The sequence below is a fragment of the Pseudomonas rhizoryzae genome (genome assembly GCF_005250615.1).
GTDB lineage: Bacteria > Pseudomonadota > Gammaproteobacteria > Pseudomonadales > Pseudomonadaceae > Chryseomonas > Chryseomonas rhizoryzae.
This window is the reverse complement of the sequence record NZ_SULM01000011.1, coordinates 1-114,667: the sequence shown is the minus strand read 5'-3', so window position 1 is coordinate 114,667 and position 114,667 is coordinate 1. Positions and strand designations below refer to the sequence as shown.

Below are 114,667 nucleotides of genomic sequence, written 5' to 3'. Positions count from 1 at the left end.
AGGCACCGCCCGGCGTTGCAGAGAAAAATGTACCAGCTGGTTAATTCCGTCAATCGGCCCGCGCCGGGCGGCCCCGGAAGCGTTCGATTATCGCCCTGGCTCTCGACTCAAATGGCTACCAGGCCGCGTACCCCTTCCGCCTCCATGTCGGCGCCGCGACCGCGCTGGACGATCTCGCCGCGGGACATCACCAGGTAGTTGTCGGCCAGTTCGCTGGCGAAGTCGTAGAACTGCTCCACCAGCAGGATGGCCATGTCGCCCCGTTTGGCGAGATGGGCGATGACGGTGCCAATCTCCTTGATCACCGACGGCTGGATGCCCTCGGTGGGTTCGTCGAGGATCAGCAGACGCGGGCGGGTGGCCAGGGCGCGGCCGATGGCCAGTTGCTGTTGCTGACCGCCGGAGAGATCGCCGCCGCGCCGCTGGCGCATCTGCTGGAGCACCGGAAAGAGTTCGTAGATGAACTCGGGTACCTCGCGGGCTTCCCGGGCGGGAAAGCGCGCCAGGCCCATGAGCAGGTTTTCCTCGACGGTGAGACGCGGAAAGATCTCGCGGCCCTGGGGCACGTAGGCGATGCCGGCCTGCACGCGCTGGTGCGGCTTGCGGCTGGTGATGTCCTGGCCGTCCCAGGTGACGCTGCCGCGCTTGGCCGGGATCAGGCCCATGAGGCAGCGCAGCAGGGTGGTCTTGCCGACGCCGTTGCGGCCGAGCAGGCTGGTGACCTCGCCGATGGGGGCCTCTAAGGACAGGCCACGGAGGATGTGGCTGCCGCCGTAGTATTGATGGAGTTCGTTGACTTGGAGCATGGGGGCCTCGGTTAGGTCTGGCTATCGCGGCCATGGGCCGCTCCTAAGTAGGAGCGGTCGCAGCGGCGAACCGCCATGGCCGCGATTCATATTCACACCAGGGCGCTAGCGCCCCAGATATACCTCGATCACCTGTTCGTTGACCTGGACCTGGTCCAGCGAGCCTTCGGCCAGGACGTGGCCCTGGTGCAACACGGTGACGTGGTCGGCGATGCTGCCGACGAAGCCCATGTCGTGCTCCACCACCATCAGCGAGTGCTTGGGCACCAGCGACTTGAACAGCTCGGCGGTGAATTCGGTCTCGGCGTCGGTCATGCCGGCCACCGGTTCGTCGAGCAGCAAGAGCTGCGGCTCCTGCACCAGCAGCATGCCGATCTCGAGGAATTGCTTCTGGCCGTGGGAGAGCAGGCCGGCGGTGCGGCCACGCGATTCCTGCAGGCGGATGGTGGTGAGCACCTCCTCCAGGCGGTCGCGCTGCATGCCGGAGAGCCGGGCGCGGAGGCTGGACCAGACCGACTTGTCGGTCTTCTGCGCCAGTTCCAGGTTTTCCCAGACGCTCAGGGCCTCGAACACCGTGGGTTTCTGGAACTTGCGGCCGATGCCGGCCTGGGCGATCTGCACCGGTTGCAGGCGGGTGAGATCCAGCGTCTCGCCAAACCAGGCGCTGCCGCGGTCGGGACGGGTCTTGCCGGTGATGACGTCCATCATCGTCGTCTTGCCGGCGCCGTTGGGGCCGATGATGCAACGCAGTTCGCCGACGCCGATGTAGAGATTGAGGTCGCGCAGGGCCTTGAAGCCATCGAAGCTGACCTCGATGCCTTCCAGGCTGAGGATGGTGCCGTGGCGGGTATCCAGGCCCTTGCCGGCGCTGTGGCCGAGGCCACTGGCTTCGCCACCGACGCCGGGATCGAGCACCTCGGCGGCCAGCGGGGGAACGGGGGCGGCTTTCATGCGTCGCGCTCCTTGTTGATGAGGCCGATCACGCCGCGTGGCAGGTAGAGGGTTACGACGATGAACAGGGCGCCGAGGAAGAACAGCCAGTACTCGGGGAAGGCCACGGTGAACCAGCTCTTGGCGCCGTTGACGATGCCGGCGCCGAGCACCGGGCCGATCAGGCTGCCGCGCCCGCCGAGGGCGACCCAGATGGCCGCCTCGATGGAGTTGGTCGGAGCCATCTCGCTGGGATTGATGATGCCCACCTGGGGCACGTAGAGGGCGCCGGCCAGGCCGCAGAGCACCGCCGAGAGCACCCAGACGAACAGCTTGAAGCCACGCGGATCGTAGCCGCAGAAGGTCACCCGGTTCTCGGCGTCGCGGATCGCCGTGAGGATGCGGCCGAACTTGCTCTGCGCCAGCCGCCAACCCAGCCAGAGGCTGGCCACCAGCAGCGCCACGGTAAGCAGGAAGAGCACCGCGCGGGTGCCCTGGGCCGCCACCGGGAAGCCGAGCAGGGTGGTGAAGCCGGTGAAGCCGTTGTTGCCGCCGAACCCGGTCTCGTTGCGGAAGAACAGCAGCATGCCAGCGTAGGTCAGGGCCTGGGTCATGATCGAGAAGTAGACGCCCTTGATCTTCGAGCGGAAGGCGAAGAAGCCGAACACCAGGGCCAGCAGGCCGGGCGCCAGCATCGCCAGGCACAGGGCCCAGAGGAAGTGGTCGGTGCCGGCCCAGAACCAGGGGTAACGGGTCCAGGAGAGAAAGCTCATGAAGGGCGGCAGGCCATCGCCGGCGGCCTGGCGCATCAGGTACATGCCCATGGCGTAGCCGCCCAGGGCGAAGAACAGGGCATGGCCCAGGGAGAGCATGCCGGCGTAGCCCCAGACCAGGTCGAGGGCCAGGGCGACGATGGCGTAGCAGAGGATCTTGCCCACCAGGGTGAGGGTGTAGGCCGAGACCTGGAAGGGGTTGTCGGCCGACAGCAGGGACAGCAGCGGCAGGGCGATCAGCCCGGCGAGGACCAGGCCGAGGACGGCCAGGCTCAGGCGCGGGCCGGCTTTCTGCACGGCGGTGAGGGCGAGTGGCTGGTTCAATCGATGACCCTCCCCTTGAGGGCGAACAGGCCCTGGGGCCGTTTCTGGATAAACAGGATGATCAGGCCGAGGATGAGGATCTTGCCCAGCACGGCGCCGATCTGCGGCTCGAGGACCTTGTTGAGGATGCCCAGGCCGAAGGCGGCCAGCACGCTGCCGGCCAGTTGGCCGACGCCGCCCAGCACCACCACCAGGAAGGAGTCGATGATGTAGCTCTGGCCGAGGTCGGGGCCAACGTTGCCGATCTGCGACAGGGCCACGCCGCCGAGGCCGGCGATGCCGGAGCCGAGGCCGAAGGCGAGCATGTCGATGCGCCCGGTGGGCACCCCGCAGCAGGCCGCCATGTTGCGATTTTGGGTCACGGCGCGCACGTTGAGGCCCAGGCGGGTCTTGTTCAGCAGGGTCCAGGTGAGGATCAGCACGAAGACCACGAAGCCGAGGATGATCACCCGGTTCCACGGCAGCAGCAGGTTGGGCAGCACTTGGATACCGCCGGACAGCCAGGCTGGGTTGGCCACTTCCACGTTCTGGGCGCCAAACACCACCCGTACCGCCTGGATCAGCATCAGGCTGATGCCCCAGGTGGCCAGCAGGGTTTCCAGCGGCCGGCCATAGAGATGGCGGATCACGGTGCGTTCCAGGGCCATGCCGATGGCGGCGGTGACGGCGAAGGCCACCGGCAGCGCCAGCAGCGGATACCAGGCCAGCCATTCGGGAGCCAGGCGTTGCAGGGTCAGCTGCACCACATAGGTGGCGTAGGCGCCGAGCATGAGCATCTCGCCATGGGCCATGTTGATGACGCCGAGCAGGCCATAGGTGATGGCCAGGCCGAGGGCGGCCAGCAGCAGGATGGAGCCCAGCGACAGGCCGGTGAAGGCCTGGCCGAGCAGGTCGCCCAGCAGCAGCTTGCGCTCCACCTGGGCAAGGCCGGTGGCGGCGGCCTTGCGGACGTCTTCGTTGGCTTCCACGGCGGGGTCGAGCAGGGCCTGCAGGCGGGGCTTGGCCTGGGGTTCGCCGGACTCGCCGAGCAGCCGCACCGCGGCCAGGCGCACGGCGGGATCGGGATCGCTCAGCTGCAGGTTGGCCAGGGCGGCGGCCAGGGCAGTTTTCACCTGCTGATCGGCCTCGGCGTGCAGGCGCTTCTCGAGGAAGGGGCGCTGTTCGGGCTTGGCCTCCTGGCGCAGGGCCTGGGCGGCGGCCAGGCGCTGGGTGGCGTCGCTGGACAGCAGCTGACCGCTGGCCTGGGCGGCGCCGATGAGGATCCGCAGACGATTGTTCAGGCGCACCGGCTTGGGCGTGCCGGTGGGGGCGGCGGCTTCGCTTTCGGCGGCGGTATAGCTGTCGCCGGTCTTGTAGAAGGGCCGCTTGGCGTCGTCGACGTAGAAGCGGCCGTCCTGCAGTGCCTGGAGCACCGGCAGTTGCGCAGGCTCGGGCGCGGCGGCCCAGTCCTGCAGGAGTTTGGCCTGGTCGCTGGTGCTGGCGGCGGCGAGGTCGGCGGCGGGGCCGGCCTGGACGGTGCCGGCGAGCAGCAACAGCAGGGGCAGAAGGAAAAGGCGTAGGGACATGCTCGGCCTCGTCGTTAGGTAAAGGCTCTGGCGTGCAGGCTCCCTGGGGAGTGGCAGGCGTGGCCTCGTTTCTGGTGCCGGGCGTCCGCTGGGGGCGGAGGCGCTGGCGGGCCCTCATCTCTCTCCCAGAAAGAGGGGGAGGGCGGGGGCTGTGGTGCTGTGGGTGTTTCCTGTTGGCTTCGGAGCGCCTTTTGCCCTCACCCCAACCCTCTCCCGGAGGGAGAGGGGGTAAAAGCAGGTGCGCTGGGCCGCCTTTTGCTCCCCTCTCCCCCTGGGAGAGGGGCCGGGGGTGAGGGCGGGACCTTACTTGCCGCTCTTCATCGGTTCGTCGGGCTTCTTGTCGTTGCCGGGGATGTAGGGGCTCCAGGGCTGGGCGCGGATCGGGCCCTTGCTCTGCCAGACGACGTTGAACTGACCGTCGTCCTGGATCTCGCCGATCATCACCGGCTTGTGCAGGTGGTGGTTGGTCTTGTCCATTTCGATGGTGTAGCCGTCCGGTGCGGCGAAGGTCTGGCCAGCCATGGCCTTGCGGACCTTGTCGACGTCGGTGCTGCCGGCCTTTTCCACCGCCTGGGCCCACATGTGGATGCCGACGTAGGTGGCTTCCATGGGGTCATTGGTCACGGTGGTCTGGTAGTTGGGCAGGTTCTGGGCCTTGGCGTAGGCCTTCCAGGCTTCGACGAACTTCTTGTTCACCGGGTTATCCAGGGACTCGAAGTAGTTCCAGGCGGCCAGCTGGCCCACCAGCGGCTTGGTGTCGATGCCGCGCAGTTCTTCCTCGCCCACCGAGAAGGCCATCACCGGTACCTCGGTGGCCTTCAGGCCCTGGTTGCCCAGTTCCTTGTAGAAGGGCACGTTGGAGTCGCCGTTGATGGTGGAGATCACCGCGGTCTTGCCGCCAGCGGCGAACTTCTTGATGTTGGCGACGATGGTCTGGTAGTCGCTGTAGCCGAAGGGGGTGTAGACCTCTTCGATGTCCTTGTCCTCGACGCCCTTGCTGTGCAGGAAGGCTCTCAGGATCTTGTTGGTGGTGCGCGGATAGACGTAATCGGTGCCGAGCAGGAAGAAGCGCTTGGCGCCGCCGCCGTCTTCGCTCATCAGGTATTCCACCGCCGGGATGGCCTGCTGGTTCGGCGCCGCGCCGGTGTAGAAGACGTTGGGCGACATCTCTTCGCCTTCGTACTGCACCGGGTAGAACAGCAGGCCGTTGAGTTCCTCGAACACCGGCAGTACCGACTTGCGCGATACCGAGGTCCAGCAGCCGAAGGTGACCGCGACCTTGTCCTGGGTCAGCAGCTGGCGCGCCTTCTCGGCGAACAGCGGCCAGTTGGAGGCCGGATCGACCACCACGGGTTCGAGTTTCTTGCCCAGCACCCCGCCCTTGGCGTTGATCTCGTCGATGGTCATCAGCGCCATGTTCTTCAGCGCGGTTTCGGAGATGGCCATGGTGCCGGAGAGCGAATGCAGGATGCCGACCTTGATGGTGTCTGCGGCGTGCGCGGCGCTCCAGGGGAACAGGCCGCTCATGAGCAGGGCGCTGGCGGCGAGGGTGGTCTTGAGTAGAGGGCGGCGCTTCATGCGAATGGCTCCTGGCGAACGTGCGCTGTTGTTGGGCTGGGCTTTGCGCCCGGCAATCGGCATTTCAGGATTTGTGCCAGCGGGCGCTAGGCCGCGTGAGTACTGGCGTCAGGTAGGTTGACCGAGTGTTCAGGATTATCGTCGCGCACCAATGTGGAGCAGCTATGGCCGGCCGTATGACGGCTTGCACGATGCTGGTGCCAAGGCGGCAATGAGGGCCGGTAAGCCGTTGCTTTTTGCGCAACATGAAAGACCGAATGCCGTATTGGTGGTGATGCCTGGGGCCTCCCATACTCGATTGCATAGGCCGGCCACAGGGTCGGTCGACAGCCATTCGCAAGAAGAGGAGCAAGGCATGGGCATGCAGGTCGGGGTCATCGGACTCGGCAACATGGGTGGCAACATGGCGATCACCCTGGCGCGCAAGGGCGTGCCGGTCATCGGGCTGGATCCCTCCAGCGCCGCCTGCGAGCGGGTCGCCGCCCAGGGCGTGGCCATCGCCGGCGATCTGGCCGCGCTGACCGCCGTCAGCGAGGTGATAGTGCTGTCGTTGCCCAAGGCCGAGCATGTCGAGGCCGTGTGCCTGGGCGAGGCGGGGCTGGTCGGTCGCGTGCGACCGGGCACCGTGGTGGTCGATACCACCACCTCCACGCCCGAGACCAGCCGCCGGGTGGCGGCGGCCTTCGCCGAGGTCGGCGCCGACTTCCTCGATGCCCCGGTATCCGGCGGTCCGGCCGGTGCCGCGGCCGGCACCATGACCATGGTCATCGGCGGTAGCGAAGCGGCCCTGGCCAAGGCGCTGCCGGCCCTGGAAGCCATGAGCGCGACCCGCGTGCACATTGGCGCCGTGGGCGCCGGCAACATCGCCAAGATCGCCAACAACCTGCTCGCCGCGGCGCACCTGATTACCACCGCCGAGGCGGTGACCATGGCCGCCCGTGCCGGGGTCGCCCCGGAAAAGCTGATCGAAGGCATCAACGCCGGCTCCGGGCGCAGCGCCGCCAGCCAGGGCATGTTCCCCACCTGGGTGCTGAACAAGGCCTACGACTCCGGCTTCACCATGGGCCTGATGCGCAAGGACGTGGGCCTGGCCCGTGACCTCATCGCTGAACTCGGCCTCGACCTGCCGCTGGCCGCGGCTACCGCCCAGGCCTGGGCGGCCAGTGCCGAGACCCTGGCCGATGGCGAGGATTTCTGCGCCATCGCGCGACGCACCAGCGAAGACCTGTTCGGTAAGGGGGAATGATCATGATGAATGCCAAGGCTCTGGAATTGCTCAAGCCCTTCTGGGGCGACCGCCAGCAGGTCGCAAGCTTTGTGGACGGCGAATTCGTCGATGGCAGCGGCGAGCAGGTCAACGTCCGCAACGCCCATGACGACAGCCTCGCCTACAGCTACCCCGATGCCGACCTGGCCGTGGTCGAGCGCGCCGATGCCGCTGCCCGCCGGGCGCGCGAAGAGTGGCGCGCCCTGACCGCCCAGGCGCGCGGACGCATCATCTATAAGGTCGGCGCCCTGATCCGCGAGGAAGCCGAGGCCCTGGCGCAGTTGGAATCCCTGACCGCCAACAAGCCGATCCGTGACGCCCGCGTCGAGGTGCTCAAGGTCGCCGAGATGTTCGAGTACTACGCCGGCTGGGCCGACAAGCTGCACGGCGAAGTCATCCCGGTACCCACCAGTCACCTCAACTACGTGACCTACGAACCCCTGGGCACGGTGCTGCAGATCACCCCCTGGAACGCACCCATCTTCACCGGTGGCTGGCAGATCGCCCCGGCCATCACCGCCGGCAACGCGGTGATTCTCAAGCCGTCCGAGCTGACCCCGGTGACCTCGCTGCTGCTCGGCGTGCTGGTGGAACGTGCCGGCGCGCCCAAGGGCCTGGTCAACGTCCTCGCCGGCCAGGGCCATACCGTCGGCCAGCAGGTGATCGCCCATGCCGACATCCGCAAGGTGGTCTTCGTCGGCTCGCCGGCCACCGGCCGCCACATCGCCGCCGCTGCGGCCCAGCGCTGCATCCCGGCGGTGCTGGAGCTGGGTGGCAAGTCGGCCAACATCGTCTTCGAGGACGCCGACCTGGACCTGGCCGTACGCGGCGCCCAGGCGGCGATCTTCTCCGGCGCCGGCCAGAGCTGCGTCTCCGGTTCGCGCCTGCTGGTGCAGGAATCCATCTACGAGCGTTTCATCCAGGCCGTGGCCCGCGCCGCCAGCCAGTTCAAGGTGGGTGACCCGAGCGATCCCGAAACCCAGATCGGCCCGATCCACAACGCCAAGCAGTTCGCCCATGTGCGCAACATGGTGGAAGGCGCCCTGGGTGAGGGCGCGCGGCATGTGGCCAATGGTGTGGAGCCGCTGCCGGCCGGGACCGGCTACTACGTCAATCCCACCGTGCTGGCCGGCCACAACGGCCTGAGCTGTGCCCAGGAAGAGATCTTCGGACCGGTGGTGGTGGCCATTCCCTTCAAGGACGAGGCCGACGCCATCCGCATCGCCAACGACAGCCGCTTCGGCCTGGCCGGGGCGGTCTGGACCCGCGACGTCGGCCGTGCCCACCGGGTGGCCCGCGGCGTGCGCGCCGGCACCTTCTGGATCAACGGCTACAAGACCATCCACGTCAGCTCGCCCTTCGGCGGCTACGGCGAGAGCGGCTATGGCCGTTCCTCCGGCCTCGATGCCCTGCGCGAATACAGCGAGGTGAAGAGCGTCTGGGTGGAGACCGCCGCGGTGCCCGCCGCCGGCTTCGGCTATGGCGCCAGCCTGGAGTAACAGATGACCATTCACCAATCCCTGTTGGACGATGCCCGCACCTGGCGGCGCGACTTCCACGCCCATCCCGAACTGGGCTTCGCCGAGCACCGCACCGCGGCGCGAGTGGCCGAGCTGCTGGAGGGCTTCGGCCTGGAGGTCCATTGCGGCCTCGGCGGGACGGGTGTGGTCGGGGTACTGCGCCACGGCGAGGGCCCCAGCCTGGGGCTGCGCGCCGACATGGACGCCCTGCCGATGCAGGAGGTGGGGGACCTGCCCCACCGTTCCACCGCGGCCGGGCGCATGCATGCCTGCGGGCATGACGGCCACACCGCCATCCTGCTGGCCACGGCCCGTCACCTCAGCGAAAACCGCGACTTCCGCGGCACCCTCTATTTCGTCTTCCAGCCCGCCGAGGAAAATCTCGGCGGCGCCCAGAAGATGATCGAGGACGGCCTGTTCGAGCGCTTCCCGATGGACGCCATCTACGGCCTGCACAACTGGCCGGGGCTGCCGGCCGGCCAGGTGGTGGTCAATCCCGGGGCCATGATGGCCTCGCTGGACACCTTCGCCATCACCCTGACCGGCAAGGGCTGCCACGCGGCCATGCCCGACCGGGGTCGCGATCCCATCGTCGCCGCGGCGGACCTGATCCTGCAATTGCAGACCATCGTCGCCCGGCGCCTCTCGCCGCTGGCGTCCGCGGTGGTCAGCGTGACCATGATGGAAGCCGGGGAGGCGATCAACGTCATCCCCGAGGTGGCGCGACTCCGGGGCACGGTGCGTTGCCTGGACGGCGCGGTGCGCGCCGAGGTGGAACGGCTGATCGGCGAGATCGTCGCCCAGGCCCCCGCGGCCCAGGGCATTCGCGGCGAGCTGGAATACAGCCGCGGCTATCCGGTCACCCAGAACCATCCCGCCCAGGCTGCCCGAGTGCGCGAGGCGGCGGTGAAGGCCTTTGGTGCCGAACGGGTCAGCGATGGCGTACCGCCGTCCATGGCTTCCGAGGACTTCGCCTTCATGTTGGCGGCGCGTCCGGGGGCCTACCTCTGGCTGGGCGTCGACGGCGCGCAACCCTCGGCACCGCTGCACAATCCGGCCTATGACTTCAACGACGCCATCATCGAGCCCGCGGTAAAGCTGTGGGCGGAGTTGGTTCGGCAGGAGCTGCCCCTCTAGGGGACCGCTTCAGAGGCTTAGCGGAAAGCGGTCATCTGCTGCACCAGACTCGCCCGCAATTCGTCCGCCGCACGGCTGAGCTTGCGCCCCAGGCGGGTGACCAGCTCGACGTGGGCGCGGGCGAAGCCCGGATCGGCCAGGGGCAGGGCGCGCAAGGCGCCGCTGTCCAGTTCCTGGGTCGCGGCGAACAGCGGCAAGAGGGTCACGCCGCCCTGCTGGGCATAGTGCTTGAGCAGGGTGAAGGTGTTGCAGGTCAGGGTCGGCACCAGGCGCTGGCCGGCGGCCTGTTCCACGGCATCGACCATCTGGCGGATGCCGTAGGAGATCTCCGGTAGCGCCAGGCGGTGCCGGCCCAACTCCTCCAGCGCGATGGGGCCCGCGGTCGCGGCCAGCGGATGCTCCGGCGCCACCAGGGCATAGAGCGGCTGCGGCCGGCTGCCGTGCACCCGCAGATGAGGATCGCGTGGCGGATTGAACACCAGGCCCAGGTGCGCCTCATCCTCCACCACCTGACGGATCACCTCGTTGGTGCCCACCACGTTGACCCTGACCTCGATGTCCGGATGCCGGGCGGAAAATTCGCCCAGGCTGCGCGACAGATCGCCGATGAAACCTTCACCGATGGCCAGCACCACGTTGCCGGTACGCAACCCCTGGAGGTCGGCGATGGCGTCTCTCAGGCCGTCGAGCTGGGTCTGGCGCTGGCGGAAATAGTCCAGCACCAGGCGACCGGCTTCGGTCGGAGTGATGCCGCGGCGGTGCCGCTCGATGAGATCGACGCCCAGTTCCGCCTCGACCTGGGCGATCTGCCGGCTGACTGCCGAAGGTGCGATGTCCAGGGCGTCGGCAGCGGCGCGCACGCTACCCAGGCGCACCGCCTCGACGAAATAATGCAAGCGCTGTTCGTGAATTCCACGCATCCGTGTGTTCTCGTAAAGGCAACGGAAAAGGCCATTTCCAGTATTGGAGAGAGAACAGGGCGCTGTCCATACTCGGCCCAAGACCACGGCCGCCCCGGCCTGGCCGAGGCCTGCGACGCAGTGGCCTAAAAAGACGGAAAACTCCGTGGAAGACGCTGTGCTTCCAGGTGCTCCCGTCTCTGGCAAGCCCCTGTGCACCCTCGACCAGCCCTCCTAGAACAGCCGGGTCTCCGCTCCCTCGCGGAGCTTTCGTTTCTGCCCAGCGAGCCTAAGAGTGGGTAACAAAACGTAGCGAGCGGTTGTCAGGCGGGTGCGCGCGGTGCGCAGGAATCGGACTGGGCTCGCACACGAGTGTACGAGCGGTACATGAGGATTCCGAGCACTGCAAGCGCCCGTCTGGCGGACGCGCAGTAGTTTTGTTGGCCGCTCTGAGCTGCTCGCGACTGCCAACCATACCTACAACCGAGCCCGCCAGCGGGCCGCAGGGGGAAGAATGAGTGCCAATCCGACTCTGGCCGTCGGCCAGGACCGTGCTGTCAGCGATACCGTGAAACTCTATGTCTGGGCGGCGGTGGTGCTGGTGATCGCCGAGCTGATCGGTGCCATCAGCATTCCGCTGGGGCCGGGCAAGGTGGTCCTGTTGCCGATGATCTGGGCGCTGCTGCTGGGCGCCGCCGTCGGTCTGGCCAGCAAGCGCCTGCCCCAGGGCGTGGCCATCGGGCGCGGCGCCCAGGTGCGCTCGGCGGCCATCCTGCAATATGCCTTGCTGATCTTCATCGCCAAGCTCGGGCTGGTGGTGGGCGGCTCGCTGCCCACGGTGATCGCCGCGGGCTGGGCGCTGGCTTTCCAGGAACTGGGTCATTTCGTCGGCACCATCCTGCTCGGCCTGCCGGTGGCGCTGCTGCTGGGCATCAAGCGCGAGGCCATCGGCGCCACCTTCTCGGTGGGCCGCGAGCCGAGCCTGGCGATCATCGGCGAACGCTATGGCATGGATTCCCCGGAAGGCCGTGGCGTACTGGCCGAGTACCTCACCGGGACCCTGATCGGCGCGGTGTTCATGGCCATCGTGGCCGGCTTCATCGCCAGCCTCAACATCTTCCATCCCTATTCCCTGGCCATGGGCTCCGGTATCGGCTCGGGCAGCATCATGGCCGCCGCGGCCGGTGCGGTGGCCGCCCAGCAGACCCCCGAGGTGGCCAAGCAGGTCATGGCGCTGGCCGCTGCGGCCAACCTGATCACCACCACCCTGGGCACCTATTTCACCCTGTTCATCTCCCTGCCGCTGGCGGTCTGGGGCTATCGGGTGCTGGAGCCGCGCATCGGCCGCACCACCAAGGCCTCCTTCACCCAGAGCGCGGTGGATCAGACGGTGGTGGACGAGCCGGTGGAACTGGGTTGGTCGGGGCGCCTGAGTGCCTGGCTGGCCGCCGCGGCCCTGGCCCTGCTCGGTACCTTCGTCGCCACCAAGGCGCTGCCGGCGGCTGCCTTTACTGCCGCGGCGCTGCTGATCGGTGCGGCCTTCGTCGGCGAACTGCTCTGCCAGCTGTTCCGCCGCAAGGTGCCGGCGGTGTGCTGGGTGTCGCTGGTGGCCATGTTCCTCACCTCGCCCTGGTGCCCCTGGGCGCCGCAGATCACCGCTGCCGCCAATACCATCGGCGTGCTGGCGGTGATCACCCCGATGCTGGCCTTCGCCGGCCTGTCCATCGCCAAGGACATTCCCGCCTTCCGTCGCCTCGGCTGGCGCATCGTGGTGGTGTCCCTGACCGCCAGCTTCGGTACCTTCATCGGCGCGGTGTTTATCGCCGAGCTGTTCCACTAAGAGTGCCTGCTTGGCCCCGGTCGCCGTACCGGGGCCAGGCGTCCATACTGCAGCCTCCTGTCCCTGGAGGTTTCCATGCAGCTCGATGCCGCTTCGCTCGCAGCCCATATCGATCACACCTTGCTCGCCGCCGACGCCAGTCGCACGCGTATCGCCCAGCTGTGCGCGGAGGCCATGACCCACGGCTTCTATTCGGTGTGCGTGAATTCAGCTCAGGTCCCCCACGCGGCGGCGCAACTGGCCGGTAGCCCGGTCAAGGTCTGCGCGGTGGTGGGCTTTCCACTGGGCGCCGGCTTGAGCGCGGCGAAGGCCTTCGAGGCCGAGCGCGCCATCGCCGCCGGGGCGGGGGAGATCGACATGGTGCTCAATATCGGCTGGCTCAAGGATGGGCTGCTGGACGAGGTGTCCGCCGACATCGCCGCGGTGTTGGCCGCCTGCGGTACGGTGCCGCTCAAGGTGATCCTGGAGACCGGTTTGCTCGACGAGACCCAGAAGCGCCAGGCCTGCCGCATCTGCCGTGACCTCGGGGTAGCCTTCGTCAAGACGTCCACCGGCTTCGGCCACGGCGGCGCGACCCTGGACGACGTGCGGCTGATACGCGCAGAGGTGGGGCCGGAGATGGGGGTGAAGGCCTCCGGCGGCGTGCGTGATCGCGCCACTGCCCTGGCCATGCTGGCAGCCGGCGCGACTCGGTTGGGGACCAGTTCGGGGGTGGCCATCGTCAGTGGGGGCGAGGGTGGGGCAGGGTATTAGGGCAGGGCGGACGTAGGTTGGGTTGAGCGCAGCGAAGCCCAACGGTGCCGCGGTGTTGGGCTTCGGCGGTAAGGCCGCCTCAGCCCAACCTACCGGGGTTAGCCCGGCCCCTGCCGGTACAGCTTGGAATCGCTGAAATCCCCTGGCGCCAGCACCTCGCCGACCAGGATCAGCGCGGTGCGGCGGAAGTCCTTGTCGCGGGCCCGTTCGACGATGTCGGCCAGGGTGCCCTGGACGCTGTCCTGGTCCGGCCAACTGGCGCGGTGGACGATGGCCACCGGGCAGGCGGGGCCATAGTGCGGTAGCAGCTCGGCGACGATGCGCTCCAACTGGCCTACGCCCAGGTGGATGGCCAGGGTCGCCTTGTGCCGTGCCAGATCGGCCAGGGCCTCGCCCTCCGGCATGGCGGTGCGGCTGGCATAGCGGGTCAGGATCACCGTCTGGCTGACACCGGGCAGGGTCAGCTCGCAGCCCAGCAGGGCGGCGCAGGCGGCGGTGGCGGTCACGCCGGGGACGATCTGGTAGGGAATGCCCAGCGCCTGCAGGCGGCGGATCTGCTCGCCGATGGCGCCGTACAGCGAGGGATCGCCGGAATGTACCCGGGCCACATCCTGGCCGCGGGCATGGGCGGCGGCCAGGTGGCCGACGATGGCATCCAGATCCAGGTGGGCGGTGTCGATCACCGTCTCGGCGCTATGGCCTTCCAGCACCGCAGGCGGCACCAGGGAGCCGGCATAGAGGATCACCGGGCATTGGCGGATCAGCCGCTGGCCCTTGACGGTGATGAGGTCGGGATCGCCGGGGCCGGCGCCGATGAAATGGACGGTCATGGAGTTTCCTCGGCGAGGGCGGCGAGCAGCTCGGCGACGCTGGCGAATTCGCGGTCGACGGCGGGCAGGGCGGGGCGCCGCAGAATCAGCACCGGCAGGCCGCGCTCGCGGGCCACTTGCAACTTAGGCTGGGTGGCGGCGCTGCCGCTGTTCTTGCTGATCAGCACATCGAAGTTGCCCTGGGCGAACAGGGTGCGCTCGGCCTTCAGGGCGAAGGGGCCGCGGTCGGCGATGATGCGTGCCCTGTCCGTATCGGGGTGGGCATCGAGCAGGCGTAGGGTCCAGAACTGCTGGGCCGGGATCTCTGCCAGGTGTTCCAGGGGTTCGCGACCGAGGGTGAAGAGGGGGCGGGCGAAGGGCGCCAGCGCAGTTTGGAGTTCGCTCCAGTTGGCCACTTCGCGCCAGTCATCTTCCGGGCCCGCTTGCCAACCGGGGCGGCGCAGGGCCCAGCAGGGGATGTCAGCATTGGTCGCCGCCTGGGCGGCGTTGTGACTGATCTGCGCCGCATAGGGGTGGGTGGCGTCCAGCAGCAGCTCGATGCCTTCCGCCCGGAGAAAGGCGGCCAGGCCTGCGGCGCCACCGTAGCCGCCGACCCGTACCTGGCAGGGCAGGTCCTGGGGCACCCGGCCGAGGCCGGCGAGGCTGTAGCAGGCATCCGCCGGGAGCTGGCGAGCGATGGCCAGGGCTTCGGTGGTGCCGCCGAGTAGGAGGATTTTCATGGGATCGCTCCGACGCTGCCGTGGGCGTGCACCCTCACCCCCGGCCCCTCTCCCGGGGGGAGAGGGGGGGAGGGGCGGTGCCTGGGATCCAGCTGTGGCACGGAATTGCTGACGTTCTTTTCGGTTAGCGCGGAAGGTTCAAGGTCGGCAAGCGTCAGGTTGAATGCCAGACCTCCAACCTCTCTCCGAACTGCCCCCTCTCCCCGCGGGGAGAGGGTTGGGGTGAGGGGGAAAAGGCCACGCCCGCAACCCCCGTCGACGAGAGAAGAGCGCCAAAGCGGACGAAGGCGTGACCCGCGCAACTTACCTCCAATGCCCCACAGGACCACCCCCTCGCCCCTACGGGGAGAGGGCTGGGGAGAGGGGGCGGAACCCAAGCCAACCCTCACGGCTTCACCACCTCCAGCAAGGTGATAGGCAGCGCCGCACGCCAGGTGTCGAAGGCGCCGAGCGGTTGCGCCTGGGCCACCTGCAGGCGGGTCAGGTCGCCGCCGTGGCGTTCGCGAAAGGCCACCAGGACGGCTTCGGTCTGCAGGGTCACGGCATTGGCGACCAGGCGGCCGCCGGGCTTCAGGGCGTCCCAGCAGGCGTCCAGCACGCCGGGTGCGGTGAGGCCGCCGCCGATGAAGATGGCATCCGGCGTGGCCAGGCCGGCCAGGGCCTCCGGCGCCTGGCCAGCCACTAGTTGCAGCGCCGGCGCGCCGAGCTGGTCGCGGTTGTGCAGGATATGCGCCTGGCGTCCGGCGTCCGCTTCGATGGCCAGCACCCGGCAACTGGGATGGCTGCGCGCCCATTCGATGCCGATGGAGCCGCAGCCGGCGCCCACGTCCCACAGCAGTTCGCCGGGGCGCGGCGCCAGGCGGGCCAGGGTCATGGCGCGCACGTCTCTCTTGGTCAACTGGCCATCGTGGCGATAGGCACTGTCTGGCAGACCGGCGGTGAGTGGCAGACCTGCCGCACCGCTCTCGCTCAGGACCTCGATGGCGACCAGATTGAGCGCCGCCGCCTCGGCCAGCGACCAGTCCTGGGCACGACCGGCGATCTTTCTTTCCAGCGGGCCGCCCAGGTGCTCCAGCACCTGCAACTGGCTGGCGCCGAAGCCTTGCTCCACCAGCAGCTCAGCCAGGGCGGCGGGACTGCGGCCGTCGTTGCTCAAGACCAGCAGCCGGGCGCCAGGATGCAGGTGGCGCACCACGCCGGCCAGGGGCCGGGCCACCACCGACAGCAACGCCACTTCTTGCAGCGGCCAGCCCAGGCGCGCGGCGGCCAGGGAGTAGGAGGAGGGCGCCGGCAATACCTGCAATTCGTCGGCCGACAACTGGCGCGCAAGGCTCGCACCGACGCCGAACAGCATGGGATCGCCGCTAGCCAGTACACAGACCGGGGTGCCGCGCCGGTCCAATACCGGGGCCAGGGCGAAGGGCTGCGGCCAGGGCTCGCGAGTGGCGCGAATGCAGGGTGGCAGCAGCGCCAGCTGGCGCGGGCCACCGATGACGACCCCTGCCTCCAGCAGGGCGCGACGCGCCTGCTTGCCGAGGCCGGGGTAGCCGTCTTCGCCGATACCCACCACGGTCAGCCAGGGAATCATGAACAAACCTCATCGAACGTCGGCCGACCGGGCGTTTTCAAGGGGTCGGGCAAAGCGGGCATAATAACGTCTTTCCCCGTCCAGCCCGACCTTCGCCGTGAATCCTCCACTTCCCTCCGCCATCGTCCCGCGGCCCTCGGCCTGTCCGGGTCTGCTGCGCATCGTGCCCGCGCGCGATGGCGGTCTGTGCCGGGTGAAGTTGCCGGGCGGGCGGCTCATGGCAGACCAGGCGCGGGCCATTGCTGCCGCCAGTGAGCGCTGGGCGACCGGTGTGCTGGAGCTGACCAATAGAGCCAACCTGCAACTGCGCGGCGTGCGTCCGGACGGCGCCGAGGCCCTGGTGGCTGCCTTGCAGGACGCTGGTCTGGGCCCAGCCGATCCCGCCGCCGACGACGTGCGTAATTTGCTGCTCAGCCCGTCTGCCGGCCGCGATCCGCAGCAGTTGCAGGACGTCCGCCCCCTGGCCGCCGAACTGCTGGCTCTGCTGGAAGGCGATCGCCGCCTGCATGGGCTGTCGGCCAAGTTCGCCCTGCAACTGGACGGCGGCGAAGCCCTGGCGCGGCTCGACCATCCCCATGATGTCTGGCTGTCGGCTCGCGCCGAAGGCTTCGTGCTCGGCCTGGCCGGTACCCCCGCGGATGCGCCCCTGGGCCTGATCCCCGCAGGACGCGAGGTCGCCACGGTGGCGACCCTGCTGCATCGCTTTCTCGACCTGGCCGGTCCCGAGCAGAGCCGCATGCGACAGCTGCTGGCGCAACGGCCGGTCGCGGAGCTGCTGGCCGGTCTGGATCTGCGGCCGGCTCCGAGCCAGCCACGCGCGCCAGCGGAAATCGCAGGCCGCCTCGGTAGCCATCCTCAGCGCCAACCCGGCCTCTGCTGGGTCGGCGCCCAACCTGCCCTGGGCCGCCTGCCGGCCACGACTCTGGCGGCAGTCGCCGACCTGGCCGAACGCCTGGGCCATGGCGAACTGCACCTGACGCCCTGGCAGGGCCTGTTGTTGCCGGATGTATCTGTCGATCAGGCGCCCGAGTTGCTAGCGGCCTTGGCGGCCCTGGACCTGACCACCGACCCCGCCGCGCCCCTGGCCCGGTTGATCGCCTGCACCGGCAGCGTGGGCTGCGCCAAGGGCCAGGCCGATACCAAGGGCGATGCCCTGTGCCTGGCCGAGCGGCTACCGGCCGGCGTGGCGGTGCATCTCTCCGGCTGCCCGCGCAGTTGCGCCCTGGCCGGCCAGGCACCCCATACGCTGCTGGCCGTGGCCCCCGGCCGCTATGACCTCTTCGTGCGCGACACCACCCAGCCCGGTCCGGGCCGGCGGCGCGCCACCCGACTATCCCTCGACGAGGCCGCCGCCTGGCTGGCCCGGAGCCCTAGTGATGCTTGAGTACGAACGCGACGGCCAGGCGATCTATCGCCAATCCTTCGCCACCATCCGCGCCGAGGCCGATCTCTCGGCCATTCCCGCCGATCTGGAAAAGCTCGCCGTCCGGGTGATCCACGCCTGCGGCATGGTCGACGTGGTCCAGGACCTTGCCTTTTCCCCGGGTGCCGGGGCGGCCGGGCGCGCGGCCCTGGCGGCCGGCGCGCCCATCCTCTGCGACGCGCGCATGGTCGCCGAGGGCGTCACCCGTACCCGCTTGCCAGCGAATAACCAGGTGATCTGCACCCTGCACGACGAGGGTATCCGCGAGCTGGCGCTGGAACGGGGCAATACCCGCTCGGCGGTGGCCCTGGAGCGCTGGCGGCCGCATCTGGCCGGCAGCGTGGTGGTGATCGGCAATGCCCCCACGGCCTTGTTCTACCTGCTGGAAATGCTCGACGCCGGCGCCCCCAAGCCGGCGCTGATCCTCGGCATGCCGGTAGGCTTCGTCGGGGCGATGGAGTCCAAGGACGCCCTGGCCGCCGACAGCCGCGGCGTGCCCTATGTCATCGTCCGCGGCCGCCGCGGTGGCAGCGCCATGGCCGCCGCCGCGGTCAATGCCCTGGCCACGGAGGTGGAATGATGGCCGGCCGCCTGCTCGGCCTGGGCGTCGGCCCCGGCGATCCGGAACTCATCACCCTCAAGGCCCTGCGCCTGCTGCGGGGCGCGCCGGTGGTGGCCTATTTCGTCGCCAAGGCCAAGGCCAACGTCGGCCAGGGCGGCAATGCCTATGGCGTCATCGAAGGCTATCTGCTGGACGGCCAGCAGCGCCTGCCGCTGGTCTATCCGGTGACCACCGAGAAGCTGGCGCCGCCACTGTCCTACGAGACGGTGATCGCCGACTTCTACGACACCGCCGCCGCCCAGGTGGCCGACCATCTGGACGCCGGCCGCGACGTGGCGGTGATCTGCGAGGGCGATCCCTTCTTCTACGGCTCCTACATGTACCTGCACGACCGCCTCGCCGAGCGCTACGAGGCCCAGGTAGTGCCGGGGGTCTGCTCCATGCTCGGCGGCGTGGCCATGCTCGGCCTGCCGCTGGTCTATCGCAACCAGACGCTCACGGTACTCTCCGGGGTGCTCTCCGCCGAGGAACTCAAGGCGCGCCTGGCCAGCGCCGACGCCGCCGTGGTGATGAAGCTCGGCCGCAATTTCGACAAGGTGCGTCAGGTCTTGCGCGAGCTGGGCCTGGACGAGCGCGCCCGCTACATCGAGCGCGCCACCATGAGCAACCAGCGCATCGTGCCGCTGGACGAGGTGGAGCCCATGGCCTCGCCGTATTTCTCGCTGGTGGTGGTGCCGGGGGTGAAATGGAAGGGTTGAGCCCGGCCGTCGTCATCCTCGGTCCCGGCGCCCTGGCCACCGCCCGCCGCCTGCAGGCTGGCCTGCCGGGTAGCCAGGTGCACGGCCTCGCCGGGCGGGTCGAAGGCGATGTGGGCTATAGCGCCTTCGGCGACCATCTGCGTGATCTCTATCGCCAGCAGCGACCGCTGGTGGTGCTCTGCGCCGCCGGCATCGTCATCCGCACCTTGGCGCCGCTGCTGGACGACAAGACCGCCGAACCTCCGGTGCTGGCCGTGGCCGAGGACGGCAGCGCCGTGGTGCCGCTGCTGGGCGGCCTGGCGGGCGCCAATCGCCTGGCCCGTCAGCTCGGTACGCTGCTGGATGTGGCTCCTGCCATTACCACCAGCGGCGAACTGAGATTCGGCACCTGCCTGCTCGATCCCCCGGCCGGCTATGCCCTGGCCGACGTCGACGTGGCCAAGCACCGGGTGGCCGATCTGCTGGCCGGCGCCCCGGTACGCATCGAAGGCGAGGCGCCCTGGCTGGACGAGGTGCCCCTGGCCCGCGATCCCGCCGCGCGCCAGCGCATCCTGGTCTCGCCGCTGGCCAGTGCCGACGACCACACCCTGTTGATCCATCCCCGCGCGGTGCTGGTGGCGGTGCGCGCCGATGCCACCGCCACTGCCGTCAGCGAATTGCTCGCCAGCACCGGCTATGCGCCAGGTGCCATGGCGGTACTCCTGGCGCGGGCGGAAGACATGGCCGTGCCCGCCCTCGCCGCGCTGAGCCAGGCGCTGGACGTGCCGCTGAGATTCGTCGCTGCCGGTACCCCGGATTTCGCCCGGGCGACCGTGGACCGCGCCCAGGAGCGCGGCATCGCCCTGCATCTGCACGAGACGCCGCTGGACGCCGATGGAATCGGTCAGCGCCGCGGTCGCCTCAGCGTGGTGGGCCTTGGCCCCGGTACGGCCGAACTCTTGGCGCCGGTGGTGCGCCGCGCCCTGGACCAGGCCCAGGATGTGCTCGGCTATGCCACCTACGTGAAGATGGCCGGCCCCCTGCGCCCCGACCAACTGGCCCATGCCAGCGACAATCGCGAAGAGCTGCAGCGCGCCCGTCATGCCTTCGAACTGGCCGCCAGCGGTCGCCAGGTGGTGATGGTGTCGTCCGGCGATCCGGGTGTCTTCGCCATGGCCGCGGCGGTGCTGGAGGTACTGGAAAGCGCCGATGATCCGCGTTGGGCGGCGGTGGAGCTGGAAATCCTGCCGGGCATCACCGCGGCCATGGCCAGCGCCGCCCTGGCGGGTGCGCCCCTGGGCCACGACTTCTGCCTGATCTCCCTGTCCGACAACCTCAAGCCCTGGGCGGTGATCGAGCAGCGCCTGCGCCAGGCCGCCGCGGCGGACCTGGCCATGGCCTTCTACAACCCCATCTCCAAGGCCCGTCCGCACCAGCTGGAACGGGCGCTGGACGTCCTGCGCAGTTGCCGCCCGGCGACCACCCCGGTGATCCTTGGCCGCGACGTCGGCCGTCCGGGTGGCGGTCTCGAATACACCAGCCTCGGCGCCCTGCGCAGCGACATGGTGGATTCGCGCACCCTGGTGATCCTCGGCTCCAGCCATACCCGGCGTTTCCCCCGGGCCGACGGCGGCGAATGGGTCTACACGCCGCGCTGGTACGATCCAGATTTGTTATAAAGTAACATTTAGTGCTTGAATCCCCGTCGCCGCTGGTTCACTGTCGGCGACCCCTTAGATCCCTTGGCGGGAAGCCGGTGAGAATCCGGCGCGGTCGCGCCACTGTGAGTCTCCCCCGGGAGATGAGCCAGACCTTGCCAGGGGATGCCTATCAGCTACCAGGGACGCGTCATCCCAAGGAGAGTCCATGCTTCGCCGTCTTTCGCCGCTGCTCGCCGCTGCAGCACTGTCCGTTTCATCTTTCACCGCGCAGGCCGCCACCCACTATCCGCTGACCGTGCACAACTGCGGTCGCGACCTGGTGTTCGAGCGCGCGCCTCAGCGCCTGGTCAGTATCGGCCAAGCCAGTACCGAACTGCTCTTGCGCCTGGGAGTGGGCCCGCGCCTGCAGGGCACCGCGATCTGGTTCGGCGACTTGCCGGCGGATCTGCAAGCGGCGGGCAAGGGCATCCCGCGCCTGGCCGACAACGCGCCCAGTTTCGAGGCCGTGGTCGGCACCCGGCCGGACCTGGTGGCGGCGCAGTACACCTATCACGTCGGCCCCGGCGGCGAGGTGGGCGATTTTCCGCGCTTCGCCGACCTGGGCATCGCCGCCTACGTGGCGCCCAGCGATTGCGAAGGCAAGGCGGTGACCGCCGACTCCAATCGCGACGGCAGCCGCAGCACGCCCTTCGACATGCAACTGGTGACCCGTGAGGTGCACGAGCTGGCGGCCATCCTCGATGTGCAACCAGCCGGCGACCGCCTGGCGGCTGACTTGGACCGGCGCATCGCCGCCGCTGGCGAGAAAGCCAAGGCTGCCGGTGCGCAGGGTCGTTCGGTGTTGTTCTGGTTCTCCAGTACCCGTCTGGAAGGCGATCCCTGGGTCGCCGGCAACCTCGGCGCCCCGGCCTGGATCGCCCGCGCCCTGGGCCTGCGCAACGTGGTGGACAGCCCCGAAGAGTGGCCGGCGGTGAGTTGGGAGCGTATCGCCACCCTTGACCCGGACTATATCGTGGTGGCGCGCATGGACCGCCGTCGCTATGCCGCCGACGACGTGGACAAGAAGCTGGCCTTCCTGCGCAGCGACCCCCTGACCCGTGAGTTGCGCGCGGTGCGGGAGAATCATGTGCTGGTGGTGGACGCCGCGACCCTCAACCCGTCGCTGCGGGTGGTGGATGGCGTCGAGACCCTGGCCCGCGACCTGGGCCAACCCAAGCCATGAGCCTGCCCCTGGCGACCGAAGGCGCCCGGGCCTGGCGCTGGCTGCTGGGCCTGGTCGCCTTGCTGGCGCTGGCGGCCTGCGTGGTCCTGGCGGCGTCCTTCGGCGAGATGCCCATCGCCCCCCTGACCAGCCTGCAGGCCATCGCCAACGGCTTGGGCCTGGGGCCCTATCCAGTGGAGCGGATCGTCCAGGGCATCGTCTGGGACTATCGCTTCAGTCGCGCCCTGGTGGCGGCCTGCTGCGGCGCCGGCCTGGCGGTCTCCGGTGCCATTCTCCAGGCGCTGTTGCGCAATGCCCTGGCCGAGCCCTATGTGCTGGGTCTGTCGGCCGGGGCTTCCACTGGTGCCGTGCTGGTGATGCTGTTGGGCGTCGGCGGCGGAGCGCTAGGCGTGTCCTTGGGTGCTTTTTTCGGCGCCATGCTGGCCTTCACCGTGGTGCTGCCCTTTCTCGCTGGCGGCGGCAGTACCCGCATCATCCTCGCCGGGGTCGCCGCTTCCCAACTGTTCAATGCCCTGACCGCCTATATCGTCGCCACCGCGGCCAACGCCGAGCAGGCGCGCAGCGTCATGTTCTGGCTGCTCGGCAGTCTGTCCGGGGTGCGCTGGCCGGATGTCTGGCTGGCTGGCGCCGTGGTCTTGGGTGGCCTGCTGGTGTGCCTCGCCTGCGCCCGGGCGCTGGACGCCTTCGCCTTCGGCGAGGACGCCGCCGCCAGCCTCGGGGTGGCGGTGGGGCCGTTGCGCCTCTTGCTGCTGGCGGTCACCGGCCTGATCACCGCCTGCCTGGTCAGCCTGGTGGGCGCGGTGGGCTTCGTCGGCCTGGTGATCCCCCATGTGGCGCGTTTTCTAGTCGGGCCGGGGCATGGCCGCCTGCTGCCCACCTGCGCCCTGATCGGCGCCCTGTTCATGGTGCTGGCCGATATCGTCGCCCGCACCCTGGTGGCCAAGCAGACCCTGCCCATCGGTGTGGTCACCGCGCTGGTGGGAGCGCCGGCCTTCGCCTTCATCCTCTATCGCGCGCGGGAGGTCCGATGAGTCTGGCCGCTCGCGACGTGGCCTGGAGCGCCGGTGGCCAGCCGATCCTCCAGGGGGTGACCCTGCAGGTGCCGCCCGGTGGCGTGCTCGGCCTGCTCGGCCCCAATGGCTCGGGCAAGTCCAGCCTGCTGCGGCTCTTGGCCGGACTACGGCGACCGGAGGAGGGTGGGGTCAGCCTCGACGAGACTCCACTGCATCAGCTGCGCCGCCGTGACCTGGCGCGTCGGGTGGCCCTGGTGGAGCAGCAGGCCGGCACCGAGGCCGATCTCTCGGTGGCCGAGGTGGTACGCCTGGGCCGGACGCCCCACCGCGGCCTGCTCGACGCCTGGAGCGCCCGCGACGCCGAGGTCTGCCAGCGCGCCCTGGCCCAGGTGGGACTGGTCGACAAGGCTGGGCGCCGCTGGCATAGCCTCTCCGGCGGCGAACGCCAGCGCGCCCAGATCGCCCGTGCCCTAGCCCAGGAGCCCAGTGAACTCCTGCTCGACGAACCCACCAACCACCTCGACATCCAGCACCAGCTGGAAATCCTCGACCTGGTCCGCCGCCTGCCGGCCACCTGCGTGCTGGCCATCCACGATCTCAACCTGGCCGCGCTGTTTTGCGACCGCCTGGCGGTGCTCAGGGAGGGGGGCCTGGTGGCGGAGGGCACTCCGGGCGAGGTGCTGACGGCGGAGTTGATCCAGCAGGTGTGGGGGGTGAGGGCCGAGGTGGAGCTGGATGACTGTACCGGCCGACTTGCGATCCGTTACCGGCTCGCTACCGGCTGTAGCCAATAGTACAGCCAGCGCTGGCCTTCGACCTCGCAACGGTTTGCCTCAAACAGGCAGTGGCCTAACCAAGGCTAGCTCCGGCAACTAGGCATCGTACCCAGGAGTCAAGGCGTCCAACTGGACTGGTCACGCGGTAGCTGGCCGTCGGGGTCCAGCACCCGTAGCGACTCGCCCTCGCCAAGCAGATCCGGATAGAGCACGACGTTCGTCCCGCCCGGATGCACCAGGCTGGGAAACAGGATGCCGCAATGCCCCTGCGTCCTGACCAGATCGGCCAGTACCCAGGTAGGGGGCTCGATGTGTTGCTCGAAGCGCAGATGGCGCCAGTCCTCGCGCCAGTCGTGCCACAGTTCGTCCCAGGTCGCATCCCGTTGCAGGAGCCGCAGATCGACGAGAGCGCTCAGCGTGGCGCTGTAGCTGCAAAGGGTCGCAGGGGGGAGAAAGGCCGAGGTTTGCTGGTATTCACGCAGCGCCGTCAGTTCATCGAGCGAAAGATAGAGCGCCGCGATGCCTTCGCGGTTGAAGCGGCCACCGCGCAAGGCGGCTCCAGCACCACTCAGCGGCTGGCTGGCCCAGCGTGGCGTATGGGCGCGAAACAGCGGCGTGGCCGCCGGCAGCTCGACCAGGATCATCCCACGAAGCCCGCGCTGACGGACTCCAGGTAACCGATGGCATCCTCAGTACGGCCATCCTGTACCAGTTGCAACAGCGTCCGATGACGAAAGGCCGCGATGGGCTCGTTCTTCACCAGAAACACGGCGCGTTGCGGGTCGGGTTGAATGACCGTGGCTGCCGAGATGACGCGCATCACGTCACGCAGGGCGGTTTGCAGCTTGGGCGACTCAGGATGGGTGCGCAGGGTATTGCGATGGACGCGCGCCAAGTCGGCTAGATCCTGTTGCTGCAAGCCGAGCAGGTTAGCGACACCGCTCACCGAAAATCGCGAGGTGCCGGGCTCTCGCGTGGTTTCCAGTACGTTGGCGAAGGCTACGGACATGATCGACTCCTAGATTACCTTTGCGCTTTTGCGTCTTCGTGCATTTACGCATTTACACCTTTACGCATCAACATAAGGCGCACTTTTTATGCACATTTTTCGCTGGGTTTCCTGACTGGCAAGGTGAATTTTCCGCTGAGAGAATCCCTACGTTGCGATGATCGCCCCTTCGCTCGATAATCGGCCAAAAGCCTGCTGAGGATAGCGTCGATGGACGATAACCGCACCGCTCATGCCACGGGCCTGCCGCCGCTGGCGGCGCCGCCGATCATCGCCTCGCCGGCCAAGCGCATCGAAGCCTTCGCCGGCGATCCGAATTTCATGACCTCCCTGGCGCGGGGCCTGGCGGTGATCCACGCCTTCCAGGAGCGCAAGCGGCAGCTGACCATCGCCCAGATCAGCCACCGCACCGAGATCCCCCGCGCGGCGGTGCGCCGCTGCCTGCATACCCTGATGAAGCTGGGCTACGTCACCACCGATGGCCGTACCTATTCGCTGCTGCCCAAGGTGCTGACCCTGGGCCATGCGTATCTGTCGTCCACGCCGCTGGCGGTCACCGCTCAGCCGGTACTCGACCGCCTGAGCGAACAGCTGCACGAGGCCTGCTCCATGGCCACCCTGGAAGGCGACGAGATTCTCTACATCGCCCGCTCGGCCACCCCGCAGCGGCTGATCTCGGTGGACCTCAGTGTCGGCAGCCGGCTGCCGGCCTACTGCACCTCCATGGGCCGCATCCTGCTCGCCGCCCTGGACGATGCCGCCTTGCACGACTACCTGGACCACGCCGATCTGCAGGCCAAGACCAGTCGCACCCTCTACCAGCCGCCAGCGCTCATCGAGTGCCTGGGCCAGGTGCGCCAGCAGGGCTATGTAGTGGTCGACCAGGAATTGGAGGTAGGGCTGAGATCCCTGGCGGTGCCGCTCCGTGATGCCGCCGGCCAGGTGCTGGCGGCGCTCAACGTCGGCACCCATGCCAGCCGGGTCAGTCGCCAGGAGCTGGAGACGAAATTCCTGCCGGTGTTGCTGGCGGCCAGCGAAGAACTGAGCACCCGGCTGTTCCACTAGCCGGGTGCTTAGCCGCCTCTCGCCTAGAAGCGCACCGTCAGCCCGGCATTCACCGAGTGGAAGCGGGTGTCCGAGCCGAACTGGCCCTGGTAGGACAGCCCGACGTCGGTCAGGCGGTTCAGCCTGAGCGTCGCGCCGACTTCGGTCACCGCGGTGTCGCGGGCCTGGGGTACGCCCTGCACCTCGAAGCTCGGACCGCCGGCGAAGGATTGGACATCGCGCGGGGTCAGATCGCCATAGGCGCGGCGCCAGCCCAACGAGCCATAGAGTTGGGTCGCATGGTTCGCCACCCGCGTGTTGGCCGTCACCCGAGCGCCCAGGGTCGAGAAGAGGGTGTCCTGCTTGTCGCTGGAGAGGTCCAGGGCGGCGGCCCCGCCTTTCTCGTGCAGGTCATCGGCGTCGAAGCGCACATAGGAAAGACCGGCGAAAGGCTCCAGCACCACCTGACCGAAGGGAATGCGGTAGGCCGCCTCACCGCCGGCTTGCAGCGAGCCGGCATCGCGCTTGCCGGTCAGGCGATCGCTGTAGTTGGCGAAGGCGACATCGCGCTCGCTCTCCAGGCGATGCCAGGTGTAGCCCAGGTCGGCGCTCAGGCGCAGGGCGTCGATCTGGCCGCCGGTATAGAGGCCGAGGTGATAGTTGTCGCTGTGGCCGCTGGCGTCGCGATCGTCCGCATTGAAGTTCGAGCGGCTGTAGCCGGCATAGACGCCGCCGCGCCAATCGTCGGTGAAGCTGCCATCGGCACCGATCAGCACACCGCCGGTGTCCTGCCGCAGTCCGCCGGCGCCGTTCTGGCCGCCCAGGCGGGTCCAGTTACCGAAGGGCTGGACCCAGGCGCCATTTTCCGCGGGGGCGGCGCTGGGCTGGAAGCTGAGCGCCATGGCCGGCATGCGCAGTGAGCCCAGGTCCAGCAGGCTACGCAGGCGATTGCCGAGCACCCCGGACACCACCTGGCTATTGGCGATCAGGGCGGTCGAGGTGCTGGCCTGGTAGTCGCCAGACAATTGGTCGGCGGCGTTGCGGGCGCTGGCGGCATCCAGGATCAACAGGTTGTTGTAGAGGCGCAGGGGCTCGCCGCTCTGGGCCAGCGCGCCGAGGGCGCCTGCGGTGTTCCACTGGTTGGCGGTTTCCATCACGGTCTGGAAGATACCCGGATTGGTCGGAGTGCCGATGCCCGGATTGCCAGGGTTGGAGGGATTACCGGGATTACCCGGATTCGACGGATTGCCGGGATTGGTGGGCGTGGTGTTCTTTTGCGCGATGGTCAGGTTGAGGTCGGTGGCCGTGCGCTGCAGGCTCACGTCGAGGAAGGCCGAGTTGCTCACCGCCTGGGCGTAGGCGGTACCCTGGGCGGCGCCATCGACCAGCCCGCCCTGGGCGCGCAGCAGGGTATAGCTCTGGCCGCTCTGGTAGCTCTGCGCCGGGTCCAGGGCGGTCACCGCGATCTGGGTACCGCGCAGGGTAGCAGTGCCGCTGACGTTGAGACGATCGGCACTGCCGTTGCCGGCGATGTCCGCGGCGTAGCGCGAGCCGGCGGCCATGTCCAGATTGCCCTGGATGCTCAGGGTGCCGATGGCGCCCTCGCCGGGCGAGAGGGTGCCGCCGGAGGCTACCGTGGTGCTGCCCACCTGGCCGTTGCCGGCCAGCACACCCCCGGCCAGCACCTGGGCGCTGTTGGTGTAGGTGTCGAATTGCGTACGACCGACGGTGCCGTTGACCACCAGGGTGCCGTTGCCGACGTTCAGCCGCGAATAGCTCTGGGAAAAGCTGGAAGCGCCGCCCAGGTTGACCTGGTCGACGTCGCCGGCCAGCACCAGGCGACCGCCGCGGACCACGACGGAGCCGGAAAAGCCGGAGAGATCGCCACTCAGGGTGGTGTCCCCGGCGAAGGCGTAGATCCGCCCCTGGCCGCTCACGCTGTTACCGAATTGCAGGCCGCTGTCGGTATGGTTGAAGGCCAGGGTGCCGCGGCCGGCACCGAAGCGGACGGCGGTCTGAGGGTTCAGTTGCCCGGCGGCCTGGGCCGTACCGGCGGTGACGGAATCGTAGTCGCTGCTGCCATCGTCCACCGTCACGCCACCACCGATGCTCAGGGCGCCGCTCGCGGCGGTGTTGACGCCGGTTAGGGTGCCGAGGGTCAGGCCGTTGCCGGCGCTCAGCTGGGCGCCGTTGGCCAGCGTCAGCACGGTGCTGGAGCTGGTGGTGCCGAGGGTCAAGCCCTGGGCCACGGTCAACTGCGTGCCCTGGCCCGAGACTGTCACCTGGGTATTGCGGTCGTTGTGCGCCGAGCCCAGCGCCAGGGTGTTGGTGGTCAGCACCGCGCCGTCACTCAGGCTGAGATCGTTCTTGGTGGTGAAAGCCCCGCTGTTGTCCCAGCGGCTGCCGTTGCCGGAGAGCTGGGTGACCGAATCGATGGCGACCTGCTGGCTGTTGATGCGGCCACCGTTGTTGACGGTGATGCGCGAGTCGTAGAGAAAGGTGCCACCGGCTCTGAGATTGGCCGTGTCCAGTAGCGCGTTCTGCCCGGTCACCACCAGTTCCGCGCGGGAAAACGAGTTGCCGGTACTGCCATTGTCACTCAGCTGTAGCGTGCCCGCCGACACCTGGGCGCCATTGCTGATGGTGAGTTTCCCCCGGCCATTACTGCCGACCAGGATCGAATTCCCCGACCCGGCGTTCCAGCGGGTGCCGCTGCCATCCACCAGGATGTTGCCTTGGCCGACATTGGCGGCGGAGGTGCTGGAAGCGCTGCTGACCTGGCCACCTTGGCTGGTCACGGTCGCGCCGTTGTTGATGGTGAGGCTGGCGGTATCGCCTTGGTTCGCCTTGACCACCACCGCGCCATTGACCGTTTGATCACTGCTCCAGGTCTGCTGACCGGTGCTCAGTACGTAGTCGGCCGCGTGGGCCGTTGGCAGTAGCGCCAGGGAGATGGCGAAGGCGAGCGGGGATTGTTTGAATAGGGGCTTCATAGCGACTCCAGAAACTCCATGGGTGTCAGGGCGGCGGCGACAAATGTCGCCACCTCGACCTTTCCTGACCGGCGGGTAGCCAGCGCGGGAAGTATCTGGAGCGGCTCGGCGAGGGCGAATAGTACGGGTGTACAGCCAGTGCTTTTGTACTAGTGGCCACTGGTCAGCGACTGGGCTGGCGGTGGTCGGTATTGCGGACGGTTATTCAGCAGCGGCGTGGCGTCGATCCCGATTTTGCAGCGGTGCAGCGCTATACCCAGAGGGTATGGATAGGCAACCTTGCCGGTATTGGACAGGTGCTAGAGCGGCTGCGCATCCTGGCGGCACAACAACAAACTGCCAGGAGTCTCGCCATGGACAGGGTCTTGCTGAGCGAACGCAGCCAGGTCTTCGCCGCCTGCGCCCCCGGCCAGGTCTCGGAATACGTCGGTCGTCATCTGGGCAGTCATCGCCTGCAGATCGGCCGCGACAGGGCCGCCCGGGCCAGTCTCGCCCATCGCAGCTTCGCCGCCCTCGACCTGTGCCGGCTGCACTATGCCGGCCAGGTGCGCATCCTGGCGCCGGCGCTGGACGACCTCTACCACCTGCAGATCCTCTTGCGTGGTCGCTGCCTCTGGCAGGGTCGCGAGGAGGCGCGCTGCTATGGGCCCGGTGAGCTGATGCTGCTCAATCCCAGCGAGCCGGTGGACCTGGTCTATTCCGACGATTGCGAGAAATTCATCGTCAAGCTACCCGCGCCCCTGCTGGCGCGGGTCTGCCAGGCCCAGGGTTGGACGCTGCCGGCCGAGGGCATCCGTTTCGTCCGGCCCGTGGCGCAGCGACCCTCCGGCGACATCCTCGATCTGCTGGCGCTGATCTGCCATGAAGCCGAGGAGAGCCTGCCCAATGGCCTCCACGAACCCTATCTGCAGCTCCTGGTGGCCAAGTTGCTGCTGCAACTGCCGAGCAATTTAAAGCCTCAGGCAGACCGGCCCGAATCCTCTGGCCGTTTCACCCAGTTGCTCGACTACCTGGAGGCGCACCTGGGGGAAGAGCTCAGTCCGCGCCAGTTGGCCGCCCAGGTGCACCTCAGCGAACGCGCCCTGTTCGGCCTGTTCCAGCGGGAGGTCGGCTGCGCACCCCTGGAATTCGTCCGCCGCCGCCGGCTGGAGCGGGCCCGGGCGACACTGCTCGATCCGCGCGCCGCGGCCCGCAGTGTGACCGAGGTGGCCCTGGCTCATGGCTTCCTGCATCTGGGGCGTTTCGCCCAGCAATACAAGGCGCGCTTCGGCGAGTCGCCGTCGGCTACCTGGCGCGGACGCGCGAGCTAGACAGCAGTCGGCGGATAGTCCCCGGCAGTGGCGGGATAGTGGCAGCGGTGGCGGAAGACGAGCATGGACACCAGGGACGCAAGGGCGTCCCGCCAAGCGACAACGCTCCTACAACAACAACTCGAGCGCACCGCCATGTCCAAGACAGTCTCGCTCTCCACCGGCGCGGTCCTGCCCCTCGCGTCCTCCCTGCTGCTGGGCCTGGGCGCCGGGCTGGCCAGCTGGCCGGCCCAGGCCAACAACGGCGTCCAACTACCAGCCTATGGCGCCAAGGCCATGGGTATGGCTGGGGTCTCCATCGCCCTGCCGCAGGATGCCGCCGCCTCCGCCAACAACCCGGCCGGCATGGCCCTGCTGGGCAATCGCTTCGACGCCGACCTGACCCTGTTGCGGGCGCCGATCCGTACCGAGGTCGGCAGCAACCATTACGCCGACAACGCCGTGGTCGCCGTCCCCACCGGCGGCTTCAACCGGGTCATCAACGAGAACATGAGCGCCGGTCTCTCGGTGTTCGGCCAGGGCATCGCCCTGGACTACGGCGAACCGGTGTTCGGCAGCCACGACCTCAAGTCCAGCCTGCAGCAGGTGGTGCTGGCACCTACCGTCACCTGGCGCCTGGCTCCCGGTCACTATGTCGGCTTCTCGCCGCGGCTGGCCTACCAGCGCCTGGAGATCGCCGGGCTGGAAGGCTTCGGCTTCGCCAGTCCGGGGTCCGATAAGGCCTATGGCGGCGGCTTCGCCCTGGGCTACCAGGGCGCCCTGAGCGAACGCCTGAGCCTGGGCGTCAGCTACGCCAGCCCGCTGTGGTTCCAGCGGCTGGAGCGCTATCGCGGACTGTTGCCGGACGGCCGCCTGAATCTGCCGCAGCAGGCCGGCGTCGGCCTGGCGTTCAAGGCCACGCCGCAACTGACCCTGGCCGCCGACGCCCTATGGATCGACTGGTCCGGCGAGCATGCCTATGGCAATCGCCTGACCGAAGGTGGCCCCCTGGGCGCCAGCGACGGACCCGGCTTCGGCTGGCGTGACCAGAAACTCCTGCGCCTGGGCGCCAGTTACGAGCTGAACGAGCAGTGGACGCTGCGCGCCGGCGCCTCCTTCTCCAACCACTTCATCCCCAGCAGCGAAGCCACCTTCGCCACCCTGGCGCCGCTGGCCCAGTACGACCACTACAGCCTCGGCGCCACCTACCGGCTGGGCAACGGCTGGGAGGTCACCGGCAGCTACCTCTATGCAGTCAACGACCGCCTCAAAGGCAGCGGCGCCAGCCAGGGCGTCACCGTCGGCACCGACGTCAACTATCTCAATCTCGGCATTGGCTACCGCTTCTAGGAGGACGACCCCATGACCACTACCTACCTGCTGATCCATGGTTCCTGGCACGACGGTCGTGCCTGGGACGGCGTCGCCCAGGCCCTGCGTGCCCAGGGTGCCGAGGTGCATGCCCCGACCCTGGCCGGCCACGGTCACGGCGCGGATCTGGCGGCCAGCCATGCCGACTGCGTGGATTCCCTGGTCGACTACGTGCGCCGCCACGACCTGCACGACGTGGTCGCCCTCGGCCACAGCTGGGGCGGCACCGTGCTGCAGCGCCTGGCCGAGATCGAGACCGCGCGGCTCAAGCGCCTGGTATTCCACAACGCCTTCGTGCTGCGCGACGGCGAGGCGCTGTTCGACCTGGTGCCGCCGCACTACCAGGCCCTCTGGCGCCAACTGGAACAACCCGATGGCGGCATCATGCTGCCCTTCCCGGTGTTCCGCGATGCCTTCATCGGCGACGCCAGCCTGGAGCAGGCCCAGGCGGTCTATGCCGAGTACCTCACCCCGACCCCGGCGCGCAGCCACTTCGACGCCGTGCCGCTGAAGACCTTCGACAGCCTGCCCATCCCGCGCAGCTGGCTCTACGCCCACGACGACGTAGCCCTGCCACCCGGCCAGTACGGCTGGCACCCGCGCCTGAGCGAGCGTCTGGGCGGCTATCGCCTGGTATCCCTGGCCGGCAGCCATGAGGTGCTCTTCACCCGGCCCAACGCCCTGGCCGAAGCCATCCACCTGGCCGGCCGCGACTAGCGGCAGGCCCTGCGCGAGGAAACCCCATGAACGCTCCCCTCAACGTCGCCATCGTCGGTGGTGGCATCGCCGGCGTCGGCCTGGCCCTCGGCCTGAAGGATGCGCCGCACCTCAAGGTCACCCTGTTCGAATCCGCCCCGGCCTTCGGCGAGATCGGCGCCGGGGTGTCCTTCGGCGCCAATGCCGTGCGCGCCCTGGCCGGGCTGGGCATGGCCGAGCCCTACCAGGCCCTGGCCGATCGCACCCCCGACCCCTGGCAGGACGTCTGGTTCGAGTGGCGCCGCGGCAGCGATGCCGGCTACCTGGGCGCCACCCTGGCACCGGGCGTCGGCCAGTCCTCCATCCACCGCGCCGACTTCCTCGATGCCCTGGCGCGCCGGCTGCCCGAGGGTATGGCCGTGTTCGGCAAGCGTGCCTGCGGCCTGCAGCAGGACGCCAGCGGCGCCACCCTTAGCTTCACCGATGGCACCACCCATGCTTGCGACCTGGTGCTGGCCGCCGACGGTATCAAGTCCGGCCTGCGCGCGCCGGTGCTGGCCGGCCACGGCCTGAGCGATCCGGGACCGCGCTTCACCGGCAGCGTCGCCTATCGCGGCCTGGTGGAGCGCGAGTTGCTGCGCGAGCGCTTTCGCGCCGCCGGACTCGACCAGCACCTGCTCGACGTGCCGCAGATGTACCTGGCCCAGGACGGCCATATCCTCACCTTCCCCATCAAGCAGGGGCGGATCATCAATATCGTCGCCTTCCTCACCGCCCAGCCGCGCACGGCGGTCTGGCCGGCGGACCAGCCTTGGGTGCGCAACGCCAGTCGCGCCGAGGTGGGCGCGGCCTTCGCCGACTGGGGCCTGGCGGCGCGGACCCTGGTGGACGCCATCGACGCGCCGACGCTCTGGGCGCTGCACGACCTCGAGGAATTGCCCTATTACGTGCACGGCCGCGCCGCGCTGCTCGGCGACGCCGCCCACGCCATGCTGCCGCACCAGGGCGCTGGCGCCGGCCAGGGCCTGGAAGATGCCTGGTTCCTGCGTGAACTGCTGGTCGATCCGCAACTGACGCGGGGCAACCTCGAGCCGGTGCTCCAGGCTTACCAGCGCTGGCGCCTGCCGCGGGCCTGCCGCACCCAGCGCACCTCCTGGGAGGCCGGCGAACTCTATGAGTATCGCGACCGGGCAATCGGCAGGGATGAGGCGCTACTGGGCCAGACCCTGGCCAGGCGTTTCGACTGGTTGTGGCAGCACGACCTGCTGGACGACGTGCGGGCGGCGAGGCGCTCGCTGGGCTGGACGTTGCAACCTGCGTGAGACTGACCGGTCAGGGTAAAAGCGGTCGATTATCGATCAGCCAGCCGATAATCGAATTGTCAGGGAGTTGGGGCTGAGCTTAAGGTCTGGCGAGCGTCGTCTGATGACGCCATAACAACAATGAGCGCCTCGCCATGACCCAAATTCTCGATTCCGCCGCCATGTCCCTGGCCGGCAGTCCCGCCACGGCCGTGGCCGGTACCCTGGACGTCCAGCAGTTCATCAATCGCCAGGCCCTCTCGGCCTATCAGTGGCGCATCGTCGCCCTGTGCTTCCTCATCGTCTTCCTCGACGGCCTGGATACCGCCGCCATGGGCTTCATCGCCCCGGCGCTGTCGGTGGACTGGGGGGTGCCACGCGCCAGCCTGGGCCCGGTGATGAGCGCCGCCCTGGGCGGCATGGTCTTTGGCGCCCTCGGCTCCGGACCGCTGGCCGACCGCTTCGGCCGCAAGGGCGTGCTGGTGGTGGCCACCTTCATCTTCGGCGGCTTCAGCCTGCTGTCGGCCTTCAGCGCCAACCTCGAACAACTGGTGATCCTGAGATTCCTCACTGGCCTGGGCCTCGGCGCCGCCATGCCCAACGCCACCACGCTGCTCTCGGAATACACCCCCGAACGGCTCAAGTCGCTGCTGGTGACCAGCATGTTCTGTGGCTTCAACCTGGGCATGGCCGGTGGCGGTTTCGTCTCGGCCTGGATGATTCCGGCCTACGGCTGGCACAGCCTGCTGGTGCTGGGCGGGGTGCTGCCGCTGGCCCTGGCGGTGGTCCTGCTGCTCTGGCTACCCGAGTCGGCGCGCTATCTGGTGGTGCACGGCAAGAGCGCCGAGCGTATCCGCCGGGTATTGGCGCCCATCGGTCGCGAGGCCGCCGAGGCGCGGCATTTCGTGGTGCCGGAGCAGAAAACCGTCAAGGCCGGCAACGTCCTCGCGGTGATCTTCAATCGCAGCTACAGCGCCGGCACCTTGCTGCTGTGGCTGACCTATTTCATGGGCCTGGTGATCGTCTATCTGCTCACCAGCTGGCTGCCGACCCTGATGCGCGACGCCGGGGCCAGCCTGGAGCAGGCCGCCCTGATCGGTGCGCTGTTCCAGTTCGGCGGGGTGCTCAGCGCGGTCTTCGTCGGCTGGGCCATGGACAGGTTCAATCCGCACAAGGTCATCGGCCTGTTCTATGCCCTGGCCGGGGTGTTCGCCTACTGCGTCGGCCAGAGCCTGGGCCAGGTCGCCCTGGTGGCTACCCTGGTGCTGGTGGCCGGCATGTGCATCAACGGCGCCCAGTCGGCCATGCCGTCGCTGGCGGCGCGTTACTACCCGACCCACGGCCGCGCCACTGGCGTGTCCTGGATGCTTGGCATCGGCCGCTTCGGCGCCATCACCGGTGCCTGGATGGGCGCGACCCTGCTGGGCCTGGGCTGGACCTTCACCCAGGTGCTCACCGCGCTGCTGCTGCCCGCCGCGCTGGCGGCCTTGGCCGTACTGATCAAAGGCGCGGTCAGCCACGCCGACGCCACCTGAGGGCCTGCTCGGCATCCGCTGCGCGTCGGGCAAACCCTTTGAACGGGTTCTGAGCGCCGTCCACCCCTCGAAGCGGGGGTGGACGCTAGGCGCAGACCCCGCCACCGCGTAAAGTTGCACCCTTTGATTTCTTCGCCAGTCGCTCGCCGTAGAGCGGGTGCACACATCTCAAAGGATGCCATGAAAGGTTTCGCTCTCGGTCGGCAGTGGGCTGCACGGCTGGTAACGCTTATCGCTTGCTTTCTGATTGCGCCGGCTTTCGCCGAGACCCGTCAGGTCACCGATGTCCTCGGTCGTACCGTGACCCTCGAGGTCCCCGCCAAACGGGTGGTGCTGGGCTTCCACTTCGCCGACTACCTGGCGGTGGGGGGCGAGCAGGGCTTTGCGTCCTTGGTCGGCATCTCCCGCGGCGCCTGGGAGCGCAAGACGCCTGGCACCTGGCGGGAGTACGTCGCCAAGCTGCCGTCCCTGGCCGAGCTGCCCGACGTCGGCGAGGTGGAAACCAACAGCTTCTCGGTGGAAAAGGTGCTCAGCCTGAAGCCGGACGTGGTGGTGCTGGCCGCCTGGCAATTCCAGGCACTGGACAGCGAGGTCAAGCGCCTGGCGCAACTGGGCATCCCGGTGGTGGTGATCGACTACAACGCCCAGACCCTCGAACGCCACCTGGCTTCCACCCGCTTGCTCGGCGTCATTACCGGTCAAGAGGCGCGGGCTGCCGAGCTGGCCGACTTCTATGCCAAGGCGGTGGAACAGGTCCAGACGCGCATCGCGGCGGCCCAGCGGCCCAAGCCGCGGGTCTACGCCGAATTCGGCAACAAGGGCCCGGCCGAATACTCCTTCACCTACGGACAAAACATGTGGGGCGCCCTGGTGACCCTGGCCGGCGGCGACAACATCGCCGCGCCCTTCGTGCAATGGTGGGGCGTGATGAATCCGGAGCAGGTGCTCTTGGCCCAGCCGCAGGTCATCTTCATCTCCGGGCGCGAAGACAACAGTAATCCCAGTGCCTTGCCCATGGGGCCGGGCGTGACCGCAGAGGATGCTCGCAGCCATCTGCGCGCCTTCATGCAACGGCCGGGCTGGGCCAATCTGCCGGCCATCCGCGACGGCCGTCTCTATGGGGTCTACCAGGGCGCCTCGCGCAGCCTGGAAGACTTCGCCATGCTGCAATTCATCGCCAAGCAGCTCTATCCGGATCTGTTCCAGGACCTGGACCCCATGGCCAACTACCGGGAGTACTACCAGCGCTACCTGCCGATCCAGCCCCAGGGCACCTTCGCCATAGGGCTGGCGCCGTGACGGCTTCCTCGACCTCCGGCCCTGGCGACGCCATCGCCGAGCAGCGCGCCCGCGAGCGCCGCCGCTGGCGGGCCTGCTGGGTATTTCTTGTCCTGACCCTGGTCGGCCTGGTGCTGGATATCGCCACCGGTCCTTCGTTGCTCTCGCCGCTGGAGGTGCTCAAGTCGCTGACCGGCCTCGGCGAGCGCCAGCCGATGACCGACGCCATCGTCCGCGACCTGCGCCTGCCGGTCGCCCTGATGGCCCTGGCGGTGGGCGCCGCCCTCGGCGCCGGTGGAGCCCAGATGCAGACGCTGCTCAACAATCCCATGGCCAGCCCCTATACCCTGGGCATGGCCGCCGCCGCCGGCTGCGGCGCCGCCCTGAGTCTGGCGCTGGGCAGCTTCGGCCTGGGCGCGCTGATCGGCGTGCCGCTGGGCGCCTTCGTCTTCGCCATGCTGGCGGCGCTGTTCCTGTTCGCCCTAGCCTCGCTCAAGCGCACCGGCAGCGACACCATCATCCTCGGCGGCATCGCCCTGCTGTTCCTCTTCCAGTCGCTGCTGTCGCTGGTGCAGTTCCTGTCCTCGCCGGAGTTGTCGCAGCAGATCCTGTTCTGGCTGTTCGGCAGCCTGGGGCGCGCCACCTGGACCACCCTGGCCATCGTCAGCGGGGTGACCCTGCTGTGCTGCCTGCTGCTGCTGGGCGATGCCTGGAAGCTGGCCGCCCTGCGCCTGGGCGAGGCCCGCGCCGCCAGCCTGGGCGTGGACATCCGCCGGCTGCGCCTCAAGGTGCTGATCCTGGTGGCGGTGATGACCGCCACGGCGACCAGCTTCGTCGGGGTAATCGGCTTCGTCGGCCTGGTCGCCCCGCACATCGCCCGCTGGCAGGTGGGCGAGGACCAGCGCTTCCTCCTGCCACTGTCGGCCCTCTGCGGCGCCCTGATGCTGTCCTTCGCCTCGGTGCTGTCCAAGTCCATCCTGCCGGGCGCGCTGTTTCCCGTGGGCATCGTTACCGCCATCGTCGGGGTGCCCTTCCTGCTCTGGCTGATCTTCGCTCCGCGCAGGCCCACGCCATGATCCGTATCCATGAACTGGCCTTGAAGCGCGGCGAGCGCCAGGTGATCACCGGGCTGTCCACCGAGCTGCACGCCGGCCGGGTCCATGTGATCCTTGGCCCCAACGGCACCGGCAAGACCACCCTGTTGCGCGCCCTGGCCGGCGACCTGCCGCTGGCCGCTGGCCGGATCGAGCGTGGCGAGCGGCGGCTAATCGCGGGTGCCTCAGCCCGTGCACAACGTGAGGGCTGGCGCCAGGGCGTGGCCTACATGCCACAGGATTCCCATGCCGAGGCGGCGCTGTCGGTGCTGGAGACGGTGGCCATGGGCAGCCTGGAACGGCTGACCCTGCACCTGGACAATGACCTGCTGCGGCGAGCGCTGGGCAAGCTGGAGGAGCTGGGCATCGCCCACCTGGCGTCGCGCCAGCTGGGTGCCCTGAGCGGTGGCCAGCGGCAACTGGTGTTCTTCGCCCAGGTACTGATGCGCGAACCCGCGGTGATGCTGCTGGACGAACCGGTCAGCGCCCTGGATCTGCGTCACCAGATCAACCTGCTGGACCGGGTGCGCCACGAGACCCGGCTGCATGACCGGGTGACCGTGGTGGTCCTGCACGACCTCAACCTGGCCTGCCAGTACGCCGATTCGCTACTGGTGCTGGTCGACGGCGGCCTGCTGGCCGCGGGTGCGCCGGCCAGCATCGTCACCGCCGATCTGCTCGAAGCCACCTACGGCGTGGCGGTGGACATCCTGCACGACCGCCAGGGCCGCCCGGTGGTCCAGCCGCTGGCCGGTCAGGCCTTCAACGAGGCCTGACCGCCGCGGAGCATCAGAAGGTGTAGGTGAAACCGGCCTGCACCGTCCGCGGCTCGCCCGGATAGCTGTAGGCGTTCCAGGAGCTCTCGTCGTAGCCCTTGTTGAAGACGTTACGCACGTCCAGGTTCAGCCGCAGGTGCGCGTCGACCTGGTAGAAGCTCAGCAGGTCGGTGACCGTGTAGCTGTCCATCTGGTAGTCGCTGACAGCGGTCTTCTGGCCTTCGCGGGCGCCCACGTAGCGGATGTTGCCACCCAGGCCCAGGCCGCGCAGCGCGCCGTCGTGGAATTCGTAGACGTTGAGCAGGTTGACGGCATTGCGCGGGATGTTGGTCAGGCGGGTGCCGCTGGGCAGGCTGTTGTCCTTGGTCACCTCGGCGTCGGTATAGGCGTAGCCACCGAGGATGCGCCAGTTGCGGGTCAGGTCGCCGGCCACGTTGAGTTCGAAGCCGCGGCTGCGTACCTCGCCTGCGGCGACGCTGAAGCTAGGATCGACCGGGTCCAGGGTCAGGACGTTTTGCTTGACCGTATGGAAGACCGCCGCATCGACGCTCAGGCGACCGCCCAGCGCGGCCCACTTCAGGCCCAGTTCATAGGCCTTGCCCTCTTCGGGATCGAAGCCGCCGCCCTGGCGCGCCGCGCCGGTGTTGGGCTTGAACGACTTGGAGGCACTGCTGTAGAGCGCGAGCTCCGGGGTGAGGTCGTAGCTGAAACCCAGGCGCGGGGTGACGGCGGTGTCGTCGTTGGACCAGCTCTGGCCACCGGCCACGAAGTTGTCGTAGTCGTGCTCGAAGCGTTCCAGGCGTACGCCGCCCAGCAGCTTGAGGCGGTCGGTGACTTTGAGCTGGTCCTGCACGAAGGCGGCCCAGCTCTTGAGCGTCTCATGATCGTGGGTGGGGGTACGGGTCAGCGCCGGGCGCGGCTGGCCCAGGGCCGGATCGACCAGGTTGACGGTATAGACGCCGGTGCCGCCCGGGGAGCGCTGGATGATGGAGCGGTAGTCGTAGTCCTCCACCTCCACGCCGGTGACCAGGGTGTGGCCGAGGCCGAAGGTGTCGAAGTGACCGGTCAGGTTCAGCTGCAGGTCGCGGTCGCTCCACTCCAGGTGACGGTAGCTGAAGTTGCGGCCCAGGATCACGCCATTGGCCTGCACGCCGTTGGCTTCCACGGCATTGCCCTTGAGGCTGCCGTCCAGGTACTGGAAGCCGCCGCCCAGGGTCCAGGCGTCATTGAGCTGATGCTCGAAACGCAGCTGGTAGGTCTGGTTGTCGTTGTGCAGCAGGTTGGTGGTGCCCTTTTCCCAGGCGTTGGTGGAGCGGCTGGCCTCGGCGCGCTGGGCCAGATAGTTGGTCCGCCCGCGATCCAGCGGAGCGTTGTTGCGGATGATGTCGGCTTCGAAGGTGATCAGGGTGGCATCGGTGGCCTGCCAGCTCAGCACCGGGGCGACTTCGTAGCGCTCGGTGTGCACGTCGTCGCGGAAGGTGTCGCCGCCTTGGGCGATCAGGTTGAGGCGATAGGCCAGGCGGCCGTCCTCGTCCACCGGGCCGGTGGTGTCCAGGGTGCCGCGTTTCTGGCCCTGGTCGGTGAACTGGCTGCCGATGGTGGTCTTGCGCTCGCCCAGCGGCTGCTTGGTGATCACATTGAAGGTGCCGCCGGGATCGCTACGGCCATAGAGGGTGGCCGCCGGTCCGCGGAGCACCTCGACGCGCTCCAGCAGGGCGGCATCCGGCGCACTGGGATAGCCGCGGTTCATGGGGAAACCGTTGCGGAAGTACTCGGCGCTGGTGAAGCCGCGCACCGTGTAGTTGGTCAGGCCCTGGCCGCCGAAGTTGTTGCCGCGGCCCACGCCGCCGGCCAGGTCCAGTGCCTGCTGCAGACTGGTGGCGGAGACGTCGGTGAGCGCCTCGCGCGAGACCACGCTCACCGACTGCGGCGTTTCGTGCAATGGGGTGTCGGTCCGGGTAGCGCTGCTGGAGCGTTCGGCCTTGTAGCCTTGCACCGGCCCGGTGGGCGATTCCGCCGCTCCCGTGATGGTGAGATCGGACAGGGCCTGGGGCGATTCGTCCGCCGTCTGAGCGAAGCCGTGGAGGGGCAGGGCACATAGGGGCAGCAGGGAAAGGGCAGGGACCAGCCGGCGCATGATTATCGTCCAAAGGAATGGGGAGGCGGATTCTAGAGCGGCTTAAGAGAGGGATACAACTGCGATTAGTTACCACCTGCGATGAATTTCGGTTTGTTTGTCGGATGTCCGCGGAGTGACTGGGCCGGGTAGGCCCAAGGCCGGTCCGCAGGGTGCTTGGCGTCAGGGGTTCAGCCAGGGCGGGCCATTTGGCGTAGCATGCCGGTCCCTTTTCGTCAGCGACCGTCCATGAATACCGCCACCCTTGCCCAGCTCACCACGCTGCTCCTCGCCGCGCTCGACCCGCCGCCCGCCGAAGCGCGCCGCCTGATCCATGGCCGGGGCCGGCTATTGCCGGGGCTGGAGCAGCTCACCGTCGACTGGCTGGAAGGGGTGGTGCGGGTCTGCCTGTTCCGCGAATTGCCCGCGGCTGAACTGGACGCCCTACGCACCACCCTGGCGGCGCTGGCCGCTACCCCGGCCTGGGCCGCCAGCGGTGCCCGCAGCCTGCTCCTGCAGCATCGCTATCGCCTGGATGCCGCCAGCGAGGCGCTGATCGGCGCGCCGGTGGGCGAGCAGGTCATCCATGAGGAGGGGCTCAGATTCGGCCTGGATCTCTCCCGGCACCAGAACATGGGCCTGTTTCTCGACATGCGCCTGGGTCGGCGCTGGGTGCGCGAACAGGCGGCCGGACTGCGGGTGCTCAACCTGTTCGCCTATACCTGCGGCTTCTCGGTAGCGGCCCTGGCTGGTGGGGCGAGCCAGGTCGTCAACCTGGACATGGCCCGCGGCCCCCTGACCCGCGGTCGCGAGAATCACCGGCTCAATGGCCATGACCTGAGCAAGGTCAGCTTTCTCGGCCACGAACTGTTCAAGTCCTGGGGCAAGGTGCGCAAGCTGGGGCCCTACGACCTGGTGATCGTCGATCCGCCCAGCTTCCAGCAGGGCAGCTTCGCCCTGACCAAGGACTACGCCCGCATCCTGCGCCGCCTGCCCGAGCTGCTCACGCCCGGCGGCCGGGTCCTGGCCTGCGTCAACGATCCGGGGGTAGGCGCGGATTTCCTCATCGCCGGCATGGCCCAGGAGGCACCGAGCCTGGCCTTCGTCGAGCGCCTGGCCAATCCACCGGAATTCGCCGATGAAGATCCCGAAGGTGGGCTCAAGGTGCTGGTGTTCCGGCAGGGCTGAGCACCTGGCTGCCCGATAACGCCGTAGGTTGGCGCTGAGCGCAGCGAAGCCCTCAGCCGCGTAGGGTGGATAACGGCGCAGCCTTATCCACCGCCTTAGGCCGGGCCTGCCAGTGGAAAACGCTGCGCGGTTTTCCACGCTACGCCTGGATCGCGGCCATGGGCCGCTCCTACAAGCTCCGGTAACTCCCGTAGGAGCGGTCGCTACGGCGCACCGGCATGGCCGCGATCGGCAAAATGTTGGAGTTCCATGGGTGCCGCGTAGGTTGGCGTTGAGCGCAGCGAAGCCCAACGGTGCCCCGCTCGGCCACGGCTGTTGGGCTTCGACGATGGGGCCGTCTCAGCCCAAGCTGCGCACTGGCCCGGGCCGCGCTGGCGGGCGCCCAAGCCCGTCACGACAGATCGCCCAGTGCCCGCCGCAAGTCCTTGGCACTCACCGGCTTGTGCAGCAGGGGAATGCCGCTGGAGGCCGCCTCGCTGAGGCGCTCGGGCGCTGTGTCGCCGGTGATCAACAAGGCCGGAATGTCACGGGCGAAGTGTGAGCGCAAAGCGCGAATCACCTGTGCTCCGGTCTGCTGATCGCGTAGTCGATAGTCGCAGATGATCATGGCCGGTGCCGTGTTCCAGGGTAGGGCGACCGCCGCTTGATAGGACTCGGCCACTGCGCTGGTGCAGCCCCAACTGCTCAGCAATTGCTGCATGCCGAAGCGGATGGACTCGTCGTCGTCCACTACCAGGATGCAGCCACGCAATTGCAACTCTGTGTCGGTGACCGGCGGCGGTTGGCCGGGATAGTGGGCCAGTGGTTGCAGGAGCGAGAGCGGCACTTCCAGGCGAAAGGTGCTGCCGCGACCTACCTGCGACACCAGGGTCAGGCGATGCTCCAGAGAGCGCACCAGGCCTTCGACGATGGCCAGTCCCAGCCCCAGGCCGTTGCGCCGGTCACGTTCGCTGTTATTCAGTTGATGGAACTCGCGAAAGATCTCCCGCTGCTGGTTCGCGGCGATGCCGATCCCGGTATCCACGACTTCTAGGATGGCATGGCTCCGCCGCCGACGCGCGGCGACCAGCAGTCCGCCGCGCTCGGTGTAGCGAATGGCGTTAGTAATCAGGTTGCGCAAGATCAGCTCCAGCAGCGCCGGATCGGACAGGATCTGCAAGTCGGTCTCGCGACAGCGGTAGATGAGCCCCTTGGCATCCGCCAGGGGCGCCAGATCCAGCTCTATCTTGCAGAAGAGACTGTGCAGATCCACAGGCTGCACGCTGGGTTGCACCACCCCGGCCTCGATACGGGAGAAGTCCAGCAGGGTGTTGAGCATGTCCGCCGACGCCAGGCCGGCCGCCTTGGCATTGTCCAGGGCCTGACGTTGGTGCTCGTCCAACTGGCTGTAGGACAGCGCCTCCAGGAACAACCCCTGGGCATGGATGGGCTGACGCAGGTCATGACTGGCGGCGGCCAGGAAGCGCGATTTGGCTTCGTTGGCCTGCTCGGCCGCTTCACGTGCGACGCTGGCCACCTGGCTTTCGTGCTGCAGCCGTTCGATCAGATCGAGGTTTTCGAAGCGCAGCCGAATGGAGGTATTGATCTCGCCGCCGACCAGACACGCCTGCCGACACTGTGCGATGACGTAGAGCAGGCAGCAAGCCCCCATGGCCTGATAGGTCAGCTCGTCCATCATGAAAAGCCGCAGCATGATCAAGGACAACATCGGTAGCATCAGGCTCAGGTAGAGCCGCAGAATCGTGGAGAGCAGGGATACCGCATGGCTGCCGATCGCAGCCATCATGGCTAATAGCAGCGCGATGGAACTGGCCGGGCCGTTTTCCTGTAGGCCGATCCAGGCGAGTGAGCCCCAGATCAGGCCCTCCACCAGCTTGCTGAGCACCAGAATGCGCACCGTCGGCGCAACCTGGCTGTGATCCAATCGCAGTCGTAGTAGATGCCGGCTGTAGCCGACCAGAAAGAAGCGGCAGGCGAGGAACGCCAGATACCATGCCGCCAACTGCAGTTGGTTGTCGGTCATTGACCATATTGCGGAGTCACTCGTGTGCGTTGTCTTGCGTCCGACGGCCAGGAAGATGCCGAGCAACAGCGTCGATAGAGGGATACCGACCCAGAGCGACTGGCTGGTGCCCTCGAGGATCAACCTGAGCCGCTCGCGTTGAATCCGGACGTCATCGATCAAAGCAGCAGACCCAGCCGGCGGGCGGTATAGATGGCCTCGGTGCGGCTCGCCACCCGTAGCGCCGCGAGCAGGGCCTGAACATGGCCGCGCACCGTGTGCTCGGACAGCTCCAGGCGGCGACCGATCAGCTTGTTCGACAGCCCCTGGCTCAGCAGCTCGAGTACCTCGATCTGGCGTGGCGTCAGTCGTGGTCGATCACTCGCCAGCACCGGTCCTTCGGGAAGGTCGCCATCGAGCAGGACGCGGATCTTCTGCAGCAGTCGTTCGGGCTGTTCGGTCTTGGAGATGAACTCCAGCGCCCCGCGGCGCACCGCCTCGCGCACCACCTCCGACAGATCGAAGGCCGACACCATGACGATCTTCGCCTGCGGCCATTTCCCGCGGATGGCGGTAATACCCTCCAGCCCGCTGATGCCCTGGAGCTGAACGTCGAGCAACACCAACTGCGGTTCCACTTCATTCAGACGCAAGGCGTCCTCGAGCGAAGAGGCTTCCCTGATGGTGACCAGGGGCAAGCCCACCGCCAGTACTAGGGCGATACCGGAGCGGAACAGCGCATGGTCGTCGATGAGTAGCAGGGTGGTTGGCTTTTCCATCCCCGCAATCTAGACGCGGCCAAGCGGCCTCACAAGATTTTCGAACCGGTCCAAATGGACTATAGGCGATGGGTGGGCGCGCCTCTTAAGGTGATCAAGTATGTGAACGGTATCGCGTTCTTACGCGTTGCCATTCATCGAGCCTGGTTAGTCAGGCACTGCGCGCCGAATGACAGTCGCCTCGAAAAGAGGGGCCGGCCCAACGGATAGAGCCCGCCGCGACCCTCCCGACAACTTCCCCGGTTGCCCTGTCGTTGTGACCTGACGCCCACCTATCGCCTCCGAAAGGACTCCCACCATGAATCGCATCTTCCGCACCCTATGGAGCCATGCCCTCCAAGCCTGGGTCGTCACCAGTGAATTGGCCAAGAGCGGCGGCAAGCGCGGCAGTGGCCGGGCAGCAGGCGTCTTGCTGTTGGCGCCCCTGGGTGCCATGGCAGCGGACCTGCCCAGCGGCGGGACGGTGGTCTCCGGCAGCGGCCAGCTCTCCAGCAGCGGCCGCCAGCTCACCGTCGAGCAATCCAGCGCCAACCTGGCCATCGACTGGCAGAGCTTCGACATAGGCGCTGGCCATGGGGTGACCTTCCACCAACCCTCCAGCCAGGCCGTGGCGCTGAACCGGGTGGTCGGCCAGGATGCCTCGCGCATCCTCGGTAACCTCGACGCCAACGGCCGGGTGTTCCTGGTCAACCCCAATGGCATCCTCTTCGGCCAGGGCGCCAGCGTGAACGTCGGCGGGCTGGTGGCCTCCACCCTGGATATCTCCAACAGCGATTTCGAACAGGGTCGCTACCACTTCAAGAGCCAGACCACGCCCAAGGCGGTGCTCAACCAGGGCAACATCAAGGCCCATGATGGCGGCGCCGTGGCCTTGCTCGGCGGCCAGGTCAGCAACCAGGGCGTGATCGTCGCCAACGGTGGCAGCGTGGCCCTGGCCGCTGGCCAGGCCATGACCCTGGACTTCGCCGGCGACGGCCTGCTCAGCGTCAAGGTGGATGAGGCCACCGCCGATGCCCTGGCGGAAAACCGCGAACTGATCCAGGCGAACGGCGGCCAGGTGCTGCTCACCGCCCACGCCAGCGATGCCCTGCTCAAGACCGTGGTCAACAACAGCGGCGTGATCGAGGCCCAGACCCTGGCCGAACGCGGCGGCAAGATCGAGCTGCTCGGTGGTTTCGACGGCGGCACCGTGCAGGTCGCCGGCACCCTGGATGCCAGGGCGCCCAAGGGCGGCAACGGTGGCTTCATCGAAACCTCGGGCGCCCACGTCAAGGTGGCGGACAGTGCCAAGGTCACCACCCAGGCGCAGAGCGGCAAGACCGGCACCTGGCTGATCGACCCCAACGACTTCACCGTCGCCGCCAGCGGGGGTGACATGACCGGCGCGGCCGTCTCGACCGCAGTACAGAACAACAACTTCGAGATCCAGACCGCCACCATGGGCACCGCTGGAGGCAATGGCGATATCCATGTGAATGACACCATCACCTGGAACAGCGGGAACACCCTTACGCTGAATGCTGAACGCAACATCAACATCAACGCTGCTATCACTGCCGGAAGCCCAGGCGGCAAGGTTGTCCTGAAGTACGGCCAAGCCAGCGCCAATGGTGGTGTCGCGGACTACTACATCAAGGCCCCTATCAACCTGCACAGCAGCAATAACTTCGGTACCCAAAAAGGCTCGACTGGCAGCCTGGTCAGTTACACCGTGGTCACCGATGCCAATGCGCTGCAAGCCATGAATAACAGCCTGGCCGGCAACTATGCCGTGGGCAGTAATATCGACCTAGCCAGTATCAGCAACTGGACGCCGGTGGGTAACAGCAGCAACAACTTCACCGGGCAATTCGCCGGACTCGGCCATACCCTTGGCAATCTGAGCATAAACGTCAGCAATACGAGCTACATTGGTTTGTTCGGTTTCGCAGCCAACGGCAGTGTAATCCGCGATATCGGTCTAGTCGGTGGCAGTATTTCGGGTGCCTATAACGGTAACATCGGTGGGCTAGCCGGATTCAATGCAGGAACCGTTAGCAACGTGTATGCCACCCTTGATATGTCGGGTCTTGTGCGTCCAAACAACACAGGCGGGTTGGTCGGACAAAATCAAGGAGCCATAAGTAACGCCTATTCCACCAGCAACGTTGGGGGCGTTAACGCCAAAGGCGGCGGGCTGGTTGGATACAACCAAGGTGGGACCATTACCAATGCCTATGCCACAGGCACTGTTGGGAGTGACAGTGAGGGTGGCGGGCTGGTCGGAACTAACGAACTTGGAACCATTACCAACGCCTATGCCACAGGCGGTGTTTCGGGTAACGGCAATCTCGGCGGGTTGGTCGGATACAACGACCGTGGAACCATCAGCAACGTCTATGCAACAGGCGCAGTGAAATCCACTAACGGCAACTTAGGTGGGTTGGTCGGATACAGCGACCGTGGAACCATTAGCAACGCCTATGCAACCGGAAATGCCTCTGGCGGCAGCTTTGTAGGTGGGCTGGTGGGAGCTATCAACGGCGGAAGCATCACTTACACCTATGCCACCGGCAGCGTCACTTCGGATGCTTATGTGCTCGGCGGACTCGTCGGGCGCAACTACAACAACGGGACGATAAACAACAGTTTCTACGCCACCACCGATGCAGTTGGAAACGCTATCAACGACAGCGGCGCAACTACGGGTGTTAGGTTCGACGGGAATGTCAACGGTGTAGCTAAAACCCGGGCCGAGTTGAGTGCGCAGACCACCTTTACCGGCTGGAATACGAACATCTGGTCATTCCCCGGTATCAATACCAGTGTGGCTGGCTACAGCTCAGGAGGCCTGCCCTACCTCACCGGCGTTACCCGCCCGGTGGATATCATCTGGAATAAGCTATTCGCCGGTGGTGCTGGTACGGTAGGCAGCGCCTACAGCATCACCTCTTGGCAGCAATTGGCCAATATCAGCCAAGTGCTGAGTGGTGGTTACTATTTCAGCCTGAGCAACAACCTCGACCAGAACAGCCCTGGCTATACCGCCCTGGCCAGTTCCAGCGCCAACAACGGCGCGGGCTGGAATCCGCTGGGTAGCAGCGGTACCCCATTCACCGGCACCTTTAACGGACTAGGCCACACCTTGAGTGGTTTAGTTATCAATAACTCCAACAATTATGTCGGTTTATTCGGCATTACCGGCGCTGGCGCCGTGATCCGCGATATTGGGCTGGTCGGTGTCAGTGTCTCGGGCGACCAAGTTGTCGGCGGGCTGGTTGGATACAACGATCGTGGAACCCTGAGCAACGCCTATGCCACCGGCAGTGTATCGGGCAACCATTACGTCGGCGGGCTGGTTGGATTCAACGACCGTGGAACCCTGAGCAACGCCTATGCCACCGACAGTGTATCGGGCACCTCAAATGTCGGCGGGCTGGTCGGATACAGCTCCGGCACCCTGAGCAACGTCTATGCCACCGGCAGTGTCTCTGGCAGCCAATACGTCGGTGGCCTGCTCGGATTGAACGTCGGTACTCTGAGCAACGCCTATGCCACCGGTAGTGTATCGGGCACCTCAAATGTCGGCGGGCTGCTCGGATACAACGACCATGGAACCCTTAGCAGCAGCTTCTACGCCACCACCGATGCCAGTGGCAACGCTATCAACGGCAGCAGCAACGGCTTCGGCAATGGGAAGTCCCGGTCCGAACTAACCCAGGCTTCGACGTACACAGGGTGGGATATCGCTAGCACAGGCGGCTCGAATGCGGTCTGGCGCATATACGAAGGCAACAGCGGCCCCCTGCTGCGTAGCCTCCTCACCCCGCTGACCGTCACTGCCACCGTTGCCGATAAGGTCTACGACGGTAGCGCCAGCAGTGGCAGTTCCTATACCACCTCGGTCCCTGGCGCGACCCTACTCGGTAGCCTGAGCTATAGCAGCAACTCGGCTAATGCTGGCACCTATAGCACCCAGGCCGGCAACCTGACGCTGAACAACCAGCTGTATTCCACCTCGCAGGGCTACGACATCACTATCCAGGCAGCCAGCCTGAGCATCACGCCCAAGACCATCACCGGTAGCATCACCGCCCAAGACAAGACCTACGATGGCACTATCAGCGCCATTACTGTCGGCGCCCTGAGCGGCGCGATCCAGGGTGATGCCGTGAGCCTCACCACCAGCGGTAGCTTCACCGACAAGAACGCGGGCACCGGTAAGCAAGTCAACGTCAGCGGCGTGCTCAGTGGCAGCAGCGCCAGCAACTATGTGTTGAGCAGCACCAACGCCACCACCACGGCCAACATCGCCGCCAAGTCCATTACCGGCACTATCGCCGCCCAGGACAAGACCTACGATGGGACCACCGCTGCCACAGTTTCGGGCAGCCTGAGTGGCGCGATCCAAGGTGATGACGTGAGTCTCGCCAGCACTGGTGCCTTCACCGACAAGAACGTGGGCAACGGCAAAACCGTCAACGTCAGCGGCAGCCTCGGTGGCACCGATGCCGGTAACTATCAGTTGGCCACCAATGGCACCACCATCGCCGATATCACACCGGCACCGCTGGTGATTACCGCTCTGGATGCCAGCAAGGCAGCCGGGCAGCTCGCCCAGCTCAGTGGCTACAACGTCACGGGACTCTTTACGGGCGACTCCGTAGCTAACGTGGTTCTCGCTAGCCCCGGTGCCAACGCTACGGCGGCACCCGGCAGCTACCTCATTGTGCCCAGTGCGGCGAACGGCCTCGGTTTGGGCAACTACCTGATCAGCTACAACCCAGGAACCCTAACGGTGCAAGGCGTGACCGTGCCACAACCGGTACCTGACAACCCCAGTACGCAGCCTGTAAGCACGCCGTCTGTGGTTCCGCCCGTAATAGCCGCCCAGGTGTCCAGTACCGCTCCGGTGCAGGACGGCCAGACCGGTACCGCCCAACCCGTCGGTGATACCACGCTACGCCTGACCGCCTTCGAGGAGTTGAATGGCGCCAGCCTGAGCGATTTGCCCAACCTGAAAGTCGTCAACCGTGGCATTCGCTTGCCGGAAGGAATCTGAAGATGCGTTTGATCCACCCCCTGCTCGGTTGCGTCCTCGCCGCCTTGCCCTACGCGGTACACGCTGCTACCGCACCGGATGCCGGTCAATCTCTGCAGAGCCTGGACCAACAGCCCCTGGCCCTGCCCGAGCGCCAGACCCTGGAGCTGAACCTGCCCAGTGCGCCGGCCACCCAGGCTGCGTCAGGCGGCCCCACGCTGGTGGTCAAGGGCTTCATCCTGGAGGGCAATAGCGCCTTCCCCGACCAGGAGCTGCAGCAGTTGCTCAAGGATCTGCGCGGGCGCAGCCTGACCCTGGCCCAGTTGCAAGCGGGTCTCCAGCGCATCACCGAGCTGTATCAGGCCCATGGCTATCCCCTGGCCCGTGCCTATCTGCCGGCCCAGAGCATCGATGACGGGCAGGTACGCGTCGCCATCCTCGAAGGGCGCTATGGTGCAGTGCGCGCCGAACACGCCGTGGACCTGCATGGCTTCGCCCTGGCGCCGCTGGCGCAGCTGGTACCGGGCGAACCGATCAAGGCGGATTCGCTGACTCGCAGCCTGCTGCTCTTGCAAGAGGTACCGGGGCGTGATGCCAAGGCCACCCTGCAGCCCGGCGCTACCACCGGCACCTCGGACCTCGTGGTGGACATGGGCCCCGCGACGTTGTGGTCCGGCTCGGTGGATGCCGACAATTATGGCAACCGTTTCATCGGTGAGTACCGCCTGGGCGGCACCCTCAATGTGAACAACCCCCTGGCCCTGGGTGATCGTCTCAGCCTGAGGGCCACGGTCAGCGATGAAGACCAGCGCTACGGGCGTATCGCCTACCAGTTGCCGGTCACGCCCTGGTCGACCCAGCTCGGCGTGGCCTATTCCGATATGGATTACCGTTTGGCCAAGGATTTCGCCGATTTGGACGCCCATGGCCGTGCCCAGGTAGCCAGCGTCTTCGCCGTACAGCCGTTGATCCGCCAGCGTGGCCTGACCCTGGATACCCAGCTGCAATTCGACGCCAAGCGCCTGCGCGACGACATCGACGCCTTCAGCGAGCGCAGCGACAAGCACTCGCGGGTCACCACCCTCTCGCTCAACGGCAGCAGCCAGGACAGCCTGCTGGGTGGCGGGGTGAACAGCTTCGCCCTGGCCTGGAGCCATGGCGATCTGGACATTTCCGGCGCCGACCAGCGCCTGCAGGACCAGACCACTGCTGGCACCCGCGGCCAGTTCAACAAGCTCAGTCCCAGCCTGGTACGCCTGCAGCGGCTGACCGAGCGCTTCAGCCTCTACACCCAGCTGCAGGCCCAGTGGGCCGACCGCAACCTGGACAGCTCGGAGAAGTTTTACCTGGGCGGCGCCTATGGCGTGCGCGCCTATCCCCAGGGCGAAGCCTCGGGCGACGAGGGTTGGCTGGCCAATGTGGAACTGCGCTATGCCCTGACTCAGGCCTGGCAATTGTCCACCTTCGTTGACCATGGCGAGGTACGGCTGAACCGTGATCCCTGGACCACCGAGGACAACCACCGCAGCCTGTCCGGCGCTGGGGTAGGAGCGACCTGGAACGCCTACGGCTGGCGCGTAAACGCCGTAGCGGCCTGGAAGCTGGGCAACGCCGAACCTACCAGTGACGTGGATCGCTCGCCAAGGGTATGGGCGCAGGTGGTGCGGTTCTTCTAAAGGCCCGTGTTTCCCAGTGTCCTTGCTCTATCTGGCAAGGCTGAGCTAGGGCTGGCAGTGGAAAACACCGTGTGGTTTTCCACGCTACTGGCTGCTCCTGCTCCTGCTCCTGCTCCTGCTCCTGCTCGCGGCCATGGGGCGCCCCTACAGGTACCTGTAGGAGCGGCCGCATCGGCAGACTGCCATGATCGAGATAATGCGAGCAGACAGTTGCTGCTACAGGCTCCGACGTAAGTGCAGGAGCTAATGCCTCATCGCTATAGCCGCGGGGTGAAAAACGACGAGGCTTTTTTCATTGGGACATTCGTTGCGGGGCGCCTTGCTTCACGCCTCTTTTCCTGGGGAGGAAAAGGTAGTCATCCGAGCGAGTATCGGTGAAAGATGCGGTTGCTGGTCGCGACGCTGTCCGTCGGAGCAGTCGCATCAACGGACCGCTATGGCCGTCACGGAGCATATAGCCGCGCAATGATCTCGTCCTTGGAGCTGGGCTTCCGTAGATGAGGCTACGTTGTCATCCGCCCTCCGCAGGTCTCATTACTGTCTGCGATTAACGAGCGGTTCTTGCCGGGCGAGCTGGCCCGAACGTCAGTCGCGTTTCGGCAATCGTCGATACAGCTGCTCGACCTTTTCCCGCGCCCAGGGGGTGCGGCGCAAGAAGGTCAGGCTGGATTTGATACTGGGATCGTGGGTGAAGCAGCGCAGCAGGATGCGCCGGCCGAGTTCTTCCCAGCCGTGATGTTCCACCAGGCGGGTGAGCAGGGCTTCGAGGGTGACACCTTCGAGGGCGGGGCGGGGTTTTTCGGACATCGGCTGGACTCCTGGCGAAGGCGGGCAGTGTAGCCGTTACCCCGGCCGGCCGCGTATCGCTCGGGTCGATAGCCTGCTGAGCAATGTTGTTCGATAATCGAACTCTTAGTCGATTATCGGATTGTTCGAGGCGCTGGGGCTTTGTAGTCTGACTCCAGACCGCCGCACCGGGCGGCGCCGATAACAAGACGCGAGTCGACAATCCATGGCCCAGATCCTGTCCCTGAGCGAAGCCATCCAGCGCTTCGTCCACGATGGCGATACCGTCGCCCTCGAAGGCTTCACCCACCTCATCCCGACCGCCGCCGCCCACGAGTTGATCCGCCAGAACCGGCGCGACCTAACCTTGGTGCGCATGACACCCGACCTGGTCTATGACCTGCTGATCGGCGCCGGTTGCGCCAAGCGGCTGATCTTCTCCTGGGGTGGCAACCCCGGCGTCGGCTCGCTGCACCGCCTGCGCGATGCGGTGGAGAAGGGCTGGCCGCACAAGCTGGAGATCTCCGAGCACAGCCATGCGGCCCTGGCCAACGCCTATGTCGCCGGCGCCTCCAACCTGCCGTTCGCCGTGCTGCGCGGTTACCAGGGCTCGGACCTGGTCAAGGTCAACCCGGACATCAAGTTCATCGAGTGCCCCTTCACCGGCGAGAAACTCGCCGCAGTGCCCAGCGTGCGTCCCGACGTCACCGTCATCCATGCGCAAAAGGCCGACCGCCAGGGCAACGTGCTGATCCAGGGCATCCTCGGCGTGCAGAAGGAAGCCGCCCTGGCCGCCCAGCGCTGCATCGTCACCGTGGAAGAGATCGTCGACGATCTCCAGGCGCCGATGAACGCCTGCGTGCTGCCGACCTGGGCGCTGAGCGCCGTCTGCGTGGTGCCGGGCGGGGCGCATCCGTCCTATGCCCACGGCTACTACGAGCGCGACAACCGCTTCTACCAGGCCTGGGATCCGATCGCCCGCGATCGCGATACCTTCACCCAGTGGATCGACACCTACATCCGCGGTACCGCGGACTTCGCCGCCTTCCAGGCGAAGCTGGCTGCGGAGGCCTGAATCATGAGCGACTTCACCACCAATGAAATGATGACCGTGGCCGCCGCGCGCCGCCTCGGCAATGGCAGCGTCTGCTTCGTCGGCATCGGCCTGCCGTCCACCGCGGCGAACCTGGCGCGCCTGACCCATGCGCCGGACGTGGTACTGATCTACGAATCCGGCCCCATCGGCGCCAAGCCCACGGTGCTGCCGCTGTCCATCGGTGACGGCGAACTGGCCGAGACCGCCGACACCGTGGTGCCCACTGGCGAGATCTTCCGCTACTGGTTGCAGGGCGGACGCATCGACGTCGGCTTCCTCGGTGCTGCCCAGGTCGACCGCTTCGGCAACATCAACACCACGGTGATCGGTGACTATAACCAGCCCAAGGTCCGCCTGCCGGGGGCTGGCGGCGCGCCGGAGATCGCCGGCTCGGCCAAGGAGGTGCTGATCATCCTCAAGCAGTCGCACCGCAGCTTCGTCGACAAGCTGGCCTTCATCACCTCGGTGGGCTACGGCGAGGGTGGCGATCATCGCCAGCAGCTGGGCCTGCCGGGCAAGGGCCCGACCGCCATCATCACCGACCTCTGCATCATGGAGCCGGAAGCCGGGACGAACGAATTCGTGGTGACCGCCCTGCATCCCGGGGTGACCCGCGAGCAGGTGGTGGCCGCTACCGGCTGGGCCATCCGCTTCGCCGACCAGGTCGCCACCACCGAGGCGCCCACCGCGACTGAACTCGAGGCGCTGCGCGATCTGCAGGCGCGCACCGCGGCGGCCCATGGCGGCCAGAAGGGAGGTGAGGAATGAGTCGCGCCGTCTATATCTGCGACGCCATCCGTACGCCCATCGGCCGGCTCAACGGCGGACTGTCCGCGGTGCGTGCCGACGACTTGGCAGCCATCCCGCTCAAGGCGTTGCAGGAGCGCAACCCGCAGGTGGACTGGACGGCCGTGGACGAGGTGTTCATGGGCTGCGCCAACCAGGCCGGCGAAGACAACCGCAACGTGGCGCGCATGGCGGTGCTGCTGTCGGGGTTGCCGGAAACCGTACCGGGCGTGACTCTCAATCGCCTCTGCGCCTCGGGCATGGAAGCGGTAGGCCAGGCCTATCGCGCCATCGCCCTGGGTGAGATGGATCTGGTGATCGCCGCCGGCGTGGAGTCCATGACCCGCGCGCCCTATGTCATGGGCAAGGCCGACAGCGCCTTCGGCCGTGGCCAGAAGCTGGAAGACACCACCCTGGGCTGGCGCTTCGTCAATCCGGCGCTGAAGGAAGCCTATGGCGTCGACAGCATGCCGGTCACCGGGGACAACGTCGCCGCTGACTATGGCGTCAGTCGCGCCGACCAGGACGCCTTCGGCCTGCGCAGCCAGCAACGCGCCGCCGCGGCCCAGGAATCCGGTTACTACGCCGAGGAAATCGTCCCGGTGACCATCAAGGGCAAGAAGGGCGACGTGGTGGTGGCGCAGGACGAGCATCCGCGTCCGGACACCACCGCCGACGGCCTGGCCAAGCTCAAGCCGGTCAATGGACCGGACAAGACCGTCACCGCCGGCAACGCCTCGGGCCTCAATGATGGCGCTTCGGCCATCATCCTGGCCTCGGCGGAAGCCGTGAAGAAGCACGGTCTCACGCCGCGTGCCAAGGTTCTGGGCATGGCCAGCGGCGGGGTAGCGCCGCGCATCATGGGCGTCGGCCCGACCCCGGCGGTGCGCAAGCTACTCAAGCAACTGGACCTTTCCATCGACGCCTTCGATGTCATCGAACTCAACGAAGCCTTCGCCGCCCAGGGCCTGGCGGTACTGCGTGAGTTGGGCGTGGCCGACGACAGTCCCAAGGTCAATCCCAACGGCGGTGCCATCGCCCTGGGCCATCCCCTGGGCATGAGCGGCAACCGCCTGGTGCTCACCGCGGTGCACCACCTGGAGAAGACCGGCGGCCGCCTGGGCCTCGCCACCATGTGCGTGGGCGTCGGCCAGGGCTTGGCGTTGGCGGTGGAGCGGGTGGATTCGGTTTAGGTTTTGCGTTCCGGTCTTATCTCGGCCATCGCGGCCATGGGCCGCTCCTACAGCTGGTGTAGGAGCGGCCCATGGCCGCGATGGTCAGCCCCGATCACAGAGCCTTTGACTCGATGAGCTGCCCTAACACTACCTACCTTTATCCCAATCGATGCCCACACCACCTGTAACCGCGTGTGTCTCCCAGAGTCCGATGGCGGTAGTCTGTCTCCCGTCCATCCATACCTATAACTAAGGATTCCCATGAGCACTCGCCCGCATTACACCTTCGAGGAGCGCAAGAAGCGCATCTTCGCCATCGTCGGGGCTTCCTCCGGCAACCTGGTGGAATGGTTCGACTTCTACGTCTACGCCTTCTGCTCCATCTATTTCGCCGCCGCCTTCTTCCCGAAGAGCGACCCCACCGTGCAGTTGCTCAATACCGCCGGGGTGTTCGCCGCGGGCTTTCTCATGCGCCCTATCGGGGGCTGGATCTTCGGCCGCATCGCCGACAAGTACGGCCGGCGCACCTCCATGGTCATCTCCATCCTGATGATGGGCGCCGGCTCCCTGGGCATCGCCTGCCTGCCCACCTACGCCAGCATCGGCGTCGCTGCGCCCGCGCTGCTGTTGCTCGCGCGACTGCTGCAGGGCATCTCGGTGGGCGGTGAATACGGCACCACCGCCACCTACATGAGCGAGGTGGCCCTGCGCGGTCAGCGCGGCTTCTTCGCCTCCTTCCAATACGTCACCCTGATCGGCGGCCAGTTGCTGGCGGTGCTGGTGGTGGTGATCCTGCAGCAGGTGCTCAGCGACGCCGACCTGCGCGCCTGGGGCTGGCGGATTCCCTTCCTGGTCGGTGCCGCCGCCGCGGTGATCTCGCTGTTCCTGCGTCGTTCGCTGGAAGAGACCACCACCGCCGAAAGCCGCGCCAACAAGGAAGCCGGCACCCTGGGGGGCCTGTTCAGGAACCATAAGGCAGCCTTCTTCACCGTGCTCGGCTACACCGCCGGTGGCTCGCTGATCTTCTATACCTTCACCACCTACATGCAGAAGTACCTGGTCAACACCAGTGGCATGGACGCCAAGACCGCCAGTGGCGTGATGACCTGTGCCCTGTTCGTCTTCATGATCATGCAGCCGCTGTTCGGCATGCTCTCCGACCGCATCGGTCGGCGCGCCTCCATGCTGCTGTTCGGTGCCCTTGGGGCCCTCGGTACCTGGCCGATCCTCACCGCCCTGGCCAACGTCCAGAGTCCCTTCGTGGCCTTTTTGCTGATCTGCCTGGCCATGGCCATCATCAGCCTCTACACCTCCATCAGCGGCCTGGTGAAGGCGGAGATGTTCCCGCCCGAGGTGCGCGCCCTCGGCGTGGGGCTGTCCTATGCGGTGGCCAATGCCCTGTTCGGCGGCTCGGCGGAATTCGTCGCCCTGAGCTTCAAGACCCAGGGTCACGAGGAAGTCTTCTATATCTACGTCTCGGTGATGCTGGCGGTGGCCTTCCTGGTCAGCCTGCGGCTGCCGCGGCAGGCCACCTACCTGCATCACGATCACTAGGAGCGACCAACAAACCTACTGCGCGTCCGCCAGGCGGACGCGTGCAGTGCTCGGAATCCTCATGTACCACTCGTACACTGCGGTTCCTGCGCGCCGCGCGCACCCGCCTGACAACCGCTCGCTACGCTTTGTTGGCCGCCCCGCCACTTGAGGAGCTCCCCATGTCCAACCTGCTGTTCGATGCCTACTTCACCAGCGCCGCCATGCGCGCGGTGTTCTGCGACCGGGGCCGACTGCAGGGCATGCTGGACTTCGAAGCGGCCCTGGCGCGCGCCGAGGCCGCGGTGGGGGTGATCCCGGAGACGGCGGTGGCGCCCATCGCCGCCGCCTGCCGCGCCGAGCTCTACGATGCGACCGAGTTGGCCCGCGCCGTGGTCAGCGCTGGTAATTCGGCCATCCCCCTGGTCAAAGCCCTCGGCCGGCAGATCGCCGCCCAGGACCCCGAGGCCGAGCGTCATGTGCACCGTGGCGCTACCAGCCAGGACGCCATGGACAGCGGACTGGTGCTGCAGGTCCGCGAGGCGCTGGAGCTGCTGGATAGCGACCTGGCTGCCCTGGCCGACGCCCTCGCCGCGCAGGCCGAGCACCATGCCGGCACCGTGTTGGCCGGCCGGACCTGGCTGCAACACGCAACGCCGGTGACCCTGGGCATGAAGCTGGCCGGGGTATTGGGCGCCATCACCCGTCATCGCCAGCGCCTGGCCGAGTTGCGGCCGCGGGTACTGGTACTGCAATTCGGCGGCGCCTCGGGCAGCCTGGCCGCCCTGGGCGATGAGGCCCTGCCGGTAGCCGAGGCGCTGGCTCGTGAACTGGAACTGAGCCTGCCGGAGCAGCCCTGGCACACCCAGCGTGATCGCCTGGCCGAGGTCGGCGCCTGGCTCGGCCTGGTGGCCGGCAGCCTGGGCAAGCTGGGGCGCGACCTGTCGCTGTTGATGCAGACCGAGGCCGCCGAGGTCTTCGAGCCCTCGGCGCCGGGCAAGGGTGGCTCGTCCACCATGCCGCACAAGCGCAATCCGGTCGGCGCGGCCGTGCTGATCGCCGCCGCCACCCGCGCGCCGGGGCTGGTCAGCACCCTGTTTTCCGCCATGCCCCAGGAGCACGAGCGCAGCCTCGGCCTCTGGCACGCCGAGTGGGAAACCCTGCCGGAACTCTTCTGCCTGGTCTCCGGCGCCCTGCAACAGGCCCAGGCCATCGTAGTCGGCCTGGAAGTGGACGCCGCACGCATGCAGGCCAACCTGGAACTGACCCACGGCCTGGTGCTGGCCGAGGCGGTGAGCATCGCCCTGGCCGGCCGCCTGGGCCGCGAGGCCGCCCACCACCTGGTGGAGCAGAGCTGCAAGCGCGCCGTCCAGGAAGGTCGCCACCTGCGCCAGGTCCTGGGCGACACCCCCGAGGTGACCGCCGAACTCTCCAGCGCCGAGCTGGATCGATTGCTGGACCCCGCCCATTACCAGGGGCAGGCCCGGGCCTGGGTGGCCCGCGCCCTGGCCGAACACCAGACCCTGCTTTCCCATCCCTAGACAAGAGGACTGCCTGATGCCCAGCGTACGTCTCGCCGATGGCGACCTGAACTACCAGCTGGAGGGCCCCGAGGGCGCTCCGGTGCTGATCCTGTCCAACTCCCTGGGCACCAACCTGGCCATGTGGGACGACCAGGCCGCGGCTTTCAGCGAGAGATTCCGCCTGCTGCGCTACGACACCCGCGGCCACGGCGCCTCCCTGGTAACGCCCGGCCCCTATCGCATGGACCAGAACGGCCGTGACGTCCTGGCCCTGGCCGATGCCCTGGGCATCGAGCGATTCGCCTTCTGCGGCCTGTCCATGGGCGGCTCCATCGGCCAGTGGCTGGGCATCAACGCCCCCGAGCGGGTCACCCGCCTGGTGCTGTGCAACACCGGCGCCAAGATCGGCACCCCCGAGGTGTGGAACACCCGCATCCAGACCGTGGAAGCTGGCGGCGAGCAGGCCATGCGCGACCTGCGCGATGCCTCCATCGGCCGCTGGTTCACTCCCGACTTCGCCAGCGCCGAACCGGAGAAGGTCGACCGTATCGTCGCCATGCTCGCCAGCACCTCGCCCCAGGGCTACGCGGCCAACTGCGCGGCGGTGCGTGATGCCGACTTCCGCGAGGTGCTGGACGCCGTCCGCGCCCCGACGCTGATCGTCGCCGGCACCCATGACGCCGTGACCACCCCGGCCGACGGGCGCTTCCTGCAGGAGCGCATCCCCGGCGCCGAGTACGTCGAGTTCCCCGCTGCCCATCTATCCAATGTGCAGATGGGCGACGCCTTCACCCAGCGCGTGCTGACCTTCCTCAGCGCCTAAAGGAGTCGATCTTGGACGAGAAAGAACGTTACGCCGCCGGCATGCAGGTCCGTCGCGCGGTCCTGGGCGATGCCCACGTCGACCGCAGCCTGGAAAAGCTGACGCCCTTCAACGAAGAATTCCAGGAGATGATCACCCGCCACGCCTGGGGCGACATCTGGACCCGCCCGGGCCTGCCGCGGCACACCCGCAGCCTGATCACCATCGCCATGCTGATCGGCATGAACCGCGAGGGCGAACTGCGCCTGCACCTGCGCGCTGCGCGCAACAACGGGGTGACGCGGGACGAGATCAAGGAGGTGATCATGCAGAGTGCCATCTACTGCGGCATCCCGGCGGCCAATGCCACCTTCCATCTGGCGGAGGCGGTGTGGGATGAGTTGGGGGTGGAGTCGTTGGAGGGGTGAGTTTTCTCCCCTTGCTCCCCTTGGATGACGCCCGCCGGGTTGGATTTGGCGGGCGTTGTGGTTTGTGGGGGTAGGCGTAGGTTGGGTTGAGCGTTAGCGAAGCCCAACGAGGCGTGGTTGACCCTTGATACCTGGCTTTAGCTGGCGGTGCCCTAGCTGCTTATCTAAGGTTGCTGATAGTCCTTGTTTCGCCTTGCCGGCGACTCACTTTTCTTTGCTTGTGCAAAGAAAAGTAAGCAAAAGAAAGCACACCCCAACAGTTCGGCCCTCCGCTACGCTCCGGGTCCCCTCGCTCCGGCGCCGCTCCAGGGGCACGGCACGAAGGGGCCTCCTGCCCCTCGCGCCTTGCTCGGCGTCCTGCCTCGCATCCCCCTCCGCGACACCTGCACTCGGCCTCACTGACGGGGCGGGGTGCCAGCCTGGGAGTTCGTGTTTTCAGGGAGAACCCATAGCGGTTCGTAGCGTGGAAAACCGCGCAGCGTTTTCCACAGGCGGGCATCTAAGCCATCAGTGGATAAGGCTTCGCCGTTGTCCACGCTACGGGTTACGGGTTATTCAACCAACACTTTCAGGCTGGCGAATCGCCCCGTTCAGGAGGGCGAACGCCAGCGTCGTGGAGTGGGTCGAGCCGCATGGATGCGGCGAGAGGCCTAACGGGCCATGGACGGCCCGTGTAGACCGACCCCGGAACGGCGCTGGTGTGAGCGGACCTGGAGCGAAGCGGAAGGCCGGATGGTGGGGCAAGCGTTTTTGGTTACTTTTTTGGCGAATGCAAAAAGTAACTCGCCCGGGTGGGCGAAACAAAAAGCGTCAAAGTACTCGATAACCAGCTAAGGCAACTCCGCTCACTGTTGGGCTTCGCTACGCTCAACCCAACCTACGAAAGCCGAAAGCAGCCCCCAACTCAAGTCAGAGGCTGCAGGCCTCTTACTTGGCCACTACCCGTGTAATCCGATCCCCTTCGGCATCATCCTGCCCCTTGGCCTTGTTCACGGCGTAGACCACGCCCTTGCCATCCACCACCGCGTGGTTGGGATAGGTGCCCAGCTCCAGGTTGGCCTTGATGTTGCCGTCCGGATCGACCACGGTCAGGGTGCCGGCGCCGCGGTTGGTGACGTAGGCCAGGCGCTTGACCGGATCGAAGACCACGTTCAGCGCCCCGGCGCCGGTGGTGACGTTGTGCAGGGTCTGGCCGGTCTTGGCGTCGACGATCAGCAGGTTGTCGCTGCCCTGGGCGGCGATGAACAGGCGATCGGTCTTGGGATCGTGGGCCACGCTCATGGGGGTCTTGGCGCCCTGGATCGGGAAGACCTTCTCGACCTGCTCGGCCTTGGCGTCGATCACCGCGGCTTCGTTGGTTTTCAGGCTGATGGCGTAGAGCTTGTGCACCGCCGGGTCCAGGTACAGGCCGATCACGGCGAACTGCTCGCCGCGCACGCCCGAGTCGATGGCGATGCGCTTGCGCACGGCCGGGGTCTTGGTGTCGAAGCTGATGATGTCCGGCGTGATGGCCGCCGAGGCGAAGGCGCGGTCGAGTTTTTCGTCGATCACCACGGTATGGGCATGGGGCACGATGCCGGGTTCGAATTGCTTGACCAGGCCCAGGTCGCTCTGGCGATAGACCGCCACGGTGTTCTGCCGGGTGTTGGTGGTCCAGACGGTGCCGTTGCGGTCGTCCACGCCCACGCCGTAGACGGCGTAGACACCGGCGTCTTCGCCTGGCGCGGCGGCCGGGGTGATCTGGCGCTGGATGGACAGGTCCTTGGGATCGAGCTTGAGCAGTTGCGAGACCTTGACCGGCGGCCGGCCCACGGCGGAGGTAACGAACAGGGCGCCGGTCTTGGCGCTGATGCCCACCTGGTACAGGCCAGGCACCAGCTTGGCGGCGGTGAGGCTATAGGCATCGGCACCGGACAACGGCACCACCGGCGAGACCTTGAGCGGGAAGACCGCGGCGCCCGAGGGCTGGGCGGTGCTGACCACGATGGGATGCTGGCCGGGGGCGGCATCTTCGGGAATGCGCAGGGTCGCCTTGAAGTTGCCTTGGGCATCGGCCACGTAGGCGGCGTCGGGATTGAGTGCCACACCGCCGCGGGACAGGGTGATCTGCTGGCCGGGCTTGAAGCCGCGACCTTCCAGCGTGACCTCGCTGCCCGCCAGGATGGCGGTACCGGCGACGGGGCTGGCCTTGATCTCGCCGTGATAGTCCGGATCGGGGGCTTCGAAGCTGGAGCGCGCCTGGGCGGTCTGCAGGCCCAGCGCCAACACGCCGGCGAGCAGGGTGAGGGAAAAGGCGCGTCGGCCCTTGGCCGAGGACGCGAAAGAACTGTGCATCGAGAATTCCTTGTGTCGGCGATCGAAACGCCCGCGCCAGCGCGCCGGGCAGGGGGAGCCTCCAGGGCGCGGCTATGTTAAACACAAAAGAGAAATACTTGCATTTAGATCTGCGGGTTTTACGCAGGCTCGTCGGCAGGAGCTCCGAGACTGAGCTGCATCAGGCAGGCCCCCGCGCCATAACCGGCCAGCTTGGCGCTGAGCGCCGCGTCGGCGGGTACCGGGCGGTAGTGATGGCGCTGCCAGTAGCCGATGGCGCCGGGCAGCGACACCAGCCGAGCGAGGGGTAACCGGGCGCGGTGCGCCTGGCTGCAGGCATACCGATAGAGCCGACCGGCCACACCCTGGCCCTGGGCGTCGGGGTGTACCGCGCAGTCGTGCAGGAACCAGGTCGAGGCGGGGTGGGGTAGCTGCTCCAGGCGGGCGCCGAGCGCCGGCGGCAGGCCGTCGTCCCAGGGATAGGCGATCAGATAGCCCTGGAGTTGGCCCTGGGCATCGGTCGCCGCCCAGCAATGCTCGGGCGCGAGTTCCAGGCGATTGGCGTAGAAGGCCCGGTCTTCGAGCAGGTCGGCGGGGTAGTTGGCGGCCTGGATGACCAGGACGGCGGACAGATCGGCGGGGCGTAGCGGACGTATCGAGGACATGACGGCAGGAGGAAAAGGTCCGGCCGGGCAGTATGGTCAACTGCCCGGCCGGGAGGCAAATGCCTCAGAGCTTTGGGTGGTGAGTCCCAGCTCCAGACTGCCTCGGGCTGTCCGCGGCTGGATTCCACTGACGACCTCGGCGTGCCTGGCGACGTCTCTGGCAGGCGGGTTACGACCCTGGGGTCGGTCTCGGAATCGCGCCGGCTGGACTCAGGCCTTGGCGATCAGCCGCGAATTGCGCGCGTTGCGAAATTGCAGGTCCTCGATGCCGAGGGTCGTGGTCTCGGCTTCGGCGCGGGCGGCGAGGATGAGGTCGTGGTGCGGGGACTTGGCGCAGACCGGATCGGCGTTGCGCGCATCGCCGGTGAGCATGAAGGCCTGGCAACGGCAGCCGCCGTAGTCCTTTTCCTTCTCGTCGCAGGAGCGGCAGGGTTCGGGCATCCAGTCGTAGCCGCGGTAGACGTTGAAGCCGAAGGAGTCGTACCAGATGTGCCTGAGGTCCTGCTCCTTCACGTTGGGGAAGGCGATGGGCATCTGCCGGGCGCCGTGGCAGGGCAGGGCGGTGCCGTCCGGCGTGATGGTGAGGAACAGCTTGCCCCAGCCGTCCATGCAAGCCTTGGGGCGCTCTTCGTAGTAGTCCGGGGTGACGAAGATCAGCTTGCAGGGATGGTTCTCGGCCTTGAGGCGGTCACGGTACTCATTGGTGATGCGCTCGGCGCGTTCCAGCTGGGCCTTGGTCGGCAACAGGCCGGCGCGATTGCGTTCGGCCCAGCCGTAGAACTGGCAGGTGGCGAGTTCGACGAAGTCGGCGTCCAGCGCCAGGCAGAGGTCGATGATCTGGTCGATGCGCTCGATGTTGTGTCTGTGGGTGACGAAGTTGAGCACCATCGGGTAGCCATGGGCCTTGACCGCCTTGGCCATGGCCAGCTTCTGGGCGAAGGCCTTCTTCGAGCCGGCCAGCAGGTTGTTCACCTGTTCGTCGCTGGCCTGGAAGCTGATCTGGATATGGTCCAGGCCGGCCTCCTTGAATTCGGCGATGCGCGCCTCGGTGAGGCCGATGCCGGAGGTGATGAGGTTGGTGTAGTAGCCGAGCCGGCGCGCCTCGCGGATGAGCTCGGCGAGGTCCTGGCGCACCAGGGGTTCGCCCCCGGAAAAGCCGATCTGGGCGGCGCCCATCTCCCGCGCCTCGGCCATCACCTTGAACCACTGCTCGGTGGTCAACTCGCGGCCCTGGGCGGCGAAGTCCAGCGGATTGGAGCAATAGGGGCACTGCAGCGGGCAGCGATAGGTGACCTCGGCCAGCAACCACAGCGGTAGGCCGACGTTCGGCTTGGCTACGACCGGCGGCTGCGGCAGCTGCATGGGCGTGCCTGGCAGGCTGGTGCTAGCCGAGCAGGAGCCAGTGCTCTGCACGAGCGACCTCCATGAATTGTTCGACGTCGTCGCCCAGTTCGGGGACGCCGGGGAAACGTTCGTCGAGCACCTGGATGATGGCGGCCACGTCGCGCTGGCCGTCGATCAGTTCGCCGATGGCGGCGGCGCTCTCGTTGAGCTTGATCATGCCCTCGGGATAGAGCAGCACATGGGCGTTCTGCGCTGGCTCGAACTGGAAGCGATAGCCGGGGCGCCAGCGCGGCACCTGGGTTCGGTCGAAGCTCATAGGTCGATTCCTCGGTGCCAGCGGCGCTCGGTGGTGACGCTGTGGTAGGGCGGGCGGTGCAGTTCGTAGGCCATGCTCATGGCGTCGAGCATGGTCCAGAGGATGTCCAGCTTGAATTGCAGGATCTCCAGCATGCGCTGCTGGGATTCCCAGGTGGTGTAGTGCTGCAGGGTGATCTGCAGGCCGTGCTCGACGTCGCGACGGGCCTGGCCCAGGCGGGTGCGGAAGTACTCGTAGCCGGCCGGGTCGATCCAGGGATAGTGGGTCGGCCAGGCGTCCAGGCGCGACTGGTGGATCTGCGGTGCGAAGAGTTCGGTCAGGGAGCTGCTGGCGGCTTCCTGCCAGGAGGCGCGGCGGGCGAAGTTGACGTAGGCGTCGACCGCGAAGCGCACCCCCGGCAGCACCAGTTCCTGGGAGAGCACCTGTTCGCGGTCCAGGCCGGTGGCCTCGGCCAGCCGCAGCCAGGCCTCGATGCCGCCTTCGCTGCCGGGCTCGCCGTCGTGGTCGAGGATGCGCTGCACCCACTCGCGACGGATCTCGCGGTCCGGGCAGTTGGCCAGGATGGCGGCGTCCTTGAGCGGGATGTTGACCTGGTAGTAGAAGCGGTTGGCCACCCAGCCCTGGATCTGCTCGCGACTGGCGCGGCCTTGGTACATGGCCACGTGATAGGGGTGGTGGATGTGGTAGAGCTCGCCCTTGGCACGCAGGGCGGCTTCGAATTCGGCGGGGGTGAGGGCGTTGGGCATGGCGGTCACAACTCGATGGCCATCCCATCCCAGGCGACTTCCACGCCCTGGCGCGCGACGAGGGCGCGTTCCGGGGAGTCTTCGTCCAGGATCGGATTGGTGTTGTTGATGTGGATCAGCACCTTGCGCTGGCGCTCGAAGCCGGCCAGCACCTCCAGCATGCCGCCGGGGCCGCTCTGCGGCAGGTGGCCCATCTCGGTGCCGGTGCGGGTGCCCACGCCGCGACGCTGCATCTCGTCGTCGGTCCACAGGGTGCCGTCCACCAGCAGGCAATCGGCCTGGCCCATCAGCTCCAGCAGGGCGGCGTCCGGCTGGCCCAGGCCCGGGGCATAGAACAGCTTGCCGCCGGTGTGTCTGTCGTGGACCAGCAGGCCTAGGTTATCGCCCGGGTGCGGATCGTGGCGATGGGGCGAGTAGGGCGGCGCGGCGCTGCGCAGCGGGAAGGGCGTGAACTCCAGATTCGGACAGGCCGGGATGGTGAAGCTGCCGCTCAGGGCGATGGGACGCCAGGTCAGACCGCCGTTCCAGTGCTGGAGCATGTTGAACAGCGGAAAGCCGGTGGTCAGGTCCTGGTGGACCATCTCGGTGCACCAGACCTCGTGGGGGCAGCCTTCGCGCAGGCTGAGCAGGCCGGTGGTGTGGTCGATCTGGCTGTCCAGCAGGACGATGGCGCGGATGCCGGTGTCGCGCAGGGCCCGCGCCGGTTGCAGCGGGGCGAAGCCGGCCAGTTGGGCACGGATGTCGGGCGAGGCGTTGCACAGGATCCAGTTCACCCCGTCGTCGGACAGGGCGATGGAGGACTGGGTACGGGCCTGGGCCCTGAGGGTGCCCTTGCGGAAACCGTCGCAATTGGCGCAGTTGCAGTTCCACTGGGGAAAGCCGCCGCCAGCGGCGGAGCCGAGAATCTGGATATGCATGGGAAAGGTCGAACCTGGAAAAAGTACGCCCCGGCGAACCGGGGCGTGGGGCGCATCAACGATTGGCGAAGTACATGGTGACTTCGAAGCCGATGCGCAGGTCAGTGTAGGCAGGCTTGGTCCACATGGGAGGTCTCCTCTTTGACTGCGAAAGCCGGATGGATCCGGTCGCCAAGTTTAACAAAGTTGCTTAGCTAAGGGTTTTGCCGATAGCGAATCGGTGGGCTGGTACGGACATAACTGTCTTACCGATCCTGCAACAGATGGACCGCTGCCGGCTGCCGACGCTCCCGGGAAAATGTTGAAAGCTATGACAGCCAGCCGGATGGCGCGGCGGCATTGGCCAGGGCGAAGCGCGGGGCGTCCAAGGCTGTGAGCTGGCTCCAGGCCTGCAGCAGGGCGGGCTCGTCCAGCGCGGCGATGGCGGTTCTTAGTGGCCCGAGGTCCAGGGCGCCGCTGCGCTGGAAGCCCCACCAGAGCCGCTCGGCCAGTGCGCCGCGCTGGGTGGTCAGGGGGCTGAAGTCGCGCGCCAGTTGCTGGATGCTGTCGGCCAGCGGCTCGGCCTTGGCGGTTAGGGCCGCACGGCTTTCGCTCAGACAGGCTTCGATTTCCGCGAGGATGTCCTGGGCACTGGCATGGGGTGACTGCACGCCAATCAGCAGGCCGCCGTGGTCGCCCAATTGGCGATAGGCGGAAAACACCGCATAACCCAGTTGCCGCTCGCTACGCAGGCGGCGGAACAGCGGGGCTTGCAGCCGCGCCGCCAGCAGGCGCCAGGCGGCTTCTGTAGTGGGGTGCGTATCGGGTTGTGGGCAGAACAGCAGCAGCGCCTGCTGGGCGTCGGCGCTGGGTTCTTGGTGCCAGTGGCGACCGCTGAAGCGTGGGGGGTCGCCGAGCGGTACGGCTCGTGGTTGGGGCGGCGGAGCGATCGATGCCAAGGCGGTTTGCGCAGCGAGCGGCAGGCCACAGGCCAGGGCTTGCCAGGCGGGACTGCCGTCACCACTGCCTGGGGTGACGGCCGGCAGACGCTTCGGCAGGACCTTGAGCAGTTGGCGGATCAGCATGGGTTCGGGTGGCGACTGGGTGGCTGCCCTAGAGATAGCGAATTCGCCGGCCAGGCCATCGAGCGCCTGTTGCAGCGTCTTCGGCAAGGCCTCGGCCCAGCCCTGTAGCCGCAGCTCCCAGGGCGCGCCTGGCGGACTCCAATGTAGATTGACGCCCGCCTCGGCGGCCAACCGGGGCAGGGCACCCAGGACCGTGGCCTCCGGCGCCACGGGCGCCTGCCCCGGCCACTGCCAACGCAGGAACAGCACCCCGTCGCGCTGCTGGGGCGCCAGTGCCTGGCTGAGCGGCCAAGGCTGGATGCCCGGGGTCGGCAGCCCGGGGAGCGGGGTGAGCAGGGGATTGGCGGGTGGCAGGGCAAAGGGCGCGACGAGTGGTGCCTCTGTGACCTGCTCATCCGGCAGGCCGGCCGCGAAGCCGCTGAGGCGTTGCGGCACCAGGAGGGCAAGCAGTCGGGGCCAGGCGGCGCGGGCCGTGGCGGAGAGTGCCGGTTGCGGCCAGGCCAGGCCGCCACGGTCCAGCCAGAGTCGCTCGCCGAGGCGGCGCACCAGCGCCAGGGCGGGCAGGGTGGCCCACTGGCGCTGGACCCTGGCGGCGTGATCCTGCTCCAAGTTGGCTAGTGGCACCTGGCGCAGGGCTGCCAACCAGGCGCAGAGGGCGGCGGTCAGCGCGGCCGGTGTAGCTCGCGGGCCGGGTACGACAGCCAGGCGCAACAGGCCTTGGCGCTCCTGGCGATAGGGCCAGGCGAGGTCCAGGCGCTCGGCCAGGCCCGCCTGGCGCAGGGTCGCCAGCAGCCCGCCCGGCTGTTCGCCGAGCAGCAGGGCTTCGAGCAATTCCGCGGCTTCCCAACTGCCTGGCGGTAGGTCGTCTAAGGCGAACTGCAGGGCCAGCCGCGGGGGCGTAGCGGTCGTCGTCTGCCAGCGTTCGCCGATTGCCGGCAGTGGCGGGGGAGTCATGGCGCGAGGCGCCGGGCCCGCTGGCAGCACAGCGCCGTGCTCGCGCGCCAGGGCTTCCAGGTCGGCCAGGGCTTGCGGTCCGGCCAATACCAGCAGGGCATTTTCCGCCCGGTAGTGCTGGCGTTGGAAATCGTGTAGCGCCGTCTGAAAGGCCGGGCTCTGCAGCGGCAGGCTGTATCTATTGCCGGCATGAAAGCCGCTGGCCGGGTGGGCGGCTGGCAGGCCCGTGGCCAGGGCCAGGTCGCGGCGGGTATCGGTGCTGCGTGACCAGGCGATGAATTCGGCGTGCAGCACCTCGCGCTCGCGGCGCTGGGCGTCGGTTGCCAGCAGGGGCGCGGCGAGCATGTCGAGCAGGCGGGCGAGGCCGGCGCCCAGGTGCTCGGGGGCCAGGGCGAAGAAGAAGTCGGTAGTGGTCTCGCGGGTGCTGGCGTTGAGTTCGCCGCCGAGGCGTTGCACCAGGGGCATCAGGCTGTCCGTTGCCGGATAGCGCCGGCTGCCGAGAAAGAACAGGTGTTCGAGAAAGTGGGCCAGGCCTGGATAAGCGCGAGGCGCCTGATGGCTGCCGGCACCGATGCGTACCAGCGCGGCCGCCTGCGGCAGTTCAGGGTCGTGCAGCAGGGCGACGGCCAGGCCATTGGCCAGGCGCAGGCGGCGGTGGGGTGATGAGCTGGGCATGGGGGTAGCTTAACCGAGTCGGGCTGAACGACGGGTGATGGGGTTGGCTGAGGTGCGGAGGCTCCCTCACCCCAGCCCTCTCCCAGGGGGAGAGGGGGAAAAGCGGTTGGGGTGGAGGGGGTTGCCCTCTCCCTAGGGGCGAGGCCACCGTAGCGTGGAAAACGGCGCAGCCTTTTCCACTGGGGCCTTGGGTGTCAGGAGCTCACAACTCAGTCATCTCCCGGAAGGAGCAGAGCCCTAGCGGCAACCCTTTTCATGGAAAGAAAACCCCAGGCGAAAAAAATCCCGGCTGGGCCGGGATTTCGGGATGGGGCGAGGGGGGTTCCAACAGGATGTCAGGGTGCTCGAAGCATCCCCGCCCCGACCCTCTCCCGGAGGAGAGGGGCGCTCAGGCGCGGGCGCCCTTACTTCTTCTCGGGCAGGGCGAAGGCCATCACGTAGTCGCCTTGCTTGGTCCCCAGCGAGCCATGGCCGCCGGCGTAGACCAGCACGTACTGGCGACCGTCCTTGCCGGTGTAGGTCATGGGGGTGGTCTGGCCACCGGCCGGCAGGCGGCCTTTCCACAGTTCCTTGCCGTTCTTCACGTCATAGGCGCGCAGGTACTGGTCCAGGGTGCCGCTGAGGAAGGCCACGCCACCGGCGGTGGTGACGGTGCCGCCCAGGCTGGGCACGCCCATGGGCAGCGGCAGCGGGACCGGCGAGTTGTCGCGCACGGTGCCGTTCTTGTGCTTGTAGACCAGCTTGCCGGTGGTCAGGTCGAGACCGGCCACATAGCCCCAGGCGGGTGCCTGGCAGGGCAGGCCCAGGGGCGACAGGAAGGCCGACAGGATCACGCCATAGGGTGCGCCCTTGTTGGGCTGGATGCCCTCGGTCTCGCTCTTGCGCGCCGGCTGGTTGGCGATTTCCTCGCGCGGGATCAGCTTGGAGGTAAAGGCCATGTAGCTGGGGTTGAGGAAGGCGATTTGGCGTACCGGATCGACCGAGATACCGCCCCAGTCGAACACGCCGAAGTTACCCGGGTAGACGATCGACCCTTGCGTGGACGGCGGGGTGTAGATGCCCTCGTAACGGTGCTCGCGGAAGGCGATGCGGCACAGCGCCTGGTCGAAGGGCGTACCGCCCCACATGTCGCTTTCCTTGAGGGTCGGCGCAGCCAGGTTGATCGAGGAGATCGGCTGGGTCGGCGAGGTGTGGTCGCCTTCCACCGCGCCCTGGGGCACCGGGGTTTCCTTGATCGGGTAGATGGGCTGGCCATTGGTGCGGTCCAGCACATAGATGCTGCCCTGCTTGGTCGAGGCCATCAGCGCGGGTTTCACGCCGCCGTCGGTCTTGATGTCCACCAGGGTCGGCTGGCCGCCCACGTCCATGTCCCAGAGGTCATGATGGGTGAACTGGTAGTTCCAGCGCACCTTGCCGGTGGCGATGTCGAGGGCGACGACGCCAGCGCTGTACTTCTCGGAGGCCGGGGTGCGATCGCCGCCCCACTGGTCGGGCATCTGGTTGCCCATGGGCAGGTAGACCATGCCGAGTTTTTCGTCGACCGACATCATCGACCACATGTTGGGCGAGTTGCGGGTGTAGATGCCATCGGCGGCGATGGGCGCGGTGGCGTCCGGATTGCCGCTGTCCCAGTTCCACACCAGCTTGCCGCTGTGCACGTCGTAGGCCCGCACCACGCCGGAGGGCTCGTCGGTGGAGACGTTGTCGGTGACGTGGCCACCGATGATCACCAGGTTGCGGGTCACCGCCGGCGGCGAGGTGGAGTAGTAGCCACCGGGCGTGAAGCTGCCCATGTTGGCGGTCAGGTCGACCTGGCCGTTGTCGCCGAAGTCGCTGCACACCTTGCCGGTGTCGGCGTTGATGGCGATCAGGCGGGTGTCGGCGGTGGGCAGGAACAGGCGCCGCGGGCAGCTGTTGGCGACCGGGGTGCTCTGCTCGTCGACCGGGACGGCACTGCCGGTGGCCGGGCTCTGGCCGGCGGTGGGCACGTTGGCGTAGGTGGCATCGTCATGATAGGCCACGCCGCGGCAGGTCATGTGTGCCCAGCCCTTGAAGCTGTCGGCGTGCTGGGTGCTCAGCTTGGGGTCGAAGCGCCAGATTTCCTTGCCGCTGTCGGGGTCCACGGCGATCACCTGGCTGTGCGGCGTGCAGACGTAGAGCATGCCGTTGACCTTGAGCGGGGTGTTTTCCGCGGTGGTCTCCTGGGGATCGTTCGGGCCGGGGATGTCGCCGGTACGGAAGGTCCAGGCCGGTTGCAGCTCCTTCACGTTGTTCACGTCGATCTGCTTGAGCGGCGAGTAGCGATCACCGAAGGCAGTGCGGCCGTAGGAAGGCCAGTCACCATCGGCAGCGGTCGGGGCGGCGCTGGTGGTGCCGGCGGTGTCGCGGCCCAGGTCACCGTCCAGACGGTTGTAGTTGACGAACTGGGCAACCAGGGCGACCACGGCGGCGATCACCAGGGAGCCGACCAGCGGCAGGCCACCGCTACGGCTATCCAGCGGGCGACGGAACACCGGGATCAGCAGGACCAGTCCGAGGACGAACCAGAGCGCCAGGCGTGGCACCAGTTGCCACCAGTCGAACTGGACTTCCAGCACCGCCCAGGCGGTGGACATCACCAGGAAGAAGGCATAGACCCAGACGCCACTGGCGCGCCGGATGCACAGCAGGTAGCCGCTCAGGGCGAGCAGCACGCCGCCGCCGAGGTAGTAGAGGGAGCCCCCGAGGGTGGCCAGTTTGATGCCCAGCCCCAGCAGGGCCACGCCCAAGAGGATGAACAGGATGCCGAGCAACCTGGCAGGCAGGCCTCCCGGTCTCGCAGTGGAAGTGACAGTCATGGCAGCGCTCGCAATGCAATCGTAGAAAAGACGTTCGGCTCGACTGACGACATCGCAAATCGGAACCGCATGCGGATCTGTCGTCTGCTACGTCTGAACCTGTTGTCTGTCTTATTGTTCCACTCCATCGCCGGCTTTCCCGGGTGGGAGCCTAGAGCGGTTGCGCTGAGGCGAAGCGTGGGGCTCGGAAGGTGTCGTCTGAATCGGGCGGGTAGATAGTAAGCTAAGTAACTGATGATGTCACTTCGCGATGATGGGCGGACGACACCCAGGCCGCGTCACGCCTGCTACCATCGCCAGCCGTTCCCTCGACACGCCCCGTCCATGTTCGCTGTCCTTGCCCTGATCCAGGCGACCTTCAACGTCACCGCACCCGTCTTCGCCCTGGTGCTGCTCGGTTGCCTGCTCAAGCGGCTGGGCTGGATCGACACGGCCTTCGTCAACACCGCCTCCAGTCTGGTTTTTCGCGCCACCATGCCGACCCTGCTGTTTCTCGGCATCCTCAAGGCGGACCTGGGCGAGGCCTTGCAGCCCCTACTATTGGGCTATTTCGCCCTGGCCACGGTGACCAGCTTCCTGGTCGTCTGGGGTTGGGCGGTCTGGCGCTGTCCCCCTGCCGATCGGGGGGTGTACGTGCAGGGCGCCTTTCGCGGCAACTGCGGCATCGTCGGCCTGGCCCTGGCGGCCACCCAGTACGGCGACTACGGCCTGTCGGTGGGCGGCATCCTGGCCGGCATGGTCATCCTCTTCTACAACGTGCTCTCGACCATCGTGCTGGCGCTCTACAGCCCGCAACTGCAGGCCAACTGGCGTACCATCCTGCGCAGCATCCTCGGCAATCCACTGATCATCGGCATCCTGGTGGCCATTCCCTTCGCCTACTGGCAATGGCAACTACCACGCTGGCTGGACACCTCGGCGCGCTACTTCGCCGCGCTCACCCTGCCGCTGGCGCTGATGTGCATCGGCGCCACCCTGTCGCTGGCGGCGTTGCGCGAGAGCAGTCGCCTGGCGTTGGGGGCCAGCCTGTGGAAGATCGTCTGGATACCTTTGCTCGGCGTGCTGGGCGCCCTGGCCCTCGGTATCCAGGGACCGGCGCTGGGCGTCCTGTTCCTCTACCTGGGTTGCCCCACGGCCGCCTCCAGCTTCGTCATGGCCCGCGCTGCGGGAGCCAATGCCCAATTGGCCGCGGCCATCGTGGTGATCAGCACCCTGGGCGGGATGCTCACTATCAACCTGGGACTATTGCTGCTTCAGGCACTGCATCTGGTCTGATCGGAAAATATCCTCGAAAGGCTCAAGGACGCGGTTTTTAGGTCGATAATGGGAGGCTGGTGTGCGGGGCGGACACCACGCTTATCTCTTGTTTTTCGGTCAGGGGCAGCCAGATGCGCAGGCAACTTAGGTTCAATCATAAGATCATACTGACGGCAGCGCTGGTGGTGACTGTCGCGCTGATGGGTTTTTCCGGTTTCAACGTCTATCTGCAGCGCAGCACCATCGACCGCGAGCTGCGCAGCTCCCTGAGTGAGGCGGGACGGGTCGCCGCCGCCAACATCGCACTCTGGCTGGATAGTCGCATTCGCCTGCTGGAAAGCCAGGCGGACGTGCTGAGTCGTGACAATTCGCCGACGGCGCTCAATGCCGTTCTGCAGCAGAAGACCTACGCGGCAAGCTTCGATACTACCTATATGGGCAGCGCCGATGGGTCCTATGTGTCCTATCCGAAGTATCCCCTGCCGGCCGGCTACGATCCACGCAAAAGGCCCTGGTATATCCAACCCAGCACCACCGGCAAGACGGTGATGCAGCCGCCTTACATCTATGCCACCACCGGCAAGCTGGGCATGCCCATCACCACGCCGGTGATCCGTGACGGTCAGGTCGTCGGCGTGGTGGGCGGCGATATCAATCTGACCGCCTTGACCAACATCATCACCGCGCTCAACGTCGGCGGCCTCGGCGAGGCCTTCCTGGTCGATGGCGAGGGCAAGATCCTGATCAGTGGCCATCCCGAACAGGTCCTGAAGAATCTCAAGGACATCTTTCCCGAGCACACGCCCAGCGTGGAGCAGGGCTTCAGCATCACCTATCAGGACGGCGCCGAGCGCCTGGTGAACTTCACACCGGTGGCGGGTCTGCCTTCGGTCAAGTGGTATCTCATGCAGTCCATCGATGCGGCCAAGGCCTACGCCCCCGTCACCCAGGCGCGTAATCTGGCCATTGTCGCCACCCTGGTGGCGGTGGTCGCGATCGTCTTGCTGCTCGGGGTGCTGATCCAAGTGCTGCTGCGTCCGCTGCGCGATCTGTCGCGGGCCATGACCGATATCGCCGAGGGTGAAGGCGACCTGACCCGCCGCCTGCCAGTACAGAGCCAGGACGAATTCGGGGCCCTGGCCCAGGCCTTCAACCAGTTCGTGGCCCGTATCCATACCTCGATCCGCGATCTGGCCAAGAGTACCGGTGAACTCAACCAGGGGACGCATCGGGTACTCGAAGCCTCGCAGTCATCGATGCAGCAATCCGACGTCCAGGCCCAGCGCACCACCAGCGTGGCCGCCGCGATCAATGAAATGGGCGCCGCCACCCAGGAGATCGCCCGCAACGCCGCCCATGCCTCGAGCGAGGCGCGGCTGGCACGTCAACAGGGCGAGGAAGGTCGCCAGGTGCTCAACGAAGCCCTGCAGGCGATGCAGGCGTTGTCAGCGAAGATCGGCACCAGTTGCGAACATATCGAAGCCCTCAACGGCAAGGCGGCCAACATCGGCCAGATCCTTGACGTCATTCGGGGTATCTCCGAGCAGACCAATCTGCTGGCGCTCAACGCCGCCATCGAAGCGGCGCGCGCCGGTGAAGCCGGGCGCGGTTTCGCCGTGGTGGCCGACGAGGTGCGTTCCCTGGCCAGCCGGACCCAGAGTTCGGCGCAGCAGATTCAGCAGATGATCGAAGAGTTGCAGAACGGCTCGCGCGATGCCGTGGCGCTGATGCAGGAAAGCCAGCGGCAGAGCGCCCACAGCATGCAGGTGGCCAAGAGCGCCGGCGAGCGGCTGGGCAGCGTGACCGAGCGCATCGGCGAGATCGACGGCCAGAACCAATCCGTCGCCACCGCCACCGAGGAGCAGACCTCGGTGGTGGAAACCCTGAACATGGACATCAGCGAGATCAACCTGCTGAACCAACAGGGCGTGGACAACCTCCAGGCCACCCTGGCGGCCTGCACCGCGCTGGAAGCCGAGGCCGCTCGGCTGCAGCGGTTGGTGGGTGGTTTCCGCATCTAGCGTCTGTCTTCGAAAGGTGGGTGGTAACGCTCAAGTAGTCTGACCAATGTCCGATAACGAGTGCGATAGGCCAAGCCCTGAATCCGGCTTGGCCGCCTTGCTATGGATGCAGACCCCGTATGAAGCGACACCTGAAATTCAGCCACAAGATCCTGTTGGTCGCGGCCCTGGTGATTACCGTCGCCCTGGCCGCTTCCGCTGGCTTCAACGCCTATCTGCAACGCCAAGCCATCGACCAGAGCCTGAGCGCCGATCTCGGTGAAACGGGCCGGGTCGCCGCCGGCAACATCGCCTACTGGCTGGACGCCCGGGTCAAGCTCATCGAGGGCGAGGCCCAGACCCTCGCCCAAGACCCTTCGCGTGAGCGTCTGGTCGGTCTGCTGGACCAGAAGATCTATACCGGCAACTTCGATTCCACCTACCTGGGCGAGGTCGACGGCACCTACACCACGCGCCCCTTGCGCAACCTGCCGGCCGGCTACGATCCGCGCAAGCGCCCCTGGTACGCGGCTGCCACCAGTGCCGGCACCACGGTGCTGACGCCGCCCTATGTCTTCGCCTCTTCCGGGCAACTGGGGGTGACCATCGCCACGCCCTTGCTGCGTGACGGTCAACTGGCCGGCGTGGTGGCGGGCGATCTCAACCTGTCGGCGCTGGTACAGATCGTCACCTCGCTCAATGTCGGCGGCCTGGGCGAAGCCTTCCTGGTGGATGGCGACGGCAAGATCCTGGTCAGCAGCCATCCCGAGCAGGTGCTCAAGAGTCTCAAGGAGGTCTTCCCCGAGCAGACGCCTTCGCTGCAGCCCGGCTTGCACTCGGTCAACCAGAACGGCAGCGAGCGGCTGGTGAGCTTCACCCCGGTCGAGGGACTGCCCTCGGTGAAGTGGTACCTTGGCCTGTCCATCGACCAGGCCAAGGCCTATGCCCCGGTGACCCAGGCGCGCAACCTGGCCATCGTGGCGACGGTGATCGCAGTGATCGCCATCATCCTGCTGCTGGGCTTGTTGATCCGGGTGCTCTTGCGCCCGCTGCATGACCTGACCCGCGCCATGGACGACATCGCCGAGGGCGAGGGCGATCTGACCCGCCGCTTGCCGGTACAAGCCCGCGACGAATTCGGCGCCCTGGCCGAGGCTTTCAACAAATTCGTGGCCCGTATCCACACCTCGATTCGTGACGTGGCCCAGACCACTGGCGAGCTGAACCAGAGCACCCGGCGGGTGCTGGAGTCTTCGCAGTCCTCCATGCAGCAGTCGGATCTGCAGGCCCAGCGCACCACCAGCGTGGCCGCGGCGATCAATGAGCTGGGCGCCGCCGCCCAGGAGATCGCCCGCAACGCCGCCCATGCCTCGGGCGAGGCGAGCGAGGCCCGCGCCCAGGGCGAGGAAGGCCGCGAGGTGCTGGACGAAGCCCTGCACGCCATGCAGGCCTTGTCAGCGAAGATCGGCAGCAGTTGCGAACATATCGAGGCACTCAATGGTAAGGCCGCCAACATCGGCCAGATCCTCGAAGTCATCCGCGGCATCTCCGAGCAGACCAACCTGCTGGCGCTCAACGCCGCCATCGAAGCGGCCCGCGCCGGTGAAGCCGGCCGTGGCTTCGCCGTGGTGGCCGACGAGGTGCGTTCCCTGGCCAGCCGGACCCAGAGTTCGGCGCAGCAGATCCAGCAGATGATCGAAGAGTTGCAGAACGGCTCGCGCGACGCCGTGGCGCTGATGCAGGAAAGCCAGCGGCAGAGCGCCCACAGCATGCAGGTGGCCAAGAGCGCCGGTGAGCGGCTGGGCAGCGTGACCGAGCGGATCGGCGAGATCGATGGCCAGAACCAATCCGTCGCCACCGCCACCGAGGAACAGACCTCGGTGGTGGAGACGCTGAACATGGATATCAGCGAGATCAACCTGCTGAATCAGCAGGGCGTGGACAATCTCCAGGCGACCCTGGCGGCCTGTACGGCGCTGGAAGCCGAGGCTGGTCGGCTGCAACGGCTGGTCGGTGGTTTCCGCATTTGAGCGGTGGCTTGCCCCTGGCTTGGGCAGCCAGGCCGGGTGAGCAACGGATAGCGGGCCATGATGCCCGCTGGGCCGCTCCTGCTGGGAGCGGCACCGCTCGAGCCAAGGGGCGGATCGGCGACCTTTGAGCGCGGTAGCGCCTATCTCAAGGGAAGCCGTAGAGCTGTCGTGGATTGTCGACCAGGATCCGTTGGAGCAAGGCGGCATCGCCCTCGGTCCAGTCGAACAGCAATTCCAGGAGGTCGCCATCGTTGGGCATGGGGACCGGGATACAGGGATGGGGCCAGTCGCTGGCCCAAAGAATGCGTTGTGGGTTGGCCTGGATCAGGGCGCGCGCATAGGGCTCAACATCGGGATAGGGATAGCTTTGGCTGGCGGTGAAACGATAGGCGCCTGACAGCTTGACCCAGGTGTTGCCCTCACGCAGCAAGCGCAGCAGATCGCCGAATCCCGGATGATCCACTCCGATACTGGTCGGCATGTGGCCCATGTGATCGATCACCACCGCCACGGGCAAGGCGGAGAGGGTGGCGTGGAGGTCGGCGAACTCGGAAATGTCCAGCAGCAGCTGCAGATGCCAGCCCAGCGGGGCGACCTTGGCCGCCAGGGTCGTCAGATCCGATACCTCGACACCACTTTTGAAGATCAGGTTGAGCCTTACCCCACGCACCCCGAGGTCATGCATCCGTTGCAATTCCTCCGCGGTGGTCCGGGCATCGATCACCACGACGGCGCGGAAATCCGGGCCGGCCTCGCGCAAGGCCTGCAAGGTCGTACGGTTGTCGGCGCCATAGACGCTGGGCTGGACGATCACGCCGCGCCGCAGGCCCAGGGCCTGTTGCAGGCTTCGGTAATCGGCCAGGGAGGCGGGCGGCGGCGTGTAGGAGCGGTGCGGGGTGAACGGCTGCTCGGCTTCGTCGCTGAAAATGTGCAGATGACAGTCGCAGGCATCCGCCGGCAAAGGACGGCTGGGCGGGCGGGGCTGCGGATCGGGGGCGGCGCAGGCGGGGGCATAGGTCTCGCCCAGCGAACTCATCCGGGTGATTTCCCAACCTTGCAGGCCACGCAAGCCATTGCGTTCCGCCGAATTGATGATTTGCTGCCAGGTGGTACGTCGTGCCAGGTCCGGGTCGCCCAGGGCGATGGCGGCGAAGATCGCCTGGTGCTCGGCGAGCAGGGTCTCGCCTAGGCTGGCGGAGTTGGCGATGCGCCTCTCCAGCGCGGCGGCTTCGAAGAGGTGTCCGCACAGAAACAGTATGAAGTTGCGGAAATAGTCGTTGCCGGTCGCCTCGGCAATGGTTCTCTTGAACTGCAGGCCAAGCTCCAGCAGGCGCTCGCCGCTGGCGAAGCTCTCGGCCATCTCGTCGAGGGCCCGCCGAATGTTTTCCAGCTGGCTACGCGAACGGCGTCGGGCAGCCATGCCGGCCGCCGCCACCTCGAGATCCAGACGCAACTCGTAGAGTTGGCGCAGCTTCGAACGATCGACCAGCTCTTCCTGGGCGATGCGGAAGCTTTGATGATGGGCATCGGCGGTGACGAAAGCGCCCAGGCCCTGGCGACTGGTGACCAGCCCGGCCGACTTGAGCCGGGCGATGGCCTCGCGGACCACATTGCGGCTCACCGCGAAGGAGTCGGCGAGACTGCTTTCGGTCGGAATCCGCGCGCCGGGTTGAAGGCGGCCCTCGCGAATCTCGTTTTCCAGGTAATTGGAAATTTCCGTGGAAAGCTGAGTGCGTCGGCCTATCGCTTTGATCGTCATACCGCTCGGTCGTCTGGTCGGCAAAGCCCCTCGGAATCGAAGTCGACGATAGGGCTCGCGGGGCTGGAGCCCGCGAGCGCTACTCTAGCAAAGTGCTCAGAGCAGCTGTTTGCCTTTTGTTTCCGGCAACAGATAGGTCACCAGCAAGACCACGCAATAGGCACCCCCGGCGAAGATGCAGATGGCCGTACCCAGGCTGGCCTTGGCGCTGAGAAAGCCCACCAGGCTGGGGAACAGGGCACCTATCGCCCGACCGACGTTGTAGGAGAAACCCTGGCCGCTGGCGCGTACCTCGGAGGGGAACAACTCGGTCAGGAAGGCCCCCATGCCGCTGAAGATGCCGGACGCGGTGAAGCCCAGCGGAAAACCCAGCAGCATCTGGGTATTGCTCAGGGGTAGCTGCGTATAGCAGTAGACGCTGACCATGGACAGCAGCGCGAACAGGATGAAGTTAGGACGGCGCCCCAGGCGATCCGATAGATAGGCACCGCAGATGTAGCCGGCGAAGGAGCCGAGGATCACCACCAGCAGATAGCTGCCGGTACCCACCACCGACAGCCCTTTCTCCAGCTTGAGGTAGGCCGGCAGCCAGGTGGTGATGGCGTAATAGCCACCCTGTACGCCCATGCACAGCAAGGAGGCGAGGAGCGTGGTCCGTACCAGGCTGGGCGAGAAGATGTGCCAGAAGGCGACGGGGGTATCGCTCTGTTGCTGCCGCGCGCGGGTCTGCTGGAACACCTCGGGCTCGGGGACATAGCGGCGAATGTAGAGTACCAGCAGGGCCGGGACGATCCCGACCCAGAACAACGACCGCCAGGCCAACTCGGGGGGCAGCACACTGAACAGCAGGGTGTAGAGCAGGGCCGCCAGGCCCCAGCCGACCGCCCAGCCGCTTTGGACGATACCCACCGCCTTGCCGCGGTGCTCGGCGCGAACCATCTCCCCGATCAGCACCGAGCCCACGGCCCATTCCCCACCGAAGCCGATGCCTTGCAGGGCGCGCAGGATGAACAACTGCTCGAAGTTCTGGGTGAAGCCGATGAGCACCGTGCAGATGGAGAACCAGAGGATGCTGATCTGCAGCAGGCGTACCCGGCCATAGCGATCAGCCAGCATGCCTGCCACCCAGCCGCCGAGGGAGGAAAACAGCAGGGTGATGGTGCTCAGCATCCCGGCGGAGCCCTTGTCGATGTCCCACAGGGTGATCAGCGTCGAGATGACGAAGGTGAAGACCATGAAGTCCAGGGCATCCAACGCCCAGCCGCCGAAGGCGGAATAGAAGGTACGTTTTTCGACTTTGCTCAGGTCACGGAACCAGCTCATTTGTTGTTCTCCCGGCGTCCTTGGTAGAGGGGCGGTTGGCTAATTGAAGTCGTACAGCTCCCGGGGGTTGTCGACCAGGATGCGGTGTCTCAGCGCAGGCGAGGGCGCCCAGCGCATCAGGCGATTGAGTAGCCGCGTGGTATCGGGCATCCGCTGCTGGGCGACATGGGGCCAATCGCTGCCCCAGAGCAGGCGATCCGCACGGGTGTCGACCAGCCGACAGGCCAGGGCGTCAGCTTCAGCGAAGTCCGGGTAGCGGGTGCCCAGCCGATAGGCGCCCGACAGCTTGACCCACCAGTTAAGGCGTTCCAGGCCGTCGAGCAATCGCCGAAAGCCGGGATCGTTCAAGCCGTTTGCCGCTGGCAGATGGCCCATGTGATCGATCACCACCGGGCAGGACAGTCGCGCGAGGCGTTCGGCCAAAGACGTCAGGTCCCGAACGTCGATCAAGAATTGCAGGTGCCAGCCATAGGGCGCGATCCGCGCATCCAGTCGCTCCAGCTGCGAAAGATCCGGGCCACCCCGAAACAGCAGGTTGAAGCGCACGCCGCGCACGCCCAATGCATGCATCCGCTGCAATTCACTATCGCTGATCTCGGGCGACACCATCGTTACGCCGCGCAAACGCCCCGGATGGCGGGCGAGCACTTCGAGCAGATAGCTGTTGTCGGTGCCGTAGATGCTGGGTTGCACCAGGACCCCTCGGCTGAAACCCAGGGTGTCGAGCATGTCCAGGTACTGGGCCTCGGTCGCCGCCGCCGGTGTGTAGCTGCGGTTCTCGACCAGCGGATAGGCCTCGACGTCCGGGGAGATGACGTGGGCGTGGGTATCGCAGGCACCCGCCGGCAGGATGAAGTCCGGCGCCTGGGTGATGGGCAGGGGGCCTGGGCAGAGTGGTGCCGCGGCCATCGTGAAGTCGTTATGCATTGGCGGTGATCCTTAGGCTGTTCCCGCCTCGTGGCGAACAGGTCTGGACAACTTATTGATGCTTGTTGGTTGTCCAACAAGTGCAATGGTGAGATGCTAGCGGAACCTTGTCAACCATCTCTAGCAAGCAGGTTTGCCAGATTCTGGCGGGTTGTAGCTGCCAACTGGGAAGCCACCCCGGCCTGACCGCTGCCACCGGTAGCCAGGCGATAGCGCGGCGGATCTGAATAGGTAACTCGCAGCCAGGTGGAAAGGGCGTCCGTCCTGTGGCGTCACGGCACTGGCCGGGTTGCTCCCGGATGGTGAGTAGAGGCTGTCGTCCCCCGTTCAGCCGGGAATCGGCTGGACGGTAAAGCTTTCGCGTCGAACACTGTCATGGAGAATATTTCGTGCTCAAGCAGCTCAAGTTCAGCCATAAGATTCTGCTGGCTACCGCCTTGGTGATGAGCCTGGTTCTGGCCGCCTTTGCCGGCTTCAATACCTATCTACAGCGCCAGACCATCGACCAGAGCCTGAAGGAAACCCTGGGGGAGACCAGCCGGGTCACGGCCCTGAACATCACCTATTGGCTGGATGCCCGGATCAAGCTGGTCGAAGCCCTGGCGCAGACCATCGCTGCCCTGGGTCCGCAGGCCCCGCTGACCAGCCTGCCCGATCAGAAGCTCTATACGGACACCTTCGCTTCCGTCTATCTGAGCAAGCCCGATGGCACCTACCTCACCCGTCCGTTCCAGCAATTGCCCACCGGCTACGATCCGCGCGCGCGCGGCTGGTATACCGCTGCGGTGGCGGCGCGGGGAATGACGCTCTCGACGCCCTACATCTTCGCCATGACCGGCAAGCTCGGCATGACCATGGCGACCCCCATTTTCCATGACGGCCAACTGACCTCGGTGGTGTCGGGAAATCTCGATCTGTCCACGCTGGTGCAGATCATCGGCTCGCTCAACGTCGGCGGTCTGGGCGAGGCCTTCCTGGTCGACGCCAACGGCAAGATCCTGGTCAGCAGCCATCCCGAACAACTGCTCAAGACGCTCAAGGACGTCTTCCCGGATAACACGCCAACCTTGATTCCCGGCTTCCAGACGGTGCCGCAGAACGGCAGTGAGCGCCTGGTGAGCTTTACCCCGGTGGAAGGCTTGCCGTCGGCGAAATGGTACCTGGGCCTGTCCATCGATCAGGCCAAGGCCTATGCCCCGGTGGCCCAGGCCCGCAACCTGGCCATCGTGGCGACCGTGGTCGCGGTCATCGTCATGGTGCTGCTGCTGGGCCTGCTGATCCGGGGGCTGCTGCGCCCGCTACGCGACCTCGGCCGCGCCATGCAAGACATCGCCCAGGGCGAGGGCGATCTGACCCGCCGCTTGCCGGTGGCGGCGCGCGACGAATTCGGCCTGCTGGCCCAGGCCTTCAACCAGTTCGTGGCGCGTATCCATGCCTCGATCCGCGATGTGGCCCAGAGTACCGGTGAACTCAACCGGGGCACTCACCGGGTGCTGGAGGCCTCGCAATCGTCCATGCAGCAGTCGGATGTGCAATCCCAGCGCACCACCAGCGTGGCCGCGGCGATCAACGAGATGGGCGCCGCCACCCAGGAAATTGCCCGCAACGCCGCCCATGCCTCCAGCGAGGCGCGCAGCGCACGGCAACAGGGCGAAGAGGGGCGGCGCGTGTTGGACGAGGCCATGACCGCCATGCAGGCGCTATCAGCCAAGATCGGCAGCAGTTGCGAACATATCGAGGCACTCAATGGTAAGGCCGCCAACATCGGCCAGATCCTCGACGTCATCCGCGGCATCTCCGAGCAGACCAACCTGCTGGCGCTCAACGCCGCCATCGAAGCGGCCCGCGCCGGTGAAGCCGGCCGTGGCTTCGCCGTGGTGGCCGACGAGGTGCGTTCCCTGGCTAGCCGCACCCAGAGTTCGGCGCAGCAGATTCAGCAGATGATCGAGGAGTTGCAGAACGGCTCGCGCGATGCGGTGGCGCTGATGCAGGAAAGCCAGCGGCAGAGCGCCCACAGCATGCAGGTGGCCAAGAGCGCCGGTGAGCGGCTGGGCAGCGTGACCGAGCGGATCGGCGAGATCGACGGCCAGAACCAGTCCGTCGCCACTGCGACCGAGGAACAGACCTCGGTGGTGGAGACCCTGAACATGGATATCAGCGAGATCAACCTGCTGAACCAGCAGGGCGTCGACAACCTGCAGGCGACCCTGGCGGCCTGTACCGCCTTGGAAGCCGGCCGGTTGCAACGGCTGGTCGGTGGTTTCCGCATCTAGCGAGTGCCCGCCGCGCCGCCCTACTGGATGCGGCGCGGCGGTGGCGCCCTCAGGCGACCGCGCTGTGCCGGTGCTGGCGCAGCGCGCGACCTTCCGCATCGAAGTAGCGCAGGTGCTCGGGCGCGCAGGTCAGCTGTACCTGTTGGTCGGGATGCAGCTCGGCCTTGCCGGCCACCTTGACCACCAGCGGCTCGCCGCCGTTGCCGAGGTCCAGGTACACCAGCGTCAATTCGCCGAGTTGCTCGGTCAGGGTGACGGTGCCGGACAGGATGCCCTGGCCGGCGGGGGCCAGGTGCAGGTGTTCCGGGCGGACCCCCAGGTGCAGCTCACCCTGGATGCCAGGCGGCGCGCTCAGAGTTTGCTCGCCTTGCGCGCCCTGCAGATCCAGGCGCCCTTCGCGGGCGGTGGCGGGCAGGATGTTCATCGCCGGCGAGCCGAGGAAGCGGGCGACGAAGAGGTTGTCCGGATCGTCGTAGAGTTCCAGGGGCGAACCGACCTGCTCGACGCGACCGCCATTGAGCACCACGATGCGGTCGGCCAGGGTCATGGCCTCCACCTGATCGTGGGTGACGTAGATCATGGTGGTGTTGGGCATCTGCTCGTGCAGCCGGGCGATCTCGATGCGCGTCTGCACGCGCAGGGCGGCGTCGAGGTTGGACAGGGGTTCGTCGAACAGGAACACCTTGGGATCGCGGGTAATGGCCCGGCCGATGGCCACGCGCTGGCGCTGGCCACCGGACAGCGCCTTGGGCAGCCGCTCGAGGTAAGGCGTGAGTTGCAGCGCCTCGGCGGCGCGGCGGACGCGGACGTCGATCTCCGACTTGGGCGTACCCTTGTCCAGGGTCAGGCCGAAGGCCATGTTCTGGTAGACCGTCATGTGCGGATAGAGCGCATAGGACTGGAACACCATGGCGATCCCGCGCTCCTTGGGCGTGCGGTCGTTGACCACCTCGCCATCGATGGAGAAGGTGCCGGCGGTGATGTCTTCCAGGCCGGCGATGACCCGCAACAGGGTCGACTTGCCGCAGCCGGACGGGCCGACGAAGACGATGAATTCCCCCGAGCGGATGTCGAGGTCGATGTGCTGCAGGATCTCGGCGTTGCCGTAGCGTTTCTTGATCCCTTTGAGGGTGAGCGTGGTCATCCAGGAGTCCTCAGCGGTTAGCGGTGATCGGCGCCGCCCGCGAGGCGGGCGATCAAGCCGGAGTGGGGCGGCAGCAGCAGGCGTTGGCGTTCGAGGCGCCCGCCCAGCAGTGCTGGCGTGAGGTCTTCCCGCAGGTGCTCGGCGAGACTCGGCGCAAGCGCCAGTTCCAGCGGCTGGCCACCGGCCAGGTTGAAGGCCACCAGCAGGCGTTCTGCGCCGAGTTGTCGTTCGAAGGCGAGCACCTGCGGATGCAGGTCGAGAAACTGGATCGAGCCCTTGACCAGCGCCGGGAGCGTCCGGCGCCAGGCGAGCAGGGTCCGATAGCAGGTGAGCAGGGAATCGGCGCGTTGCGCCTGACGATCCACCGCCAGCGGCAGGTGTTTGGCCGGTACCGGCAGCCAGGGCCTGACCGTCGCCTCGGTGAAACCACCCTGAGGTAGCGCGGCGCTCCAGACCATGGGCGTGCGGCAGCCGTCGCGGCCCTTGATGGCTGGCCAGTAGCGTTTGCCCCAGGGATCGACGATGTCGGCGAAGGCGATGTCCGCCTCGGTCTGGCCCAGTTCTTCGCCCTGGTACAGGCACACCGAGCCGCGCAGGGTGAGCAGGATCGCCGCCGCCAGGCGCAGGATGGCCGTGCCGTCCGGTCGGTCCTTGGCCCAGCGCGTGGCATGGCGCACCACGTCATGGTTGGAAAAGGCCCAACAGGCCCAGCCATCGGCGGCCGCCCGCTCGAAGTCCTCGATCACCGGCCGGATATCCTCTACCGCCGGCAGGGCGGTATTGAGGAAATCGAAGGCGTAGCACATGTGCAGCCGATCGCCGCCGCCGGTGTATTCGGCCATCAGCGCCGTGCCGTGGATCATTTCGCCCACTTCGCCGACGGCGGTGGCCGCAGGATACTCGTCGAGCAGGGCGCGGAAGCGCCGCAGGAAACCGAGGTTTTCCGGGCGATTCTTGTCGTAGCGGTGATCCTGCCAGTTGTAGGGGCGATCCCGCGGGGCCAGGCGCTCGTTCTGCAGTTCCGCCGGTAGCGGCGGATTGTCTCTGAGCTCGGCGTCGTGGAAATAGAAGTTCGCGGTGTCGAGGCGGAAGCCGTCGACGCCCCGGTCGAGCCAGAAGCGCACCACGTCCAGCACCGCCTGCACCACCGCTTCGTTGTGGAAGTTGAGGTCGGGCTGCTCGATGAGGAAATTGTGCAGGTAATACTGGCCCCGGCCGGCATCCCATTCCCAGGCGGAGCCGCCGAAGTTGGACAGCCAGTTGTTGGGCGGCGAGCCGTCGGGCTTGGCATCGGCCCAGACGTACCAGTCGGCGCGGGCGTTGTGGCGATCACGACGACTCTCGGCGAACCAGGGATGGCGGCTGGAGGTGTGCGACAGCACCAGGTCGATCATCACCTTGAGGCCCAGTGCGTGGGCACGGCTGACCAAGGCATCGAAGTCGGCGAGGGTGCCGAATTGCGGATCGACGTCGCGATAGTCGGAGACGTCATAGCCGAAATCGGCCATGGGCGAGCGCATGAAGGGCGCGATCCAGATGGCATCCACTCCCAGCTCGGCCACATAGGGCAGCCGCGTGGTAATGCCGGCGAGATCGCCGATGCCGTCGCCGTTGCTGTCCTGGAAGGAGCGGGGATAGATCTCGTAGATCACCGCGCCGCGCCACCAGTCGCGGTCGACGGCTTGGTTCTGAGGATTGGTCATGGCGGATTACCCCTTCACGCCGCCAGCGGTGAGGCCGGCGACGATCTTGCGTTGGAAGATGAGGACCAGAACGATCAGCGGCAGGGTGACCACCACCGAGGCGGCCATGATGGTGCCCCAGGGGGTTTCCATCTCCGAGGCGCCCGAGAGCAGGGCGATGGCCACCGGGACGGTGCGGTTGTCGTTGTTGGCGACGAAGGTCAGGGCGAAGAGGAATTCGTTCCAGGCGGCGATGAAGGCGAGCAGTCCGGTAGTCACCAGTGCCGGCCACATGAGCGGCATGAAGATGCGGATGACGATGGTGAGCGGCGAGGCGCCATCGACGATGGCCGCCTCCTCGATCTCGGCGGGTAGTTCGCGCATGAAGGTGGTCAGCACCCAGACCGTGAAGGGCAGGGTGAAGATCATGTAGGCCAGGATCAGCGACAGCAGACTGTTGTAGAGACCCAGGGCGCGGACCATTTCGAACAGGCCGGCGAGCACGGCGATCTGCGGAAACATGGACACGCCGAGAATGGTGACCAGCAGCAGCCCACGCCCGCGGAAGGGCACCCGCGCCAGGGCATAGGCGGCGGTGATCGCCAGCGCCAGCGAGATCGCCACCACCGACACGGCGACGATCACCGAGTTGAGCAGGTTGTGCAGGAAGGTATTGGTGGAAAGGATGCTGGCGTAGTTGGCGAAGGTGACCGCGCGCGGCAGGTAGTCGATCCGGAACAGGTCGGTACCGGTCTTCAGGCTGGTCAGGATGGCGTAGTAGAAGGGAAAGACCGAGAAGACGACGATGGCCACCACCAGCAGGTAGAAGCCGGTCTTGGCGGTGAGCTGCTTGAGGGTGCGGGCGTTCATTTGCTGGCTCCCAGGTCGAGTCGAGCGGTCTTGAGGTAGATCAGGGTGATCAGCGCGACCACCAGGAACAGCAGGGTCGAGGCCGCCGAGCCCTGGGCGAAGTTGTCGAACTGGAACAGATTTTCCTGGGCGTAGACGCTCATGGTCTTGGTCTCGGAATTGTTCGGCGTCAGCACGTAGATCAGATCGAAGACGCGCAGGGCATCCAGGGCGCGGAAGATCACCGCCACCAGGATCGCCGGCCGGATCAGCGGCAGGGTCACGCGGAAGAACACCTTGACTGGATGCACGCCATCGATGCGCGCGGCTTCGTAGACGTCGCCGGGCACCAGTTGCAGACCGGCCAGGATCAGCAGCGCCATGAAGGGCGTGGTTTTCCAGACGTCGACGATGATGACCGCGGTCATGGCGGTATCCGGCGAGGCGGTCCAGGCGATGGGCGCGGCCAGCACGCCGAGGTGGACCAGCAGATCGTTCAGGATGCCGAACTGGTCGTTCATCATCCAGGCCCACAACTTGGCCGAGACGATGGTGGGAATGGCCCAGGGAATCAGCACCGCCGCGCGGACCAGCGCGCGTCCGGGAAACTGGGCGTTGAGCACCAGGGCGACGATCAGACCGAAGAAGGTTTCCAGGCTGACCGAGATCAGGGTGTAGCGCACCGTGTTCCAGACCGCCTGCCACCAGACCGGATCTACCAGCACGCCGAAGGCCTCGCCCTGACCCTCGCCGTAATCCACCCACTCGTAGTAGTTGCGCAAGCCGACGAAGGCCGCGCTGGACAGATCACCCAGGCGGGCATCGGTGAAGGAGAAGTAGATCGTCTTGAGCAGCGGCCAGGCGGCTACCCCGGCGAGCACCACCAGCATCGGCGCGATGAACAGCAGGGCGGCGCGTTGCCGTTGGCGGGACAGCCTGGAGCGCGAGTTCGCCGCCTTGGGGGTGACCGCGGCAGGGGGCGTGGGAGCGGATTCGAAGAGTGTCATGATCGGGTGCATCCGTGAAGCTTGGCGTGGCCGGGACAGCCACCAAGGGCATGCGCTCGGACCTCGGGGCGAGGTCCGAGCGCTCGTGCAGGCCTTACCAGGCGTTGCGCTTCAGCCGTCGCAACTGCTTGTCCAGGGCGTCGAGATTGCTCGCCGCATCGCCCTGGCCGGCCAGGGTGCGGTTGACCGTGGTCCAGAATTGTTGCGAGACCTCGTTGTAGCGCGTCTTGGTCGGCGCCGAGGGACGCGGGACGGCGTTCTCGAAGACGTCTTTCCAGCGTGCTACCAGCGGTTGCTGGGCGACGATGTCCGGGTCCTGGTACAGCGCCGGAATCGAGGGCAGGCGGGCGTTCAGCAGGGCCCGCTGCTTCTGGGCCTCGGCCGAGACCAGGTAGCGGACCAACTCGATGGCCGCCTGCTGGTGGGTCGAGTACTTGGAGACCGCGAGATTCCAGCCACCCAGGCAGGCCGCTGACTTGCCACCGGCACCGGCCGGCAGGGGCGCGACCTCGAACTTGCCCTTGATGGGCGAGTCGGCGCCATTGCCCAGCGGATAGGCATAGGGCCAGTTGCGCATGAACACGGCGTTGCCGGTCTGCCAGACGCCGCGGGCGTCCTCTTCCTGGTAGCCGAGCACGCCCTTGGGCGCGATGGTGCCGACCCAGCCGTGGGCCATGCTCAGGGCCTCGGCGGCCTTGGGGTTGTCGACGGTGATGTCGCCCTGGGGCGAGATGATATCGCCGCCGCCATTGGAGGCGATCAACTCCAGACCCACGCAGGTGGTGCCCTCGTAGGCGGCGCCCTGGAACACGTAGCCGTTGAGCTGGGGTTGCCCGGCGGCACGTTCCGCGTCCTGGATCTCCTTGGCGGTGCTCGCCAGTTCGGTCCAGGTGGTGGGCACGGGCTTGCCGTACTTTTCCAGCAGGTCCTTGCGGTAGTAGAGCGCCGGGGCATCCGAGAACATCGGCATGGCCACCAGTTTGCCATTCACGGTCTGGGAGGCGATCACCGAGGGCGAGTGCTGGCCGACCACGTCTTTCATGGCGTCCGAAAGGTCGACGAAGCTGGCGGCCAGTTGCGGGGCCCAGACCACGTCGGTGCGGTAGACGTCGATGTCCTTGTTGCCGGCCGACAGCCACAGGCGGTACTGACCGAATTGATCGGTGGCCGAGGCGGGCATGGTGACGATCTTCACCTTGTGGCCACTGGCCTTCTCGAAGGCATCGAGCTGCAGGCGCAACTCCTCGATGTCCTTGCCGATCGAGCCGGCGACGATGGACAACTCCTCGGCCTGGGCGACGCCGCCCAGCAGAACGCCGGTGACGAGCACTCCGGCTAGTCGCTTAAACATGCTGTTCATCTCCTGGCCGGCAGCCGTCCGTAGCGGCCTTCAGCGCCCCGGTGAGCGGCGCGGGCGAAGGCGAAACGGTTACCTGGCCTTTCATTGTTGTTGTTGTCTTCCCAGGTACGGACGCTGCGTGTCGCGGATCGATACCGGCCTTCGAATACCGTCGAAGCGCTCGGTCGACTGCTTTACAAACAGCTCAAATCACCAGGAGAAGTCGATGAAAACCCTATTCAAAGCGCTTTGAAAGCGCTGGAGGCAGACTGCGCTACTTTGCCGGAGGTGTCAATCGCCGTATTATCCGGCCGCTTCCCGATGAGCTTCTTCTTCGAACGGCTTCACCTATCCGCCAGGTACCGACAACAACATGATCAACAGCCTGAAGGATCTCGCGGCCCATCTGGGCCTCTCGCCGACCACCGTGAGCCGGGCCCTGAACGGCTATCCGGAGGTGGGCGCCAAAACGCGCCAGCGAGTCTTGGAGGCGGCGCAACGCCTCAACTACCAGCCGAATCCGACTGCGTTGCGCCTGGCGACCGGGCGGGCCGACGCCCTGGGCATCCTGCTGTCGATCCACGACAACATGCTGGAAAATCCCATCGTCACCGACCTGCTGACGGGCATCAGCGAAACGGCCGCCGAATGCGGCCTGGCCATTCATCTGCTACCCACGCTCAAGGGCCAGGAGCGCGCCGTGTGCGAGCGCGTCATCGGCTCGGGCGCGGTGGACGCCCTGGTGTTGCTGTCGCCGGTGTTCGACGATCCGGAGACCTCCGACCTCGCCGAGATCGCCTTTCCGGTGGTCGCCCACGGCTTGCCGGTGTTCGGCCAGAACGTCGCCTCGCTCAGCGTCGACAGCGTCGGCGCCTTCGCCAAGGGCACCGCGCATCTGATCGGCTTTGGTCATAGGCGCATCGCCCTGCTCAATGGCGAGGAGCACCTGGCCTATGGTCGTGATCGCCGCGCCGGTTATCTGACCGAACTCGCCGCCGCGGGTCTGAGTGCCGATCCCGCGCTGATGGCTGCCGGGCAGCAGACCTATGCCCGCGGCTACCAGGCCGCCCGCGGCATGCTGGCCCTGGCCGAACCCCCGACCGCCTTTCTCTGCTCGTCGGTGCTGCAGGCCATAGGCGCGGCCCGGGCCGTCGCCGAAGCCGGGCTCAGCATTCCCGGCGATGTCTCCCTGCTCGCCCACGACGATGTCGTCGCGGCACTGCCGACGGAGATCGCCGCACCGGGACTCACCGTCTTGCGTTCCTCGATCCGTCTCGCCGGGCGGCGCATCGCCCACATGGCCATCGAGCGCGCCCGCGGCGTACCGGCGGCAGAGCTGGTGGAAGTCTGGGACGTGCCGCTTATCCCCGGTACGTCCACCGGTCCGGTGCGTTCGAGCTAGAGAGAGGCGCGATCCACCAGCGGACAGGCCAACTGATGTCGCGCCCGGTCGTTGGCGCGTCCTTCGATCAGGTGCAGGGCCGCCTCGCGCCCGAGTTCGAAGTGCGGCAGCTGGACGGTGGTCAGGGGCGGATGGAACAACTCGGCGACGCCGACCATGTTGTCGTAGCCGAGCACGGCCACGTCTTGCGGAATGCGCAGGCCGCGCGCCAGCAGCCACTGGTAGGCGACCAGGGCGATCCGGTCGTTGCCGCAGATCAGCAGGTCCGGGGTCGCCGCCGTGGTGGCGAAGCGGCGCTCCAGTTCCAGGCGGGTCTCGTCGTAGGCATCGTCGGTGCTCAGGTCGTATTGGCCGAGGTCGTCATCAGCCAGACCCGCTTCCCGGCACGCCCGCAGCAGACCCTCCTGGCGTAGCGGCCAAGCCGGACTGGGGCGCGGCAGGTTGATGCTCAGCGGGCGCCGGTAACCGCGCGCCAGGGCGGTGCGCACCGCCTGGTATTGCCCCTCGGCATCGTCCGGTACGTAACAGGCCACCGCTGCGCCTTCGGCATAGCAGTTGCTCAGGACTACGGGACGCTCCCCCAGGCCGGAGGGGACCGCCAAGGCGCGCAGATACATGGAGCTGAAGACGATACCGTCCGGGCGGTGCGCCAGCATCAACTCGATGTCCTCGGGGCTGGGGCGATCCTCCAGCAGGTTGAGGATGAACAGATTCCAGCCATGCTCTCGGGTCGTGCGCTCCAGGCCCAGCAGCAGATCCACGGCGAAGGGGGTGGTGGCGGTGCCCAGGGCGAAGACGCCGATGGTCTTGCCGCTGGAGCGTCCGCCGCGAATCCGGCGGGCGGCCAGATCCGGCACGTAGCCGAGCGTCTGGATCGCCGACTGGATGCGGGTCAGGGTCTCGGCCCCGAGCTTCTCCGGGTTGTTCAGCGCCCGCGAAACCGTCATGGCCGAGACCCCGGCCAGGCGCGCCACATCCTTCACCGATGGCATTCCATCCCTCCCGCTCGCGTGATCAGGAGGGGAGTATGCCAAATCGACAGGAGATCAGAGCGCCAGATCGCGCAGGGTCCAGCCGTGCAGCTCGTTGAAGAGGGCGCTGCCGTTACTGGCGAAGAGGGCTATCCCATGGCTGTCCGGCCCCGGATAGAGGCGGCTGCCGAAGGTGTAGAGACCATCGTCGACGAATACCTCCAGCGACGACCTGTCCAGATAGAGGCGCAGGTGCAGGGTCGTCTGACCGGCGGCCAGCGGCAGGCTGCGCACCCCGGCCACGCCGCGTCCGGCGCGTTCGCGATCCAGCACCAGGCGGCCGGCCTGGGCATCCACGTAGAGCAGCGTTTCCTCCCGCCCCTGCGGGTCGACCCGCAGGGCCAGGCCGAAACGTTCGGCATCGCTGGCGGCGAGGTCGATCTCGATCTCGAGTTCCAGGCGCTCGCCCGCCAGCGGCAGCAGCCGTCTTTCGCTCTGCAGGCGCTGCGCCGCGAAAGAATGCTCGCTCTCTCGCAGTGCCACCAACTCGCGCACGGGTCTTTGCCGCAGGCGGTCCCCGTCCAGGCTGACTTCACGCGGCAGCGAGAGCATGCCGCACCAGCCGTCGGCCTGGCTCGGCATGGGGCTTTCCCACATGTCCAGCCAGGCCCAGAGCAGGCGGCGTCCATCCGGCGCCTCCAGGGTCTGGGCAGCATAGAAATCGTGGCCGTGGTCGAGCTCGATGAAACCGGTGCGCGGCAGGAAGCGCGCGGCGTCGGTGAGTCGGCCCAGGCGATAGGCGTTCTGGTAGAGATTGCGATAGCGATAGCCCAGGGGGCGCAAGCCCTGTGGCGAGCAGAGGAAGACGTCCTCGTCGCCCAGCGGGAAGAGATCGGGACATTCCCACATGTAGCCATCCTGCTCGCGGGTGCCTCCCAGGGCGGTGCCCAGGGCCTCCCAGGTGTGCAGGTCGCTGGAGCGATAGAGCAGCAGCCGGGGATCGTCACCTTCGCGCGCACCGAGAGCCAGCCACCAGGCGTCGTCGCGGCGCCAGACCTTGGGGTCGCGGAAGTGCTGCATCTCGGGGACCGGCGGCTCGATCACCGTGCCGTGTTTGGTGAAGGTGAGGCCGTCCCGGCTGCTGGCCAGGCACTGCACCTGGTACAGCCCCTGGTCTTCGCGCCCCGGCTCGCCCAACCAGCGATGGCCGGTATACAGCAGGTAGAGCCGATCCTCCCAGACCACCGCCGAGCCGGAAAAGCAGCCATCGCGATCGGCTTCGGTATCCGGCGCCAGGGCCACCGGCAGGTGCTCCCAATGGACCAGATCGGCGCTCTTGGCATGGCCCCAGTGCATGGGACCCCATTTCGTCGAGTAAGGATGGTACTGGTAGAAGACGTGATATTCGCCCCGGAAGAACACCAGTCCATTGGGGTCGTTCATCCAGCCCACCGGTGGCGCCAGGTGGTAGGCCGGGCGCCAGGCGTCGTGGCGTTGCTCTAATTGTTCGAGGATCGCCGCGCGAGCCTTGGACAGTGCGGAAGAAAGCATGAAATCGGTCTCACAGAAAAAGTGGAAAAGGGTCCGAGAACGCTCGTCCGCACAGGTGCGGAGACGTCGCCTGGGACCGGCAACCCGCTAGGGCTACTCGACATGGGCGCGGCCACGGCTGCGTCGAACCGCTGCGCTTGAATGCCCGTACTAGGGCGATTCAGCGTGCCTTCGCACCGCTGGAAAATTTTTTGGGCACTCTTGTTTTTTGTTTTGGTAACGTTAACACTGCCGTGCATTGACGGGCCTGACCGACGGTTTGTCAAGCGGTGGCGTTCCGAAAGGTAAGGGGTTCGGAACGTCGCTCCAGCAAGACCACAGACAAAAAAAACAAAAGGTGACTCATGAAGGCTCAATGCTATGGAAGAGGGGCGGCCGCGTCCCTGTTGCTGTTCTCGCCGCTCGTCCTGGCGGCACCCAAGGGGCTCACGCTCGAAGAACGGCTGGCCCAGCTGGAATCCCGCGTGGTCGCCGCCGAGAGTCGCGCCGCCAAGGCCGAGGCCGAGGTAGCCCAGCTCCGTCAGGATGAACAAGCCAAGGCGGCCAAATCCGCCAAGCCCACCGCAACGGCCGGCACCACCGCCGCGGGTACTCCAGTGCCTGCCGCCAATACCGCGCCGAAGGGCGAGCAGTTGTCCCTGGATGAGCGCATGGCGCGTATCGAGGCGCGGCAACTCGCGGTTGGCGAGGCGCCAGCAACGGTCAAGCCGACCGACAGCGGTTTCAAGTTCGGTGCCTATGCGCGCTCCGGTTTTCTCGCCAATGGCGACAAGGCCGGGCGGGGCGGTCCCGGGTTGACGCCGGCCGGCTCCGTTGGCGGCAACGTCGGTCGTTTGGGTAATGAGCCCGATACCTACATCGAGGCCAAGTTCTCCCAGGAGCAGCAGGTGGAGAACGGTACGCGTTGGAAGTACCTGCTGATGCTGGCCGATGGGGTGCAGACGCCCAACGTCTGGACCGCCCAGGAAAGTAACCTGAACGTGCGCCAGGCCTATGCCGAATTGAGCAGCCTGGCCTCCTTCAAGTCTTCTCCCACCTTCCGCGACTCCACCCTCTGGGCCGGCAAGCGCTTCGACCGCGACAACTTCGACGTGCATTGGCTGGACCGCGACATCGTCTTCCTGGCCGGTACCGGTGCCGGTATCTACGACGTCAAGCCGACCGACTACTGGCGCCTCAACGCCTCGCTGATGAGCCGCTCCTACGGTGACTTCGGCCTGGAGAACGGCAAGGACACGCGGACCTACATCGGCACGCTCAACCAGTTCTTCGACCAGGGGCGCTGGCAGGTCATGACCAGCGGCATCACCTCCGGGCAGAACGACGGTCGCCTGGCCCAGCCCGGTGCGGGCGGTAACGATCATCGGGTCAACCTGGGCGGGCAGACGCCGGGCGACAGTGGCCTGCACACCGCCTTCACCTATGCCCAGAACGATTTCTTCGGCCGTGAAGGGCTGTTCAAGATCTCGCTGCTCTATGGTCGCGGTCTCGGTGCGGAGCTCAGCCAGGTGGGCGGCGACGGCGACCTGCTGGACAAGGCCCAATCGCTGCGTCTGGCCTTCTACGGTCACACCCGCCTGAGTCCGTTCTGGCGCGTGGCACCGGCGGTGATCGCCGAGCGCGGTACCGACCGCTACATGCCGGGTGACCACTACCGCTACGTCACCACCAACCTGAGACTCTCCAACGACATCACCCGCAACTTCGAGATGCAGTACGAGCTGACCTTCCAGAACATGGATATAGATGCCCGTGGCTATGCGGGACGTGGCGTCGCCGATGGCAACTTCTGGAAGGCCACCATCGCGCCCACCTTCAAGGCGCAGACGGGCGACTATCTGCTGCGTCCCGAACTGCGGGTATTCGCCTCCTACATGAACTGGACCTCCGGACTCGACAACTTCAGCCGTTCCGACGACCTGGGGCAGCCGGGCTTCAAGTCGGGGGGCGTCTGGCAGGTCGGTACGCAGATGGAGGTGTGGTTCTGAGTCTTGAACGAGCGGCGCTTTCCGCGCCGTTCGTCTGAAATAGTCATATGGGTTAAGAGGTTTTCAGCGGCTCAACGTCCAGGGTTTGGCCGCTTTTTTCGTCTTCGTAAGGGCCGGCGAAGCGATTCAAGGTATCAAGAAAATTTCCCACACTGCCGATGGTGTCATCAGTTGGCCAGCGGCGGTTCGCTTTCTGTAAGTCATGTCATAGTTAAGTCAGGCGTGGCTTTCCAGCTTCTCCCATGCCCTGGTCCCCGTTCGTTCGATCCACGCGGAGTGGATCTTCAACAGGGCAATGTCCATGTTCAAGCGGTTGTTCTCGTCCTCGCGCCTACGCTGGAGCTTAGCGGTCTTCCTGTGCGGGGTTCTGCTGACAAGTCTGACTACTCGTCATCTCGCCGAGCGTAACGACCGTCAGGTTCGCAGCGCCTTGCGCATGGCTTCCGAAGATGCGCGCACACAGATCCTGGAGCGCCTGCGCACCTACGAGTACAGCCTGACCGGTATGCGCGACGTGGTGCTCACGGCGGGTGACAACCTCTCCCGCGAGCTGATCACCCGCTACGGACTCATCCACGACCTGAGTCAGGAGTTCAAGGGGGCCCGCGGCGTGGGTTTCATTCGCCGGGTACCGCTGGCGGAAGAACAGCGCTTCGTGCAAGAGGCGCGCGCCGATGGCTATCCGAACTTCACCATCCGCAGCTTCGCCGATCACGACGGTGATCGCTTCGTGGTGCAATACATCGAGCCGATCGGCCGCAATCGGCGCGCGGTGGGAATGGATGCCGCGTCCGAGCCGAGTCGCCGTGAGGTCGTGTTGCTGGCCATGCGCAGCGGTGCCGTGCAGCTCAGCGCGCCCCTGCAACTGCAGGCCTCTGAGCGTCCCGAGCCGGGTTTCCTGATGGTGTTGCCGGTCTATGTGGGTGGCCATGCGCCCGCGGATGTGGGGCTGCGCGAGGAGGCCACCCAGGGCTGGTCCTATGTGCCACTGGGCGTGCAGGAGATGCTCGGCACCCTGCATTTCAATAAGCCAGGGCTACGGGTGACGCTGAGCGACGTCACCGATCCGGCCCAGCCGCGGCTGTTCTACCACTACCATGAGGACGGTGGGCAGGGCGCGGCGGCGACCGCCCAGCCGCTGCCGGAAATCACTACCGAACAGGATGTCTATGGGCGTAAGTGGCGCCTGAGTTTCGCCGCCACCCCGGTGTTCGTCAGCGCCCTCGAACTGACTTCGCTGCCGCTGGTGCATCTGTTCGGCAAGCTGTTCAGCCTGCTGGCCGCCGGCCTGACCTTCGCCCTGCTGACCACTCGCCAGCGCCGCCGCCAGTACCAGCAGGACCAGGCCAACCTCACTGCGGTGGTGGAGAGCTCCTCCGACGGCATCATCAGCAAGGACCTCAACGGCGTGGTGCTGAGCTGGAACCACGCGGCGGAACAGCTGTTCGGCTATCCCGCCAGCGAAGCCGTGGGGCAGCGCCTGCTCGATCTCGTCGTGCCCACCGAGCTGGAGCATGAAGAGTGGTGGGTACTCGACCGGATTGGCAAGGGGGAGCCGGTGCCGCACTTCGAGACCCGGCGCCAGCATCGCGACGGGCGCTACATCGATGTCCTGGTCAGCGTCTCGCCGATGCGTGGGCCCGACGGCCGGGTGGTCGGCGCGTCCAAGACGGTGCGCGACATCTCGGTGCAAAAGGCCGCCCAGGCCGAGATCCTGGCGCTCAATGCGCGTCTCGAAGAGCAGGTGGCCCAGCGTACCGCCGAACTCAGCCAGACCAACCGGCTGCTCGGCGACGTGCTGCGCGCTGCCTCCGAGGTAGCCATCATCGCCACCGACCGCGAGGGGCGTATCACCCTGTTCAACGAGGGCGCCGAGCGCCTGCTGGGCTATCGCGCCGACGAGGTGGTGGGCCGCTGGCAGGCCAGCGACTTCCACCTGCCCGAGGAACTGGAGGCCCAGGGCCGGGCCCTGAGCGCCCAGTATGGCGGGCCGGTCAGCGGCTTCCGCGTGTTGGTCGAGCGCTCCGAGCGCGTCGGCGCCGAGGCGCGCGAGTGGACCTATGTCCGGCGCGACGGTGAGCACCGTGACGTCAGCCTGGTGGTCACCACCATGCGCGACGAGGCCGGACAGATCAGCGGCTACCTGGGTATCGCCTCGGACGTCACCGAGCGCAAGGCCGCCGAGCTGGAGCTGGCGGCCAGCCTGGCGCTGACCCGGGCGATCCTCGACACCGCGGTGAACCCGGTGCTGACGGTGGATGACGCCGGCCGGGTGAGATCCTTCAACCCGGCCGGAGAGCGGGTTTTCGGCTATGCCGCCGCCAGCGTGATCGGGCAGGACATCCGCCGGCTGATTCCCTCCTACCTGACCGGCTACGAAGCCCTGTTCACCCTGGATGGCGAGGGGGAAAGCGGGCAGGTCGACAGCCTCGGCCACGAGACCCTGGGCCGGCGTGGGGACGGCAGCGAATTTCCCATCACCCTGAGCCTAGGCATCACCTGGGTGGACGGCCAACGGCTGGCGGTGGCCATCATTGCCGACATCACCGAGCAGTGTCGCCAGCGCGATGCGCTGTTGCAGACCCGTGACCAGTTGACCATGGCCGCCGAGGTGGCGGCGCTGGGCATCTGGTGTTGGCAGCCGGAAAGCGATCAGGTGCAGTGCAACGAGCGCATGATCGAACTTTACGAATGGAGTCCGGAGCAGGTCCAGCGCGGCCTGGTCTATGAGGACTGGCGCCGCTGCGTGCACCCCGACGACTTGGCCGATACCGAGGCGCTGCTAGCGGCGGCCATGGCCGGCCAGGCGGTGTTCGATCCGGTATTCCGCGTCTGCTGCCAGGACGGCTCGTTACGGCACATTCAGGCCGGCGCCCGCACCGAGCGCGATAGTCGTGGTCGGGTTCTGCGCCTGGTGGGGACCAACCGCGATATCACCGAGCAATTGGAGCTGGAACATCGCCTGCGCGAGGAACGCACCCGCGCCGACCTGGCCAGCCAGGCCAAGTCCTCCTTCCTGGCCAACATGAGCCACGAGATCCGCACGCCGATGAACGCCGTGCTGGGCATGCTGCAATTGCTGCAGCGCACCGCCCTGGATAGCCGCCAGGGCGACTACCTGACCAAGGCCCAGCAGGCGGCGCGTTCGCTGCTGGGACTGCTCAACGACGTACTGGACTATTCCAAGATCGAAGCCGGCAAGCTGCAACTGGATGTCCATCCCTTCAGCCTGGAGCAGGTGCTGCGCAACCTGGGCGTGGTGCTCTCCGGCAACAGCGGCGAGAAGAACGTCGAGATCAACTACCAGCTCGAAGCGGGGCTACCCACCGCGCTGATCGGCGACAGCCTGCGCCTGCAGCAGATCCTCATCAACCTGGCCGGCAACGCCCTGAAGTTCACCGAGGCGGGCCAGGTGCTGGTCAGCGTCCGCCGCCTGTCCCCGGCGGACGGCCCGCTACGGTTGGAATTCGCGGTGCAGGACACCGGCATCGGCATCAGTCCGGACCAGCAGGCGCAACTGTTCCAAGGCTTCACCCAGGCCGAGGCCTCGATCAGCCGGCGCTTCGGCGGCACCGGCCTGGGCCTGGCCATCTGCAAGCGCCTGGTGGAACTGATGGACGGCGAGTTGCAGGTGGAGAGCCAATTAGGCGTGGGCAGCCGCTTCTGGTTCGACGTCACCCTGGCGGTGGACAGCCAGGGCGAAGCCCCGCTCGCGCCGGTACGCCGCCGGGTACTGCTGGCCGACGACAATACCCTGATCGGCCATTTGCTGGTGGAAACTTTGGCTGCGCTGGGCTGGCAGGTGGACCTGGTCACCAGCGGCGCCGCCGCCCTGGCGCGGATCGCCCAGGCGCAGAGCCAGGGGCAGCCCTATGAGGCCGTGCTCATGGACTGGCGCATGCCCGACGGCGATGGCTTGCAGAGCGCACGCCAGTTGCGCGCACAGCAATCCGCCAAGCGACCCAAGGTCATCATGCTCACCGGCTTCGGTCGCGACTTTCTCAGTGAGACCCAGCAGAGCGCCGAGGCGCCCTTCGACGACTACCTGACCAAGCCGGTGACCCCGGCACAGATCGTCGAGGCGGTGGAGCGCGCCCTGGGTGCCGAGATCCCGGTCGGGGTGCACGCCGCGGCGGCGGTGGACGAAAGTCACCGGCTGGCCGGCTTGCGCCTGCTGGTGGTGGAAGACAACGCCCTCAATCGCCAGGTGGCCGCCGAGCTGCTGCTGGCCCAGGGCGCCCAGGTGGAGCTGGCGGAGGGTGGCCTGGAGGGCGTCGAGCGGGTGCTCTCCGGCGCGCCGCTCGACGTGGTCATCATGGACATGCAGATGCCCGACATCGACGGCCTGGAAGCCACTCGTCGCATTCGTGCCGATGGCCGCTTCAGTACCCTGCCGATCCTGGCGATGACCGCCAACGCCTCCCACACCGATCGCGACGCCTGCCTGGCTGCCGGCATGGACGACCACATCGGCAAGCCCATCGACCTGGAACTGCTGGTCAGCCGGTTGCAGCGCCTGACCGGCCAGGAGGTGACGGCTACGACCATGGTCACCTTGGTCGGCGCGGAGCGCGCGGTGGAGCCGTTGAGCGTCGTCCTGCGCCGGTTCGGCGGCGATGCACGGCTGTTCACTTCGCTGCTCGAACGTTTCGCCGAAGATTCCTCCCAGCTGCTGGCGGCCCTGGCGCAGGCCTGGGGGGCGGATGACAACGAAGGCGCGGTGGCCGTCCTGCATTCGCTCAAGGGTAGCGCCGGCACCATGGGTGCCCAGCGTCTGGCGGCTCGCGCCGCCGACGGCGAGCGGGCGGGCAAGGCGGGCGCTGGGATACCGGCGGATGTCGCGGCCGAGCTGGGGACCCTGCGGCTATTGCTCGACGAGGCCCTCGCCGAGCTGCGCAGTGCCCTCGCCGAGCGCCTGCCGCCACCACCGGCGCAAATCGCCGCTACGCTGATAGTGGACTGGTCCGCCCGTTTGGACGAACTCGCGCTCTTGCTCGGCCAGGGCAACCTCGAAGCCCTGGACCGGCTGGCCGAGCTGCCCGAGCAGTGCCGGGCCGAAGCCCAGGTGCGCTACGACCTGTTCCGTGCCCAGGTCGAGACGCTCGATTTCGCGGCGGCCCTCACGACCCTGCCTGATCTCAAGGAAGCGCTATGACTCAAGGAAGCCCTATCAATCCAGCGACCGCCGCCGAGACCACCGGGCGGCGCAGCAAACCCAAGCTGCTGATCGTCGACGACCAGCCGCTCAACATCCGTATCCTCCACGAACTCTTTCGCGAAGATTGCGAAACCCTGATGGCCACCAATGGCGCCCAGGCGTTGCAGCTGGCCCTGGCGCAGCAACCGGATCTGATCCTGCTCGACGTGATGATGCCCCAGCTCGACGGTCATGAGGTGCTGCGGCGGCTGCAGGCCGATCCGGCCACTGCGGCCATCCCGGTGATCTTCGTCACCGGCCAGGAAGGCGCCGACGAGGAGGTGACCGGACTGGAGCTGGGCGCCGTCGATTTCATCAACAAGCCGATCAACCCGGTGATCGTCCGCGCCCGGGTCCGCACCCAGCTGACGCTCAAGGCACAGCGCGACGCCCTGCGCAGCATCGCCCTGGTCGACGGCCTCACCGGGGTCGCCAATCGGCGCCAGTTCGACGAGGCACTGCTGCGCGGTTGGCGGCAGAGCCAGCGTGAAGGTACGTCCTTTTCGTTGATCCTCATGGATATCGATCACTTCAAGGCCTACAACGACCACTACGGCCATCTCGCCGGCGACCAGTGCCTGCGCCAGGTCGCCCAGGCCCTGGGCCAAGGCCTGTTCCGCCCCTACGACCTGCTGGCGCGCTACGGCGGCGAGGAATTCGGCTGCCTGCTGCCGGGGACCGACCTGGAGGGCGCCACCCAGGTCGCCGAGCGTCTGCTGCAACAGGTGCACGACCGGCGCCTGCCCCACGGTTATTCCTCGGTGACTGGCTACGTCACCCTGAGTCTGGGCGTGGCCACCGCGCTGCCGCCCACCGCCGTCGATCCGGCCGCCCTGATCACCGCCGCCGATGCGCAGCTCTATGCGGCCAAGCACCAGGGGCGGGCGCGGGTCTGCGCCGCTGAATTGGTCGGCTGAGCGATGCCGCGCGGGTAACGCCGGGTAACAGAGCTCGCGGCTTTCTTCGCTGTCCAGACTGGGCGGCGAGGCGGCAGGCTGGCAGACTGCGGGCAGGGATTCTGCCGTTCGGTAATCTATGTACTCCTTCACGCAACGCCAGGCCATCTTGGCCAGCTGGATCATCGTCTTCACCGCCCTCTACCTGGTTCTCCCGCTCAAGCTGCTGCCCAGCCTGCTGGCGGGACTGCTGGTGTACGAGCTGGTCAACACGCTCGCGGGTCGTCTGCAGCGCCATCTACCCGGTGGGGGCGCACGCTGGCTGGCGGTGGCCCTGCTCGGTGCCCTGGTGGTGAGTCTGCTGACGCTATTCTTCGTCTGGTTCACCAGCTTCATCATCCAGGAGGTGCAGAATCCCGGGCGCCTGCTGGACAAGTTCATGGTGCTCACCGAGCGCGCCCGCGCTCAACTGCCGCCCTCGCTGGACGCCTACCTGCCGGCCAACGCCGATGGCATGAAGCGGGAAATGGTGGAGTGGATCCGGGCCCATGTGGCGCAGTTGCAGCTGTTCGGTCGCGACGCCGCGCGGACCTTCGTCATCGTGCTGATCGGCATGATCCTCGGCGCCATCGTCGCCCTGCAGCCCGCGCCCGATCCCGAACGCCTGCGCCCGCTGTCCGGCGCGCTGCTGGTACGCCTTGGCCTGGTGGCCCAGGCCTTTCGCAACATCGTCTTCGCCCAGATCAAGATCTCGCTGCTCAACACCACCCTCACCGGCATCTTCCTGCTCGGCGTGCTGCCGCTGTTCGACGTCCACCTGCCGCTGGCCAAGACCCTGGTGATCCTGACCTTCATCCTCGGCCTGCTGCCGGTGATCGGCAACCTGATGTCCAACACCCTGATCTTCATCGCCGGCCTGTCGTTGTCGATCTGGGTGGCCATCGCCGCCCTGGGTTACCTGATCGCCATCCACAAGCTGGAATACTTCCTCAACGCCCGCATCGTCGGCGGCCAGATCAGCGCCCGCTCCTGGGAGTTGCTGGTGGCCATGCTGGTGTTCGAGGCGGCCTTCGGCCTGCCCGGCCTGGTGGCGGCGCCGGTCTACTATGCCTATCTCAAGAACGAGTTGAAGGCGGAAGGGCTGGTCTAGTCATGACCCTTGTCTACCGCCCCGCCGGCCTGGCCGACCTGGAAGTGCTGACGGGCTTCAATGCCGGTTTGCAGCGTGATCAGGGAAGCCCACAGCCCCTCGCCGAGGCGGCATTGCGCCAGCGCCTGGCGGACTGGTTGAGTCGGGGTGAATACCAGGCCGTCCTGGCCGAACGGAACGGCCAGCCGCTGGGCTACGCACTCTATCGCCTGGAAGAGGCGGCAATTTTCCTGCGCCATCTCTATGTGGCGCCCGAGGCGCGCCGCCAGGGCCTGGGCCGCGCCTTCTACCGCCAGCTGCGCGACCACCTCTGGCCGGCTGATTGGCCGGTCAGGCTCGATGTCCTGGCCACCAACAAGCGCGGCCAGGCCTTCTGGGCGGCGCTGGGCTTCGAAACCTACAGCCTGACCTTGCAGCAGCAGCCGACCGTGCGCTACTGACGATCCAGATTCGACCACATGCGCTGCCAGAAGGCCCCAGCCTGCTCGTTGCTGGCGCGCCACTCCTGTTCTAAGCGCTCGCGCTCGGGCGTACCCAGGTCTTCCGGGCAGTCCAGGTAGCGGTCGGCGGCAGCCTGGGCTTCCGCCTGCAAACGGCGCCATTCGCGTACGTCGTCGAGCCAGCAGCGGCCGGTGAGTGTCTCGTAGTACTCATGGGCGATCGCGTCTTTGTTCATGGGGGATTCCGCACAGGGCCTAGAGCCTAGACCGCAAGCGGTGCGCGGTGTGCCCGACGCGGCTGCCAAATGAAGTCTAGGTAGCTGTCGGCCAGGGTGTAGTGGGCGCCCACCGCTTTGGCCCGGGGTGCCAGCAGGGTCGACTCGGCGGCCGCGCGCCGGGCAAGAAAAAGCCGCGTCAGGGACGCGGCTTGGGTCTTGCTCAGGCAGAGGTCACTGGCGTGCCAATACCGTGCTGCGACCAGCCTTGGGCGCACCCGGCAGGGGGCTCAGGGCGCCGGTTTCCAGCCAGCGGCGTACGCGGGTGGCGTCGGCCATGTGGGTGAACTTGCCGAAGGCGTCCATCACCACGAAGGCCACCGGCCGGCCGGCCATCACGGTACGCATCACCAGGCAATGCCCAGCCTTGTCGGTGTAGCCGGTCTTGGTCAGCTGCACGCTCCAGTCGGGGTTGTAGATCAGGTGATTGGTGTTGCGAAAGCCCAGTACATAGTTGGGATTGCGGAACGCCTGGGTCTTTTCCGGAGTGGTGCTGAGCTGGCCGAGCAGCGGATAGTGCTCGGTCGCCTTGAGCAGCGTCACCAGGTCGCGGGCGGTGGAGACGTTGAGCGGCGACAGGCCGGTGGGCTCGGCGTAGCGGGTGTTCTTCATGCCCAGGGCGCGGGCCTTGGCGTTCATGGCGGCGACGAAGGCCTTCTGACCGCCCGGATAGTGATAGGCAAGACTGGTGGCGGCACGGTTTTCCGAGGACATCAGCGCCAGTTGCAGCATGTCGCGGCGCGTCAGCTCGCTACCCAGGCGCACCCGCGAGAAGACGCCACGCATGGCCGGGTTCTCGCTGATGTCGATGTCGATGACCTGGTCTAGCGGCTGTTTGGCATCCAGTACCACCATCGCGGTCATCAGCTTGGTGACCGAAGCGATGGGGGCGACTTGGTCGGGATTCTGGGCGAACAGCACCTGGTTGGTCTTGAGGTCCACGACCAGGGCGTGGTTGGACGCCAGGCGTTGGGCGGTGGCCGCGGCGGCGGCCTTGACCTTCGGTGGGGTCTGGGCCAGGACGGCCGGACTCAGCCCGACCAAGCCAGCCAGCAACAGGCCGGCAAGTTGATGACAGATCTTCACGGTGGCAGCTCTCGAATATGGCGGGGTTAGAACAACCGCGAACGGCAATGCGCCTTGCAGATCAAGGACATTGCGCAGAGATTTCACGTCTTTTATCACCCGGAATGTCGGCTGGGAATCCGACAAGGCAGCTTTTTACACAGCGCGCTGGCAAAAAGTCACAATTAGTTGCAAGTGGGCGACGGACGGCGGGGATAGCGGAGCGAAAGGGCGCCCGAGAGACCTCGGGCGCCTTGCCTTTCAGTCGTGGGCTTCCTGGGCGGCGGGGCCGAGCATGCTGCCGGTGACCAGGTAGCGCTCGTGCCAGGCCAGGGCCTCGGGCAAGAGGTGCGGCGTGTGCTTGCCATGGCTGCCGGCCAGGGCGCGTTCGAAGTAATCCTCCAGTGCCGGACGGAAACTCGGGTGCACGCAGTTTTCGAGGATGGCGCGGGCGCGCTGCTTGGGACTGAGCATGCGCAGATCGGCCAGGCCCTGGTCGGTGACGATCACCGCGACATCGTGCTCGGTGTGGTCGACGTGGCTGACCATGGGTACCAGGGTCGAGATCAGGCCATTCTTGGCCGTGCTCGGCGCCATGAACACCGACAGATAAGCATTGCGGGCGAAATCACCGGAGCCGCCGATGCCGTTCATCATCCCGGTGCCCATCTGGTGGGTGGAGTTGACGTTGCCATAGAGGTCGGCTTCGAGCATGCCGTTCAAGGCGATGCAGCCCAGGCGGCGCACCAATTCCGGGTGATTGCTCACCCCCTGCTGGCGCAGGATGATGCGCGTGCGCAGGTACTCGGCGTGTTCGAGGAAGCGCTCGATGCCCACCGGGCTCAGCGAGAAGGAGGTGGCCGAGGCCAGTTCCATCTTGCCGCTGATGAGCAACTCCAGCATGCCGTCCTGGATCACCTCGGTGAAGGCGGTCAGGCCTTCGAATTCACTCGCGGCCAGGCCCTGCATGAAGGCATTGGCGATATTGCCGACGCCCGACTGGATCGGCAGCAGGTTGGCGGGGATGCGGCCTTGGCGTACCTCGAATCTGAGGAAGTCCAGCAGATGCCCGGCGATGGCCTGGGAGGCGGCGTCCGGCGCCTTGAACGGGCTGTTGCGGTCGGGGGCGTCGGTCTCGACCACGGCCACCACCTTGTCCAGCGGGACCTCCAGGTAGGGCGAGCCGATGCGGTCGCCGGGATGCTCCAGCGGGATGGGCGTGCGCCGGGGCGGCAGGGCGCCGTCGGTGTAGATGTCGTGCATGCCGTCCAGGGCGTCGGGCTGCCAGCGATTGACCTCGAGGATCACCGCGTCGGCCATGTCCAGCCAGGTCTTGTTGTTGCCCACCGAGGAAGAGGGCACCAGCCGGCCATCCTCACGAATCGCGGCGATTTCCACCACCGCCACGTCGATCTTGCCGAAGAAGCCGTAGCGCACCTTTTCCGCCAGTTGGCCCAGGTGGATGTCCATGTACTCGAGGCCGCCGGCGTTGATGCGGCTACGCAGCTCGGGGTCGGACTGGAAGGGCACCCGCAACTCGATGCCATCGACCCGCGCCAGGGCGCCGTCCAGCTCCGGCGCGGTGGAGGCGCCGGTCAGCACCTTGATGCGAAAGGGCTCGCCGGCACCATGGCTGGCGGTGATGCGCTGGGCCAGGGCGCCAGGCACGGCCTTGGGGTAACCGGCCCCGGTGAAGCCGCTCATGCCCACGGTCATGCCGTGACGGATGAACTGAGCGGCCTGCTCGGCGCTCTGGCGTTTGGCAGCGAAGCCGGGGTGGCGAATACGGTGGGACATGACGACCTCTGCGGGTGTTATCGAAAGCACACTAAGAATGTGGATTCTACGCGGAAGGGATGCTTAGGTCCCTAATCAAAAGGTCGGGTGGTGGGGAAATTTTGGGGGAGTGGGGTGTGGGTTGGGTTGGGCTGGGTTGAGCGATAGCGAAGCCCAATGCTTGGGGCTTGTTGGTGCACTTGCTGATTATCGAGTTCTGCTGGCGTTTCTTGTTTCGCCTTGCCGGCGACTCACTTTTCTTTGCTTGTGCAAAGAAAAGTAAGCAAAAGAAAGCACACCCCAACAGTTCGGCCCTCCGCTGCGCTCCGGGTCCCCTCGCTCCGGTGCCGCTCCGGGGGCGCGGCACGAAGGGGCCTCCTGCCCCTCGCGCCTTGCTCGGCGTCCTGCCTCGCATCCCCCTCCGCAACACCTGCTCTCGGCCTCACTGACGGGGACGGGGCGCTAGACTGGGAGTTCGTGTTTTCAAAGAGAACCCATAGCGATTCGTAGCGTGGAAAACCGCGCAGCGTTTTCCACTGAGGAGGTAACGCCTATCGCGTGGACAAGGCTGCGCCGTTGTCCACCCTACCGGTTTGCACCGAAGGCATCAGGCGCGCGAATCGCCCCGTTCAGGAGGGCGAACGCCGGCGTCGTGGAGTGGGTCGAGCCGCATGGATGCGGCGAGAGGCCTAACGGGCCATGGACGGCCCGTGTAGGCCGACCCCGGAACGGCGCTGGCGTGAGCGGACCTGGAGCGAAGCGGAAGGCCGGATGGTCGGGGCAAGCGTTTTTGCTTACTTTTGCGGCGATTGGCAAAAGTGAGTCGCCCGGGTGGGCGAAACAAAAGTCATCCGAGCACTCGATAAGCAGCCAGGGCATCGATAAAACAAGGCATTACGGCAACCGCCGCACCGTTGGGCCTCGCTATCGCTCAACCCAACCTACACCGATCCGCCCGGATCCCCCCCCAGCCCAGGCGTTGGGCACCGAACGCCCAACCACCCCTCACGCCACCATCAAAATCCACGGCACCCCAACCCCCAACAGCACCAACAAGAACAGTGCCCCAAAGATCGTCCCCAGCCGCCAATAGTCCGCGCTGGGCAGGTAGCCGCTGCCGTAGTACACCGGACTCGGCCCGGTGCCATAGGGGGTGATGATCCCCATCAGCCCCAGGGAGGTGCCCAGCAGCAGGGCGAACACCGGCAGGTCGATGCCGGGGATGCCCATGCCGGCGGCCAACATCACCGGCAGCAGCGCGGTAGTGTGGGCGGTGGAGCTGGCGAACAGGTAGTGGGCGAGATAGAAGACCACCACCAGCACCACCATGGCGGTGCCGGCATGGAAGCCGCCCAGGTGGCCGGCGACGAACTGGCCGAACCAGCTGACGAAGCCGACCCGGGTCAGGCCGTCGGCCAGGGCCACCAGGGTGGCGAACCAGGCGAAGGTGTTCCAGGCGGCCTTGTTGCCCAGGGCGTCGTCCCAGGTGATGACTTTGAGCAGCAGCATCAGCACGATCACCATAATGCCCACCAACGCCGGATCGGCCCAGGCGGCGCCGAAGATCCACAGCGCCAGGGCGCCGATCACCAGGGCCAGCAGCAGTTTCTCGTTGCGCGTCAGCGGACCGAGTTCGGCCAGCTCCTTGGCCGCCCACAGCGGCACCTGATCGTTGCGCTTGATCTCCGGCGGATACAGCCAGTAGGCCAGCAGTGGCAGCAGGGCCAGCAAGAGGATGCCCATGGGCGCGGCGGCGATGAACCACTGGCCCCAGCTGATGTGCACCTGGGCGGTCTTCTCGATCAGGGCGGCCGCCAGCAGGTTGGGCGCCAGGGCGGTGAGGAAGAGGGTGCTGGTCACGCAAGTGGAGGCAATGGCCACCCACATCAGGTAGGAGCCGATACGCCGGGCACTGGGGTCGTTGGGTTTGGAGTCGTAGAGCAGCGGCAGGTTGCGGATCACCGGGTAGACGGTGCCGCCGCTGCGTGCGGTGTTGGACGGGGTGAAGGGCGCCAGGGCCAGGTCCGCCAGCATCACCGCGTAGCCCAGGGTCAGGGTTCGGCGACCCATGGCCTTGACCAGCAGCAGGGCAATGCGTCGACCGAGACCGGTCTTCTCGTAGCCCAAGGCGAACATGAAGGCGCTGAAGATCAGCCAGACGGTGTTGTTGGCGAAGCCCGCCAGGCCCCAGCGCAAGGCTTCCTGGGGCGCGCGGAAGCCCGGTGTGGCCAGTTGCGCCGGGCTGAACAGCACCCAGGGCGCCAGCAGGGCCGCGAGGGCCACGCCGATCAGGCCGATCACCGCACCGGGCAGGGGTTCGAGGATCAGCCCCACCACCACCCCGGCGAAGAGGGCGAAGTACAGCCAGGCATGGCTGGGCAGGCCGTCCGGGGCGGGCAGCAGCGCCAGCACACCGGCGACGGCGAGGGGCAAGAGGAATTTCCAGGTGGTACGCATTGGGCTCTCGCAGATGGCGGTGGTCAGGGCAAACCGGCTGGACCGGCTCGGCTGATGGATGACACGCAGCGCCTTCCTTGCGCCTGCCAGGCTCCCTTGCCTGCAGCGGCGCCAAGCTTTGCAAAGCGCGAAGCCCTTTCCCAGCGCCTTGGCCGTGGTCATTCGTCGCAGTCCGCCGGCCTCGGGTTCCGCAAAACATTCTTTACTTATCGAGAATGACTTGCAACGAGACGGGTGACCCTCGTCGCCACCGATTGCACCCGCGGCCCCTACCGGCGAACAATCGGGCGTTCCGTCAACGATAACAATACGAGGAAGAGCCGCATGAAATACCGCCTGGGAGAACAGCGGGTCGAAGCCCACCCACAGAGCTGGGTGGCGCCCACCGCCGCGGTGATCGGCAAGGTCCGCCTGGATGAGGGCGCCAGCGTCTGGTTCGGCGCGGTGCTGCGCGGCGACAACGAACTGATCCATATCGGCCCGGACAGTAACGTGCAGGATGGCGCCGTGCTGCACACCGACCCCGGCTCGCCGCTGACCCTGGGGCGCGGGGTGACCGTCGGGCACCAGGCCATGCTGCATGGCTGCGAGATCGGCGATGGCAGCCTGATCGGCATCCACGCCGTGGTGCTCAACGGCGCCCGTATCGGTCGCAATTGCCTGGTGGGTGCCAATGCCCTGGTCACCGAGAACAGCGTGATCCCCGACGGCTCCCTGGTGCTCGGCTCGCCGGCCAAGGTGGTGCGCACCCTGAGCGAGGCCCAGCAGGCCCAACTGGCGGCCAACGCCCAGGTCTACGTGGCCAATGCGCGGCGCTATCGGGAAGGGTTGTTCGAGCAGGGGGAGTAGGGGAAGGTTTGCAGAGGTGATGGGGGCGTCGGATCATCCCCTCTCCCTCTGGGAGAGGGCTAGGGTGAGGGTAAAGCCGCTCCAATCGCCCAGGCTGAACCGTGACCGCGAAGCCTGTAGCGTGGAAAACGGCGCAGCCTTTTCCACAGGGCATTCATGCCGGGCGCGCCCTCACCCCAACCCTCTCCCGAGGGGAGAGGGGGCTGTCCGAGTGGGCTTTTGGCTCCGTTGCTCGGGCAGGCTCGCGATCAGCTGTCGCCACCCCATCCGCCGGCGCCGGACAATCCCCTCTCCCTCTGGGAGAGGGCTAGGGTGAGGGCAAAGCCGCTCCAATCGCCCAGGCTGAACCGTGACCGCGAAGCCTGTAGCGTGGAAAACGGCGCAGCCTTTTCCATATGGAGACTAGGTGCCCGGCGTGCCCTCACCCCAACCCTCTCCCGAGGGGAGAGGGGGCTGTCCGCGCAGGCTTTTGACTCCGTTGCTCGGGCAGACTCGCGATCAGCTGTCACCACTCTATCCGCTGACGCCAGATCATCCCCTCTCCCTCTGGGAGAGGGCTAGGGTGAGGGTAAAGCCGCTCCAATCGCCCAGGCTGAGCCGTGACTGCGAAGCCTGTAGCGTGGAAAACGGCACAGCCTTTTCCACATTGAGACTAGGTGCCCGGCGTGCCCTCACCCCAACCCTCTCCCAAGGGGAGAGGGAGCTGTCTGAGCAGGCCTATGGCTCCAGTAATAGCCCCCGCCCTCACGGCTTCTCGAAGCGATAGAACAGATTCGGCTCGCTGACCACGTACAGCCGACCTCGGTCGTCCATGGCCACGCCTTCGGCCTGGGGGACGCTGCGACTGAGGCCGTGCTGGCCGCGCAGTAGGGAGAGGGAGCTGATCGGCTTGCCGTCGTCGTCCAGTTCCAGGACCAGCCGCGACTGGTCGGAAAGGGCCAGCAGGTGGCCGGTGCCCGGGTCGAATTGCAGGCTGGAGAGGTCGCGCACGAACAGCCTTCGATCACGTTGGGGATCGCTGCGCACCGACAGGGCCTGCAGCCCGTCGAAGGCCTCTTTGCCCAGGCCGTCGATCTCGTAGATGCGCACCGGATCGCTCTCCTTGGCGACGAAGAAGCGCTCGCGGGCGGCGTCGTAGGCCAGGCCCTCGTTGCCACGGTTGTCGCTTTCGACGTCACTCAGGCTGAAGGGATGACTGACGCTGCGGTCGTCGATGTCCACCGCGCGGGTGTCGGCGCCGATGTGCACCCGCACCAGGCGCTGGCGGCGCTCTTCGCTGATCATGTAGACGCCCGGCGCGATGTATTCGATGGCCTCCGGATCGCTGAAGCCCTTGAGATCCACCTGGCGCAGCAGCCTGCCGTCCAGGTCCAGTTCGAGAAAGCGCGCCGGCTTGTTGGTGACGCTGACCAGGGTGCGGCGGTCCGGATCGAAGCTCAACGCCGAGACATCGGTGATGCCCGCGCCGATGGGGCGCGCTTCCACGGCCACGCGATAGTCCGGCAGCCACAGCGACCGCGCCTGGCGGCTCTCGGCCTGGAACTGGCTTTGGACGTTGAACCAGAGTCGCTCGAACAGGCGGTGCTGCTGGGCCACCAGGGTCAGGGCCAGCAAGAGCGCGGCGCCCAGTACGGCGCCGAGTAGACGAAAGGAAAACAGCGGGAACATCGGCAGGTCCTACGACAACACTGCCGCGCAGCCTAAGGGCGCCTGGCTGAATTCAAGCTGAATAGGCGCTCATTGCGCTGGCGCAGACACCTTGCGAAACACATGGAAGATGTTGGGCTCGCCGATGACGTAGAGCGTGCCGGCGTCGTCGAGGGCCACGCCTTCCGGTTGCTCCAGGGTGGCGTCCAGCCCGTGCAGGCCGCGTCTGAGACTCATGAAGCTGACCGGCTGCCCCTCGGCGGTGTACTCCATCAGGGTATGGGACTGGTCGGACAGCGCCAGCAGATGACCGGTGCGCGGATCGACCGCCACCGCGGAATAGTCGATCACCTGTTGCTTGATCGGGAAAGGTTCGAGCGTGCCGCTGACGCCACGGCCGTCGCTGGCCAGGGTGAAGAGGGCAGCGGGATCGCGCTCCTTGCTGAGGATCAGCCGCTGGTGGCGCGGGTCCCAGGCGATGCCTTCGAAACCCTTGTTGCCGGCATCGGGAAAGCCCAGGTCGTGGTGTTCGAAGGTGTTGGCGTCCAGCTCCCGGGTGTCGTCCTTCAGGGTGAACAGCGACAGCCGCCGCTGGCGCTCGTCGACGATGGCCAGGCGTCCGTCTTCCAGAGCGGTCACCCCCTCCAGATTCGAGGCGTGCTGGATCGGAATGCGGCGCAGGACGTCGCCGGTCAGGCTCAGTTGCACCAGGTAGGGGGTGGTGCCGGTGACGGCGAAGAGGGTGCGGGTCCGCGGATCGTAGGTGAGATCGGAGGTCTCGGCCTCGGCCAGGCCGGGCAACTGCTTGCCCTGGATCACCGCGCGATAGTCCGGCAGCCAGACGGACTGGGCGCGCACTGCCGGTGGCGTGCGCGATTCCTGCCACCAGAGCAGCGCCCGGTCGTTCCAGTGCCAGACGAAGGTGAGGACCAGCAGTACCAGCAGGATGAAGGCGGGGAGGAGGCGGAACAGGACGAGGCGGGGGAGTCTGGACATGCGAATTCTTATTAGAGAGTCGCCGGGTGCCAGACGCACCATCGCCAGACACTCGCCCGGCGACGGTGGGTGGCGGTTTTATAGCACGCGGGTTTCGAAGCGGCTAACGCCCGGCAGCTCCAGCACCAGCTCATCGCCCACATTGAGTGGTCCGACACCTACCGGCGTACCGGTGAGGATGACGTCGCCCGGTTGCAGGGAGAAATGGCCGGCGATGGCCTGGATCAGTGGCAGGATGGGATTGAGCATGTCGCGGCTGTTGCCGTCCTGGCGCACTTCGCCGTTGATGGTCAGGCGCACCGGGATGTCGGCGAGGTCCTCGAAGGCATCGCCCGGCACGAAGGGAGCCAGCACGCAGGCGCCGTCGAAGCTCTTGGCGATCTCCCAGGGATAGCCCTTTTCCTTGAGGCGGCTCTGTACGTCCCGGAGGGTGAGGTCCAGGGAGGGGGCGAAGCCGGAGATGGCGTCGCGCACTTCCTCGGCGGAGGGCTTCTTCGACAGCGGCTTGCCGATCAGCACGGCGATCTCGGCCTCGTAGTGCACCGAGCCCTGGTCGGTGGGAATGGCGAAACCTTCCGCCACCGGCACCACGCAACTGGCCGGCTTGATGAACAGCAGGGGTTCGGTGGGAACCGGGTTGTTCAACTCCTTGGCATGCTCGGCGTAGTTGCGGCCGATGCAGACGACCTTGCCCAGGGAGAAGTGGATCTTGGTGCCGTCGAGATACTGGTGCTGATAGGCCATCTTATGCTCCTGATGAGTGGCGTCCGCCCACGATCTTAACCAAAACCGGCGGCCGCGGGTCGCGAGCCGTTCATGGTCGCACTGAGAAAGCTTCAGGTCGCAATCGGACCTGCAACCGGTCGCTCATGTTAAGATGGCGCCCCTTCGCCGCGGGCGACTCCGGTCGGAACGCCGCGCAGGCTCCCTCTCCCTGGAAACCTGGATTCAACGCAGATGAGCAAGACTTCCCTCGACAAGAGCAAGATCCGCTTCCTTCTCCTGGAAGGCGTCCACCCGTCCGCCGTGGATACCCTGAAGTCCGCGGGTTACAGCAACATCGAGTACGTCACCAGTTCCCTGCCGGAAGCCCAGCTCAAGGAAAAGATCGCCGACGCCCATTTCCTCGGCATCCGCTCCCGTACCCAGCTCACCGAAGAGGTGTTCGACTGCGCCAAGAAACTGGTCGCCGTCGGCTGCTTCTGCATCGGCACCAACCAGGTCGACCTGCAGGCGGCCCGTGAGCGTGGTATCGCCGTATTCAACGCCCCCTATTCCAACACCCGTTCGGTGGCCGAGCTGGTGCTGGCCGAAGCCATCCTGCTGCTGCGCGGCATCCCGGCCAAGAACGCCTCCTGCCACCGTGGTGGCTGGATCAAGAGCGCGGCCAACTCCTTCGAGATCCGCGGCAAGAAGCTGGGCATCATCGGCTACGGCTCCATCGGCACCCAGCTGTCGGTGCTGGCCGAGGGCCTGGGCATGCAGGTCTATTTCTATGACGTGGTCACCAAGCTGCCCCTGGGCAATGCCCAGCAGGTCGGCTCGTTGAACGAGCTGCTCGGCATGAGCGACATCGTCACCCTGCACGTACCGGAAACCCCCGCCACCCAGCTGATGATGGGCGAGCGCGAAATCCGCGCCATCAAGAAGGGCGGCATCCTGATCAACGCCGCCCGCGGCACCGTGGTCGATCTCGACGCCCTGGCCGCCGCCATCAAGGACGAGCACCTGATCGGCGCCGCCATCGACGTCTTCCCGGTGGAGCCGCGCTCCAACGACGACGAATTCGTCTCGCCGCTGCGTGGCCTGGACAACGTCATCCTCACCCCGCACATCGGCGGCTCCACCGCCGAGGCCCAGGCCAACATCGGCCTGGAAGTGGCCGAGAAGCTGGTCAAGTACAGCGACAACGGCACCTCGGTGTCCTCGGTCAACTTCCCCGAGGTGGCCCTGCCGTCGCACCCGGGCAAGCACCGCCTGCTGCACATCCACCAGAACGTGCCGGGCGTGCTGTCGGAGATCAACCGCGTCTTCTCCGAGAGCGGCATCAACATCTCCGGCCAGTACCTGCAGACCGACGAGAAGGTCGGCTACGTGGTGATCGACGTCGACGCCGAGTACTCCGACCTGGCCCAGGAGAAGCTGCAGAACGTCAAGGGCACCATCCGCTGCCGCGTGCTGTTCTAAGCTTTCCAGCTCCATGAAAAAGCCCCGGTCGGGTTCGCCTGACCGGGGCTTTTTGCTTTCGTGCGGGCGGAAAGCCAATCGCGTAGGGTGGATAACGGCGCAGCCTTATCCACCGAGCACGCACGAACCTCTCTGTGGAAAACGCTAGCGCGGTTTTCCACGCTACGGGTTCAGCTCCGCTCCAGGCGCTCCACGCCCTGGGCGGTGCCCAGCAGCAGCACGTCCGCCGGGCGGGCGGCGAAGAGGCCGTTGGCGACCACGCCGACGATGTTGTTGATCCTGGCTTCCAGGCCCACCGGGTCGACGATGTGCATGTTGTGCACGTCGAGGATGACGTTGCCGTTGTCGGTCACCACGCCGTCGCGGTACTCAGGGTCGCCGCCCAGTTTGACCAGCTCGCGGGCCACGTGGCTGCGGGCCATGGGGATGACTTCCACCGGCAGCGGGAATTCGCCGAGCACCTCGACGCGCTTGCTGGCATCGGCGATGCAGATGAATTTGCGTGCCACGGCGGCGACGATCTTCTCGCGGGTCAGGGCCGCGCCGCCGCCCTTGATCAGATTGAGGTGGCCGTCGGCCTCGTCGGCGCCGTCCACGTAGAATTCCAGGTCGCTCACGCCGTTGAGGTCGTAGACGGTGATGCCGTGGCTCTTCAGCCGGTCGGCGGTGGCCTGGGAGCTGGCCACGGCGCCATCGAACTCCAGCTTGTGCTTGGCCAGCAGGTCGATGAAGAAGTTGGCGGTCGAGCCGGTGCCCACGCCGACCACGCTGTCGCGGGAGAGCTGGGGAAGGATGAGGTCGACCGCGGCCTGGGCGACGGCCTGCTTGAGCTGGTCCTGATTCATGGGGGTATCCGCAGAGAAACGGGTGGAGGGTCGCCGATTATAGCCGCTCGGACGGCCTGGCTAACCTACCGCAGGATGCCCGTAGTAGACTTTTCGCCCCCGCCGCACCCCCGGATCGCCCCACCGATGCTCGAACAGTACGTGAAGAAGACCCTGCTCGCCCCCGTCTACGATGTGGCCATCGAGACGCCCCTGCAACCGGCGCGGGCGCTGTCCGAGCGACTGGGCTGCCAGGTGCTGCTCAAGCGCGAAGACCTGCAGCCGGTGTTCTCCTTCAAGATCCGTGGCGCCTACACCAAGCTGGCCAGCCTTTCGACCGAGGAAAAGGCTCGCGG

At 66.7% G+C, this 114,667-nt stretch carries 87 protein-coding genes, 2 other RNA genes, 3 pseudogenes and 1 riboswitch; of the genes and pseudogenes, 48 read left to right on the top strand and 44 right to left on the bottom strand.

The annotated features are described in order from the left end of the window. Positions 1 to 107 precede the first annotated feature (107 nt). From urtE to urtA, 5 genes are all read right to left on the bottom strand, one after another. On the bottom strand, positions 108 to 806 hold the full coding sequence (urtE, locus tag FAZ11_RS18515; RefSeq protein ID WP_058773433.1) for an urea ABC transporter ATP-binding subunit UrtE: 699 nt from the start codon (positions 804 to 806) through the stop codon (positions 108 to 110). Between the two features lie 105 nt (positions 807 to 911). Continuing rightward, on the bottom strand, positions 912 to 1,757 hold the full coding sequence (urtD, locus tag FAZ11_RS18510; protein WP_058773432.1) for an urea ABC transporter ATP-binding protein UrtD: 846 nt from the start codon (positions 1,755 to 1,757) through the stop codon (positions 912 to 914). Then, positions 1,754 to 2,833: an urea ABC transporter permease subunit UrtC gene (urtC, locus tag FAZ11_RS18505; RefSeq protein WP_058773431.1), complete on the bottom strand. Its 1,080-nt coding sequence runs from the start codon at positions 2,831 to 2,833 to the stop codon at positions 1,754 to 1,756. The genes urtD and urtC overlap by 4 nt, the downstream gene beginning before the upstream one ends. Next, positions 2,830 to 4,398: an urea ABC transporter permease subunit UrtB gene (gene urtB, locus FAZ11_RS18500; RefSeq protein ID WP_137279145.1), complete on the bottom strand. Its 1,569-nt coding sequence runs from the start codon at positions 4,396 to 4,398 to the stop codon at positions 2,830 to 2,832. The genes urtC and urtB overlap by 4 nt, the downstream gene beginning before the upstream one ends. Positions 4,399 to 4,701: 303 nt before the next feature. Further along, complete coding sequence (gene urtA, locus FAZ11_RS18495; protein WP_137279144.1) at positions 4,702 to 5,976, bottom strand: urea ABC transporter substrate-binding protein; 1,275 nt, start codon at positions 5,974 to 5,976, stop codon at positions 4,702 to 4,704. 355 nt (positions 5,977 to 6,331) lie between these two features. Between urtA and FAZ11_RS18490 the strand changes: the two genes are divergently transcribed. From FAZ11_RS18490 to FAZ11_RS18480, 3 genes are read left to right on the top strand one after another with little or no spacing between them, the layout of a single operon-like run. Further along, positions 6,332 to 7,222, top strand: coding sequence for an NAD(P)-dependent oxidoreductase (locus FAZ11_RS18490; RefSeq protein WP_058778980.1), 891 nt, complete (start codon positions 6,332 to 6,334; stop codon positions 7,220 to 7,222). A gap of 2 nt (positions 7,223 to 7,224) precedes the next feature. Beyond that, complete coding sequence (locus tag FAZ11_RS18485; RefSeq protein WP_099049466.1) at positions 7,225 to 8,742, top strand: aldehyde dehydrogenase family protein; 1,518 nt, start codon at positions 7,225 to 7,227, stop codon at positions 8,740 to 8,742. Positions 8,743 to 8,745: 3 nt separating this feature from the next. After that, complete coding sequence (locus FAZ11_RS18480; protein WP_058762254.1) at positions 8,746 to 9,900, top strand: M20 aminoacylase family protein; 1,155 nt, start codon at positions 8,746 to 8,748, stop codon at positions 9,898 to 9,900. 17 nt (positions 9,901 to 9,917) lie between these two features. Here FAZ11_RS18480 and FAZ11_RS18475 read toward each other — a convergent pair whose 3' ends face one another. Further along, the gene (locus tag FAZ11_RS18475) at positions 9,918 to 10,820 is read right to left on the bottom strand and encodes a LysR family transcriptional regulator (protein ID WP_058773429.1); all 903 of its coding nucleotides are present in this window, start codon (positions 10,818 to 10,820) and stop codon (positions 9,918 to 9,920) included. A 276-nt stretch (positions 10,821 to 11,096) separates the two neighbouring features. Then, positions 11,097 to 11,188: non-coding RNA, sX9 sRNA (locus FAZ11_RS18470), on the bottom strand. A gap of 125 nt (positions 11,189 to 11,313) precedes the next feature. On the opposite strand from FAZ11_RS18470, the gene FAZ11_RS18465 reads away from it, so the two are divergent. Next, positions 11,314 to 12,639 (top strand): DUF3100 domain-containing protein, encoded by a 1,326-nt coding sequence (locus FAZ11_RS18465; RefSeq protein ID WP_058773428.1) that lies wholly within the window; start codon positions 11,314 to 11,316, stop codon positions 12,637 to 12,639. Positions 12,640 to 12,714: 75 nt separating this feature from the next. Further along, on the top strand, positions 12,715 to 13,392 hold the full coding sequence (gene deoC / locus FAZ11_RS18460) for a deoxyribose-phosphate aldolase (RefSeq protein ID WP_137279143.1): 678 nt from the start codon (positions 12,715 to 12,717) through the stop codon (positions 13,390 to 13,392). Between the two features lie 98 nt (positions 13,393 to 13,490). Here the strand turns inward: deoC and cobM are convergent, their stop codons facing one another. From cobM to FAZ11_RS18445, 3 genes are all read right to left on the bottom strand, one after another. Continuing rightward, entirely contained in the window at positions 13,491 to 14,222 is a 732-nt protein-coding gene (gene cobM, locus FAZ11_RS18455; protein WP_058774520.1) for a precorrin-4 C(11)-methyltransferase, read from the bottom strand. Further along, positions 14,219 to 14,941, bottom strand: coding sequence for a cobalt-precorrin-6A reductase (locus tag FAZ11_RS18450; protein WP_058774519.1), 723 nt, complete (start codon positions 14,939 to 14,941; stop codon positions 14,219 to 14,221). The genes cobM and FAZ11_RS18450 overlap by 4 nt, the downstream gene beginning before the upstream one ends. A gap of 385 nt (positions 14,942 to 15,326) precedes the next feature. Continuing rightward, on the bottom strand, positions 15,327 to 16,529 hold the full coding sequence (locus FAZ11_RS18445) for a bifunctional cobalt-precorrin-7 (C(5))-methyltransferase/cobalt-precorrin-6B (C(15))-methyltransferase (protein ID WP_058772754.1): 1,203 nt from the start codon (positions 16,527 to 16,529) through the stop codon (positions 15,327 to 15,329). A gap of 97 nt (positions 16,530 to 16,626) precedes the next feature. Between FAZ11_RS18445 and cobG the strand changes: the two genes are divergently transcribed. The 7 genes from cobG (at position 16,627) to FAZ11_RS18410 (ending at position 23,941) form a co-directional block, all read left to right on the top strand. Beyond that, positions 16,627 to 17,913 (top strand): precorrin-3B synthase, encoded by a 1,287-nt coding sequence (gene cobG, locus FAZ11_RS18440; RefSeq protein WP_167497021.1) that lies wholly within the window; start codon positions 16,627 to 16,629, stop codon positions 17,911 to 17,913. Next, the gene (locus tag FAZ11_RS18435; protein WP_058772755.1) at positions 17,906 to 18,532 is read left to right on the top strand and encodes a precorrin-8X methylmutase; all 627 of its coding nucleotides are present in this window, start codon (positions 17,906 to 17,908) and stop codon (positions 18,530 to 18,532) included. The genes cobG and FAZ11_RS18435 overlap by 8 nt, the downstream gene beginning before the upstream one ends. Next, positions 18,529 to 19,272: a precorrin-2 C(20)-methyltransferase gene (locus FAZ11_RS18430; RefSeq protein ID WP_137279142.1), complete on the top strand. Its 744-nt coding sequence runs from the start codon at positions 18,529 to 18,531 to the stop codon at positions 19,270 to 19,272. The genes FAZ11_RS18435 and FAZ11_RS18430 overlap by 4 nt, the downstream gene beginning before the upstream one ends. After that, complete coding sequence (gene cobJ, locus FAZ11_RS18425; RefSeq protein ID WP_137279141.1) at positions 19,269 to 20,930, top strand: precorrin-3B C(17)-methyltransferase; 1,662 nt, start codon at positions 19,269 to 19,271, stop codon at positions 20,928 to 20,930. The genes FAZ11_RS18430 and cobJ overlap by 4 nt, the downstream gene beginning before the upstream one ends. A 58-nt stretch (positions 20,931 to 20,988) precedes the next feature. Continuing rightward, a riboswitch (adenosylcobalamin (AdoCbl) riboswitch) is annotated at positions 20,989 to 21,076 on the top strand. A 41-nt stretch (positions 21,077 to 21,117) separates the two neighbouring features. Then, positions 21,118 to 22,134, top strand: coding sequence for an ABC transporter substrate-binding protein (locus FAZ11_RS18420; protein WP_058766717.1), 1,017 nt, complete (start codon positions 21,118 to 21,120; stop codon positions 22,132 to 22,134). Next, positions 22,131 to 23,165 (top strand): FecCD family ABC transporter permease, encoded by a 1,035-nt coding sequence (locus FAZ11_RS18415; RefSeq protein ID WP_058772757.1) that lies wholly within the window; start codon positions 22,131 to 22,133, stop codon positions 23,163 to 23,165. The genes FAZ11_RS18420 and FAZ11_RS18415 overlap by 4 nt, the downstream gene beginning before the upstream one ends. Beyond that, positions 23,162 to 23,941: an ABC transporter ATP-binding protein gene (locus tag FAZ11_RS18410; protein ID WP_058772758.1), complete on the top strand. Its 780-nt coding sequence runs from the start codon at positions 23,162 to 23,164 to the stop codon at positions 23,939 to 23,941. Before FAZ11_RS18415 ends, FAZ11_RS18410 begins: the two co-directional genes overlap by 4 nt. 98 nt (positions 23,942 to 24,039) lie before the next feature. On the opposite strand, the gene FAZ11_RS18405 is transcribed toward FAZ11_RS18410, so the two are convergent. Together FAZ11_RS18405 and FAZ11_RS18400 are read right to left on the bottom strand one after the other, a co-directional pair. After that, the gene (locus FAZ11_RS18405; RefSeq protein WP_058772759.1) at positions 24,040 to 24,567 is read right to left on the bottom strand and encodes an RES family NAD+ phosphorylase; all 528 of its coding nucleotides are present in this window, start codon (positions 24,565 to 24,567) and stop codon (positions 24,040 to 24,042) included. Then, the gene (locus FAZ11_RS18400; protein ID WP_193557135.1) at positions 24,564 to 24,932 is read right to left on the bottom strand and encodes a DNA-binding protein; all 369 of its coding nucleotides are present in this window, start codon (positions 24,930 to 24,932) and stop codon (positions 24,564 to 24,566) included. Before FAZ11_RS18400 ends, FAZ11_RS18405 begins: the two co-directional genes overlap by 4 nt. A 210-nt stretch (positions 24,933 to 25,142) precedes the next feature. Here FAZ11_RS18400 and FAZ11_RS18395 point away from each other — a divergent pair, with 210 nt between their 5' ends. After that, positions 25,143 to 25,997 (top strand): IclR family transcriptional regulator domain-containing protein, encoded by an 855-nt coding sequence (locus FAZ11_RS18395; protein WP_058766721.1) that lies wholly within the window; start codon positions 25,143 to 25,145, stop codon positions 25,995 to 25,997. Between the two features lie 23 nt (positions 25,998 to 26,020). Here FAZ11_RS18395 and FAZ11_RS18390 read toward each other — a convergent pair whose 3' ends face one another. After that, positions 26,021 to 28,969, bottom strand: coding sequence for an autotransporter outer membrane beta-barrel domain-containing protein (locus FAZ11_RS18390; RefSeq protein ID WP_081319993.1), 2,949 nt, complete (start codon positions 28,967 to 28,969; stop codon positions 26,021 to 26,023). A 353-nt stretch (positions 28,970 to 29,322) separates the two neighbouring features. Here FAZ11_RS18390 and FAZ11_RS18385 point away from each other — a divergent pair, with 353 nt between their 5' ends. The 8 genes from FAZ11_RS18385 to FAZ11_RS18350 all read left to right on the top strand — a co-directional run bounded on the left by FAZ11_RS18385 (position 29,323) and on the right by FAZ11_RS18350 (position 38,309). Continuing rightward, positions 29,323 to 30,279: an AraC-like ligand-binding domain-containing protein gene (locus tag FAZ11_RS18385; RefSeq protein ID WP_058772760.1), complete on the top strand. Its 957-nt coding sequence runs from the start codon at positions 29,323 to 29,325 to the stop codon at positions 30,277 to 30,279. Between the two features lie 135 nt (positions 30,280 to 30,414). Then, a complete protein-coding gene (locus FAZ11_RS18380; RefSeq protein ID WP_058772761.1) occupies positions 30,415 to 31,608 on the top strand; it encodes an OmpP1/FadL family transporter in 1,194 nt (397 codons plus the stop codon). A 12-nt stretch (positions 31,609 to 31,620) separates the two neighbouring features. Beyond that, positions 31,621 to 32,346 carry an alpha/beta fold hydrolase gene (locus FAZ11_RS18375; RefSeq protein ID WP_058772762.1) on the top strand — a complete coding sequence of 242 codons (726 nt, stop codon included), beginning with the start codon at positions 31,621 to 31,623 and terminating at the stop codon, positions 32,344 to 32,346. A gap of 26 nt (positions 32,347 to 32,372) precedes the next feature. Beyond that, entirely contained in the window at positions 32,373 to 33,647 is a 1,275-nt protein-coding gene (gene salA / locus FAZ11_RS18370; RefSeq protein WP_058766725.1) for a salicylate 1-monooxygenase, read from the top strand. A gap of 161 nt (positions 33,648 to 33,808) precedes the next feature. Further along, on the top strand, positions 33,809 to 35,161 hold the full coding sequence (gene pcaK, locus FAZ11_RS18365) for a 4-hydroxybenzoate transporter PcaK (RefSeq protein WP_058772779.1): 1,353 nt from the start codon (positions 33,809 to 33,811) through the stop codon (positions 35,159 to 35,161). A 180-nt stretch (positions 35,162 to 35,341) separates the two neighbouring features. After that, entirely contained in the window at positions 35,342 to 36,460 is a 1,119-nt protein-coding gene (locus FAZ11_RS18360) for an ABC transporter substrate-binding protein (RefSeq protein WP_058772763.1), read from the top strand. After that, positions 36,457 to 37,515: a FecCD family ABC transporter permease gene (locus FAZ11_RS18355; RefSeq protein ID WP_058762689.1), complete on the top strand. Its 1,059-nt coding sequence runs from the start codon at positions 36,457 to 36,459 to the stop codon at positions 37,513 to 37,515. The genes FAZ11_RS18360 and FAZ11_RS18355 overlap by 4 nt, the downstream gene beginning before the upstream one ends. Beyond that, on the top strand, positions 37,512 to 38,309 hold the full coding sequence (locus FAZ11_RS18350) for an ABC transporter ATP-binding protein (protein ID WP_058772764.1): 798 nt from the start codon (positions 37,512 to 37,514) through the stop codon (positions 38,307 to 38,309). The genes FAZ11_RS18355 and FAZ11_RS18350 overlap by 4 nt, the downstream gene beginning before the upstream one ends. A 13-nt stretch (positions 38,310 to 38,322) precedes the next feature. On the opposite strand, the gene FAZ11_RS18345 is transcribed toward FAZ11_RS18350, so the two are convergent. Continuing rightward, a complete protein-coding gene (locus FAZ11_RS18345) occupies positions 38,323 to 40,446 on the bottom strand; it encodes a TonB-dependent siderophore receptor (RefSeq protein ID WP_058772765.1) in 2,124 nt (707 codons plus the stop codon). Positions 40,447 to 40,674: 228 nt separating this feature from the next. Between FAZ11_RS18345 and FAZ11_RS18340 the strand changes: the two genes are divergently transcribed. Next, entirely contained in the window at positions 40,675 to 41,613 is a 939-nt protein-coding gene (locus FAZ11_RS18340) for a class I SAM-dependent methyltransferase (RefSeq protein WP_058772766.1), read from the top strand. A gap of 391 nt (positions 41,614 to 42,004) precedes the next feature. Here the strand turns inward: FAZ11_RS18340 and FAZ11_RS18335 are convergent, their stop codons facing one another. Beyond that, a complete protein-coding gene (locus FAZ11_RS18335) occupies positions 42,005 to 43,636 on the bottom strand; it encodes an ATP-binding response regulator (RefSeq protein WP_204957075.1) in 1,632 nt (543 codons plus the stop codon). A 158-nt stretch (positions 43,637 to 43,794) separates the two neighbouring features. Beyond that, complete coding sequence (locus FAZ11_RS18330) at positions 43,795 to 44,394, bottom strand: response regulator (RefSeq protein ID WP_058772768.1); 600 nt, start codon at positions 44,392 to 44,394, stop codon at positions 43,795 to 43,797. Positions 44,395 to 44,692: 298 nt separating this feature from the next. Between FAZ11_RS18330 and FAZ11_RS18325 the strand changes: the two genes are divergently transcribed. Both FAZ11_RS18325 and FAZ11_RS18320 read left to right on the top strand, forming a co-directional pair. Further along, positions 44,693 to 49,435: a beta strand repeat-containing protein gene (locus FAZ11_RS18325; protein ID WP_058772769.1), complete on the top strand. Its 4,743-nt coding sequence runs from the start codon at positions 44,693 to 44,695 to the stop codon at positions 49,433 to 49,435. 2 nt (positions 49,436 to 49,437) lie between these two features. Continuing rightward, positions 49,438 to 51,090, top strand: a complete 1,653-nt coding sequence (locus tag FAZ11_RS18320) for a ShlB/FhaC/HecB family hemolysin secretion/activation protein (protein WP_058772770.1) — start codon at positions 49,438 to 49,440, stop codon at positions 51,088 to 51,090. Positions 51,091 to 51,675: 585 nt separating this feature from the next. Here the strand turns inward: FAZ11_RS18320 and FAZ11_RS18315 are convergent. Beyond that, positions 51,676 to 51,897 carry a VF530 family protein gene (locus tag FAZ11_RS18315; RefSeq protein ID WP_058772771.1) on the bottom strand — a complete coding sequence of 74 codons (222 nt, stop codon included), beginning with the start codon at positions 51,895 to 51,897 and terminating at the stop codon, positions 51,676 to 51,678. Between the two features lie 205 nt (positions 51,898 to 52,102). Here FAZ11_RS18315 and FAZ11_RS18310 point away from each other — a divergent pair, with 205 nt between their 5' ends. From FAZ11_RS18310 to pcaC, 8 genes are all read left to right on the top strand, one after another. Then, positions 52,103 to 52,951, top strand: a complete 849-nt coding sequence (locus FAZ11_RS18310; protein WP_058762699.1) for a CoA transferase subunit A — start codon at positions 52,103 to 52,105, stop codon at positions 52,949 to 52,951. Between the two features lie 3 nt (positions 52,952 to 52,954). Then, a complete protein-coding gene (locus tag FAZ11_RS18305) occupies positions 52,955 to 53,740 on the top strand; it encodes a CoA-transferase subunit beta (protein ID WP_058762700.1) in 786 nt (261 codons plus the stop codon). Continuing rightward, positions 53,737 to 54,951 (top strand): 3-oxoadipyl-CoA thiolase, encoded by a 1,215-nt coding sequence (pcaF, locus tag FAZ11_RS18300; protein ID WP_058772772.1) that lies wholly within the window; start codon positions 53,737 to 53,739, stop codon positions 54,949 to 54,951. Before FAZ11_RS18305 ends, pcaF begins: the two co-directional genes overlap by 4 nt. 243 nt (positions 54,952 to 55,194) lie before the next feature. Then, positions 55,195 to 56,487 carry an MFS family transporter gene (locus tag FAZ11_RS18295; protein ID WP_058772773.1) on the top strand — a complete coding sequence of 431 codons (1,293 nt, stop codon included), beginning with the start codon at positions 55,195 to 55,197 and terminating at the stop codon, positions 56,485 to 56,487. A 61-nt stretch (positions 56,488 to 56,548) separates the two neighbouring features. Next, positions 56,549 to 56,624, top strand: a non-coding RNA gene (locus FAZ11_RS18290) — sX9 sRNA. Between the two features lie 24 nt (positions 56,625 to 56,648). After that, entirely contained in the window at positions 56,649 to 58,007 is a 1,359-nt protein-coding gene (locus FAZ11_RS18285) for a 3-carboxy-cis,cis-muconate cycloisomerase (RefSeq protein WP_058772774.1), read from the top strand. Positions 58,008 to 58,023: 16 nt separating this feature from the next. After that, positions 58,024 to 58,812, top strand: a complete 789-nt coding sequence (pcaD, locus tag FAZ11_RS18280; protein ID WP_058772775.1) for a 3-oxoadipate enol-lactonase — start codon at positions 58,024 to 58,026, stop codon at positions 58,810 to 58,812. Positions 58,813 to 58,823: 11 nt separating this feature from the next. Then, entirely contained in the window at positions 58,824 to 59,219 is a 396-nt protein-coding gene (gene pcaC, locus FAZ11_RS18275; protein ID WP_058762705.1) for a 4-carboxymuconolactone decarboxylase, read from the top strand. A gap of 927 nt (positions 59,220 to 60,146) precedes the next feature. Here the strand turns inward: pcaC and FAZ11_RS18270 are convergent. The 9 genes from FAZ11_RS18270 to FAZ11_RS18230 form a co-directional block, all read right to left on the bottom strand. Beyond that, entirely contained in the window at positions 60,147 to 61,553 is a 1,407-nt protein-coding gene (locus tag FAZ11_RS18270) for a YncE family protein (protein ID WP_058774342.1), read from the bottom strand. A 119-nt stretch (positions 61,554 to 61,672) separates the two neighbouring features. Beyond that, on the bottom strand, positions 61,673 to 62,197 hold the full coding sequence (locus tag FAZ11_RS18265) for a GNAT family N-acetyltransferase (protein ID WP_058774341.1): 525 nt from the start codon (positions 62,195 to 62,197) through the stop codon (positions 61,673 to 61,675). A 210-nt stretch (positions 62,198 to 62,407) separates the two neighbouring features. Continuing rightward, complete coding sequence (gene pqqE, locus FAZ11_RS18260) at positions 62,408 to 63,559, bottom strand: pyrroloquinoline quinone biosynthesis protein PqqE (protein ID WP_058774340.1); 1,152 nt, start codon at positions 63,557 to 63,559, stop codon at positions 62,408 to 62,410. A 22-nt stretch (positions 63,560 to 63,581) separates the two neighbouring features. Further along, complete coding sequence (gene pqqD / locus FAZ11_RS18255) at positions 63,582 to 63,857, bottom strand: pyrroloquinoline quinone biosynthesis peptide chaperone PqqD (RefSeq protein ID WP_058774339.1); 276 nt, start codon at positions 63,855 to 63,857, stop codon at positions 63,582 to 63,584. Beyond that, positions 63,854 to 64,603: a pyrroloquinoline-quinone synthase PqqC gene (gene pqqC / locus FAZ11_RS18250; protein WP_058774343.1), complete on the bottom strand. Its 750-nt coding sequence runs from the start codon at positions 64,601 to 64,603 to the stop codon at positions 63,854 to 63,856. Before pqqC ends, pqqD begins: the two co-directional genes overlap by 4 nt. Before the next feature lie 5 nt (positions 64,604 to 64,608). After that, the gene (pqqB, locus tag FAZ11_RS18245; RefSeq protein WP_058774338.1) at positions 64,609 to 65,520 is read right to left on the bottom strand and encodes a pyrroloquinoline quinone biosynthesis protein PqqB; all 912 of its coding nucleotides are present in this window, start codon (positions 65,518 to 65,520) and stop codon (positions 64,609 to 64,611) included. Positions 65,521 to 65,575: 55 nt separating this feature from the next. After that, complete coding sequence (gene pqqA / locus FAZ11_RS18240) at positions 65,576 to 65,647, bottom strand: pyrroloquinoline quinone precursor peptide PqqA (RefSeq protein ID WP_003243383.1); 72 nt, start codon at positions 65,645 to 65,647, stop codon at positions 65,576 to 65,578. Between the two features lie 181 nt (positions 65,648 to 65,828). Beyond that, positions 65,829 to 68,213, bottom strand: coding sequence for a pyrroloquinoline quinone biosynthesis protein PqqF (pqqF, locus tag FAZ11_RS18235; RefSeq protein ID WP_058774337.1), 2,385 nt, complete (start codon positions 68,211 to 68,213; stop codon positions 65,829 to 65,831). Between the two features lie 404 nt (positions 68,214 to 68,617). After that, positions 68,618 to 71,050, bottom strand: coding sequence for a glucose/quinate/shikimate family membrane-bound PQQ-dependent dehydrogenase (locus FAZ11_RS18230; RefSeq protein ID WP_058774510.1), 2,433 nt, complete (start codon positions 71,048 to 71,050; stop codon positions 68,618 to 68,620). Positions 71,051 to 71,374: 324 nt separating this feature from the next. Here FAZ11_RS18230 and FAZ11_RS18225 point away from each other — a divergent pair, with 324 nt between their 5' ends. The 5 genes and pseudogenes from FAZ11_RS18225 (at position 71,375) to FAZ11_RS25575 (ending at position 76,337) form a co-directional block, all read left to right on the top strand. Continuing rightward, the gene (locus tag FAZ11_RS18225) at positions 71,375 to 72,325 is read left to right on the top strand and encodes an AEC family transporter (protein WP_058762713.1); all 951 of its coding nucleotides are present in this window, start codon (positions 71,375 to 71,377) and stop codon (positions 72,323 to 72,325) included. A gap of 113 nt (positions 72,326 to 72,438) precedes the next feature. Beyond that, a pseudogene (locus FAZ11_RS25590) lies at positions 72,439 to 73,470 on the top strand (HAMP domain-containing protein); the annotation flags it as partial. A 93-nt stretch (positions 73,471 to 73,563) separates the two neighbouring features. After that, entirely contained in the window at positions 73,564 to 74,328 is a 765-nt protein-coding gene (locus FAZ11_RS25585) for a methyl-accepting chemotaxis protein (protein ID WP_420849627.1), read from the top strand. Positions 74,329 to 74,447: 119 nt separating this feature from the next. Next, positions 74,448 to 75,479 (top strand): annotated as a pseudogene (locus FAZ11_RS25580) (HAMP domain-containing protein); the annotation flags it as partial. Positions 75,480 to 75,572: 93 nt separating this feature from the next. Further along, complete coding sequence (locus tag FAZ11_RS25575; protein ID WP_420849626.1) at positions 75,573 to 76,337, top strand: methyl-accepting chemotaxis protein; 765 nt, start codon at positions 75,573 to 75,575, stop codon at positions 76,335 to 76,337. Between the two features lie 145 nt (positions 76,338 to 76,482). Here FAZ11_RS25575 and FAZ11_RS18210 read toward each other — a convergent pair whose 3' ends face one another. The 3 genes from FAZ11_RS18210 to FAZ11_RS18200 all read right to left on the bottom strand — a co-directional run bounded on the left by FAZ11_RS18210 (position 76,483) and on the right by FAZ11_RS18200 (position 80,346). Continuing rightward, positions 76,483 to 78,096 carry an amidohydrolase family protein gene (locus tag FAZ11_RS18210; RefSeq protein WP_137279140.1) on the bottom strand — a complete coding sequence of 538 codons (1,614 nt, stop codon included), beginning with the start codon at positions 78,094 to 78,096 and terminating at the stop codon, positions 76,483 to 76,485. A gap of 96 nt (positions 78,097 to 78,192) precedes the next feature. After that, a complete protein-coding gene (locus tag FAZ11_RS18205; protein ID WP_058774184.1) occupies positions 78,193 to 79,419 on the bottom strand; it encodes an MFS transporter in 1,227 nt (408 codons plus the stop codon). 39 nt (positions 79,420 to 79,458) lie between these two features. Next, entirely contained in the window at positions 79,459 to 80,346 is an 888-nt protein-coding gene (locus FAZ11_RS18200; protein WP_058774185.1) for an amidohydrolase family protein, read from the bottom strand. Between the two features lie 443 nt (positions 80,347 to 80,789). On the opposite strand from FAZ11_RS18200, the pseudogene FAZ11_RS25570 reads away from it, so the two are divergent. Together FAZ11_RS25570 and FAZ11_RS25565 are read left to right on the top strand one after the other, a co-directional pair. Next, a pseudogene (locus FAZ11_RS25570) lies at positions 80,790 to 81,767 on the top strand (HAMP domain-containing protein); the annotation flags it as partial. Positions 81,768 to 81,860: 93 nt separating this feature from the next. After that, the gene (locus tag FAZ11_RS25565) at positions 81,861 to 82,619 is read left to right on the top strand and encodes a methyl-accepting chemotaxis protein (protein WP_420849625.1); all 759 of its coding nucleotides are present in this window, start codon (positions 81,861 to 81,863) and stop codon (positions 82,617 to 82,619) included. Positions 82,620 to 82,668: 49 nt separating this feature from the next. On the opposite strand, the gene FAZ11_RS18190 is transcribed toward FAZ11_RS25565, so the two are convergent. The 5 genes from FAZ11_RS18190 to FAZ11_RS18170 form a co-directional block, all read right to left on the bottom strand. After that, positions 82,669 to 83,763: an ABC transporter ATP-binding protein gene (locus FAZ11_RS18190; protein WP_058774187.1), complete on the bottom strand. Its 1,095-nt coding sequence runs from the start codon at positions 83,761 to 83,763 to the stop codon at positions 82,669 to 82,671. A 17-nt stretch (positions 83,764 to 83,780) separates the two neighbouring features. Beyond that, a complete protein-coding gene (locus FAZ11_RS18185) occupies positions 83,781 to 85,466 on the bottom strand; it encodes an alpha-glucosidase family protein (RefSeq protein ID WP_058774188.1) in 1,686 nt (561 codons plus the stop codon). Between the two features lie 6 nt (positions 85,467 to 85,472). After that, positions 85,473 to 86,315: a carbohydrate ABC transporter permease gene (locus tag FAZ11_RS18180; RefSeq protein WP_058774189.1), complete on the bottom strand. Its 843-nt coding sequence runs from the start codon at positions 86,313 to 86,315 to the stop codon at positions 85,473 to 85,475. Then, entirely contained in the window at positions 86,312 to 87,301 is a 990-nt protein-coding gene (locus FAZ11_RS18175; protein ID WP_058774199.1) for a carbohydrate ABC transporter permease, read from the bottom strand. Before FAZ11_RS18175 ends, FAZ11_RS18180 begins: the two co-directional genes overlap by 4 nt. 94 nt (positions 87,302 to 87,395) lie before the next feature. Further along, positions 87,396 to 88,652, bottom strand: a complete 1,257-nt coding sequence (locus FAZ11_RS18170; RefSeq protein WP_204957073.1) for an ABC transporter substrate-binding protein — start codon at positions 88,650 to 88,652, stop codon at positions 87,396 to 87,398. Between the two features lie 361 nt (positions 88,653 to 89,013). On the opposite strand from FAZ11_RS18170, the gene FAZ11_RS18165 reads away from it, so the two are divergent. After that, entirely contained in the window at positions 89,014 to 90,042 is a 1,029-nt protein-coding gene (locus FAZ11_RS18165) for a LacI family DNA-binding transcriptional regulator (RefSeq protein ID WP_058774191.1), read from the top strand. On the opposite strand, the gene FAZ11_RS18160 is transcribed toward FAZ11_RS18165, so the two are convergent. Both FAZ11_RS18160 and FAZ11_RS18155 read right to left on the bottom strand, forming a co-directional pair. After that, entirely contained in the window at positions 90,039 to 91,034 is a 996-nt protein-coding gene (locus FAZ11_RS18160) for a LacI family DNA-binding transcriptional regulator (protein ID WP_058774192.1), read from the bottom strand. The two genes, FAZ11_RS18165 and FAZ11_RS18160, sit on opposite strands and share 4 nt — an antisense overlap. 54 nt (positions 91,035 to 91,088) lie before the next feature. Further along, complete coding sequence (locus FAZ11_RS18155; RefSeq protein WP_058774193.1) at positions 91,089 to 92,564, bottom strand: glycoside hydrolase family 32 protein; 1,476 nt, start codon at positions 92,562 to 92,564, stop codon at positions 91,089 to 91,091. Between the two features lie 344 nt (positions 92,565 to 92,908). Here FAZ11_RS18155 and FAZ11_RS18150 point away from each other — a divergent pair, with 344 nt between their 5' ends. The 5 genes from FAZ11_RS18150 to FAZ11_RS18130 all read left to right on the top strand — a co-directional run bounded on the left by FAZ11_RS18150 (position 92,909) and on the right by FAZ11_RS18130 (position 102,235). After that, on the top strand, positions 92,909 to 94,552 hold the full coding sequence (locus tag FAZ11_RS18150; protein ID WP_058774194.1) for a carbohydrate porin: 1,644 nt from the start codon (positions 92,909 to 92,911) through the stop codon (positions 94,550 to 94,552). A gap of 436 nt (positions 94,553 to 94,988) precedes the next feature. After that, the gene (locus FAZ11_RS18145; RefSeq protein ID WP_240043554.1) at positions 94,989 to 99,707 is read left to right on the top strand and encodes a PAS domain S-box protein; all 4,719 of its coding nucleotides are present in this window, start codon (positions 94,989 to 94,991) and stop codon (positions 99,705 to 99,707) included. Between the two features lie 14 nt (positions 99,708 to 99,721). After that, positions 99,722 to 100,666, top strand: coding sequence for a diguanylate cyclase domain-containing protein (locus tag FAZ11_RS18140; protein ID WP_058766760.1), 945 nt, complete (start codon positions 99,722 to 99,724; stop codon positions 100,664 to 100,666). A 118-nt stretch (positions 100,667 to 100,784) separates the two neighbouring features. After that, positions 100,785 to 101,795, top strand: a complete 1,011-nt coding sequence (locus FAZ11_RS18135) for an AI-2E family transporter (RefSeq protein WP_137279138.1) — start codon at positions 100,785 to 100,787, stop codon at positions 101,793 to 101,795. A 2-nt stretch (positions 101,796 to 101,797) separates the two neighbouring features. After that, positions 101,798 to 102,235: a GNAT family N-acetyltransferase gene (locus tag FAZ11_RS18130; RefSeq protein WP_058774197.1), complete on the top strand. Its 438-nt coding sequence runs from the start codon at positions 101,798 to 101,800 to the stop codon at positions 102,233 to 102,235. Here the strand turns inward: FAZ11_RS18130 and FAZ11_RS18125 are convergent. The 4 genes from FAZ11_RS18125 to FAZ11_RS18105 form a co-directional block, all read right to left on the bottom strand. Further along, entirely contained in the window at positions 102,229 to 102,471 is a 243-nt protein-coding gene (locus FAZ11_RS18125) for a hypothetical protein (protein ID WP_058762726.1), read from the bottom strand. The two genes, FAZ11_RS18130 and FAZ11_RS18125, sit on opposite strands and share 7 nt — an antisense overlap. A gap of 213 nt (positions 102,472 to 102,684) precedes the next feature. Further along, entirely contained in the window at positions 102,685 to 103,596 is a 912-nt protein-coding gene (gene pbpG, locus FAZ11_RS18120) for a D-alanyl-D-alanine endopeptidase (RefSeq protein ID WP_058762727.1), read from the bottom strand. A gap of 240 nt (positions 103,597 to 103,836) precedes the next feature. Further along, complete coding sequence (locus FAZ11_RS18115; RefSeq protein WP_058774198.1) at positions 103,837 to 105,372, bottom strand: acetyl-CoA hydrolase/transferase family protein; 1,536 nt, start codon at positions 105,370 to 105,372, stop codon at positions 103,837 to 103,839. Between the two features lie 984 nt (positions 105,373 to 106,356). Continuing rightward, positions 106,357 to 107,808 (bottom strand): anion permease, encoded by a 1,452-nt coding sequence (locus tag FAZ11_RS18105; RefSeq protein WP_058774410.1) that lies wholly within the window; start codon positions 107,806 to 107,808, stop codon positions 106,357 to 106,359. 324 nt (positions 107,809 to 108,132) lie between these two features. Between FAZ11_RS18105 and FAZ11_RS18100 the strand changes: the two genes are divergently transcribed. Then, complete coding sequence (locus tag FAZ11_RS18100) at positions 108,133 to 108,657, top strand: gamma carbonic anhydrase family protein (RefSeq protein WP_058774409.1); 525 nt, start codon at positions 108,133 to 108,135, stop codon at positions 108,655 to 108,657. A gap of 744 nt (positions 108,658 to 109,401) precedes the next feature. On the opposite strand, the gene FAZ11_RS18095 is transcribed toward FAZ11_RS18100, so the two are convergent. The 3 genes from FAZ11_RS18095 to FAZ11_RS18085 form a co-directional block, all read right to left on the bottom strand. Next, positions 109,402 to 110,325, bottom strand: coding sequence for an SdiA-regulated domain-containing protein (locus tag FAZ11_RS18095; RefSeq protein WP_058774473.1), 924 nt, complete (start codon positions 110,323 to 110,325; stop codon positions 109,402 to 109,404). A gap of 69 nt (positions 110,326 to 110,394) precedes the next feature. Continuing rightward, positions 110,395 to 111,300, bottom strand: coding sequence for an SdiA-regulated domain-containing protein (locus tag FAZ11_RS18090; protein ID WP_058774474.1), 906 nt, complete (start codon positions 111,298 to 111,300; stop codon positions 110,395 to 110,397). A gap of 78 nt (positions 111,301 to 111,378) precedes the next feature. Beyond that, entirely contained in the window at positions 111,379 to 112,044 is a 666-nt protein-coding gene (locus tag FAZ11_RS18085) for a fumarylacetoacetate hydrolase family protein (protein ID WP_058774475.1), read from the bottom strand. 213 nt (positions 112,045 to 112,257) lie between these two features. On the opposite strand from FAZ11_RS18085, the gene serA reads away from it, so the two are divergent. After that, positions 112,258 to 113,487, top strand: coding sequence for a phosphoglycerate dehydrogenase (serA, locus tag FAZ11_RS18080; protein ID WP_058774476.1), 1,230 nt, complete (start codon positions 112,258 to 112,260; stop codon positions 113,485 to 113,487). 170 nt (positions 113,488 to 113,657) lie between these two features. On the opposite strand, the gene rpiA is transcribed toward serA, so the two are convergent. Then, positions 113,658 to 114,332 (bottom strand): ribose-5-phosphate isomerase RpiA, encoded by a 675-nt coding sequence (gene rpiA / locus FAZ11_RS18075; RefSeq protein WP_058774477.1) that lies wholly within the window; start codon positions 114,330 to 114,332, stop codon positions 113,658 to 113,660. A 126-nt stretch (positions 114,333 to 114,458) separates the two neighbouring features. Between rpiA and FAZ11_RS18070 the strand changes: the two genes are divergently transcribed. Continuing rightward, positions 114,459 to 114,667, top strand: a 209-nt coding sequence (locus FAZ11_RS18070) for a pyridoxal-phosphate dependent enzyme (RefSeq protein ID WP_137283166.1), incomplete at its 3' end; no start/stop codon positions are given.

Excerpts from the sequence above, each read along its gene's own strand:
- urtE (WP_058773433.1), bottom strand. The coding sequence starts at position 806 with ATGCTCCAAGTCAACGAACTCCATCAATACTACGGCGGCAGCCACATC.
- urtD (WP_058773432.1), bottom strand. The coding sequence starts at position 1,757 with ATGAAAGCCGCCCCCGTTCCCCCGCTGGCCGCCGAGGTGCTCGATCCC.
- urtB (WP_137279145.1), bottom strand. The coding sequence starts at position 4,398 with ATGTCCCTACGCCTTTTCCTTCTGCCCCTGCTGTTGCTGCTCGCCGGC.
- urtA (WP_137279144.1), bottom strand. The coding sequence starts at position 5,976 with ATGAAGCGCCGCCCTCTACTCAAGACCACCCTCGCCGCCAGCGCCCTG.
- FAZ11_RS18490 (WP_058778980.1), top strand. The coding sequence starts at position 6,332 with ATGGGCATGCAGGTCGGGGTCATCGGACTCGGCAACATGGGTGGCAAC.
- FAZ11_RS18485 (WP_099049466.1), top strand. The coding sequence starts at position 7,225 with ATGATGAATGCCAAGGCTCTGGAATTGCTCAAGCCCTTCTGGGGCGAC.
- FAZ11_RS18480 (WP_058762254.1), top strand. The coding sequence starts at position 8,746 with ATGACCATTCACCAATCCCTGTTGGACGATGCCCGCACCTGGCGGCGC.
- FAZ11_RS18475 (WP_058773429.1), bottom strand. The coding sequence starts at position 10,820 with ATGCGTGGAATTCACGAACAGCGCTTGCATTATTTCGTCGAGGCGGTG.
- FAZ11_RS18465 (WP_058773428.1), top strand. The coding sequence starts at position 11,314 with ATGAGTGCCAATCCGACTCTGGCCGTCGGCCAGGACCGTGCTGTCAGC.
- deoC (WP_137279143.1), top strand. The coding sequence starts at position 12,715 with ATGCAGCTCGATGCCGCTTCGCTCGCAGCCCATATCGATCACACCTTG.
- cobM (WP_058774520.1), bottom strand. The coding sequence starts at position 14,222 with ATGACCGTCCATTTCATCGGCGCCGGCCCCGGCGATCCCGACCTCATC.
- FAZ11_RS18450 (WP_058774519.1), bottom strand. The coding sequence starts at position 14,941 with ATGAAAATCCTCCTACTCGGCGGCACCACCGAAGCCCTGGCCATCGCT.
- FAZ11_RS18445 (WP_058772754.1), bottom strand. The coding sequence starts at position 16,529 with ATGATTCCCTGGCTGACCGTGGTGGGTATCGGCGAAGACGGCTACCCC.
- FAZ11_RS18435 (WP_058772755.1), top strand. The coding sequence starts at position 17,906 with ATGCTTGAGTACGAACGCGACGGCCAGGCGATCTATCGCCAATCCTTC.
- FAZ11_RS18430 (WP_137279142.1), top strand. The coding sequence starts at position 18,529 with ATGATGGCCGGCCGCCTGCTCGGCCTGGGCGTCGGCCCCGGCGATCCG.
- FAZ11_RS18420 (WP_058766717.1), top strand. The coding sequence starts at position 21,118 with ATGCTTCGCCGTCTTTCGCCGCTGCTCGCCGCTGCAGCACTGTCCGTT.
- FAZ11_RS18415 (WP_058772757.1), top strand. The coding sequence starts at position 22,131 with ATGAGCCTGCCCCTGGCGACCGAAGGCGCCCGGGCCTGGCGCTGGCTG.
- FAZ11_RS18410 (WP_058772758.1), top strand. The coding sequence starts at position 23,162 with ATGAGTCTGGCCGCTCGCGACGTGGCCTGGAGCGCCGGTGGCCAGCCG.
- FAZ11_RS18405 (WP_058772759.1), bottom strand. The coding sequence starts at position 24,567 with ATGATCCTGGTCGAGCTGCCGGCGGCCACGCCGCTGTTTCGCGCCCAT.
- FAZ11_RS18400 (WP_193557135.1), bottom strand. The coding sequence starts at position 24,932 with ATGTCCGTAGCCTTCGCCAACGTACTGGAAACCACGCGAGAGCCCGGC.
- FAZ11_RS18395 (WP_058766721.1), top strand. The coding sequence starts at position 25,143 with ATGGACGATAACCGCACCGCTCATGCCACGGGCCTGCCGCCGCTGGCG.
- FAZ11_RS18390 (WP_081319993.1), bottom strand. The coding sequence starts at position 28,969 with ATGAAGCCCCTATTCAAACAATCCCCGCTCGCCTTCGCCATCTCCCTG.
- FAZ11_RS18385 (WP_058772760.1), top strand. The coding sequence starts at position 29,323 with ATGGACAGGGTCTTGCTGAGCGAACGCAGCCAGGTCTTCGCCGCCTGC.
- FAZ11_RS18380 (WP_058772761.1), top strand. The coding sequence starts at position 30,415 with ATGTCCAAGACAGTCTCGCTCTCCACCGGCGCGGTCCTGCCCCTCGCG.
- FAZ11_RS18375 (WP_058772762.1), top strand. The coding sequence starts at position 31,621 with ATGACCACTACCTACCTGCTGATCCATGGTTCCTGGCACGACGGTCGT.
- salA (WP_058766725.1), top strand. The coding sequence starts at position 32,373 with ATGAACGCTCCCCTCAACGTCGCCATCGTCGGTGGTGGCATCGCCGGC.
- pcaK (WP_058772779.1), top strand. The coding sequence starts at position 33,809 with ATGTCCCTGGCCGGCAGTCCCGCCACGGCCGTGGCCGGTACCCTGGAC.
- FAZ11_RS18360 (WP_058772763.1), top strand. The coding sequence starts at position 35,342 with ATGAAAGGTTTCGCTCTCGGTCGGCAGTGGGCTGCACGGCTGGTAACG.
- FAZ11_RS18350 (WP_058772764.1), top strand. The coding sequence starts at position 37,512 with ATGATCCGTATCCATGAACTGGCCTTGAAGCGCGGCGAGCGCCAGGTG.
- FAZ11_RS18345 (WP_058772765.1), bottom strand. The coding sequence starts at position 40,446 with ATGCGCCGGCTGGTCCCTGCCCTTTCCCTGCTGCCCCTATGTGCCCTG.
- FAZ11_RS18340 (WP_058772766.1), top strand. The coding sequence starts at position 40,675 with ATGAATACCGCCACCCTTGCCCAGCTCACCACGCTGCTCCTCGCCGCG.
- FAZ11_RS18335 (WP_204957075.1), bottom strand. The coding sequence starts at position 43,636 with ATGACCGACAACCAACTGCAGTTGGCGGCATGGTATCTGGCGTTCCTC.
- FAZ11_RS18330 (WP_058772768.1), bottom strand. The coding sequence starts at position 44,394 with ATGGAAAAGCCAACCACCCTGCTACTCATCGACGACCATGCGCTGTTC.
- FAZ11_RS18325 (WP_058772769.1), top strand. The coding sequence starts at position 44,693 with ATGAATCGCATCTTCCGCACCCTATGGAGCCATGCCCTCCAAGCCTGG.
- FAZ11_RS18320 (WP_058772770.1), top strand. The coding sequence starts at position 49,438 with ATGCGTTTGATCCACCCCCTGCTCGGTTGCGTCCTCGCCGCCTTGCCC.
- FAZ11_RS18315 (WP_058772771.1), bottom strand. The coding sequence starts at position 51,897 with ATGTCCGAAAAACCCCGCCCCGCCCTCGAAGGTGTCACCCTCGAAGCC.
- FAZ11_RS18310 (WP_058762699.1), top strand. The coding sequence starts at position 52,103 with ATGGCCCAGATCCTGTCCCTGAGCGAAGCCATCCAGCGCTTCGTCCAC.
- FAZ11_RS18305 (WP_058762700.1), top strand. The coding sequence starts at position 52,955 with ATGAGCGACTTCACCACCAATGAAATGATGACCGTGGCCGCCGCGCGC.
- pcaF (WP_058772772.1), top strand. The coding sequence starts at position 53,737 with ATGAGTCGCGCCGTCTATATCTGCGACGCCATCCGTACGCCCATCGGC.
- FAZ11_RS18295 (WP_058772773.1), top strand. The coding sequence starts at position 55,195 with ATGAGCACTCGCCCGCATTACACCTTCGAGGAGCGCAAGAAGCGCATC.
- FAZ11_RS18285 (WP_058772774.1), top strand. The coding sequence starts at position 56,649 with ATGTCCAACCTGCTGTTCGATGCCTACTTCACCAGCGCCGCCATGCGC.
- pcaD (WP_058772775.1), top strand. The coding sequence starts at position 58,024 with ATGCCCAGCGTACGTCTCGCCGATGGCGACCTGAACTACCAGCTGGAG.
- FAZ11_RS18270 (WP_058774342.1), bottom strand. The coding sequence starts at position 61,553 with ATGCACAGTTCTTTCGCGTCCTCGGCCAAGGGCCGACGCGCCTTTTCC.
- FAZ11_RS18265 (WP_058774341.1), bottom strand. The coding sequence starts at position 62,197 with ATGTCCTCGATACGTCCGCTACGCCCCGCCGATCTGTCCGCCGTCCTG.
- pqqE (WP_058774340.1), bottom strand. The coding sequence starts at position 63,559 with ATGCAGCTGCCGCAGCCGCCGGTCGTAGCCAAGCCGAACGTCGGCCTA.
- pqqD (WP_058774339.1), bottom strand. The coding sequence starts at position 63,857 with ATGAGCTTCGACCGAACCCAGGTGCCGCGCTGGCGCCCCGGCTATCGC.
- pqqC (WP_058774343.1), bottom strand. The coding sequence starts at position 64,603 with ATGCCCAACGCCCTCACCCCCGCCGAATTCGAAGCCGCCCTGCGTGCC.
- pqqB (WP_058774338.1), bottom strand. The coding sequence starts at position 65,520 with ATGCATATCCAGATTCTCGGCTCCGCCGCTGGCGGCGGCTTTCCCCAG.
- pqqF (WP_058774337.1), bottom strand. The coding sequence starts at position 68,213 with ATGCCCAGCTCATCACCCCACCGCCGCCTGCGCCTGGCCAATGGCCTG.
- FAZ11_RS18230 (WP_058774510.1), bottom strand. The coding sequence starts at position 71,050 with ATGACTGTCACTTCCACTGCGAGACCGGGAGGCCTGCCTGCCAGGTTG.
- FAZ11_RS18225 (WP_058762713.1), top strand. The coding sequence starts at position 71,375 with ATGTTCGCTGTCCTTGCCCTGATCCAGGCGACCTTCAACGTCACCGCA.
- FAZ11_RS25585 (WP_420849627.1), top strand. The coding sequence starts at position 73,564 with ATGCAGCAATCCGACGTCCAGGCCCAGCGCACCACCAGCGTGGCCGCC.
- FAZ11_RS25575 (WP_420849626.1), top strand. The coding sequence starts at position 75,573 with ATGCAGCAGTCGGATCTGCAGGCCCAGCGCACCACCAGCGTGGCCGCG.
- FAZ11_RS18210 (WP_137279140.1), bottom strand. The coding sequence starts at position 78,096 with ATGACGATCAAAGCGATAGGCCGACGCACTCAGCTTTCCACGGAAATT.
- FAZ11_RS18205 (WP_058774184.1), bottom strand. The coding sequence starts at position 79,419 with ATGAGCTGGTTCCGTGACCTGAGCAAAGTCGAAAAACGTACCTTCTAT.
- FAZ11_RS18200 (WP_058774185.1), bottom strand. The coding sequence starts at position 80,346 with ATGCATAACGACTTCACGATGGCCGCGGCACCACTCTGCCCAGGCCCC.
- FAZ11_RS25565 (WP_420849625.1), top strand. The coding sequence starts at position 81,861 with ATGCAGCAGTCGGATGTGCAATCCCAGCGCACCACCAGCGTGGCCGCG.
- FAZ11_RS18190 (WP_058774187.1), bottom strand. The coding sequence starts at position 83,763 with ATGACCACGCTCACCCTCAAAGGGATCAAGAAACGCTACGGCAACGCC.
- FAZ11_RS18185 (WP_058774188.1), bottom strand. The coding sequence starts at position 85,466 with ATGACCAATCCTCAGAACCAAGCCGTCGACCGCGACTGGTGGCGCGGC.
- FAZ11_RS18180 (WP_058774189.1), bottom strand. The coding sequence starts at position 86,315 with ATGAACGCCCGCACCCTCAAGCAGCTCACCGCCAAGACCGGCTTCTAC.
- FAZ11_RS18175 (WP_058774199.1), bottom strand. The coding sequence starts at position 87,301 with ATGACACTCTTCGAATCCGCTCCCACGCCCCCTGCCGCGGTCACCCCC.
- FAZ11_RS18170 (WP_204957073.1), bottom strand. The coding sequence starts at position 88,652 with ATGTTTAAGCGACTAGCCGGAGTGCTCGTCACCGGCGTTCTGCTGGGC.
- FAZ11_RS18165 (WP_058774191.1), top strand. The coding sequence starts at position 89,014 with ATGATCAACAGCCTGAAGGATCTCGCGGCCCATCTGGGCCTCTCGCCG.
- FAZ11_RS18160 (WP_058774192.1), bottom strand. The coding sequence starts at position 91,034 with ATGCCATCGGTGAAGGATGTGGCGCGCCTGGCCGGGGTCTCGGCCATG.
- FAZ11_RS18155 (WP_058774193.1), bottom strand. The coding sequence starts at position 92,564 with ATGCTTTCTTCCGCACTGTCCAAGGCTCGCGCGGCGATCCTCGAACAA.
- FAZ11_RS18150 (WP_058774194.1), top strand. The coding sequence starts at position 92,909 with ATGAAGGCTCAATGCTATGGAAGAGGGGCGGCCGCGTCCCTGTTGCTG.
- FAZ11_RS18145 (WP_240043554.1), top strand. The coding sequence starts at position 94,989 with ATGGCTTCCGAAGATGCGCGCACACAGATCCTGGAGCGCCTGCGCACC.
- FAZ11_RS18135 (WP_137279138.1), top strand. The coding sequence starts at position 100,785 with ATGTACTCCTTCACGCAACGCCAGGCCATCTTGGCCAGCTGGATCATC.
- FAZ11_RS18130 (WP_058774197.1), top strand. The coding sequence starts at position 101,798 with ATGACCCTTGTCTACCGCCCCGCCGGCCTGGCCGACCTGGAAGTGCTG.
- FAZ11_RS18125 (WP_058762726.1), bottom strand. The coding sequence starts at position 102,471 with ATGAACAAAGACGCGATCGCCCATGAGTACTACGAGACACTCACCGGC.
- FAZ11_RS18115 (WP_058774198.1), bottom strand. The coding sequence starts at position 105,372 with ATGTCCCACCGTATTCGCCACCCCGGCTTCGCTGCCAAACGCCAGAGC.
- FAZ11_RS18105 (WP_058774410.1), bottom strand. The coding sequence starts at position 107,808 with ATGCGTACCACCTGGAAATTCCTCTTGCCCCTCGCCGTCGCCGGTGTG.
- FAZ11_RS18100 (WP_058774409.1), top strand. The coding sequence starts at position 108,133 with ATGAAATACCGCCTGGGAGAACAGCGGGTCGAAGCCCACCCACAGAGC.
- FAZ11_RS18095 (WP_058774473.1), bottom strand. The coding sequence starts at position 110,325 with ATGTTCCCGCTGTTTTCCTTTCGTCTACTCGGCGCCGTACTGGGCGCC.
- FAZ11_RS18090 (WP_058774474.1), bottom strand. The coding sequence starts at position 111,300 with ATGTCCAGACTCCCCCGCCTCGTCCTGTTCCGCCTCCTCCCCGCCTTC.
- FAZ11_RS18085 (WP_058774475.1), bottom strand. The coding sequence starts at position 112,044 with ATGGCCTATCAGCACCAGTATCTCGACGGCACCAAGATCCACTTCTCC.
- serA (WP_058774476.1), top strand. The coding sequence starts at position 112,258 with ATGAGCAAGACTTCCCTCGACAAGAGCAAGATCCGCTTCCTTCTCCTG.
- rpiA (WP_058774477.1), bottom strand. The coding sequence starts at position 114,332 with ATGAATCAGGACCAGCTCAAGCAGGCCGTCGCCCAGGCCGCGGTCGAC.